Genomic DNA, 113,848 nt, shown 5'->3' on the forward strand with positions numbered 1-113,848 from the left:
GCGCTTCGGTGTCGCTTCACTTTCGCTTGCTCTCCCGACCGCTTTATTAATGTAGCAACCACGAACCGCTTCTGTCAACTGTTTTGAAAAACTTTTTTGGAAAACTCTCAAAATCCCCAAGGGCGCAGCTTTTGGGCTAAGTTGGTTGGGCAATCTTTTAGAAAAATTAGGGGAAAACTGACGTGGTGAGTCCCAGGGCTGTTCTACCTCCCTCGATCGTATTAGACCCACTCCTGCACTCCTGGTTGTTGGAAGATGTCGGTCGCGGCGATCGCTCGAGTCAAGGTTTATTAGGCAACAAGGTACGTGTGGGGCAAGCTGAGTGGACTGCTAAGGAGGCAGGAGTCATTACCGGATTGCCGATAGCTAGTCGGATATTCCAACTGTTGAACGATAGAGTCAGTTTTGTTGCTGTTGTCGCTGAGGGGGAACAGTGCCAGCGAGGACAGTTGGTTGCTCGCGTTGATGGCTCGCTAGAGGCGCTGCTGCTCGGAGAACGAGTTGCTTTAAACCTAGCTATGCGTTTGAGTGGGATTGCTACACTCACCCGTAAGTATGTTGAGCAAATTGCGGATTTGCCAGCTCAATTGGTGGATACTCGCAAAACGACTCCGGGGCTGAGAATTTTAGAAAAGTACGCGACACAGGTGGGGGGAGCGATGAACCACCGAATGGGGTTAGATGATGCTGTGATGATCAAGGATAATCACATTGCTGTGGCTGGAGGGATTGGCAAGGCGCTCGCTTGTATTCGCTCCCAAATGCCCTATCCATTGACTATAGAAGTAGAAACCGAAACCCTAGCTCAAGTGAAAGAAGCCTTACAGCACGGTGCTGATATCATCATGCTGGACAATATGCCGCTGGAGATGATGCGGCAGGCAGTGCAGATAATTCGCCATAGCAATGACCGGATCAAGATTGAAGCCTCGGGCAACATTACTCTAGAAACTATTCGTGCTGTGGCTGAAACTGGCGTAGACTACATCTCCAGTAGCGCCCCGATTACGCGCTCAACATGGCTCGATTTGAGTATGAACATAGACGTTAGTACGATAAAGGAAAGAAGTACGCTTCCTGAAGTTTCGGCAAAACCCAATGAACTCTACCCTTGAACAACTTAAAAATAGATTTGAGCAAGCTTTAGTTACCGCTTTTGGCAGTGACTATGCTGGGGTAGACCCAATGCTAGTGCCTGCTAGCAATCCCAAATTTGGTGATTATCAATCCAATGGGGCAATGTCCTTAACTAAAAAGTTGGGTCAGCCGCCACGAGCGATCGCGCAAAAAATCGTTGAGCATATAGATGTCAACGATTTCTGTCGTCCGCCAGAAATTGCGGGTCCTGGTTTTATCAATTTCACCCTGAAACCAGAATATTTGGAAGCGCAGCTAAGTGCTATTCAGGCAGACTCCCGATTGGGTACCAGCAAGGCAAAACATCCCCAGCGGGTAGTGGTGGATTTTTCTAGCCCTAATATTGCTAAAGAGATGCACGTTGGGCACTTGCGTTCAACGATCATTGGGGATTGCATTGCCCGAACTTTGGAATTTCAAAATCACGATGTTTTGCGCCTGAATCATGTGGGCGACTGGGGAACCCAGTTTGGAATGCTAATCGCCTACTTAAGAGAAGTTTGTCCAGAGGCTTTGACGACTGCTAATGCTATAGATTTGGGCGATTTAGTTGCTTTTTACCGCAAAGCAAAACAGCGGTTTGATGAGGATGAGAAGTTTCAAGAAACGGCCCGACAAGAAGTTGTCAAGTTGCAAGCGGGTGACGAAGAGTCTCGGCGGGCATGGCAGCTGCTGTGCGAACAGTCCCGGCGCGAGTTTCAGATTATCTACGATCGGCTTGATGTGCATCTAACAGAACGAGGGGAATCTTTCTATAACCCATTGCTAGCGGGAGTAGTGGAAGACCTCGACCAGTTGGGCTTGCTCGTGGAAAACAATGGGGCTAAATGCGTATTTCTGGAAGGGTTTACTAACAAAGAAGGTGAACCTTTGCCCATGATTGTCCAAAAGTCTGATGGAGGCTATAACTACGCCACTACTGATTTGGCAGCCTTACGCTACCGGATTGAACAAGATCGAGCTGAGCGGATAATCTACGTTACAGATGCTGGACAAGCAAATCACTTTACTCAGGTGTTTCAGGTAGCGCAACGAGCTGGCTGGATTCCAGATAATGTACAGTTGGTTCACGTCCCCTTTGGTTTGGTGTTGGGAGAAGGTGGCAAGAAGCTGAAAACGCGCTCTGGCGAAACGGTGCGGTTGCGGGATTTGCTAGATGAAGCGATCACATCTGCCCGTGAAGACTTGGAAGCAAGGCTCAAAGAAGAAGGGCGCGAGGAAACAGAAGAATTCATTGCCCACGTTGCTGAGGTAGTTGGCATTAGTTGTGTCAAGTATGCCGACTTGAGCCAAAACCGGAACAGCAACTATATCTTCAACTCTAAGAAGATGGTAGCTCGCGAGGGCAACACAGCAACTTACTTACTCTATGCCTATGTACGAGTACAGGGAATTAGCCGCAAAGGCGATATTGACTTTGAGCAGTTGGGAATGAATGCCAAAATTCTGTTGCAAGAAGAAACAGAATTAGTGTTAGCGAAGCATCTACTACAACTGAGCGAAGTTCTCAGTGACGTTGAGCAAGATTTACTACCCAATCGCCTTTGTCAATATTTATTTGAACTGAGCCAAAAGTTTAATCAGTTCTATGACCAGTGTCAGGTGCTTAAAGCTGAGGAACCCGTGCGGACATCTCGGTTGGTTTTGTGCAATGTAACAGCGCGAACTTTGAAATTAGGATTATCCCTACTTGGCATTTCTGTGCTAGAGCGTATGTAGGCAGGGTGGACGCGATCGCTTATGCTTCTAATTAGTCAAACCAAACAATCGTCAACAATCTAGGATATCAGTGCTGCTGTTGAACAATTCGTTGCTGATATTCCTGTTCGGTCATCATCTCTTGCGTGCTTTGTAAACGATCTACAAACACGATGCCATCCAGGTGATCGGATTCGTGTTGAAAAATTCGGGCGACAAAATCTGTGAACTGTTGACGATGCAATTTACCATCCCGACTGGTGTATTCCACATCAATCGCCTGATATCTGGGAACCAACCCTCGAATTCCTGGAATGCTGAGGCACCCTTCCCAGCCTTTCACCACCTCATCAGAGTGGGCAATGATGCGAGGATTTATTATGGCGGTTGGTTCCATCTCAGGAGCGGTGGGATACCGAGGATTCGGACGAGATGCGACGATGAACAAGCGATAAGATTGAGCTACCTGGGGTGCTGCAATGCCAACACCGCTTGCTTGAGCAACGGTTGTAATTAGGTCATCAATCAGCTTTTGGATTTGTCCAAAGTGGACATTTTCGATAATTTGAGCTGGTTGGCGCAGGATGGGATTTCCCAGTTGAGTAATTGGCAGGATTTCAGCCATAGTTGAGACTGGTTTAAAAGAGCGATCGCTCTTCACAAGAATGGATAATACTATTCTGCACAAAGCCGTAGAGGTGAGGCGTGGATATTTCTCTTGAACAGCTCTGGAGCCAAGTGCTAGAGCGTCTACAGCTACAACTGAGCCGTCCTACCTTTGAAACGTGGATCAAAACTGCCAGCGCTCAAGAGCTGGAAAATAACTGCTTGGTGATTTGCACGCCTAACCCGTTTGCCCGGAATTGGTTGCAGAAATATTACATCAAAACAATTGCTGATGTCGTACAAGATATTCTGGGACAGCCGGTGGAAATTCACATCACGGTTGCCAAAGGAAATGAAATCTCTAGCGCTGATGATGCCGAAATTTCCTGGTCGCTGCCTATAGAAACCAGTGTCCCCGAAATTTCCCCCAACCAGCGACCCAGACCAACCGAATTAAATCCTAAATACGTTTTTTCACGCTTTGTTGTCGGCTCTAATAATCGGATGGCTCATGCAGCTTCTTTAGCTGTGGCAGAATCTCCAGGACGTGAGTTTAATCCATTATTTTTGTGTGGGGGTGTTGGACTAGGAAAAACTCACTTAATGCAAGCAATTGGGCATTACCGTTTGGAAATTCACCCAGATTCAAAAATATTTTATGTTTCTACTGAGCAGTTCACAAACGACTTGATTGCAGCAATTCGTAAAGATAGTATGCAACGGTTTCGAGAACATTATCGAGCTGCCGATGTACTGTTGGTGGATGATATTCAATTTTTAGAAGGAAAGGAATATACTCAAGAAGAATTCTTTCATACTTTTAATACTTTACATGAAGCTGGAAAGCAAGTAGTAATCGCTTCTGACCGCCCTCCTAATCAGATTCCTCGCCTGCAAGAACGTCTTTGCTCCCGCTTTTCTATGGGATTAATTGCCGATATTCAGCGCCCAGACTTAGAAACACGGATGGCAATTTTACAAAAAAAGGCAGAATATGAAAATATGCGATTACCGCGAGATGTTATTGAATATATAGCGACTAACTATACTTCAAATATTCGGGAATTGGAGGGCGCTTTAATTCGGGCTGTGGCTTATATTTCAATTTCCGGTTTGTCGATGACTGTCGAAAATATTGCTCCAGTTTTGAATCCACCTGCGGAAAAAGTAGCGGTTTCTCCAGAGGCGGTAATGATAGCGATCGCAGAAACTTTTGATCTTCGCATTGAAGATTTAAAAAGTAATTCTCGTCGTCGAGAGATTAGCTGGGCGCGACAAATTGGTATGTATTTAATGCGTCAGCACACAGATTTGAGTTTACCTAGGATTGGTGAGGAATTTGGAGGTAAAGATCACACCACAGTAATGTATAGCTGCGAGAAAATTACTCAATTAAAGGATAGCGATCCTGATGTAGCTAGAACGCTACGCCACCTTAGCGATCGCATCAATTTTGCTAGCAGAAGCCAAAATAAATCCTGATACTCCTCTCACAGCTAGCCAGTAGCCGTTAATTTAAGTTTTCGGAAAGTACTTATAAAGAATGATTCACCTTTAGAAGGGTTGTGGAAAACTCCTGGTTTTCTGTGGAAAAGCTTGTGGTAAAGCCGTGAAAAATTTTGTGCCATCAGTGGAAAACAATGACAAGTACAAATACCTTGTGGAAAAGTGACTCTTTTTTCCACAAGGTTTCCACAATTCATTAGAGCTGCTAAAACATACACAGGAAATTCATTTGACAACATTTTCCACATTTTCCACAGCTCCAGCACTTTTGCCTAAAGGAGGTAAGCAGGGGAATCTGGATTGCTGAGGACAAGGGTGCTACGATCTCCTTCTGTGCCAAAAGTACCGCGCTATGAGCGTCGGTTGGCTGAACACCTCCAAGGTTGAACATCTATGAAACTGGTTTGCACCCAAAACGATCTCAGTACCAACCTTTCTCTCGTCAGCCGAGCAGTGCCATCGCGACCGACACATCCTGTCCTCGCAAATGTCAAGCTGGAAGCTAACAAAAAAACTCAGCTCGTCAGTTTGACGGCATTCGATCTCAGCCTTGGCATTCAGACCAGCTTTCCAGCACAAGTGGAAGAGGAAGGTTATCTCACTTTACCCGCTAAGCTGTTAAACGATATTGTTTCCCGTCTAGCAGAGGGAGAAATTACTTTAGAGGATAAAGGGGAGGAAGGGACAAGTGAAGGAATTATTGCCACGCTGACTTCTGCCTCTGGGCGTTATAAAGTCCGGGGTATGACCGCAGAAGAATTTCCAGAACTGCCAGTAATAGAAAATGGCGAAGCTGCTCAATTGCCCGCCGCCGCATTAATTGATGGCTTGCGGGGTTCCTTATTTGCCACTAGTCCCGATGAAACGAAGCAGGTTCTCACGGGCATCCATTTAACAGTCAAACCAGAATATCTTGAATTTGCCGCGACAGATGGTCATCGTTTATCGGTTGTTGAAACGACTAACCAAGGTCAAACGGATGAAGAAGCCTCTGAGACGATTAGTCAGACAGCTCCGTTAGAAGTCACAATTCCAGCACGGGCACTGCGAGAACTGGAACGAATTTTAGGAATGCGCCAGTCAGCGGAAGCTATCGCTCTCCATCTTGACCAAGGGCAGGTTGTATTTGAATTAGCCGATCAACGTTTGACTAGCCGCACCCTAGAAGGTCAATATCCCGCCTATCGTCAGTTGATTCCCCAACAATTTGAGCGGCAGGTGACAATCGATCGGCGTCAGTTGCTCAATGCATTAGAACGAATTGCCGTGCTAGCTGACCAAAAAAATAATATTGTCAAATTCACGATAGACAGCACTAACCAGCAGATTGCCTTATCAGTGGAAGCACAGGATGTTGGTAGCGGGCGCGAATCTCTACCTGCACAGATATCGGGCAAGGATCTAGAGATTGCCTTCAATATTACCTATCTCAGAGATGGACTGAAGGCGCTGCAATCCTCCGAGATTCAAATGCAGATGAATACAGGGAATAGTCCGGTGATTCTGACACCGCTTGGAGGTCTAAAAATGACTTACTTAGTGATGCCGGTGCAGATTCGCGCTTAACGAATTGTTAAGAGATAGCGACCTCGACCGCGCGGATTTGAGGCGGTGGCGATCGCTCGATAAACGCCTGTTCGGGGTAAAGTCACACTCATCTGAGAATTGGGATTGCTGCGGCTGATGTTATCGTTCTCAGCAATCTTCCGACCATTTTGATCGACCAAAATTAGATAGGTATCAAAATCAGGACTGGCAAGTGCGATCGTCAGAGGCTGACCGGCACGACCTTGAAAGGAATATTCCTGAAACAAACTGCCATCAGAAAGCACCTTGGCACCCCGACCCAGAATACCCGCTTGCCGCATCAGCAAACGACTTTGGGAAGTTTGATAGCGATCGCCTCCGGCAGCCGCCATTGCTCGAAGACGGTAAGCACCTACTTGTCTTCCCTCAGAGGAATTGGCAATGATTAGATAAGTGCCACTTGCAGGCAGTGTCGCCACAAGGCTAGCGTTTCCCCTACCGCCCCTATCATCGTCTTGTGCAACTTCATTGCCATTGGGGCCAAGCAGAATTAAGTAGGAATCAATCTGCTGACTCGCCATATCAATTCTAACTTGCTGACCGGCTCTCCCCTGAAAGGTGTAAAGGTCAAAATAGCTATTATCCGCTCGGAGAACATTATCACCACTGCCAAGAGTGGCGTTAATCACCGTACCATTCAAAGCAATGGGCTGAGGCGGTTGTCTTCCAGAAGCGGGTTGTTGCCGTTGAGCAGTGGTAGGGGCGCGTCCTTGGCGCACAGCGGTCAAGAACGGCTGTACCTGGTCTACAGAAATCGCAAATCCAATGCCAATGTTTCCCGCAGTCTGACCGCTGGTAAAAATAGCAGTATTGACGCCAATCAATTCTCCTTGGCTATTGAGAAGAGGACCACCGGAATTGCCTGGGTTGATGGCTGCATCGGTTTGGATTAAACCGCGCTGTTGGTCAATCCGGCTAACAATACCAACGGTGAAGGTTCCTTGAAATTGACCGAAAGGATTCCCAATCGCAAACGCCCGCTGACCGACTTGTACGGAGTTTGGAGGAGCGATCGCAACAGTGGGCAAATTGTTCTGTCCGCGAATTTTAAGGACAGCTAAGTCTAGACTGCTGTTAGCAAAAGCAATGATATCGGCTGGGAGTCTTCTGCCATCTGAGAGAATAACAGTAACAGTTTGGCGACCATTTGCCACAACGTGAGCATTGGTCAATACCAGGCCGTCTCGGCTAATAATGCTACCGCTGCCGCTACCGTCACCAGCCTGGATGGATACCACTCCTGGACTAGCGCGTTTATAAACCTGAATATTTGTTTGTTCTTCAGCTTCTTGGGCAACAGCGATATTTGACTGTTGCCAGTTAAAGGGAACGATTGCGTCGATTGCATTAGCACCAATGGCAGCGGCGGCTGCGATGATGCCCGAAGTGGCAATACGCAGAACTTTGGTACTCATTATGTTAATTTTTTAAGCTTTTTTGACTGTTTTAGCATATTTAGTAGCGATCGCTCTCAAGCAATGCTCTTTCCATAGAAGAAGCCTCTGACTCGCTCGTGCAGGAACTCGCCAATTTCATCGATCTTCTACTGTTGTAAAGAGCCAGAATTTGTTGCTGAAGTTCCTCTTTCTACAGTTGCAATATGCCATTGGCCTAACTGGCTAGTTTCAAACGCCACGTAGCGACCATCACCGGAAATAGTGGGATGGCGTACCGAGCCTCGGATGCTGCTAGTGAGCAATTCGGAGCGTTGAGTTTGACGGTCGTAGACAAAGATATCCGTCTTGCCTCGTTCGCTAGAAACATAAGCAATAAATCGACCATCAGCATTCAAAGCGGGTTGATCCTGTCTGGAGTCCCGACGATTGATATTGGGGAGATCGACGAGACGGCGTTGCTGCAAGTCGTAAAGGAAAATGTCTCGATTATTATTGCGGTCAGAAGCAAAGGCGAGATAGCGACCGTCACTGCTGTAGGCGGGATATTCGTCAGGGGTCTGGCTGTTGATACCGCCAGTCAGTATTTGCGGCGGGTTGAAGAGCTGGGTATCAAGACAACCAGTTATCCCCATTGTGAATAAAATCGTTAGCCAGCGCCAGTTAATTAGCCATTTCATATCACTTGCGCCTAAATACCTGATGACTGTAGCTGTGAAGTGCGACTACACGAATCAAGCCTGCCTTTATAGGCTAAAAAAATCCCCTGATTCGCCAAAGCTGTGGATTCAGATAAGCGGGTATTTACTTTTTCCAACCATTCCTTCCCAAATACTCAGCACTTTTATCCTCAAGGAGGTGCTGGAAGATTCAGCGTTTGTCCAGAGCGATCGCTAACTACAATATCCCACTGACCATTTTCACTAGATTCAAAGGCAATTGTACTGCCATCAGCGCTAATCGTTGGATTTCGCACTTCTGCTTGCACGTTTTCCGCGAGATTCCTTAACTGGCGAGTTTCCCGGTCATAGAGGTAGATTCCCGACCGACCCTGACGACTTGCAGCAAAGACGATGTAACGACCATCAGCGGAAACAGCAGGGTTAGATGCGATCGCATCCAGGGAATTTAATCCAGGCAAATCAATCAAACGCCGATCCACCGTGTCGAAAAGGTAAACATCCTGACTGCTGCGCCGGTCAGAAATTAGCACAATGTACCGACTGGCGATTTGAGGATTAATGTCAGAAGCTGGGCTATTTAAACTTCGCCCTGCTGAATCAAAGGGAAAACTCATAAGACGACCTGAGCCAGTACAACTACTCAATAAACTGGCTAAGGTAACAAATACTGATAGAAAAAGGTTACGTTTCACGCTCAGGGAGAGGCAGATGGACTGCCATCGGGGATATCTAACTCAATATTAGGCCCCCGGTCTAGCACCTCTACATCCCACTGACCGCGACTGCTGCTTTCAAAGGCAATATAGCGACCATCTGGACTAATGCTAGGATTTCGCACCCAACCGCGATAGCCCATTGTAAGAATTTGTGAGGATTTGGTGCTGCGATCGTAAAGTTCAACTTCCGGGCGTCCTTGGTCGCTGGCAATGTAGACAATGTAACGACCGTTCTGACTGAGACTGGGATTTTCTGCGATCGCGTCTTGTCGGTTCAAGCGCGGTACATCTACAAACTGCCGCTGCTGCAAGTCGTACAGCCAAATCTGTCGGCTGCCATTGCGGTTAGAAACAAAGGCGAGCAACCGACCATTGCCGCTCAAAGCCGGTTGCTCATCTGTATAACGACTGTTAAGAGCAACTGGCCCTGTTGAGCGATTGACTGGGGTACAGGCGACGACTAACCCAGCCATACTAAACCAGATTCCCCATTTGACCCAGGTATGGATTCCCAGACCGCACGCCAATCTTTTCACGTCAAAGCTGCATTGTTGCTTGCAAAAATAACCTGACCCAATGAACCAGCCGCGTCTCATAAAACGTCGGACGGACACGAAGGAACCGCCCTTTCCTGACTCATTCTTGGTCAAAATTGCTTGAGTTGTCCCCTTCTTCCGGGTAGTCTATCGGTTTGTAGTCCACATAGTCGGTTGGGGTTGCTTCTACGTCCTCCCGACTCTCCCGATTGGGCGATCGCTCTGACGATTCTCCTCTAGGTGGACGACTTCTTCTTGGCTTGGCAGCAGTCTCTGGATCTCGGCTGGGTGGACGAGTCGAGCTGGGACGGCTACTGCGAGACGGTTTTTCCTCCCATGTGTCTGAGACTTCCCAATCGTCCGGTTGTTCGGTTGGGCGAGTTTCTGTTGGACGGGGACGACGCTTGCGAGGACGGTCTCCTTGTCCCAGCCTTTCAGAACTACTATTGCTATTACTCCGACTGGATGGACGGCGGCGCGGTTCATCCTCGTAAGTTTCTACCGTCCGGCTATTGCGAGATTCTTGCGTTCCCCGAATCCGCCGTCTCGGTGGTTCCTCATCCATCGGTTCGAGTTGATCCAACTCGGCTCGATACACGCGGCTTACGGGGCGATCGTCATCCACAATTTGCGTATTTCGCTTTGCAACCTCCGTCGCCACTCCACGCATCCGAATACTTTCAAATGCAAAAAAGATAGCAGAGCCGGTCAACAGAAATTGACCGAATTGCAAAATCGGATCGAGTCGCCATCCTTGAAATAAAAGAATAAAGCCGCACAAGAGACCAACTGCGGCAAAAAAGATATCGTGATCTCGCGCTAGCTCTGGACGCACGGTACGCAGAAAGTACAGTGCTGCCCCTGCCACTGCCAGAAAAATACCCAGAAGACTGGCTGAGTTAAGCCCGAAGTTTACCATTGCTGTTTTCCCAAGACAAATCTATGTTAACGAGTTAACCGCAGAAATTGGTACGCAGGTTGGGAATTTTAATTCTAAGTATCCTGGGTCAGCAGGAGAACGAGCGGGCAGAAACTGGCTTGCTGCATCGCATCAGCTCTTCTCCCTTTAACATATAAAACCTCAGTTTTTTTAGAGGGAGCAACTAATTTAATAATTACTCTCTCGACAAACTGAGGTTTCCGGCTATTCCGACAATCTAGGAACGTTGGATTTTATCCTTCTGACTAATAAAAATCAGCGCCACCGTGGCTGGGATGACAACAATTACAGCACCCCAGAGCAGACTATAGAGAAAATTCGCTAATGAAGGCGTCATTTTTTTTCGCTCGCTTTGACAACGATTTCTTTTGATCAATTTTAACGATATGTTATGAACTTGAGAAGCCTATTTGTCGCTTCATTTTGTTTTTACGTCTCTTATACCCCTGTACCAGTCTGGCTGAATAGGATTGAGTGCCACGCTGCGTTAGAATAATGAGAGATTTGGTTACAAAACTTTAACTATAATGCCTTGCCGCGTCAGTTGCATGACAAATACGCGACACGGCTAAAGTTTTGACACCCGGAAATATTCTTGATTAAGAACCAATGGACGCTGTTTCGCTGGCTAGCTGGATTCTTGGCCCGCTTGTGGGCTTGATGACTTTGCTGTTTATCTTTCGGATCGTCCTTACCTGGTATCCCCAGATAGACTTAAATCGGCTTCCCTTTAACTTGATTGCTTGGCCTACAGAACCTTTTTTAGTGCCATTGCGGAAAATTGTGCCCCCTATCGGTGGTGTGGACATTACCCCGATCGTTTGGGTAGGGATCTTTAGCCTAGTGCGAGAGATTCTCTTGGGTCAGCAAGGACTGCTGACGATGTTTGCTCATACTCATTAAGGTGCTTCCGACGAGGTTAGTAAGAGTGGGTAACGGAAAAAATTACCGATTACCCACTCCTTACTTACTGCTGGGACTGCATTAACTGCTCAACAAAATTGGTATAAACCTCGCCTTGTAAAAACTCCGGTGTCTCCATAATTTTTTGATGGAAGCCAATGGTTGTGGGCAAACCCGTGATGGCACACTCCCGCAATGCCCGTTTCATCCGCTTAATTGCAGTAGGGCGATCGCTACCCCAAACAATTAACTTACCAATCAGGGAGTCATAGTAAGCAGGGATTTCGTAGTCCGTGTAGACATGAGAATCCATCCGAACACCAAAGCCGCCAGGAGGCAGATAGCCGCTGATCCGCCCCGGATGAGGACGGAAGTTGTGGTCGGGGTCTTCCGCATTGATTCGACATTCAATGGCATGGCCTCGGAGAACGATTCGATCTTGAGTCAGCGACAATTTCTCCCCTTGAGCAATGCGGATTTGCTCGGCAATCAAGTCTAACCCAGTGATCATTTCTGTCACCGGGTGTTCGACTTGAATCCGAGTATTCATTTCCATGAAATAAAATTCCCCAGAGGGTGCAAGCAGAAACTCCACAGTCCCGGCACCCGTGTAGTTGATAGACTTAGCAGCCATGACAGCGGCAGTGCCCATTTTTTGGCGCAGTTCTGAACTGAGAACTGGACTTGGGGCTTCTTCTAGTAACTTTTGATGACGCCGTTGGATAGAGCAATCGCGTTCACCCAGGTGAATTACGTTGCCGTAGCTATCGGCTAGGATTTGAAATTCGATGTGGCGGGGACGTTCAATAAATTTTTCCAGATAGACGCCTGGATTGCCAAATGCAGCTTCTGCTTCTCCCTGTGCAGCTTGGAAGAGCTTGACGAGTTCGCTTTCTTCCCGCACCAAACGCATTCCTCGCCCTCCACCTCCGGCGGTGGCTTTGATCATGACAGGATAGCCGATTTCATCCGCGATCGCTAATGCTTCCCGATCGGACATTAATATCCCATCACTTCCCGGCACTGTAGGCACACCCGCCCGTTGCATCGTTTCTTTCGCAGTGGATTTGTCTCCCATTGCCCGAATCGCTTCCGGCGTTGGGCCAATGAAAGAAATCTGGTGATCCGCGCAGATTTCCGCAAATCGGGCATTTTCTGCTAAAAAACCATAGCCCGGATGAATAGCGATCGCGTTGCGCGTCAAAGCTGCCGCAATAATATTGGGAATATTCAGATAACTTTTGATACTGGGGGGTTCACCAATGCAAACGGCTTCGTCAGCCAGTTGCACATGAAGGGCGTGTCGATCGATCGTCGAGTGAACTGCAACAGTCGCAATCCCCATTTCTTCGCAGGTACGGAGAATGCGGAGAGCAATTTCCCCTCGGTTAGCAATTAAAATCTTTGAAAAACGCATCTTCTAGTTTTTAGAGAAATGGGGTAGCGCAAGGAACAATCATTATTATTTCAGGATGTTGCCTTCAGCATCAGTACAATATATAGATCGCATCACCTCGCCTTAGAACAGTTATTGATACTGATTGAAAGTCTTGTTTCTTCCAAAGAGAACGAAATTGCCTCAAAGATGATACAATTGGTATATATGCAAGCGGATGTGGCGGAATTGGTATACGCGCACGTTTGAGGGGCGTGTGGCTTTGCCTTGCGAGTTCGAGTCTCGCCATCCGCATTACTTTTTCAGTTCTCAGTGCTGCAAGCGCATCAACGCATAGTATGCACTGAGAACTGAAATTGCAAAAGAACTAAACTCACCACTCAATTTTTTTTGCTGGAATAGGTTTCCGGCAAGAAATTGTTTATGATTTTATATAAGAAAATGAAGTTTTGTAAAGAGCTTTGACTTCAACTGTTATACCCACAAACAGCATTAGCTTACCAAGAGATTGGTATGCTCTCAGTCCGCTTTGGCAGGGAGGCGAAGAAGTGGTGCAGCAAGGACTGCCTCACACACAGCTAGCACCAGCATGGCAGATGCTTTTACTGGGAGATGGCTCCCCGACCCGTCACCTGCAACTTTTGACGGGTGAACCAACAGAAGTAGATGTCATTGATATGTCGCCTGTTGGCATGGATGCTGATGCGGCACCCAATCAAATCCAGGCTGTACCAGGACCTAGGTTGCGAAGACAGGTATGGCTGCGTACCACCTCCGGTCAGCGGCTGGCTTACGCGACTTCCTGGTGGGAAGCCAGCCATGTAGATGAGTATTTACAAAACCGTTCCTTGCCAATTTGGGCAAGTTTGGCTCGCCTGCGTACCGAGTTATATCGGGATGTCCAGGGAATTTACTACGGTCAGTCCGATGCTTTAGAATCTGCCTTTGGACAAACAGGACCATTCTGGGGGCGTCACTACCTATTTTGGCATCATGGGCGTCCGCTGACGCTAATTTATGAGGTTTTTTCGCCCTATTTGACCAACTACTTGGGGCCAATGCAGCCGGTGAAGCCAGGGGATTAAGTAGAGAGACTTCATTAATTTGTAGGATGGGTAGAGCAGGAGCGAAACCATCAAACCTTTGTCAATGTTGGTTTGACAATGTTGGGTGGACAATCGCCCAAACTTCAAAATGACGGAGTTTTATTTAGGTCTCCCATCTTCTTGACACTCTCCGGTATAAATACGCAAAGCAAACATAAAGTGAAAAACTTACACGGGAATAAAGTTTTGACCTCTTTCCTGTGTAAGTTTTTCAAACTTATTTAACCACTGACAAAAAGCTAACAGCTAGCTGCTTTTTCCAACATCAGCTTAGAACGCTTAACTTGCTCTGGAATTGAGATGGGATAGTCACCCGTAAAACAAGCAGAACAAAAATTGTTGGGATCTTCGCCGGTAGTTTTTAACATTCCCTCGCGGCTGAGATAAGCTAGCGAGTCTACACCTATTTGTTCGGCAATTTCTTCGACTGACTTTGTTGCCGCAATCAACTGATCTTGGCTATCCGTGTCAATGCCATAAAAGCAGGGATGAGTTACGGGTGGAGAGGAAATTCGCATATGAACCTCGGTGGCACCAGCATCTCTGAGGGCTTTGACAAGTTTGCGGCTAGTCGTTCCTCGCACGATAGAGTCGTCAACAATAACGACTCGTTTCCCACTCAGCACATCTTTAAGAGGATTGAGTTTCATCTTGATGCCACACTCTCGCATTGCCTGAGTCGGCTGGATGAAAGTGCGACCAACATAGCGATTTTTAATCAATCCCTCGGCGTAAGGAATACCGGATGCTTGGGAAAACCCAATCGCGGCGGGAATGCCGGAATCGGGTACGCCAATAATGATATCGGTATCCGCTGGAGATTCCTGAGCGAGTTGCCGTCCTAAGCGCAGCCGGTAGCTATAGAGACTCTCGTCATGCATGACGCTATCCGGACGAGCAAAGTAAATCATTTCAAAGATGCATAGTTTCCGCTTGGGTTGTTCTGCCCAGAAGAAGGAAGCCATACCTTCTTCGGTAATCCAAACTAACTCGCCCGGTTCAACATCCCGCAGGTACTCAGCCCCAATAATATCTAAGCCACAAGTTTCTGATGCGAGGACATAGCGCTGAGGATTCGTGTTTAAAATGCCAATCACTAAGGGACGAATACCGTTGGAGTCGCGGGCACCCATCAAGCCGTCTGGCGTTCCGATTGCCAGACTAAAGGCTCCTTCGCATTGCCGAAAGGCTCGGATCGCTCCTTCTAACCAGTCTTTGCCTGCGTTAATTTCTTCTGCGATCGCAAAGGCAATCATCTCAGAATCCGTCGTCGTGACTAAGTTACAGTCGCGTCGCAACAACTCTTCCCGCAGTTTCCCAGTATTGACTAAATTCCCATTGTGTGTCAGCGCAAGGGTTCCTAACCGAGTCTCTACAACTGCTGGCTGAGCATTAACAACGCGGCTGGAACCCGTCGTGGAGTAACGGGTATGACCAACTGCCAAGTTCCCCGGTAGCTGGTTCAAAATGGATTCGTTGAAGACTTGGGAAACTAAGCCCATCTCTTTGTGTAAATGAACCTGCTTGCCGTCAAAAGCGGCAATACCAGCAGATTCCTGACCCCGGTGCTGTAACGCATACAAACCAAAATAGGTCAGTTTGGCGACATCTTCACCTGGTGCATAAACCCCAAAAACGCCACAGGCTTCCTCTGGCTTATCAGGTCGCTGATCGTTCAAGTGGTTAGACTCAGCTGGAGACTCATCACTTGCAAAGGGATGGTTGGGAATCATTTGAGAACTTGGCTCCTACTTGTTGAGGCAGAGAAAAACTAACCAGGCTTAGTAATTCTTAATAATCTCATAACAAAGCGTTAATGTCGCTAGCCGAAGACATAGACCAGGAATTTAGCTCTGTCTGGGTCAGCGATTTCTGGAAGTAAATTGGGGAAGGTTGGCTAAACGGTTAAACGGCGTTGGATAGCATTGTAATAAGCATCGCCCATTTTCTTAATGCTAACGTCAATCAAAGTTTGGCTTTGAGTGGTAAAAACCCGTAACTCGCTGTCCGGTTTTCCGACGCGACCCATTTGTTCCCAGCAATTTTCCAGTTGCTCCTTTAAATAGGATTCCCAAATTTCTTGATGTTCTTGCACGACAGAAACTAAAATTCGCGCTCCCCCTTCACCAAAAAGGATAGAATCCAAGCGTACAGAGGGTTCTGGAGGAAGTTTCCAGTGAATTTCGGCTCCCAAATTGCTAGCGATGCAAGCTTCCGAGAGAGCGATCGCAACTCCTCCCTCAGCACAATCGTGAGCTGAGCGAATCCAACCTTGACGAATTCCCTCCCGGCAAGCAGCTTGTACCCGGCGTTCCAAACCAAAATCTACGGTGGGCGGTTTACCGGCGACAATGTCATGAATGGCTGACAAATACTCGGAAGCACCTAACGTGACTCCCTCTGGTGAATCCAAACGTTTTCCCAGTAAATAAATTAAATCTCCCTCGGCTTGCCAAGCTTGGCTGCAAATTCGCGTAATGTCAGGAATTAACCCCACCATCCCCACCACGGGCGTCGGATAAATTGGCTGGGGATTCCCGTCAGCGTCCAGGGTTTCATTGTAGAGAGACACGTTGCCGCCAGTCACTGGCGTTCCCAATTCCCGACAAGCTTCCGCGATTCCCCGACAAGCATTTGCCAGTTGCCAATAACCCACCGGCTTTTCTGGACTCCCAAAATTTAGGTTATCCGTGACTGCTAAAGGTTCGGCTCCTACACAACTAAGATTACGAGCCGCTTCTGCGACGACTGCCTTGGCTCCTTCATAGGGGTCAAGATAGACGTAACGAGCATTGCAATCGACAGTGGCAGCAACCCCCTTATTGTCCCCCTGGTTAATCGAGTAATTGGGGGAGGGTTCCAGGGGTCGTACCCTCACCACTGCGGCATCTGCGCCACCTGGAACAATCACAGTATTGTTTTGCACCTGATGGTCGTACTGACGATAAACCCAACGCTTAGAGGCAATTGTCGGAGTATCTAACAAAGTCAAGAGAATCTCATTCCAGGTGAGAGAACGACCTTGAATTTCAATGCCTGCGCTGGTACAAGTCGGAAGGCGATCGCTTGTCCACTCCCAAGCTACACGCGCATACTCTGGCGCTTCAGTCAACAATTCTCGGTGATAAATGGGCGTATTATCCGCCAAAGCCGTTGCTGGAATTTCTGCCGCCACGCCGCCTTGGAACAAAATCCGCACAATCGGCTGCTCAATCACAGTGCCTGCAACGACAGCTTGTAGACCCCAGCGGTGGAAAATATCAATTAACTCCTGTTCGCGCCCCTTGTAAGCAACAAACAGCATCCGTTCCTGAGATTCGGATAGTAAATATTCATAAGGCACCATCCCTGTTTCCCGCACGGGAATTTTGTCTAAATCCAGTTCAATCCCAACGCCACCTTTAGCCGCCATTTCTGATGTGGAACAGGTAATGCCTGCTGCACCCATATCTTGCGCGGCAGCAACAGCACCCGTTTTAAATGCTTCTAAGCAAGCTTCAATGAGGGATTTTTCTAGGAAAGGGTCGCCCACTTGTACCGCTGGACGGTCATCCATCGACTCATCGCTGAGTTCCGCACTCGCAAAACTCGCCCCGCCCATGCCATCTCGCCCAGTCGTAGAACCCACATACAGCACTGGATTTCCAATCCCTACGGCTCCAGATGTAACAATTTCCGTAGTTTCCATCAATCCCAGTGCCATGACATTTACCAGGGGATTGCCCGAATAAGCTGGATCGAAATAAACTTCACCGCCCACAGTGGGGACTCCCACACAATTGCCATAATGGGAGATTCCCGACACCACACCATTGAACAGTCGCCGCGTCTTGGCATCTTCCAGAGAACCAAAGCGGAGGGAATTTAACAAGGCGATGGGACGCGCACCCATTGTAAAGATATCCCGGAGAATCCCGCCGACTCCCGTTGCAGCCCCTTGAAACGGTTCAACTGCTGAGGGGTGATTGTGAGATTCGATTTTAAATGCGAGTTGCAGTCCGTCGCCCAAGTCTACAACACCAGCATTTTCTCCTGGCCCGACGAGAATGCGATCGCCTTCTGTCGGAAACTGCTTCAGTAGCGGTCGCGAGTTCTTGTAGCAGCAATGCTCCGACCACATGACGCCGAACATCCCTAACTCAGCTTTATTCGGATGACGCCCTAGCCGTTGGACAATGTCTTCGTATTCTTCTGGTTTTATACCTTCTGCGGCAATTTCTTCGGGGGTAAACGGAGCGGATGAGATTGTAGACATGGAACCCTTGCACGAACGGCACAGGGTTAATTGTATCGATATTTCCCCGCTACTTATGCGGTAAATGTGCTTGTAACTTTAACGGATATAAAATTGTGTCAATTTTAAAGAGTTTTAAAACGCATCTAAAAAAATAGAGTAGGCGATGCCTACTCTATTTTTGACTACCGTTATTAACGCTAACTGTTAATCATCACCGGCAAAAATATAACGGTACAGTTCGCTAGGATCGGGTTCTGGGCTTTCCTCGGCAAACTTCACCGCATCGTCGATGACGGCTTGGATTTTCCGGTCAATTTCTTTGAGTTCTTCTTGGTCTACCAGATTGTGTTCTACAAGATGAGCAGCCAACTTTTTGATTGGATCGCGGGCGAACCAATATTCCTTCTCATTTTTAGAACGAAGTTCGTCAGGGTCAGCGAGAGAGTGACCTCGGAAGCGATAGGTTAGGGCTTCAATCAAGGTTGGCCCTTCACCCGCACGGGCACGCGCGATCGCTTCCTGGGCGACTGCACGAACTGCTAACACGTCCATCCCATCAACCTCAACACCTGCCATACCAAAGGCATGGGCTTTCTTGAAAATTTCTGGTACAGAAGTTGCCCGTTCGTGCGCCATACCAATTGCCCACTTGTTGTTTTCCACAACATACAAAATTGGCAGTTTCCACAGCGCCGCCATATTCAAGCATTCAAAAAATTGACCGTTATTCGCTGCACCGTCGCCAAAAAAGCAGGCGGTTACTTGATCGGAACCGGCATCTCCCAAGGCTTCGCGGCGGTACTTACTGGCAAAAGCCGCACCCGTAGCAACAGGAATCCCTTCAGCCACAAAAGCATAACCTCCCAGCAGTTTATGCTCCGAGGAAAACATATGCATCGAGCCGCCGCGCCCTTTACTACAGCCGGTTGCCTTACCAAACAACTCAGCCATTACCTCTTTTGCAGGCACCCCAGCACTCAGAGCATGAACGTGGTCGCGGTAGGTGCTGGAAACATAATCCTCATCTTGGCGCATTGCCTTGATGACGCCAGTTGACACAGCCTCTTGACCGTTATATAGGTGGACAAAACCAAACATTTTGCCCCGGTAGTACATCTCGGCGCACTTATCTTCAAAAAACCGCCCCAAGACCATGTCCTCGTAAAGGATCAATCCTTCTTCTTTGGTGATTTGGGTTTGATCGGCGTGAAAGACGGGTAAAATGCGTTCCTGAACCATTGATTTAAGGGATAAACTTGACGTGATTGGTTGAACGGCGGTTTTTATCTACCAAGATAAGCTTCTACTATAGAAGCTAGGGGGTATAATTATCGCACCTATTCTATCGTTTATGTTCGCTCGTACAGATACAGATTAATTTAGTTGCCTGGGGCTGAGGAAGTAGACTGTGAGAATTCCGCTCGATTACTACCGGATTCTGGGCCTGCCGATTCAGGCTACGGCTGAGCAGTTGCAGCAAGCGTATCGCGATCGCGCTCTGCAACTTCCTCGACGAGAGTATTCAGAAATCACGATCGCCGCCCGAAAACAACTGCTAGACGAAGCTTACGCGATTCTGTGCGATCCAGAACAGCGTTCCGCTTACGACGCTACATTTCTGACAAAAACATACGACCTGGATTCAGAATCAGGAACAGCAACTCGTCAGGAAGGAAATGGTACAGCAGACACCGACCTTGACCCTTATACGCCCAGCATCGAAATTCAAGATGAGCAATTCGTTGGGGCATTGCTGATCTTACAGGAGCTAGGAGAATACGAACTGGTGCTGAAGCTGGGACGTCCCTTCCTCAGCCGTGCTAGCACCAGTATCGAAAAGGGTCGTTTGGGCAACCCTCAGCTAGTGCAACCAGATATTGTGTTGACGCTGGCATTGGCGTGTCTGGAACTAGGCCGAGAGCAATGGCAGCAAGGTCAATATGAAAACGCCGCCACCTCCCTAGAGACGGGTCAAGAATTACTATTGCGAGAAGGGATATTTGCCAGCCTGCGGGGTGAAATTCAGGCGGATCTTTACAAGCTTCGCCCGTACCGAATTTTGGAATTACTCGCAAGTAGTGAAGACAAAGTAACCGAACGCCGTAAAGGATTGCAGCATTTGCAAGAAATGTTGCAAGAACGCGGCGGCATCGATGGCACTGGAGACGATCAATCGGGACTGAACATTGATGACTTTCTCCGCTTCATTCAGCAGCTGCGGAGCTACTTGACCTCCGCCGAACAGCAGAATCTCTTTGAAGCAGAAGCGCGTCGTCCCTCGGCAGTGGCTACCTATTTAGCGGTTTATGCTTTACTAGGTCGGGGGTTTGCCCAACGACAGCCGGGTCTAATTAGACAAGCTAAGCAGATGCTGATGCGCTTAGGCAAGCGTCAGGATGTGCATTTGGAACAGGCGGTGTGTGCCCTTCTTCTCGGTCAGACGGAAGAAGCCAGTCGCGCCCTAGAACTCAGCCAAGAGTACGAACCCCTCGCCTTCATTCGAGAACATTCTCAGGGCGCGCCAGACTTGTTACCTGGGTTGTGTTTGTACGGGGAGCGTTGGTTGCAAGCAGAAGTGTTTCCCCACTTCCGAGATTTGGCATCGGTGCGAGCTTCCTTGAAGGATTACTTTGCCGATGATCAGGTTCAGGCGTACTTAGAAGAATTGCCAGTAGAGGAAGATACAACCAATGAGTGGGCGGTATTGCCGACTCAGCAAGTATCTTATGCTGCGACTCCCGTCTCGCGAGGGACAAGTGACTCCCCAGGATTTCGCAGACCGGAGAGTGTGGTATCTCGCTCCAGTGGGCGGAACGGCAGTGGAGAGAATGGGGGCAGGATGAGCGATGCGGCATCAAGCAACGCGCCCTTGCGTCCCAATGCTGAAGAAAGTTCCTCGCGCGATCGCCTTCAACAATTGGTGGAACAGCAATCTGGCGCAGCTCATCGAACGGCGACAATGACCGCTACAATCGATCGCCCGCAAACAGGGGGAGGATCGAATTTACCGGCGGCAGAACGAGTTTCTCGGTCTCCAGAACCAGAAGGCAACGATCCGGGCCTGCCTGGGGATTCTGCCTCGAAGCGTCAGCGCCGCCGAGGGAATTCACCGGAACAAAATGAACAACCACGGGCAACAATCGCGAGTCGGTTGCGGAGACCAGATTCTGTGTCCAAGGCATCCCCCACGGGAGGAGATGTATCAGCTCGTCGTTCAGGCGGTCGTCTTCAACGTTCTACAGCTTCCTTGCGCTCGGCGAAAACCGGACGGCTTCTTTTACTGGGACTTGCCGGGATTCTCAGTTTGGGAGTCTTGCTAATGCTAGCGACCGCTGCTTTCAGTTGGCTCCAGAGAAGTTTCTCAGGCCCGCTCTTAGAAGGAGAGCAACCAATGGTACAGCTAGCTGCTCCTCCAGTACCCATTCCCGAACCAGGCAGTAAACTACTGAGTCCATCTGGCCCTCTAACCCAGGAGACGGCTCGACAATTGGTTCAGATTTGGCTTGCTAGTAAAGCCGATGCCTTGGGTGAAGAGCATACCGTCGAAAAATTACAGCAAATCCTTGCCGATCCCGCTTTATCTCGTTGGCAAAAACGTTCTCAAAGCACAAAGAACAGTAACTCGTACTGGAAGTACAGGCACAAGGTCGAGGTGAAATCTGTTGAAATGAGCGATCGCAATCCCGATCGCGCCAAAGTGGATGCACAGGTGAATGAAGCCGCAGATTTCTATAAAGCAGGTAAGCTCAATCAAGCTTCTTCCTATGATGAAAGCCTGCGCGTGCGTTATGACCTAGTACGCAAAGATGGTCAGTGGCTGATCCAGGACATGAAGGTTCTGAGGTAGTCATTGGGGATTAGTCATGAGTCGGCTCGTCATTAGGCGACCGATTGTTAACGCTTGACCGTGGCTGATAACCAGTGGCTAATAACGAATGACCGAAACCTTATTTCATGCCTATACCCCCATCATCCTGTGGACGGCACTCGGTTTTATACTCTTTAGATTTATCCCTAATTCCTTACCCAGGTTGCTGGGTCGCGGTCTTTATTGGGTTGGGGTGCCGCTACAAATTCTGACGCTGGCTCGTCAGGCAAACTTATCAGAAAATGCTGGAGTAGTGCCGCTAATTGCCATAGGAGCTTTGGCGGTCGGTTTTACTTTTGCATGGCTAAGTTTGCAGGTTTGGAAACGCTTCAGCCGTGAAAATGGCGACAGTAAAAAGTCTTCTTTTCTGCCTTTTTTAGACCGCCCTCGCTACGGAAGTTTCATCCTGTCTGCCATGCTGGGCAATACAGGTTTTGTGGGGTTAGCGATCGCTCCTTCTTTGATTAGCGCTCAAGCTGTGGGTCTAGCCGTCTTCTACAGCGTCACGAATAACATCATTGGTACCTATGGAATTGGTGTCTTTATCGCCAGCTACTTTGGGCGACCCGCAAAGCGAAATCATTGGTGGATTCAACTTCGAGATATCTTGACCGTTCCTGCCTTGTGGACATTTAGTTTCGGATACCTCACTCGCTCGGTTGAACTGCCGACTCTACTAGAATCAGGACTGCAAGCTTCTGTAGGGTTTGTCATTGCTAGCTCCTTTGTGCTAATGGGGATACGGCTCGCTCAGCTACAAGGATGGAAGAGTTTTCGGGTTGCCTTACTCCCTGCCCTGGTGAAAGTTGTGGTGATGCCAGGACTGGTGGGTATTGCAGCCACCCTAATTGGTTTATCGGGCGATGCCCGCTTGGCAATGGTTCTCATGGCAGGTGTGCCCACTGCCTTTGCGAGTTTGATCCTGGCGGAGGAGTACGATCTCGACCCAGATTTAGCCGCCAGCAGTATTGTCCTAAGTATCGGACTGCTACTGTTGATGATTCCGGTTTGGCTGCTTGTATATGGTTAATCCGAAAACGCCAATACAGGAGTTCTCGTTTCTGCCTCATTAATCTAGCTTTCTTGCCGATTACCAAAAGTTGAGCCTCTGAAGAAAACGTTCCCAAGGCAGGGGAGCTTAAGAATGAGACCAATCTCTCTTTGCCTCTAATGATTGGGGAAGGATTGGGGCAAGGACAGATTTCAACGATTGCCCCAAAAACGATTGCCCCAAAAAAGTGACTGGGTTTCGCTTCTTTTGTCATAATTCTCTGACATTGTAGATTTGCATGGGAACGTTTCCGACAAATTGACAAGTTACGGCGATCCCAATCCATTTGTAATGTCAAAATATCATGACAATTCGATCCCCAAGTCCCTTATAACTTCGTAGATATACCTATAATTGGCTGAAACACCTCTTGACCTAACCCGGTATTTTTCTGCAACATGAAATTAACAAAGCGATCCCGCGATCCCAAAGAAATGCTCTAATCAGCAAATTTCTAAAATCCTGGGCGCTCAGTTAGATTCTCAATCCAGCCAAGAAAGCCAGTCAGTCTTCTTGGCGTCACAAAAGCAGCCCCTATTCAAGACTGACACCGGCTCATTCAAGACCGCAGCTAACCATTGAGACGTTACGGATTTCAGAAAGGGGATAACATGGCACAACTTTCCGAAGTTGAAGAGATGCGAAATAGCATTTTGTGCTGCTTTGCTAGTCAGTCTCTAGAGAAGTAACCTAACTGCCGCCCAAACTACCGGAGACTATTTGTTATGGCAAAAGAACGCCCACCATTGGAAGAGATGACATTAAGGCAACTCCGTAAAGTTGCTAGCGAATGCAGCATCTCTCGATACAGCAGAATGCGTAAAGAGCAACTGCTAACAGCAATTAAAGAAGTTCAACGCACCAAGATTTCTCTCGGTTCAACTCGTATAGTGGAGGCGCAAGAAGAAGTGGAAGCAGCAAAATTTGAACTGGGTCAGGAAGATCGCACAGGTGGAACCCTGGCATCCGTAGATGAAGGTCTAGGGGATCTTCCGGGTGGCTACGGTGAAAGCCGGGTTGTCCTGATGCCTCGCGACCCCCAATGGGCATACACCTACTGGGATATCCCCAACGATCATAAAGAAGATTTACGCCGTCAGGGAGGACAACAACTCGCGCTGCGACTCTATGATGTCACCGACGTGAATCTGGAATATCAAAGCCCTCACAGCATTCAGGAATATCCTTGCGATGAGCTAGCGCGGGAATGGTATTTGCCAATGCCCGTGAGCGATCGCGACTATGCTGTAGACATCGGCTACCGTTGTGCTGATGGTCGCTGGCTCGTCTTAGCTCGTTCCGCTCCCGTCCGCGTTCCTCCCGTTTATCCCTCAGATTGGATTGAAGACCAATTCATCACCGTTTCTTGGGAAGAAGACCTGCGCGGCAAGACTTTCCTCGAACTGGTTCCCCCTGCCAAGAAAATGGCAATGGCTGGCTACGGTAGTGTAGCCACAGGTGGCAATCCTATTTACGACGAAATCTTCGGCATGGCTCAGACCGTCGAAGCTCAACGGGTAGCCGGTTCGTTGTTTGGCTCCATGCAGCAAGTACCTGGTTCGATGCAGTCAGTGTCCCTTGCCGAACAAGCTCTCAGTTCCTACGTCTTCCCCTCTGGCGTTGGGATGTGGGCAGTTCCTACCGTATCTGGTCTTACCATGTCTGGTGTAGGAATGTCCGGCGCTGGCTTCTCAGGTTCCGGCATCCCGATGCGTCCTCGCCAGTTCTGGTTGGTTGCCGATGCTGAACTCATTGTTTACGGTGCTACCGAGCCAGATGCTACAGTCACAATTGGCGGTCGTCCCATCAAGCTGAATCCAGATGGCACCTTCCGCTTCCAGATGTCCTTCCAAGATGGTCTGATTGACTACCCGATTATGGCAGTGGCGGCTGATGGCGAGCAAACTCGCTCGATTCACATGAAGTTTAACCGCGAAACGCCATCGCGCAATACCAACACCAAAGAAGACGCTGTTGAGGAATGGCTCTCTTGAAAAGATGAAGGATGAGGAATAAATTCCTCCTTCTGTCCTCAATCTTCTGTCTTTTGAAGTTTCCCCCGGCTAAGGCTGGGGGTTTATTATTTGGAAATTATGAAACCTGAAGACATTACCAAAACCCTTACAGAACTATTTGATGCCGCAGCGATTGAAGCAACTGCCCCCGGCTTGTGGCAAGTAGAAACGACTCAGATGCGTCTGTTGGTGCTGCTTTCCGATGACAGTTCTTGGCTGCGAGTTCTCTTACCGATTGCACCCGCTCAAGAAGCGCAACCGTTTGTAGAACAGCTGCTGGAAGCCAACTTTGATGACACTCAGGAGACTCGTTACGCCCTGAATCAGGGAGTGCTATGGGGTGTATTTCAGCACAATCTTGAGACTTTAAATGTAGAGGATTTTTCAGGAGCGATCGCGCGACTGATTTCTCTGCATCAGACAGGTTTATCTGACTGCTTTAATCAGCTAGTTGAAAGTCGAATTAGTCAAATTATCCTTGCTGCCAAGCAGCAAGGACAATCCCTCGAAGCCACACTCCAAACCCTCGATCGATTCTACGAAGAAGGTCTCATGGGCGATTTGGATCTGCCTCCAGAGGCTCGTGAAGAAGTGCTGGCAGCATGGCGGCGTCAGTTAGAACGCCTCTGGACTGAAATCGAACCGTAGCTTCTTGTCACCCTCTAAGTCTCATGGACATCATTCAAATCCTCAAAGACGACTACCAAAGATTTCCAGAAAACCAAACCTACAGCATCTATGCAGAAGACGTTTTTTTCAAAGATCCGCTGAACAAGTTTAATGGTCTTGAGCGTTACAAACTCATGATTGGCTTTATCAAAACCTGGTTTATGAACGTCAGGATGGATTTACATGACATTCGCAAATCCGGAGATACAATCCAACTTGAGTGGACTTTGAGCTGGAATACCCCTCTGCCGTGGAAACCTCGTATCGCCATCCCAGGCTGGAGCGAGTTAAAACTCAACACTGATGGAATGATTGCTTCCCATATCGACTACTGGAAATGTTCGCGTTTTGATGTGTTGAAACAACATTTGTTACCCTTAAAACAGGGAAAAAATAATAAGTAACGTAAACAATTCTCAGATAGGAAAAAAGCATTCATGCGCGTAATTTTGATGACCGGCAAGGGTGGCGTTGGCAAAACTTCTGTAGCCGCCGCTACTGGCTTGCGTTGTGCCGAACTCGGTTACAAAACCCTTGTTTTAAGTACCGATCCCGCTCACTCTCTCGCCGACAGTTTTGATTTGGAACTAGGGCACGATCCGCGACAGGTTCGCCCGAACTTGTGGGGTGCTGAATTAGACGCTCTGATGGAATTAGAAGGCAACTGGGGCGCAGTTAAGCGTTATATTACCCAAGTTTTGCAGGCAAGAGGCTTGGAAGGCGTACAAGCGGAAGAATTAGCAATTCTACCCGGCATGGATGAAATTTTCGGTTTGGTACGCATGAAGCGCCACTACGATGAAGGCGAGTTTGACGTTTTAATTATTGACTCAGCTCCTACTGGTACGGCTCTAAGATTGCTCAGTCTACCGGAAGTCGGCGGCTGGTATATGAGACGTTTTTACAAGCCGTTACAGGGAATATCAGTAGCGCTCAGACCTCTAGTTGAACCGATCTTCAGACCAATTGCCGGTTTTTCCTTGCCCGATAAAGAGGTAATGGACGCTCCCTTTGAATTCTACGAGCAGATTGAAGCTTTAGAAAAAGTATTGAGTGACAATACTCAGACTTCGGTGCGCCTCGTCACCAATCCCGAAAAAATGGTGATTAAAGAGTCTCTCCGCGCCCATGCTTATTTAAGTTTATACAATGTTGCTACGGATTTAGTGGTGGCAAATCGGATTATCCCCGAGCAAGTGACCGACCCTTTCTTTCAACGTTGGAAAGAAAGCCAGCAGCAATATCGGCAGGAAATTCACGAAAACTTCCATCCCTTACCAGTAAAGGAAGTTCCGCTTTACTCAGAAGAAATGTGTGGGTTAGAGGCTTTAGAACGGTTAAAGGAAACGCTCTATAAAGATGAAGATCCCACTCAGGTGTATTACAAGGAAACCACTCTGAGGGTTGTGCAAGACCAAAATAACTACAGCTTAGAACTTTACTTGCCCGGTATTGCCAAAGATAATATCCAACTAAGTAAAACCGGCGATGAATTAAACATTACGATAGGCAATCACCGCCGCAATTTGGTGTTACCGCAAGCCTTGGCAGCCCTGCAACCGGCTGGAGCAAAGATGGAGGATGATTATCTTAAAATCCGGTTTAGCACTCCGGTTCAGGTGTAGCCAGTTAATTTGGGTAGATATTAAGGCAGAATCTAGATGCGTAGGGGCGTGTTTATACCATGCCCCTACGGATGGAATTAGCAACTCACAAATCCACGCCCCTACGAATGGAATTGGCGGTTAACCAATCCATGTCTTTAAGTGCGGATTAGCGCAAACCCAGCCAGGTAAAAAAATCCTGATGGGTGAAAAACTCCAGTACCAATAAAGCAACAAACCCTACCATTGCGAATCGTCCGTTGATTTGCTCGGAGTAGAGCGTCCAGCCGAAAGCAGGCTCTGGTCGGTTGTAATTTTCTGCGGGTGTTTCTACGGGTGATTGTTCTGGGGAAGTTGTTTCAGGATTCATTGTTTTTACTTCAATCGTGATTCAATATGATTAAGACTCAAGGCTTTGGACAGATTCAATGAGCGATCGCACTACCTCAGCCCCAGCAGACGGCTCAAACCCCAAAGGAAACTTACCGCGAGCCAGCATTCTTAATCCGAGTGGCCCCAGGCTAATCATCCCCTTGATGTCTCTAAAAGAATTTCCCACGACTTGTAAACCAAACCGACGTTCATCAATCCAACCACCTTCCTTCACTAGATCAATTAATACTTTCCGGTGACGGATTGAACGACTGGCTTGATCGTCCTTGCGGTCGAGAATTTGCTGTTTAATTTTGCCGATTTGATCCATTGGTGCCACATCCATCGGACAAACCGTATTACACATAAAACAGCGGGTACAACCCCAGACGCCTTTGGTGCCTTCGTTATAATTTTCCAAACGGGATTCTATTTCGGCGTCACGAGAATCCGCTACCATTCGATAAGCCTTTGCAAGGGCGTGAGGTCCTACAAAATCCGAATTGACCTCACGGGCGTTGCATTCAGAATAGCAGGCACCACACAATATACAATTGCCTGTTTGATTAAGGCGATCGCGTTCTTCGGGTGTTTGCAAAAACTCTCGTTCCGGTATAGGATTTGCCCCCGTACTCACATAGGGTTCAACTACTTCAAGATGATCCCAAAAACTACGCATATCCACCACCAAATCTTTAATGACCGGCATATTGCCCATTGGTGCAATAGTAATTTCTGGGATGGCATCTAAAGGTTTTTGCGGGGCATCTGAAAGGGTAGCACTCGCTGCTATCTGTTGCAGCCTTTGCACTTCACTGCCAATATTTTCCTTACACGCCAAAGCGGAACGACCGTTGATTCGCATTCCACAACTGCCGCAAATTGTGTTGCGACAATTCTTGCGAAAAGCTAAACTTCCATCCTGCTCCCACTTAATAAGATTTAGGCAGTCCAGAATCGTGTTACCAGGATCGACATCCAACGTATAAGTCTGTACTACAGGAGAGGAATTTTGCTCCTGCCGGATGACCTTAAAAAGGACTTGCATGCTTCAAAGCTCTTCATTGCTCTTAACTTCTAGTTTAAAGCTGAATTTAGGATCTGTAGACAAATACAAGCTTTGTTTGGCATGACTTGACGTGGGGGTGTAGCTGATTTTTAGATGCTGAAGGCTTGAAGGATAAAACAGACAGCTCTCCTGTCTTCCCCTCCAAAAGATAGATTTTCAGAAGTAAATACTTTACACTTTATACTTTAAACTTTACAAAATCTCTAGTCTCTAGTCTCTAGTCTGTCCTTTAACCATCTGCTATCTGGTAGTAAGAACCTCAACTTTTACCCAATTACGCAATTTTGCTGCAATCTAAGAATTTGGAGGATGCTCTTGTAAATATCCTTGTGAAAGTTGAGTGATTTAACGATATATTTTTTTAGTCAGCCAAATATTGGCATTAGACACTCTTTACTATACTGTAGATTGAAGTGTATTTTGCATATAGCGATGAGTGAAACCGCAACAGCTCCATTGACAGGGAAAGCACTGCTTCAAAAAGTAAAAGAGCTTTCACACTTACCACGGCGAGAAACAGCAAAACGCTGTGGCTATTACACCGTAACAAAGAACAACCAGACTCGCGTCAACTTAACAGACTTTTATGACGCAGTTTTAGGCGCGAAAGGTGTTCCCCTCGATCCAGAAGGAACAAAAGATGGTCGGGGTCGCGAACCAACCTATCGTGTAAGCGTACACAAAAATGGTCAAATTGTTATTGGTGCAACTTACACTGAGGCAATGGGATTAAAGCCTGGTGATGAGTTTGAAATTAAGCTGGGTTACAAGCATATTCACCTAATTCAGGTGGATGGCGGCAGTAAGACTGGAGACGATACCAGTGATGAAAGCGAAAGTGAGGAGGCGACTGCATGATAAGCGGTAATGCTTTCTGATATGGCGTTGCTTCTAACAAATTTATCGGGAAATTTGAAAGAACCAACTGCCTCTCCTTTCAAGGGAGCATCCTAGGGAAAGCAAATACATCTTTTGTGGACTAGACATAAAAGCTGCGGGGGTTCATGCTTACCCCCAGCGGTAAATAAGGCAGTTTTTTCCCAAACTTGAGGTGTTACGCTTGAGCCAATGAAAGCTGTCTTTAACAATGCCTATTTTTGATCGAGCCGATTGGTGGCTGGTATCACTTCCACAAACTCCTGCTGTGTTGAAGGCGATCGCTTTCTTCATTGTCTGGCTAGTTCTTTGGTTGCCAGTTGCGATTCCTTTGGCAGCAGTGCTAAAATGGCGACCCTTTCACCCCTTGGCTGTAGAGCAAAAGCTCCCTTTATTAGCTTCGCTCTATTTAATTGCCCCTGCGATCGTCTGGGGTGCCGCTTGGGTGGAGGGGGCTTTTTTTTCAGATTATGGGTTGGGCTGGAAAGCTTCAATATTCATTTCACTAGGACAAGGCTTCGCTTTAGGGGTGCTAAGTCTGTTAGTGGTGTTTGGCATCCAAAAAGCGTTGGGCTGGATCGAGTGGCGATCTCAAGAGAATTCCCTCCCTGAAGATACACAGAACCCACCGCAAAATCTGTGGTCGGTAGTCGGATCTGTCTTACTCCCAACATTGTTATTGGGATTATTGATTAGTGGAATTGAAGAGTTAATTTTTCGGGGATTTCTGCTTACGGAACTCCAGCAAGATTATTCAACTTGGGTAGCGGCGGCAGTTTCTAGCTTAATTTTTGCGCTGCTTCATTTGGTTTGGGAACAGCAGGAAACATTGCCTCAGCTACCGGGATTATGGCTGATGGGGATGGTATTAGTGCTGGCTCGTGTCTGTGATGATGGGAATCTAGGCTTGGCATGGGGACTTCATGCAGGATGGATTTGGGCGGTCGCAAGTTTGGATACGACGAGAGTGATTCGCTACACCGGCATGGTTCCGGCTTGGGTAACTGGTTTGGGAGAAAAGCCTCTTGCGGGTGGTGCGGGGATTTTTTGTCTACTGGGAACTGGGATTTTAATCTGGCAAATTTATCTTTAAAATGAGCATCTTTAAAATCAGCGATTTGCTGCCAGAATCGTGACGGGATTCAGCGGGGAAAACCGAGTCAGCGATCCCACGGGCACAGAACGCGATAGCTGCACTTGCAACAAGTGATAATCCCATTGCTGACGCGATAACCAGCCCAAAGTCTCATTCAGGTGTTCCAGCGTGGCGAGTGCCAGTACCAAGCGCCCTGAAGCCGTTAAATGCGAATTGCAGGTATCGAGAATTTCAGTTAAATTGCCGCCGCTACCGCCAATAAAGATGCGGTTAGGTGCAGGGAGGCTGTACAAAGCTTCTGGGGCGCTGCCATGAATAGAAATCACATTTTCTACTTGGAAGCGATCGCAGTTCTGCTGAATTAACATCGTGCCAGCAGCAGTTTTCTCAATCGCATACACGCGAGAAGTGGGGAATAAACGGGCAATTTCAATCGAAACTGAGCCAGTACCTGCCCCAATATCCCAAATAATTTGTCCTGGCTGTAGCGCCAGTTCTCCCAGTACAAGAACCCGGACTTCCCGCTTCGTCATCAAGCCAGGGCGATCGCTAAAACTCAAGAAACTCCGATCCGGGACTCCCAGCATCGGCAGGGCATCCAGATTCGGTAGGAATGCGTCCCCACTCTTACTCGCTGAATCAGACGGACGTAGCAAGACAACGACATTCAAAGAAGCAAAATTTTGCTCTTGTAGAGACGCCATTAATTGTCTTCCGACACAGGGAAAAGACCGAACTCGCTCATCAGCACCGCCTAAATTTTCACAAACCCAGAACTCATAAGTGCTGGGTAAATCTAAAGCGAGTAACAGACGAGCGATTGCTTCCGGCGTATTCTGAGTATCGGTTAATACAGCAATCTTCTCAATGCCCTGTTGCAGCGCTTGGGTTAACTCATCCAGCGATCGCCCGTGGGCGCTGATGACACGCGCATCCTGCCAGGGAACCTTAATCCGGTTAAAAGCCAGCTGAACCGAACTCAGATGCGGATGAAACGTTAATTCTGCTGAGGGTAGTTGTGCCACCAACAGCCGTCCTAGTCCAAAAAAGAGGGGATCGCCACTCACCAATACGACAATGCCGCCAGAACCCGCAGACAGGCGATCGCGAATTTCCTCAACTACCTTTGTCAAGTCACCCAGAATCAAACGTTGGGCGGAGGCATCGGGAAAGTAAGAAAGATGGCGATCGCTCCCAATTAACAGCGTCGCTTGCTCTACAATCTCCCGCACACCATGACTCAGCCCATCTGCACCATCCAAGCCGATTCCAACAACGTGTACCAGTGTCATGAATAGCGGCTGAATGCACCCGATGGCGGGAAGTCGCTGCGATACCGACTCAACGCAAATCGATTTTTCGTGACCCTAAATAGGTAGCGAATCCCTAACATTCCTCTGCCTCCCAAGCCAATAGGAGTAAAGCATTCACAATCGCGGCGGTAATCGGTGAACCGCCCTTGCGCCCCTCAATCCGAATTTGGGGTACGGGCGTCTTTTCTAGTACCGCTTTAGACTCTACGACGGAGATAAATCCAACGGGTGCGCCAATCACTAAAGCCGGTTGAATGGGTACCGAGGGTAACTCTGCACACAAAGCCAGCAGAGCAGTGGGAGCATTACCAATCGCATAAATTGCCTCTGGAAATTCTTGCCAACATTTTAGTAAGCCGGTTTCCGTGCGCGTCTTGCCAGGAAGAGCAACGCTTGCTTGTTCCACAGCGGCAACCAGGGGATTGTTAAAGGTTTGCGCCACCATTCCCGCCACTCCCTGTTTGACCATGCCAACGTCTGTAACAATCGGCACGCGACGCCGCAAGGCAGCGATCGCGCTTTCAATCGCCCCCTCACTAAATCGAATTAATTGGGCAAATTCAAAATCAGCGGTGCTGTGGATGGCTCGACGTACAATTGCGTACTCGGAGGGGCTAAAGCGGTGTTCGCCAATTTCTCGATCGATGAGAGCAAAACTTTGCTGGAGGATGGGATGAATGGGTAAGCTCATAAATCAGGAGTCAGCTAATAGCGATTTGTAAGCCGCTATTAGCCGATTGTTTTTAAAAAGTTAAAACGGGCCAATCAGGTTCCCGATAATACCGGGTCATATCGTCAAATTTTCGCAATTGCGCTTGGTGTGTCCAAATTTCTGGAGAATTTTCCAACCATTGGTTGTTAATTTGAGAAAGTTTTTCACACAAGCGAGCGCGGTTCAAATCTGGTGAAATATCGCCAAAATAGCCCAGCGTCACATGGGCAGTAAAACGATATTGCTGTTCAATCCCCAACTCTATCAAACTCCGACTTTGATAGATAAACCGGCGAAACTTCAACATTCGCTCGTAAGTGCCTTCGTCCTTGGGGACTAAACAAACCGCGACTGCACGGGGCATTACCATCAACCCCAGCAACTGCCAAAGCATCGGATTGCCGCCAGTGAGAGATGGCTGGGACTGCTCGAAAATTTGAGCAATGCGATCGCGCAGTTGTTCTTCAAACTCCGGATTCTCACTCGTGGTGTGCCGATAAGCACTGTCCCAAATCAAATCTGCTAAGGTCACATGAAAACTCTCAGCAGGGACTGGCACAATAAAACCAGGATCTAGCTGCTGTAGGAGTTGCTCTTGGCACGCTTTCAAGCTTTCGTAAAACGTCGCATTCTCGGATTCTTCTCCCGCAGGTGGCGTGATCGCCGAATAGCCAGGGAAAGGCACGGCTTGTCTTGTCCCTGACGGGGAGGGCTTAAACTTCGGAGACTCCTGTATATGCTGTACTTGGGACTCGTAGGTTGCAGGTAGTGTTAGCCGTGCTACCCGATTTAAATAAGTGTGATAAGTCTCGTCCAATCTTAATAGCCTCGTACTTTTCAGAGATGCTTTAATGCCAATTTACCTCTACTGGGGTGAGGATGATTTTGCCCTGGAAAAAGCTGTTGACTCCCTGCGCGATCGCATTCTCGACCCCCAATGGGCTAACTTTAACTATGACAAAATTTCTCAAGCGCTACCCGATGCGGTCATCACTGCTTTAAACCAAGCAATGACACCACCCTTTGGCAGCGCCTACCGTTTGGTATGGTTGGTTGATACTACTATATGCCTGCACTGTTCGGAAGATCTGCTGGCTGAACTGGAGCGTACGATACCGGCGATTCCTGAGTCTTCAGTATTTTTGCTAACGACTCGCTCTAAACCCGATGGGCGTCTCCGGTCTACAAAGCTGCTGCAAAACCATGCTGATATTCGAGAATTTTCGCTCATCCCGCCCTGGAAAACTGAAGAACTGCTAAAAAAGGTGCGTCAGGTTGCCCAGCAAGTCGGTGTAAAACTAACCCCCGCAGCTGCCGAACTGTTAGCCCAATCTGTGGGAAATGATACCAGACAACTTTGGAACGAACTGGAAAAGTTGCAGGTTTACGCCGGTATCCCGAAGCCTCTTCCCACCGCTTCTGACCAAGCAGACGTATCCCAAGACGCGATCGCCCTCGAAGTCGTTGCTACCCTAGTAACCTCTAACACCCAAAACAGCTTGCAGCTCGCATCGGCGATCGCCAAGGGGAATACCGCCCACGCCTGTTCGCTGGTTGCCGACTTAATCGGTCATAACGAACCCCCTTTGCGGATTGTCGCCACCCTAATCGGTCAATTTCGTACCTGGTTGTGGGTGAAACTGATGGTAGAGAGCGGTGAGCGAGATGAACGGGCGATCGCCACTGCGGCAGAAATCGGCAACCCCAAACGAATTTACTTTCTGCGCCAAGAAGTCAAAGACTTCTCTGTGCGTCAACTCACCTTAACCTTACCCTTACTCCTGGAATTGGAAGTCGCCCTCAAGCGAGGAGCTGACTCCATTTCAACGTTACAAATGAAAGTTATCGAACTGTGTCAATTGTATCAATGAAGGCATAAACACGTAGGAAGACTTCTTTCCTCCCTACCTCTACACCTAGAGGTAGGGAGGAAAGCGCTACCTATACCACCCAATCGTTACAGCTTTGGTAACACCCCGCTTTTTATGCGAAAGTGTGGTAAAATCCTCACACTCATAATATCCGTAGTTAGTTGTAGATTACTACTCGATCCTTACTCCGTAGGGAGAAGGCTTCTGTTTTCTGAGGTACCAACACGAGATGTAAATCTACGAATGCCCATCTCTAGCTGGAACTTCTCACCCTTAAAACAGTTCAGAAAAAGTAATCCGTGTGTGTTTTGATTTTCTATTTTTTGGTCGCACTAGATCATGATGACTTTATACAGTTCACGTCGCTCTCTGAATCGAGTCTTATCTCAATGCCTGAGTGTTGGTACTCTCGCTGCTCTAAGTCTGTTGTTAGGTTTTGCACCCGGTCTATCCGAGCGCTCTCATAGCCTTGACTTTAGTTCTCAGGCATACGCTCAATCACCCTTCAGCTCTAAGGACTTAAGCAACTTCGCCAGGGCTGTTTTGGCGATGGAACCGGGTCGCCAAGCTGCCTATAACGAGATCAAAAGAATCGTGGGCAGCCCTCCAAATATTGCTTGCAGCCAGCCGAATAGCCTGCGATCGCTTCCAGGAAATGCACAGGCCATTGCCATCAATTACTGCAAACAGTCTCAAAAGATTGTTGAGAGCAACGGTTTGTCCATTGGATTATTTAATCAAATTACGGTGGAGGCGCAAAAAAATTCGGAGGTAGCAGCACAGATAAAAAATGAAATGATCCGTCTGCAAGCTCAGTGAAAAATAAACTTTTGCTGACCCTGCTTGACTCGGATTTTGATGTCATCTGTGCTGATGTTAGTAGCATCACCATAACTTGCTGACTAAAGATTCCAGTGATGCTAACGATAACGCAACGCTTTCCCGCCAATTTGGATGCATCGGTCAACTTTACTCTTTTTCTGACTGCCGAGGAGCGCACGCGCAGCCGCTATCGCTTTGAAACTGCTGAGGGACAAGCTTTGTATCTGCGCTTACCTAGAGGAACCGTGTTGCGCGATCGCGATCTCCTTCAATCTGAAATCGGTGATATCGTCGTGAGAATCGTGGCTAAACCGGAACCCGTTCTCACTGCGACTGCCCAGAAACCCCTCGATTTGCTGCGGGCGGCTTATCATCTAGGCAATCGCCATGTACCGATAGAAATCGCTGCCACTCATTTGCGGTTGTCTCCCGACCCAGTTTTAAAGTCAATGCTGGAACATCTGGGGATGGAGGTACGAGAGGAAATCTCGCCTTTTTATCCAGAAATGGGTGCCTATGGACACCATCATCACGCTTAGTTAATTGGGTAATCGGTAATGGGGGAGTTTTAAGTTTTGAGTTTTGATTTGTAGAAACGCGATAATCGCGTCTGAGTTTTAACGAGAACCGATACAAAACTCTAGGCTTCATCCTAAAACTCTTCCCCACTCCCTACGTACCAACAATGACCAACGAGCAATTACCGATTCCCCATTCTCCAGTTAACCTGCTGTGTCTTATGCAACTGGTGAGTCCCGCGTTGCCGGTAGGTGCTTATAGCTATTCCGAAGGGCTGGAAACCCTCGTCGATGCTGGTGTAATTGAGAACCTGCAACATCTGGGACACTGGCTCAAGCAGGAACTGGGTTATGGGGCAATTCGGTTGGAAGCGGCGGTGATGCTTCGGGGATATCGGGGGGCAATTGCTGGGGATTTGGAGGCTTTAAGTTATTGGAATGTCTGGTTATCTGCTGCTAAGGAAACACAGGAGTTGCAAGCACAAAGTTGGCAGATGGGGCGATCGCTAATCCGATTGCTTTTGGAATTACAGCCCCAGGTTCGGTCAATGGTGGATGCAATTGGGAGTCCTTGTAATTATGCGATCGCTTTCGGCATTGCCGCCGCCCATTGGCAAATCGACGCTGCATCTACCCTCTTGGGCTACTTACACAGCTGGGCAACCAATTTGATCGCAGCCGGGGTCAAATTGATTCCCCTCGGACAAACGGCTGGGCAACAGCTACTCCTAGAACTACAACCCATCTTGATTCAGGCTGCCAAGGAAATTTTAGGGTTAGAAGATGACGCCCTGAGTAGTTGCGGCTGGGGATTAGCATTGGCGAGTATAGCTCACGAAACGCAGTACACGCGCTTATTTCGGAGTTAAACAAAGACAAACCGCTTGTGAAAGCTGTCAATAGCGAATGATTAATTGCCTTGCTACGATGAGCAATTAGCCATTCGCTTTCAGAAAATTTTATGAATGCTTTTCGGGTTGGAGTAGCTGGCCCAGTGGGTTCGGGAAAAACTGCCTTGGTTGAAGCCTTATGTAAGGCGATGCGGCAAAAATATCAAATTGCTGTAGTCACGAATGATATTTATACCCAGGAAGATGCCCAGTTTCTCGTGCGGAGTCACGCCTTGGAAAGCGATCGCATCCTTGGCGTCGAAACTGGCGGCTGTCCCCATACCGCCATCCGCGAAGACGCTTCCATGAACATCGCCGCCATTGAACAGATGGAACAGCGATTTCCCGATTTAGACTTAGTGTTTTTAGAAAGTGGCGGCGATAACTTAGCGGCTACCTTCAGCCCAGAACTGGTAGACTTGACAATTTACGTCATTGATGTCGCAGCCGGTGACAAAATTCCGCGCAAAGGTGGTCCCGGAATTACTAAATCCGATCTTTTAGCAATCAACAAAATTGATCTTGCTCCTCAAGTGGGAGCAGATTTAGGGGTCATGGAACGCGATGCGCGGAGGATGCGGGGAGAAAAACCCTTTATCTTTACGAATTTGAAGACTCAGCAAGGATTAACGGCTGTGGTGGACTTTATCCGCCTAAATCTGGGCGAAATTTCAGAAACCGCAAGCTGACCTTTCCGAAAGCTGTTCCAAAAATTCGATTCTTTGTATCATTGATAACAATTTCTTGCCAGAACATCGCTCTAATATCACTGCTTAACTGTATATGTTCTCTATCATTGGGCTGATTCAGCCAGGAGTACGGTAACGGTATGGCAAGGCGATTAGGGCGACGTAAATTTCTTCTATACGGTTCTGCTACTCTGGGAACCAGTATTCTTCTCAAAGCTTGTAGCAGCACTCCCACTTCCACCTCTGAGACTGCCAGCCCAACGGCTGCGTCTCCCTCTCCCAGCGCGACATCCGTTGCGGCTGCCGGTGCAGGAAACACCATCAAAGTTGGGATTCTGCACTCTCGCAGCGGCACGATGGCGATTAGCGAAAACAGCGTTGTAGATGCCGAACTGTTGGCAATTGAGGAGATTAATAAAGCCGGTGGCGTCCTCGGCAAGCAAATTCAAGCAATTGAAGAAGATGGTCAATCCGACTGGCCTACTTTTGCAGAGAAGGCCAGAAAGCTAATCGATCAGGATAAAGTTGTCACCGTTTTCGGCTGTTGGACTTCCGCCAGCCGCAAAGCAGTGCTGCCAGTATTTGAAGAAAAAGGTCATATGCTCTGGTATCCCGTGCAATACGAGGGTCAAGAGTGTTCCAAAAATATTTTCTATACGGGTGCTGCCCCCAACCAACAAATCGAGCCAGCAGTCGATTGGCTCTTGCAGAATAAGGGTAAAAAATTCTTCCTAGTTGGCTCAGATTACGTTTTTCCGCGTACCGCGAATACGATTATTAAAGAGCAGTTAAAGGCAAAAGGCGGCGAAACCGTCGGGGAAGATTATTTACCCCTAGGCAATACAGAAGTTACGCCCATCATCACTAAAATTAAAGCAGCTCTGCCTGATGGCGGCGTCATTTTTAATACCCTAAATGGGGATAGTAATGTGGCTTTCTTCAAGCAGATGCAAGGTGCAGGGTTGGGACCAGATAAATATCCCGTAATGTCTGTCAGTATTGCCGAAGAAGAAGTCAAAGCAATTGGCACAGAATATCTCAAAGGCCAATATGCCGCATGGAATTACTTCCAAACGGTAGATACCCCGGCGAATAAAAAATTTGTCGAAGCTTTTAAGGCAAAATACGGCCCAGATCGGGTAACAAATGACCCGATGGAAGCAGCTTACATTGCTGTTTATCTGTGGAAACAAGCTGTCGAGAAAGCAAAAACCGCTGACGATTTAGAGGCAGTGCGAAAGGCTGCGGTTGGTCAGAAGTTTGAGGCTCCAGAAGGCACTGTAACGATGGAAAGTAACCATCACATTTCTAAGTTTGTACGGCTAGGTGAAGTCGCAGATGATGGTCTCTTTAAGATTGTTTATGAGACGAAATCAGCAGTGAAGCCAGTTCCTTGGAACCAATTCGTTGCTGCAACTAAGGGTTTGGGATGCGACTGGTCAGATTCCAAAAAAGGTGGTCAGTACAAAATTTAAGCGGTTAAAAATTAGTCCTTAGTTATTAGTCGTCAATCTTGAGAAGATTGGTTGGGTTTCGTTACCTGATGGTGTTGGCTAATTAAGAACCTAACCCCCCATCCCCCTTCCCTATGAGGGAAGGGGGAGTCTGGAAGCCTCTACCCTTGTAGGGAAGAGTTTGGGGTGGGGAGAGGTCAAAAATTAATGCCAACAGCATCCGTTACCTCAACCCAACCTAGGGGATTTGAAAGCTAATAACTAATGACTCACGATCCATGATTAATGACCCATGATTAATGGCTGAGGAAGCGGTGTGATAGCAGGATTGCTGGATGGGATTTTTAATGGAATTAGCATCGGCGCGGTTTTGTTAATTTCAGCGCTGGGACTAGCCATTGTCTTTGGACTCATGGGCGTCATTAACTTAGCTCACGGTGAGTTGATGATGCTAGGAGCCTACACAACGTTTGTTGTACAAAATGGCTTCAAAATATTGGGTAAGCCTTGGTCTGAAACCTATATTGTTTTTGCGCTAATTTTGGCTTTCCTGGTGACAGCAGGTGTGGGATTAGTTCTGGAACGGGGAGTGATTCGTTATCTTTACGGACGCCCGCTAGAAACACTGCTCGCAACTTGGGGCGTTAGTCTGATTTTGCAGCAATTCGCTCGCAGTGTTAGCTGGGTGTTAGTCATTGGCATTGGGATATTTTGCCTTTTGTTTTTTGGCGCTTTTTGGATTCTGTCCCGCCGCCCAGATTTTGAGCGTATTCGTAACTGGGTAATTGCAATAATGTTGCCGATATCTCTAGGCGTTGCGAGTGCCACAAGTGCAGTTTTGGGACAAACTTATAAACTGGCTGTCACCAAGCCTTGGTTTGGCGCTCAAAATGTAGACGTGACGGCACCCAACTGGTTACGAGGAGGATTGCGGTTGGGTACGTTGCAGATGCCTTATACGCGGCTATTTATTATTGCGCTAACCATTGTTTGTGTAGCCGGAATTTATGTATTTTTGCAACGGTCTCCGTGGGGATTAAGAATTCGCTCAGTCATGCAGAATCGCAGTATGAGTGCCTGTTTAGGAATTCCGACTGCTAAAGTTGATGCCATTACATTTGCTTTGGGTTCTGGATTGGCTGGAATTGCCGGTTGTGCGATTAGTTTGCTGGGTTCAGTGGGACCCAATACAGGCCAGAACTACATCGTCGATACATTTATGGTGGTTGTTGTCGGTGGCGTCGGTAAGCTGGTGGGCAGTATTGTGGCAGCGATGGGAATTGGCACGATTAACTACTTAATCAGTTCTAAAGTCTTAGTGCCGATGGTGGCACCGATAAAGCCTTTAGTGGATTTCTTTGAGTTTTTCGGCACAACCAGTATGGCGAAGGTGATGGTATTCGCCTTAATTATTGCGTTCCTTCAAGTGCGTCCAGGAGGGATTTTTCCACAGAAGGGACGTAGCGTTGATGCTTAAACAAAGACAATCGAGTAGAGGCTCAAGGCGATGATTTTGGATGCGGTTCTTGAAGTTAAGGGCATGAAGCAGCAACGTAGACGAGCGGTGCTGATGGAAGTGGGGATAACGATTGCGATCGCTTTGCTGCTCATTTTCGTAATGCCAGCAGTTCTCACAGGCTTTCGTCTCAACTTGCTAGCGCGATTCTTGGCATTAGCGATCGCTGCCCTCGGCATTGATTTAATTTGGGGCTATACGGGTATGCTCAGTTTGGGGCATGGTGTATTTTTTGCGCTCGGTGGCTATGCCTTGGCAATGCACTTGCAATTAGCTCCTCTCAAGAACGGTTTACCAGAATTTATGAGCCTCTTCGGCATTACAGACCTACCTTGGTTCTGGAAGCCGTTTTATTCGTTTAGTTTTGCCGCCGCAGCCGTTGTGATAATTCCGGCTGTATTAGCCGCAATATTGGGTTATTTAGTATTTCGCAACCGGATTCGGGGCGTTTACTTCTCAATTTTGACCCAAGCAGCGACGATTGTATTTTTTAATTTCTTTAACGGGCAGCAGGGCTTCTTTAATGGCACCAATGGTTTAACAAACTTCAAAACATTATTAGGGGCAACAGTCAGTAATAGTCAGACACAATTTGTTTTCTACGCCCTAACAGTCTTATTTTTGGCAGGTGCTTATGCTTTGTGCCGGTGGCTGACTAGCGATCGCTTTGGACGAGTTCTGGTTGCGATTCGGGATGATGAGAGCCGGATGCGCTTCTCTGGCTATAATCCCACGGGATTTAAAGTCGTAGTGTTTGCGATTTCCGCTGCTTTGGCTGGAATTGGGGGTGCTTTATTCACCCTTCAATCTGGTTTAATTTCACCGAAAGCAATGGATATTGCCTTTTCTATTGAAATGGTAATTTGGGTAGCCGTGGGAGGTCGTGCCAGCTTAATCGGAGCCATATTTGGAGCGCTATTAGTCAACTTTGCCAAAAGTCTTTTGAGCGAACAATTTCCGGGCATTTGGGTATTTTTCCAGGGAGCATTATTCCTAATTGTGGTAACAGTTCTTCCCGATGGTGTAGTCGGCTGGCTGCGCTATCAGGGTTTCCAGCACCTGCTGACACTTCTAGGACGGAAGCAGGTAGCAACCTATCCCAGCCTTGAAGAAGATCCAGAGGTACAGCATGAACGCGAAAATATTAGAAACTGAAAATTTAACGGTTAATTTTGATGGTTTTAAAGCACTGAACCATCTGAATTTCAGCATGGATGTCGGAGAATTACGGGTCGTAATTGGTCCAAACGGTGCCGGGAAAACAACCTTTTTGGATGTCATTACTGGCAAAGTACAACCAACTGAGGGACGGGTATTATTTAAGGGGAGAAACGTGAAAGCACTCTCCGAACATCAAATCGCCCGATTGGGAATTGGGCGAAAGTTCCAAACCCCCCGCATTTACCTCAACCTGACGCCCCGCGAAAACCTAGAACTTAGCTGCAATCGTAATAAAAATGTCTTAGCAACACTGTTTGGGCGTCCTGCTACTGGCGAACGTAGTAAAGTAATGAGTTTGCTCGAAACGATTGGTTTAAGTGCAAAAGCAGATATCCGCGCTGGTTTACTTTCTCACGGGGAGAAACAACGCTTAGAAATTGGAATGTTAGTTGCTCAGTCGCCCGATTTATTGTTGGTGGATGAACCCGTTGCAGGGCTAACTGATGAAGAAACTGACAATATTGGGGAACTACTGATCGCTTTAGCTCACAGTCATTCTATTTTGGTCATTGAACATGACATGGAATTTGTGCGCCAAATTGCTCGTAAAGTAACTGTGTTGCATGAAGGCTCGGTGTTGTGTGAAGGCACGATTGAGGAAGTACAAAATGACCCTCGCGTTATAGAAGTTTATTTAGGAGAGCAGTTAGATCCTCAGGGAGAACCGCTTAAAGAAATTGAGGAGTAAAAAGAAGCGCTAAATTAAGCAATTAAAAAACGATCGCGTCTTATTCAACCAAGCACAATAAAATGCTAAAAATTTCTAATTTAAATGTCTATTACGGTGAAAGCCATATCCTCCGCAATGTAGATTTGAGCGTCCCCTTAGGGCAAATGGTGTGTCTAATTGGACGTAATGGTGTTGGCAAAACCACTCTACTCAAAACAATTATGGGGCTACTTAAACCCCGTAGCGGCACGATTACTTTTGCTGATGAGATAATAATAGACAAATCTCCAGATCGACGGGCGCGGCTAGGAATTGGTTATGTTCCTCAAGGACGGGAAATTATCTCGCGATTGACAGTGAAAGAAAATTTGTTGCTGGGTTTGGAGGCGCGACGGGAGGGTAGAAATGGTAAGGAAGAAATCCCAGAAGAAATCTTTTCCCTCTTTCCCGTTTTAAAAACGATGCTGTCTCGGATGGGTGGCGATTTAAGTGGAGGACAACAACAGCAACTCGCGATCGCTCGCGCTTTGATGGGGAAGCCGCGGTTACTTGTACTGGATGAACCCACAGAAGGTATTCAACCCTCGATTATTTTAGAAATAGAAGCAGCAGTGCGCCGCATTATTGAATCTACCGGCATTTCTGTTTTATTGGTCGAGCAACACTTGCATTTTGTCCGACAAGCAGATCGGTACTACGCGATGCAAAAAGGCGGTATCGTCGCGTCTGGCTCGACTAGCGAACTCAGTCAGGATGTAATTCAACGGTTTCTGGCTGTCTGACGCACATAGCTAAAAATCTTTGCGAATAAACCGTAGAACTTGCAACCAAGGTAGGCGCTTTTACGCCTCCGAAAATAGAGCGGTCAGTTTACTCTCACAGCCGCTAAACTGTGGAGAGCCTTATGACAGATTATCTGTCTGGAGGACGAAACACCGCATCTATATTAACTCAGAGATGTTCAAGCGGCTGCAACAGCTTCAACCCAAGCTGCTAATTTTTACCTTTGGGGCATCTTTGCTACCCGTGATGTTCCTGAGTGCTGTAGCGTGGCGGTTTGTGCAGCAGCCGCTCATCGACTTAGAAAAGACTCGGCTCGACGATCAAGTTTTAGCCTTTCGGGGATACACTGCGGCTACTGAGAAAGGATTGCAAAATTTATCCTCTAGCTATGCAATCTGGACAGATTTATACAACGCAATTGGGAAGCGAGATGAGGCTTGGATAAAAAAGGAAGTCTCCGAGCAACTTGTTCTTTCTACCGATGTCGATCATGTGAAAGTGGTGGATCGTAGGGGAGAGATTTTGGGAGAGCGGGGTGACGCTTTGCGAATTCCGAATGTAGCTGAGCGGATAACAGATGCGATCGCTACCAACAAGCCAACGACGATGTTGATTGATAGCGGCTTGCCTCAGATATTGCTCTTTTCAACAGCGCCTGTTTACAACAGCGATGGTACGGGGAAGTCACCCGGAACTTTGATTTTAGGGCAAAATTTAGATGAAACTTGGTTGCGTAACTTTCTTAATTTCTCTCAACCTACCACTAAACTGCAAGTTATTTCTCTAGATGGCAAATCAATCATTTCTAGCAATACCAAATCCAGCATTGAGCCTTGGGAACAAGTAAATTTAAAGTCGCAGGTGTTACGCAAGATTCAAAAAGGTAAAACAGTTTATCGGATCGAACCAAAATCTGGTTTGAATACGATATATGCTCCGATTACTTCCCGCAATCAGCCTATTGCCATTGCCAAAATTCAAATTGTCTCAAAGTATTTTAATCAAGCTTCCATCAACCTAAACCGTGTGATTTGGCTAGGACTGGGATTGGCTACCTTGTTATCGATTGCGATCGCACATTTGCTAGCCAAACAAATCGGCAACCCGATTATCCAGCTCTCTGAACGCAGTAAAACCTTAGCCGCAGGCGATTTGACTACCCCCATTCCCGGTATCGGCGCGGGTGGTGAAATCGGTCAACTTGCTCATGCTTATCAAGAAATGGCTCAGGCGCTAAAAGCCCTCATCGGAAACCTAGAGCAACGAGTTGCAAAGCGTACTGAGGAACTAGAACAGGCGCGTCAGACTCTTGAAGAACGGGTGCAACAGCGTACTGAAGAGCTTTCGCAAAAAAACCAGCAATTACAGCAAGCCCACGACCAACTACAGCAACTGAATACTGAATTAACTACCAACGCTCAACAGCTAAGTCAAGCATTACGCAATTTGGGAAGGGCGCAGGCGCAACTCATTCAAACTGAAAAAATGTCTAGTTTGGGTCAACTTGTTGCTGGCATTGCCCACGAAATTAACAATCCGATTAATTTTATTTATGGTAATCTTCCCCATATCAGTGACTACACAAAAAATCTACTGAACCTCGTACAACGCTATCAAAAAAGTTATCCTGATGCTGAAATACAGCAATATATTGAGGACATCGATCTCGATTTTTTGACGGGCGATCTGCCTAAAATTATTACTTCAATGAGGGCTGGCAGCGATCGCATTCGTCAAATTATTCTATTACTGAGAAACTTTTCCAGGCTTGACGAAGCCGAAATGAAGCGGGTCAATATTCATGAAGGAATTGATAGCAGTCTGCTAATTGTTCAGCATCGCTTACAATCAGGCGGAAGCTGGAATGCCGAGGGAAATCCAGAGATTCAGGTCGTTAAGCAGTACGGCGTTCTGCCACCTGTTGAATGCTATCCAGCGCAGCTTAACCAGGTATTTATGAATATTTTAAGTAATGCAATTGATGCACTGCAAACTATCAAACAACCTGAAAAACGGATTTACATTAAGACTGAATTCAGGAGCGTGCCCAAGCAAGTTATCATCACAATTAAAGATAACGGTTCTGGTGTTCCTACAGCGATTAAATCAAGAATAATTGACCCTTTTTTTACAACTAAACCTGTCGGTAAAGGTATGGGTTTAGGGCTAACTGTCTGTTACCAAATTCTGGAACATCATCAAGGAAGTATTGAGATTATTTCTGAACCTGGACAGGGAACAGAAGTTATTATTGCTTTACCCCAGTAAGTTAAATAACCCACTTGGGAATCCCTAAAAAGTACTAATTTTTGAGCAAAAAGCGAGAAGAAAGCTAGCAAAATTTAATATATTCAGGGTTTGGGAAGTTTATAAGCTAAACCTCCCAATTTATCAATTAATATTTTTTCCTATTCACGATTAATTTTAATTTCTAGGGTCTCCAAAAAGATAATAACCTGTAACTTTTTGAAAAGCCTCGGAAGTTTTGTCGCCAGGACAACCATCTACACTTAAATAAATTCCTGGAAATTGATTTAAAAACTGTTGCAGTTCCTTGCCATTGTCAATCTTAGAACCTGGTGAATAATATACCAAAGGTTGCCTTTTACCAGGTTGAATCTCTACATCTTTTTCTTCACTCTCACTGGTTTCTGAATTCTCCCAAGTAATTGTTCCTCGATCGGTCATTCGGCGCAGAAGCACAGCGGCACCATATTGCTGGGATACGGCTGTATTTGACCAGGTGCCATCATCAACATATTTTCCTTTAGTATAGTGGTTTGAAGCACTCCACAAATAAGGTGAAAGAACATCAGAATGGTAGAGGCGATAACCCCAACCGTTGTAGCCTTCTAACTTAAAAAGAATGCTCGGAAGACTCCACTCTTTCCATTGGTCAAATTTATCAAAAGTTAAAGCATCAATAGCACTTTCTTCCCATGTAAAGGGAGGATTGCCATTAGAGGGGCGATTTTTTGGTTCGTGTACGGTTCTTTTTGTCAGCGGATCTCCATTATGCAGGTGAGTATTGAAATTTAAGGAAGATTCCATGTTGTGAATAATGGCTATCACATACCAGGGAATCGCCAGTCTTTTCCCTACCGCATCATACCTAGCCCGATTTGTATCAATGGTATCTAAAATATTATTTACTTGCTCAATTTTATTTTTAGTGATTTTGCAGCTATCAAAGAGTTGCTGGTATTCGTTTTTTAAGCTTTCAAAGCTGATAGCCGCCATAAGAATCTCCAGTATAAAGACTTAAGAATATTCGGTTGAATCGAGTTTAATGGTATTTTTGTTTAAGATGATTTTCCGGAGTAAAAAATTAACAATTTATACACCAAATTTAATGAAAGACCTCGATCCGGCAGTAGCAAATCCCTCATCCTCTGGATGGCACGGCATTCTTAACTTGGAGTTTTCTAAAACCCAAAGCAAAACCCAGGTGATTAGCGATCGCGTAAAAGCACCGCTGAAGGTACAGCGCCCATTTTATCCAGAAGGGTCGGAGATTTGTCATAGTGTAATTTTGCATACAGCGGGGGGTGTTGTGGGGGGCGATCGCTTATCGCTTAATTTCCACCTCCAACCCAACGCCCAAGCCTTAATCACTACCGCTGCCGCCGGTAAGGTTTATCGCAGTAATGGATTGCCAGCGAGTCAAACGATTGAAATCGAGGTGAACGCGGGTGCTACTTTGGAGTGGCTACCGCAGGAAACAATTATTTTTGACGGTGCGATGTATCGACAAGACTTGCGGGTAGAATTAGCTCCAGAAGCAAGTTGGCTGGGTTGGGAAATTACACGCTTTGGACGCAGTGCCAGAGGGGAGAGATTCTTACACGGAGAGTGGCGATCGCATACCGAAATCTGGCAGCAAGGACGCCCTCTGTGGATTGACAGGCAATGGCTACCTGGCGGGACAGAAATCCTCGACAGTCCTCACGGTTTAGCTGGGCAATCCGTTGTAGCGAGTTTAGTCTGGATTGGGCAAGCGGTGTCACCGGAGATTGTGGAAAAAGCACGAAATCTAGGGAATCATTCACCCTTTTTCAAGAAAGGAACAGGGGGGAATATTCACCAAGCAGGCATTACTCGTCTTCCTTCTGGGCTATTGTGTCGCTATCGCGGTTCTTCTACTTCCCAGGTGCGAAACTGGTTTATAGATATTTGGAATTTGCTGCGATTGCACTTTTTAGAACGCCCTGCTTGTCCACCGAGAGTATGGCAAATTTGAACAAACCGCAAAGAACACGGAGAACACGAAGGAGTTTAAGAGGTTATCAATGCAACTGACGCCACAGGAAAAAGATAAGCTATTAATTTTTACGGCGGCACTGTTAGCGGAACGCCGTAAGGAAAGAGGTTTAAAGCTGAATTACCCAGAAGCGATCGCTTATATTTCCGCTGGTATTTTGGAAGGCGCTAGAGATGGACGTACTGTTGCCGATTTAATGAGTTATGGGACAACGCTACTGTCACGGGAAGAAGTGATGGAAGGTGTGCCAGAGATGGTGCATGAAGTCCAGGTAGAAGCGACATTTCCCGATGGGACAAAATTGGTTACAGTTCACAACCCAATTCGTTAGAGAATCCCGTAGATTGAAGGATTGTTTATGAAGGTTGCATTTATCGTTTACACCGGAATGACCGCCTTAGATTTTATCGGAGTTTACGATCCAGTTACTCGTCTCAAGACAATGGATTTTATGCCCGATTTGGAATGGGATATTTGCGCCCCTTCTCAAGAAGTAAGCGATAACGCTGGACTTCGTTTTACTCCGAACAAAGTAGGCGAATCTCTTCAATCCTATGACATGATTATCATGCCGGGTGGAATTGGCACCAGAAAATTAGTTAACGACCTTGAGTTAATAACATGGCTGAAAACCTCAGCACCTTGCAAGTTCAAAGTTTCTGTGTGTACAGGTTCTTTACTACTCGGTGCAGCGGGATTTTTAGAAGGAAAGACAGCAACAACCCATCCCAATGCTTTCCACGACCTTCAAAAATATTGTAAGTCGGTCGTAGACAAAAGAGTGGTTGATGAAGGTGACGTAATTACCGCCAGAGGCGTTACTTCGGCAATTGATTTGGGTTTATATCTTTGTGAAAAGTTCGCCGGATACGAGATTAAAGAGAAAATCCGTAAACAAATGGATTATCAAACATAATCTTAGAAAAATTAGGTAAGTGTGAGCAATTTACGGAGCCAATTATATTCAGCATTTTACGACACTGAGCCGGTTCCTATGGGTGAATTTATACAATAGTTAGCCGTTTTTATAAAAAACTCAAAGAGGAAGTTGAAATGATTCCTGGAGAAATGCTTGTACAAGCAGGGGAAATAGAACTGAATGCCGGTCGCCCTAGTATAAAACTGCAAGTAGCCAATACAGGCGATCGCCCGATTCAAGTTGGTTCTCATTTTCACTTCTATGAGGTGAACGAATCTTTAGATTTCGATAGAGAACAAGCAAAGGGAATGCGCCTGAACATTCCAGCAGGTACAGCCGTGCGCTTTGAACCTGGAGATGAAAAAGAAGTGGAATTAGTACCATTTGTTGGTAGCCGTCAAGTATATGGCTTTAATGGCAAAATAAATGGTTCGCTATAGCAATTAATGAGGATAATTAAATGACTTTACCGATAAAAGAAATTGTACTAGCGCCTGGAGAAGGCAGGCATCTTACTATTGGTAACAGCGAAGCTACATTTAAAGCGGTTGGTGCCGATACTCACGGGAACTTAGGGCTGTTTGAGTTTAGCCTAGAACCGGATGGAACCGGGGCGCAACCACACATCCATCGCCAGATGGAGGAGATGTTTTATGTCCTGGAAGGGGAAGTGGAAATCCTCGTCGGGGATAGAACAGTAAAAGGACAACCAGGGGCATTTGTGCTTGTCCCTCGCGGTACACCTCACGGGTTCGCTAACCACAGTACAAAGCCAGCGAAGCTGTTAATAATGTTTTGTCCGGGGGGAGAACGCGAAAAATATTTTGAGGGACTAGCTGAACTGATGAAAGACGGGCAAAAACCCGATCGGGAAGCTTTGCTTGAGTTAATGCGAGGATTCGACCAGGAACCAGTAGAAATTTAGAAAAGAATGGCGATGGAATGGTATAACGAACCGCCAACTTGGAATGTCCAAGGCAATACAATTATCATTACAGCCGCTGGGAAAACTGATTTTTGGCGAGAAACTCACTACGGCTTTATTCGAGATAACGGTCACTTTTTTTATCAGCCAGCGAACAAAGACTTCATGGTTGAGGTGAAAGTTAGTGGTGAGTATCGAGATTTGTACGATCAAGCCGGATTGATGCTGCGCTTAGATGAGGCGAATTGGTTAAAATGTGGCATTGAATTTGTCGAGGGTGTACAACAAGTCAGCGCTGTGGTAACAAGAGATTACTCAGATTGGTCTGTTGTCCCGCTACCAGATAACCCGACTTCTCTTTGGATGCGCGTACATCGACGTGGCACTGCTGTAGAGGTGCAATACTCTCTGGATGGCACCCAGTACACGATGCTACGCCTTGGTTATCTCACGCCAGTTGAGACGGTGAATGTAGGGATAATGTGTGCTTCTCCAGAGGGAAATGGCTTCTCAATGAAATTTGAGGGATTCAAAATTAATCGCTTGTAACCCAAAAAACGCCAAGAATAGCCCAAAACTTTGCGTACCTTTGCGCTTCCCTTTGCGTACCTTTGCGTTAAAAATATACCACTCTAGAGGAGTCAAGGATGAGTTACAGAATGGATCGCCGCGCTTACGCCGAAACCTATGGTCCGACAGTCGGCGATCGCGTTCGTCTTGCTGATACCGAATTATTCATCGAAGTCGAACAAGACTTCACGACCTACGGCGATGAAGTGAAATTCGGTGGCGGCAAAGTCATCCGAGATGGCATGGGACAATCTCCTATTTCTAATGCCGACGGTGCCGTCGATCTGGTAATTACCAACGCCTTAATCCTCGACTGGTGGGGGATTGTCAAAGCCGATATTGGTATTAAAAATGGCAATATTTTTAAAATTGGGAAAGCTGGAAATCCTTACATTCAAGACAACGTAGAGATTATTATTGGCCCTGGAACTGAGGTCGTTGCCGGGGAAGGAATGATTCTCACTGCTGGCGGGATTGACAGCCACATTCACTTTATTTGTCCGCAACAAATTGAAGTCGCGATCGCATCCGGCATCACCACCATGATCGGCGGTGGTACTGGCCCCGCTACGGGTACAAATGCGACCACTTGCACTCCTGGCCCGTGGAATATGTACCGGATGCTGCAAGCCGCTGACGCCTTCCCGGTAAATCTAGGCTTCTTAGGGAAAGGCAATAGCAGCCAACCCCAAGGACTAATCGAACAAGTCTTAGCTGGGGCGATAGGTTTAAAACTGCACGAAGACTGGGGCACCACACCCGCGACGATTGATACTTGCTTGAGCGTTGCGGATAATTATGATGTGCAGGTAGCCATTCATACCGATACCTTGAACGAGGCCGGTTTTGTAGAAACCACCATCGCCGCATTTAAGAATCGCGTTATTCACACTTACCACACCGAGGGAGCCGGTGGAGGTCACGCGCCGGACATTATCAAAGTATGCGGCGAAGCGAACGTCCTGCCCTCTTCCACCAACCCGACGCGCCCTTATACCGTCAATACCCTAGACGAACACCTGGATATGCTAATGGTGTGTCATCACCTCGACCCCAGCATTCCCGAAGATGTCGCCTTTGCCGAGTCCCGGATTCGCCGGGAAACCATTGCCGCTGAAGATATCCTGCACGATTTGGGCGCATTCAGCATGATTTCCTCTGATTCTCAGGCGATGGGGCGGGTCGGCGAGGTAATCATTCGCACCTGGCAAACGGCACACAAAATGAAAGTGCAGCGGGGAAACCTTTCCCCATTGCTACCAGGAGAGGGGCAAGAGAGGGCGGATAATTTCCGGGCAAAGCGCTACGTTGCTAAATATACAATCAATCCAGCCATTACCCACGGGATTTCGCAGTATGTTGGTTCGGTAGAAGTGGGGAAATTGGCGGATTTGTGCCTCTGGCGTCCGGCATTTTTTGGCGTCAAGCCAGAGATAGTCATCAAAGGGGGTGCGATCGCTTACGCTCAAATGGGCGATGCCAACGCTAGTATCCCCACACCGCAACCAGTGCATATGCGCCCAATGTTCGGCAGTTTTGGAGGCGCGATCGCTGCCACTTCTCTAACTTTTATTTCCCAAGCGGCACTCGAACAAGAGATTCCCAGCCAGCTTAAGCTACAAAAGCCAGCCGTTGCCGTCAGCGGTACGCGGCAGCTCAGTAAGCGAGACATGAAATTAAACGATGCCCTGCCTCACATGGAAGTAAATCCGGAAACCTACGAAGTGCGAGCCGATGGGGAATTGCTGACTTGCGAACCGGCAACCGTTCTCCCATTAGCACAACGCTACTTTTTATTCTGATTAAATTGGTAGTAGAGAAGCGATTAACTTGCTAGAGATGCAACTAATCGCTTCTCTACTTATCTATTTTTCAAAACTAATACCCCTTCCGGATTCACCTCGTATTGTGCCCCCACATAACCAGTGCGGTCATACAGAATTTGGTGAATGTGTTGGTCTAGTTTTGCTTCATCAGAAATTTGAGGTCGATAATATTCTTTGATTTGCTCCTCGATGCCCATCACCTCAAGACGGTCGTGAAGTGCTGCGGGTTCTCCTGCTAAATAAGCATTTCGTGCCGCATCATCGCTCAAGAAGCTCATCAAGATTGGCAACGGAACCCCGCCAATCGTCATCCTGCCACTGCTCAGCAGTAGCACCCCTAGAAAGATAGATAAAAGTATAGAAAAGTAGATGCCCGCGATCACTTTTACAGGAACTTTAGGCGAAGGACGGTAATCAGGGCGTTGTTGTTTGCGAATGGTTCGACTAGATTCAGGTGCTAAGCGACCCATACTTTCCAACTTTAGAATCTTCTCTTCAATTGATGACTGAAATTGGGGGGGTCGGTCAATCTATCCGGAGGCGTAAAAATTTAAAGAGTGAGGAAACAACGCAGTCAACATAGAACGCAGACCGCTAAGTAGCGGAGCGTTTAAAGCGATCGCTTCCACGTCCATCCTGTAGATAAAGCTGTCTCATTACCAACCACTCAAATTTCTATCTTGAGCGCGATCGCCCAAAAGACCTCTTTTACCTATCCATCCGCACGAGGAAATTGACTTCGCTACTGCCTATCTTTCCCGTTTTGCTTAATTTATAGATGTAAATAAACTAGATATCTGCGATTTTTTCTTTCCAGCAATGAGCAGCCAGATGTATCAGATGACAGAAAAGTATGATCGTCATCCTAAAGGTTTATAATTAATTTTCTGTTGCTAAGGTCATTTGGCTAGTCCAGACACTGGATAGAAGCCAAAGAAGCAAAGATTCGGTAAAGATCCCCAACAATCCTTCTGTAGAATGAGGCAAAATTATACCTTAGGCGTAAAGAATGTTACGTGATGCACGATTAATTTACAAAAATTAATTTTAATAAACTTGAGTTGTTAACCTATCGCTTCCATGAAGAATCATTCGAGTCTCAATCAACCTTCTAAAACTGACCGCATTCTCGTTGTGGATGATTCTCCCGATAACTTGTTTTTGGTTCAAACCATTTTAGAAGAAGAGGGATATCAAATTACCTTGGCGGAAAATGGTCGTTCTGCCTTAAACGAGATTGAACAATCTCCACCAGACTTGGTCTTGTTGGATGTGATGATGCCGGGGATGGATGGATATGAAGTCACGAGGCGAGTCCGTGATAATACTAAGTTGCCATTTATCCCGATTTTACTGATCACAGCCCACGATCACGCCAGCGTAGTAGAGGGATTAGATACCGGAGCAGATGATTTTATTCGCAAGCCAGTGCAAGTTGACGAATTGCTGGCGCGGGTGCGATCGCTTCTGCGGCTGAAGCATAGTGTGGACGAACGCGATCAAATTGCCCGTCAGCGAGAAGATTTCGTTTCCTGGCTCACCCACGACTTGCGGACGCCGATCGTCGCCGCAGAGCGGATGCTGGCTTTATTTAGGCAAGGAGCCTTAGGAGAACTCTCGCCAGGAATGCAAGAAGCGATCGCTACAATGGATCGCAGCAACCGCAACTTGCTGGCGATGGTGAATACTTTATTAGAAGTCTATCGCTATGAAGCCGGTCGTAAAACCCTGAGCTTCTCACCAATTGACCTGCGGAAACTACTTCAGGAAGTAGTTCAAGAACTTTCTCCCTTAGCAGAGGAAAAGAACCTCACCCTGAAGCTGGATTTAGGGGACAGCGCCGACAATCATCCGCTTGATTTCAAAGTAGTCGGCGATCGCATGGAAATCCATCGGGTTTTAACGAACTTAATCGGAAATGCTATCAAATTTACAGATAACGGTTCAGTTGCTGTCCATGCGTCGGTAGGCTCCCATACAAGTAACTCCGCTAATCCCGCCATCGTGATTGACGTTAACGACACAGGTCCTGGCATCACCTTAGAAGACCAGAAAGTTTTATTTGAGCGGTTTCGCCAAGGGAACCACAAGCGTTCTGGCAGCGGTTTAGGGCTGCATCTATCGCGTAGAATTGTGGAAGCTCATCAAGGTGAAATAGAGGTCAAATCCGAGTTGGGTAAAGGTAGTTTATTTAGAGTTCGCTTGCCTGCTCAAATATGAAATTTTACTGTTGGATTTTAGATTTTGGATTTTAAAGGGTATAGAGTCTAAAATTTAAAATCCAACATTGGAGAAAAAATGCTAGTACCACAAAAAGTTAGTAACATCGTATTTCAGCAACGAAAGTTTTTTGCAACTGGAAAAACTAAAGACATATCATTTAGAATTCAACATTTAAAGCTTTTAAAAAGAGCATTATTAGAGAATGAAGCCGCTATTTTTAAGGCTCTGCAAACCGACCTGAACAAATCAGTGTTTGAAGCTGCTTTATCAGAAATAGGAGTTTGCTTAGAAGAAATTAATTATGCGTTAAAAAATATTAATACCTGGACAAAACCCAAGAAAATAAAGGCACCAATTACCCAATTTATAGCCTCCGCTCAGGTTTATTCTGAGCCGTTGGGTGTAGTTCTAATCGTGGGAGCTTGGAACTATCCCTTGCAGCTACTAATTTCCCCTCTAGTGGGTGCGCTCGCAGCCGGTAACTGTGCGATTCTAAAACCGTCAGAACTCGCTACAAATACATCGCATCTATTAGCTGAGATTATCCCTAAATACTTTAATCCAGAAGTAGTGGCTGTTGTAGAAGGCGGTATTGAAACTAGCCAACAGTTACTGGAAGAAAAGTTTGACTATATCTTTTTTACAGGCGGCAGCGAAGTTGGAAAAATTGTTATGGCGGCAGCAGCCAAACATCTGACGCCCGTTACCCTAGAATTGGGTGGCAAAAGTCCTTGTATTGTAGATGCCGATACTCATCTGGAATACACTGCCAAAAGGATTGTTTGGGGTAAATTCATGAATGCAGGTCAAACTTGTATTGCCCCAGATTATCTTTTAGTAGATAAAAGAATTAAAAGAGATTTGCTCGCACAAATCAAAAATTGTATTCACAATTTTTATGGGGATGAACCGGAAAAAAGCCCTGATTATGGCAGAATTATTAATCAAAAACACTTTAACCGTCTTTGTAAATATCTAGATGGGGATGTTTTGATTGGTGGAGAGACTAATCCATCTGAGCGATACATTGCTCCTACCGTCATCGATCGCGTGGGCTGGAAAGATCCAGTCATGCAAGAAGAAATCTTTGGTCCAATTCTGCCAGTCCTAGAATATACAGAGTTGAACGAAGCGATCGCGCTTGTCAACGCCAAACCGAAACCTTTAGCCCTCTACTTCTTCTCGAAAGACAAACAAAAGCAACAAACCGTCTTGCAACAAACCTCCTCAGGCGGTGTTTGCATCAACGATACCGTTATGCAGGTTGGTGTCCTAGATTTACCCTTCGGTGGCGTCGGAGAGAGCGGCATCGGTCGTTATCACGGCAAGGCAAGTTTTGAGACATTCTCCCATCAAAAAAGCGTACTCAACAAATCTTTTCTCGTTGATGTGAAGTTGAGATACGCTCCCTATAAGGACAAGCTCAAAATCCTGAAGTGGCTAATGAAATAATTAGTAATGAGAAAAAAGTTTTAAATTGTAGAGGCGCGATTTATTGCGTCTGAGTTTTGAATTAAAGAATTCTTTTATAACTCAAAACTCAAAACTCTCTTTTCCTACTCCCTTAATAGCTATATCGCTCTTCTGCCCACGGTTCTCCCCGCCGGTGGTAGCCATTGCGCTCCCAAAAACCCGACTCTTCTTGCCGAAGAAATTCTAAGCCGTTAATCCATTTGGCGCTTTTCCAGGCATAAAGGTGAGGGACAACTAGCCGCATCGGTCCGCCATGTTCCGCCGGTAGCGGTTCCCCAAATAGAGTGTGAGCAAAAAAGTTTTCTTCTCGCAGAAAGTCTTCTAAAGGAATATTCGTGGTGTAGCCACCGTAACAGTGTTCCATAACATGAACAGCTTTCGGGTCAACTTCCACCAGCTTCATAAAGTCTGTCACCTTAACGCCAGTCCACTGCACGTCGAGTTTAGACCAGCGGGTGACGCAATGGAAATCGGCAGTAAAGTTATGTTGGGGCAGAGCCATAAAATCTGCCAAGCTGAAAGTCTTTTCGGTTGCCAAACCCCAGACGCGAAATTGCCAGTTGTCAGTATCGATCTGCGGAGTGTTGCCGTAGGTCAGCACCGGGAAGCCTTTCGTCAGATATTGACCGGGAGGAACCCGTTCGCTCTCCTCCGATTCTGGTTTTTTGAAAAATTTTCCTAGCATGAGTCTAGTAGAGATGGCGTTTTGTGTACTCTAATTCTTAATATGCACTTATATCCAAAAAAATAGCGCCCAAAGGCGCTCGGAAATTCTAGGAAGCTGAGACGAAAAGCAACCTCTAGGATAATTATTCTTCTTCGGCTTCTTCTTCCTGGGTTGGATACACAAACTTAGAACGCCCAGTCAGAATCGATTTGCCCAAAGACAGAGCTTTCTGAGCTTGAATTGTCGCCTTGTGCTTCCAGGTGGCTTTGCGCTTATCGCGCTTGGATTTTGATGTTTTCTTCTTAGGAACCGCCATGATCGTAACTCCAGCAATCGTTTACAGCCTTCCTATTCTAAGAGATCCCTTGACCAGTTCAATCTAGTCGGGCGAATTTCTCGACTGTCTCACCCTTGTTCGTTCCCGATGAGGCAGTCAGCAGAGAGGTGTGCGCGGTGGTTCACACGCTGATTTGGGCGGTTTTTATCGCCCCTGTCCGGTGGTTCCCGTTCCAGTGGTTGGCGTAGTGGGATTGGGAATGTTCTCTGTTGGATTGGGAATGTTTTCTGTTGGATTGGGAATCGTTTCCGTGGGATTTACATTACCGCCAGGAAATGCTGGTGAAGAGGGAATCGTTGGCGAGGTGGGAGCAGTTGGTGCATTTGGTGCAGTTGGGGCTGCGGTTCCGGGTGCCTGGTTCTGAGGAGTACCGGGGGCTGCGGGAGCGGCTGTTCCCGGTGTCTGGTTCTGAGGAGTCCCTGTAGGCGCTCCGGGCGCGACATCCCTAATGTTACCGGGCACTGCGGTTGGTGGGGGAGGTGTAGCAGGTGCCCCCTGTGCTGGTGCTGGGGGGGGTTCGGCAGTAGCGGGGACGGGCTGATCGGAAGGCGTCACGTCATCCACAAAACCGAGTAAAGACTTGGTATTGGGGAAGTAGGTTGCCCAGCGGGGGGTATCGGGGCGGCTTCTCCAGGCTCCGCGAGTTACTTTTAAAGAAAGAATCGGCGCGATCGCTCCCTGATTTTGCCCCAGAATCATCACCGCAACGTCAGTCACTAAAATGTCGCGATCGAAGCTGCGCTGCGCCGCCGCCCTAGCCACTACCTCGGCTCTGCGGACAAAACCTTCGTAAGTTTCTGCTGGCTGACGAACCAAGGCAACTTCAGAGCGAGCAGTGTAAGCTTGGGCAATCTGCGGTATAAAAGCAGCCGTTGCCAGCCAAGTTGCTCCCCCACAACCGAGCAATGTCACTAAACTAATGGGTGCAATTCGCTTGTGAGCAAAAGACTTCATCAAATTAGCAGTCCTCTGACTCCACCCTCTCCCTTGAAACTCGATTGCTGATAAAACCTTCAAACCATCAGAACCCGATTCGTGCATAGTTGCCACCCGGTTTTTGCCCCGCCCTAGAATCACCGATTTTCGCCTTCCTACTTTAAAGATAATGCCCAACAAAAATGTAGTTCATCTACATCATGGCTGAGAATTACCTCCCACTGTAGAGGGATTTTGCCATAGATAACGACAAAATTAAATTCAAAATAGTTCCGAGTAAATGAATCTTTTCTTGTCGTTGGTACTTAGCTATGCGTTCTTTTTTAGTTTTCAGCTCAACCCTAGCGGTAATAGCTAGCATTTGGGGAGTCTTAAGTCCTTCATCTAGGGCGATTCAGCTAGCAGATGGAACCGTTTCCTTTGAAAAACCGCCTCGCTTAATAGATGCTACGACTACCTTTGACCGGATTAATGTCTGGGGAGCTACCTATTATTTCACCGTCAGTCTGCCAGAAAATGCTGGTGAACCGCTTGGGCAAGTGACGATTACCCAAAACGAGGGATTAGAGATAATTCGATTTAAACTTAACGACAGCGAAGCATTTGTAGGGAAGCCTGGAAACAAAGGCGAGAAGTTAGGGCTGGGAAAAGTCATAAGAGATAGGCAGACAAACACCATTTCAGTCATGTTTGATCCTCCCGTACCTCCAGGTAAAACCGTTACGATTGGTCTCGATCCAGTACGTAACCCCTTCAGTAGCGGCGTATATCTGTTCCGAATCAAAGCTTTTCCAGCCGGAGAGAAAGCTTACGGTTTAGATTTGGGAGTAGGACGCCTGCACTTCTATTCGCCCTTTTAAAAGCTTGTCTTTCTCTTAACCATCATTGCCGAATTTTCCGGATAGGCTCTTATAGGGGATGTAGCCGTCTGAATTGCTTGCATACAACAAGTAAATTTGCAAGCGATCGCTACTCTGGTTGCAGATTTTTGTTACCACACCCCAATTACTCTGTTTCAATATCACTATGGCTCAAACTTTTTTTATCAATCCAGCGACCGGAAATGATAGCGCTGCTGGCAGCCAGTCAGCGCCGTTTAAAACGATTACCAAAGCTCTCCAACAAGCACAATCTGATACGACCATTCAACTGGCAGTCGGGAACTACAATGCAGCCAGCGGTGAAGTCTTTCCCCTCAAGGTGCCGGCTGGGGTCAAGGTTGTGGGGAATGAAGCCAATAAAGGCAGTGGCATCTTGATTGAAGGAAGTGGAACCTACAGTAGCCCCAACTCCTCTGGCGGTCAAAATGTGACGGTCAGTTTAGCCAATAATGCTCAACTCCGGGGCGTAACTGCGACCAACCTGGCTACACGCGGAACTGCCGTCTGGATAGAATCGAATGGCTCCACGGTTGCCAATTGTACCTTTACTAATAGCAAGCGCGAGGGAGTCTTTGTGACGGGTGATGGCAACCCGGTCATCACCAATAATGTATTTACTAAAAATCTGGGCAATGGCATCTCGCTAGCAGGAAATGCCAAAGGCGAAATTCGAGGCAATACTTGCCAAAATACGGGTTATGGCATGAGCATTGCGGATAGTGCCTCTCCATTGGTGGTAGATAACCAAATTTCAGGCAACCGATCTGGGATTGTCATCTCTGGAAATGCGCGTCCCAAGCTGCGGAATAATCTGAGCGAACGAAACTCTGATGATGGTGTGACAGTGATTGGAAATGCCTTACCGGATCTGGGCAGTGCCACCGAAGCAGGAAAAAATATCCTGCGCTACAACACTAAATTTGATTTACAAAATAGCAGCTCAAACCAGCTGGTTGTGGCGGGAAATCAAATGAATCCCGACAAAGTAAAGGGAAGCGTAAACTTGCTCGACAATCAGCTTCCTCCTACTGATACGGCTGGCGGTGGCGGTGGTAGTGGCGGTGGTAGTGGCGGTGGCGGTGGCAGTGGCGGTGGTGGTGGCGGTGGCGGTGGCAGTGGCGGTGGTAGTGGCGGTGGTGGCGGTGGCTCTCCAGTCCTTGAGCTAACCGATATTAAAGGTCATTGGGCTGAGACTTTTATTCAGGAATTAGTGAAGCAAGAGATTATCAGCGGTTTTCCTGACAAAACCTTCAGACCCGATGCCAGTCTGACGCGAGCGCAATATGCTGCCTTATTGACCAAAGCCTTTACCCCACCTGCCAAACGAGAAGCGATCGCTTTCAAAGATGTGGCAAACAGTTTCTGGGGTTACGCTGCGATTCAACAAGCCTATCGCGGTGAATTTCTCTCTGGGTTCCCCGATAAAACCTTCAAACCGAACGACAATGTCCAGCGCGTCCAAGTGATTGTCTCCTTGGTGAATGGACTAAAGTTAACCGGGGGCGCTCTAACCGCGTTAAACTTCTTCGATGACCGCACGGGCATTCCTGACTATGCCAAGGATGAGGTTGCAACAGCCGCCCAAAAGCAGCTGGTTGTCAATCATCCAACGCTCAAAAAACTTAACCCCACCCGCGATGCGACGCGGGCGGAAGTAGCGGCAATCGTTTATCAAGCCTTGGTGAATGCTAACCGAGTCTCAGCTATCAACTCACCCTATATCGTGACGGCTTGATCGAGGCTGGAACTGCTTCACCTTGATTAAATGTTTCGACCGCCTTTAGGGGCGAACAGTTGTTCGCCTCTACTTCTCAAATCTACACTGGAGAAACCACGAGATTTACGAGGGTAGACCCGATCTCGTGGAGGGGGAGAACGAAATCTACACTTCCCGTCTCAATGGCGGCGCGAGGCATCTCAAAAAATTCCGATGTACTTTCATCTTGGGCGATCGCTAATCCACCCATCTTATGAATTGCCTGCACCCCGGTTGCACCATCGCTGCCAATTCCAGAGAGAATAACCGCGATCGCCCGTTCTTTAAAACTCGCCGCCAGTGACTGCAATAGCAAGTCAGCAGAGGGGCGTACAAAGTCCACGAGTACCGCCGCAGACAGGCAAAAAGTCCCCTCCGGGGTGACGAGTAGATGCTGATTTGGAGGAGCCACGTAGACCATCCCCGGTTTTAATAGCTCTCCTTCTTGTGCCTGCTTGAGTGGCAAGGTCGTAGGGCGATTTAAAGCGTCGGTTATCAAACTGGAGGCAGACTGAATGTCGGGTTTTTGCACCACAATAATCGCTGCCGGAAAGTCCGGGGGGAAGGCAGGCAGGATGTGGCTTAAGGCTCTCAGCCCCCCCTCAGATGCCGCTAGCACCACTACTTTGAAAGGGGAGTGCGAATTTCCATTTCCGTCTGCACTCTCGCCTGATTCCTCACTCTGGGCTAGGGGTACTGTCGCAGGCAATTGACCTTGGAAAAGCCCCTGCCGGATGAAATCAGAGCGTTGTTCCGCTTCTTTAGCTTTTGCTTCATAACGCTGTGCTGACAAAGTTTTGTTGCGATCGCGCGAATACTTCGCCATCTTATACATCAGCTCCGCACGCTCTTCTAGAGAACGGATTGCGGCCCACAGCGCCTCCTCCTGAGCCTGGGACTGCCCCGCTACCAGAGTCTCTGCTGAATAAGCGTGCCCCACGCGACAGCGGTACTGGAGCAATCCTCTCTCATTCAGTTGGAACAAACTCCCGCCACAATCTGGACAAGTGAAGCTTGAGTGGGTTCCAGGCTTTCCCCGTTCCCGTAAAGCGGCTCCATCCACTTCCACAATATCGGTATCCGTATCAAATTCGCTTTCGCTAGACACAGTGCTGGCTCCTTCCTCTGCCACAGTTTCATGGGCTAGACGCACTAAAGCAGGGGCGATTGACGACAGCGGCAGGATAAAATCAACATCTGCGTGTTCGATGGCGCTCTTTGGCATCCCTGAGAAAAAAGCGTCCGTTGGGTCTTGAACGACTGCCACGCCCCCTTGCCGCTTTAAATCGATCAGTCCCGCCGTGCCATCGTCGAGGGTACCCGACAATACCACCCCGACTACCCGGCGTTTATACGCCCTCCCTGCGGTGCGAAACAGGGGATCGACTGCCGGACGAGCGTTGTTCTCTTTTGGCCCCTGCACCAAGCGGATATATCCGCGCTTCACCAGCAGGTGATAATCTGGCGGTGCTACATAGATTCGCCCATACTCAATCTTCTCATTGTTTTTAGCATGGTCTGCGTGCAAGGAACCATTCAAAAGCTGCGGCAGAATACTCTTACCCCACGCTGGAAAGTGAACGACGACGAAAATCGCAGCCGGAAGATCCGACGGCAAATCAGCGACCAATTGAGTCAAGGCTTCTACCCCCCCGGCGGAAGCTCCAATAACGATAATGTCGTGACCAGGCATTTGCCTCTCCTGATGGAACACTGCGGAAAAATCCATCCGATTGATGGAATGGGGTGAAAACTCTGCTCAATTAGTGATGATTGTACCTACGGCGGTTTTAGCTGAATTTCTACAAGGAAAATGTGCTTGGCGAGAAGCTCTATCCTTCTCTCGCCAAGCATCTTCTTGAGAGAACCACTATTTTCTGCCTTTCCTGTAAAGCTTGCAAGGCAGTGGAATTTTTAAAGCTTTGGCTTACTTATAACTAATGTAACTACTCGTGTTGCACCCATCTTCTAGCTGGAGAATGAGTCCAGTATGAAGTTTATAAGTGAGCTTGAACACAAAAAGCCTTAATGGTTTACAGCGCTAGAAGCTTAGTTAATAGGTCTATTTTCTATGGAATTGCATCTTGATAGCAGCTAGCAGGCATTGCTAATTTTTAAAATAATCGGACTTACACAGAGATACCCCTTGCATCCCCCGATAAATTAGGGGACTTTAACTCGATTTTCATCAATTTATCAAGAAGTTACGGGGATTTAGGTTTTAAGCTTTCAGTGAGTCAGTCCTGAATAATATAGAAGTTTTTGCTCTAGCGATCGCTTTCTCTTTGCTTTCTCTTTGATGAGATCGGGAAAGTTCCATTACCCTAGAAGAGGCTTTCTCATCCAGTCTGAGTCGCAATCAACGCTCTACCCCCGATTTCTGAAATGGTGGAACAACTGAAACCCCGCTATTCTGTTGCTTGGATTAATAAAATCGCTGAAGTGCCCCAAGCCGAGTGGGACGCGATCGCTCTGCCGTTGAAAACGCCTTTCCTAGAATGGGATTGGCTCAACAATATGGAAACTTCTGGTAGCGTCGGCGCTAAAACGGGTTGGCTACCCACTCACCTAACGATATGGCGAGACAGGCAGCTAATTGCGGCTGCACCGCTCTATCTGAAAGGGCATAGTTATGGTGAATTTGTATTTGACCATCAGTGGGCAGATTTAGCCCAACGCTTAGGGGTGCAATACTATCCAAAATTGCTGGGAATGTCTCCGATGACCCCAGCGGAAGGCTATCGCTTCTTAATTGCCCCTGGTGAAGATGAGGATGAACTAACCGAGCTAATGGTGGAGGCGATTGACCATTTTTGCCAAAAGAACCGGATTAGCGGCTGTCATTTCCTCTATGTAGACCCCGAATGGCGACCGATTCTGGAACGGCACGGTTTTACCCCGTGGCTGCACCATAGTTTCATTTGGCAAAATACGGGCTTTAATACGTTTGATGACTACCTGGGCGCGTTTAACGCGAATCAGCGCCGTAACATTAAACGGGAACGCAAGGCGGTAGAAAAAGCCGGTTTGCAAATCAGAACCCTCACGGGTGATGAGATTCCGAAGCCACTGTTTTCGTTAATGTATGACTTCTACGCCGATACCTGTGACAAGTTTGGCTGGTGGGGAAGTAAGTATTTAACTCGGCGATTTTTTGAACAGTTGTATCCCCAGTATCGTCATCGAGTGTTATTTGTTGCCGCCTACGACGAGGAGAATGACCTGCACCCCATCGGAATGTCTTTTTGCCTTAGCAAGGGCGAGCAACTGTATGGGCGTTATTGGGGTAGCTACCAGGACATTGACTGTCTGCATTTTAATGCCTGCTACTATACGCCAATTGAGTGGGCGATCGCGCATGGCATCCAAAGCTTCGACCCCGGTGCAGGTGGGCGTCATAAAAAACGTCGCGGTTTCCCAGCCACTTCCAACTACAGTATGCATCGATTCTATAATCCGCGTTTGGGTCAAGTTCTGCGGACTCACATCCATCAAATCAACGAAATGGAGCAACTGGAAATTGATGCAATTAACCAAGAGTTACCTTTTGCCCAGCGCGATGAATAAAACAACCTTAAGAGGCACGAAAGCTCTGGAGAAATAGAGGAACGAACTAAACTTGAGATAGGCTGTAAGCCTGTTTACAGTGTCGATTGTTTAGAAATCTCTTGATTTTTATGCCTCAAACTGCTCAAGATTTAGCTGCCATTGATGACCAGCTTTCCAAACGTTATATTCACCTCGATCCAGCTGGATATTTCATCATTTACCTGGATCGGGAAGCGGGGCTAATTTGCGCTAAACATTTCACGAATATCATTAACGAACGCGGTTTAGCAGTCGATCCCGAAACTGGCAAACCCATCCCGGTGCGAGGCAAGGTAGAACGTACCCACACCGCTGTCTATAGTGGCAGAACAGCTAAAGAGCTTTGCATAAAAATTTTTGAGCAAACTCAGTCCGCCCCACTCACCATGCTGGATCATGCCGCTTATTTGGGGCGCGAATTTGTCAGGGCTGAGTTTGCTCTAATTAACGGGCAGGAGTACGTTCAAGACTAGCCGGAGAAGCCTTGATAGAAAAAGTAAGTCACCATTGGAATGACAGTGGCAGCGAGCAGTAAGCCAACCACCCAGATAGTCGCGTTGCCAGTGTCGGTTTCTTCTGCCTTTTTAAAGGTTCTTTCGACGTTAACCGTATCTTTGACTTCCGGCGGACCTGGGTCTGGCTCACCAGTTAGTACGGCAATTAAGCGATCGCCTGCATCCGAAAAAGCTTGATTGTATTTGTCGCCTTCCCGCAGTGGCACCAGCACGGTTTCTTCGGCAATGCTCTTGGCGATATCATCGCTCAAGATAGACTTTACCTTTTCACCTGTGCGAATCGCAGTGTTGTTCGTAACGCTATCAATCACCAGTAAAATTTGATTCGCTTGCGCTTCTGGCGTGGGAAACCATTTTTCAAACAACTGATTGGTAAAACTTTCCACTGTTTCGCCATAATCGAGGTGGCGGATGGTCACAAATCGGACTTGATTGCCTGTGTCGTTGGCTAATTTATCCAACTCGGTGTTAATTTGACCTTCGGTAAGGCGACTGAGAATTTCAGCTTTATCGAGAATCCAGTTGCGATCGCCTGCTGCTAAATTGGGAATTTGATAAACGCCTGTAGCATTTACTGGCGCTGCGATTAGCTGAGTAGCCAGAACCATCAGGGCAATGGCTACTATCAAGCGCGTCTGGAATTTTATTCGGCGAAAGACTTGAGTGAGGAATTGTCTCATTGGATGAAATGACAAAAATGACTTTTTTCAAAAAATACTACACAAACTCCCCGAAAACTCACTTTCGGTGAAGCGAACGTGTTAGTTTTTAAAAATAGCCTTTTTTCGGTTATATCGAAAGTGAGCGCGATAGGTTAGCAAAATAATCAATAAAATCGCTCTGGGTGGTATCAGCTATGAGTTCACCAGAAATTTACAGGGGTTGGCTAATTGAAGCACGACCAGTATTCTGCGTTCAGGTTTGGAGTGCTGGTGGAGAATGCCTGATTCCCGTCCATAATGCCAAAACTGAGGCAGAAGCACTGGAGTTGGCGAAGCGTTGGATCGACCTGCAAACAGCACCAGAAAATCCTCAGCCCAACTCGTTCGATCCATTTTCCAATGAGATTGACTACGACGATGATATTCCGTTTTGAGCGATCGCATCCTTTGAGTAATCTCATCGCACTGACGCGAGCCTAGAAATCAATTTCGACGAGAAGCTAAAGTAAGCTTTAGCTTACTGGTAAGCGGTTGAACCCGTTTCAACGGATGTTAGCTTTTAGCCCATTTAGTTCGGGGCTGTAGTCCGCGACTTGCTCTTGGCAATGGAAAGAGAGCGATCGCATCTAGAGTGGCAAAATTCGGTTCGCTTCAGTCAAGAGAATTGAGCCACTAACAAAGCGATCGCATTGTCTTAATTTTTATGTAAAAAAATTCATAAAATTTAAACTACTTAAATCAAAAAATGATCCAAAAGTTAATGCATTTTTGGCGATATATTTGGGAACTCTAAAAATAGACAAGTTATCTGTAAGCGAATCTGGAGAAACCCTATGGATTCACAAGAACTGAAACAGCGCTATGAAGAAGGACAAAGAGATTTTAGCGGCGAAAATCTTATAGGGATAAACCTGGAAAGAGCCAATCTATCAGGGTCAGACTTTTCAGGAGCCTATCTATCAGCGGCAAACCTTAGTCGCGCAGTCCTAATCGGAGCAAACTTCAGTGGAGCCTGCCTGCATCGAGCCGATCTGAGTTTTGCCAAAGTCAACGAAGCACGATTCATCGAGACAGACTTGACAAAAGCCAACTTAAGAGGAGCTGTCCTCGTTAAGTCGGTGCTGGTCGGAGCAAAACTAAGTGGTGCAATCCTGACATCAGTAAATCTGCGTTTGTCAAACTTGCGCGGAGTTAACCTGTGCGGTTCGGACCTGCGGGGGATAAACTTGCGGTCGGCTAACTTGGTGGATGCTAACCTAAGTTGGGCAAATCTGAGTGGAGCCAGATTGAGCGGCGCATTGCTGCGAGGAACGATACTCAACGGCGTACACCTGAGAGGAGCTTACTTAAATGGCGTCGATCTCAATGGCATAGACTTGGATGGCGTCAACCTCAGCGAGACCAAACTGAATGGAGCTAATCTGAGTGGTGCCAACCTAGCAGCCACAAATCTGTCTGAAGCCCAGATGCGTGTAACGATTCTATCTAGAGCAAATTTGCACGCATCCAATCTAAATCACTCCTCACTTGCCAAAGCAGACTTATGTGAAGCGAACTTAAGTAAGGCAGACTTGAGTCAAGCCAATTTGAGTGAAGCTGACATGACGGGAGCAAACCTGAATATGGCAAGCTTGCGTGAAGCCAACCTGAGTGAAGCAAGTTTGCGGGGAGCCTATTTGTGGGGAGCTAACTTGAATGTCGCAGAAATGCGGGGAGCCGACTTGACTGGTGCTAGCCTACGGGGAGCCTACCTGGAAGACTCTGATTGGCAACAAGCAATCTTAACGGGTGCAATCCTCCCGGATGGCACAGTCCACGAATAAGTTATCTGGCGGGCATCCTGGGCCATACTTCTACCATTTGTATCTGTGGCTACAACATGAACTAAAGGGTAATTGGTAATTGTTTTCTCGTTACAGCTCATGAGCATTTATTTGTAGCAGGCATTTATAGAAAAAATGGTTTTAACACTCGAAGCGATACGCGCTAAGCGTATCGCTGCAATTCTATGTCGGTGCTGTTAGTTGTAGGTTCTCGTTTCCAGGCGTAAGAAACGAGAAATTTTTTTGGGAAATTGGAGAGAGTTTTTGCAATTTCTTGGTAAAACTACAGTTACTTGAGCGGATCGTGACCCCAATTCATCAGTGAGTAGCGCCAGCGCGTGTGTTCTATATCGCCTGACGGCTGCTGTGCGCTGTGGCGGTGGACGTAACTAATCACTTTCTTAAGGTGCGATATATCATCTTCGCTGTACTCATCCTTCTTCTTGTGCAACAGCTCGATGATACGCTTACCAGATTTGTGACCTGTTGATTCTTCCTCTCCATCCTTCTGCCCAACAGCTTTAGAATCTTCAGTTTTAAGCCAGGACTCAAGTTCCTGCGGAGTCATGTTAACAACGCTGTGAAACTCGTCGATGGCTGATTTCACATCATTATTCATAATTCAGCATTACTCCTCTTTCTTGAGGGATTCAGGCTTGTGAGCAGCTTCTTTCCCAGTTTTTTCGCTTTCAACTAGATATTCAGGATTATCTTTGGATGCGGCGACGTGGTGTCCTTTGATATCTGTGGGTGAAGTGAGCTTTTTCTTCACAGTGCCGCTGGTTTCACCTTGTGAAGTCTTCCATGTAACCTTGTCGCCTTTCTTCAATTGATCGCTCAAAGTTTGACTCCTGCTTAATATTTCTTTATCTACTAACTGTCACATTATGGTGGCTGATTTCCAGGGAGTAATCAGTCTGGTTGCAGATTAGCCGCCCGAAGTTTGCTACCACAAATATGCCTTTTGTAAGTGGTTGATTGCTAGGAAACTGATTACTTAATTGCAGAGTAAATTGCGCGATCGCAAGTGCGCCTAGAGGCAAGTACAGCTCAATACATTAGTTCGTACTGAAATTTACCTGGTAGCGATCGCGCCCAATCGCTTGATTTTGCTAGCACAATATTAAAAATTTTTCAAGTCGCCCAATCGACTGACACCCAACTGAGTTACCAAAAATAAGCGACTGGCAAGAAACTTTCAGCAAAGGTTATATCTGTAAAGCAAAGGGATTTGGCTGGCAACCTGAAAATTAGTATCGGCTGCGAGCAGTACCATCTTCTTTTACGATTGCCGATTTAAATTGCAGAAATTAATTACTATCTAATCTTTCACAATCTGCAATTTTAAATCGTCTAACTAGATACCAGTTTCATAAATCCCCATTTTTTTTAAATTACTGATAAGTAGGGTAAATTTCAAATTGATTTTGAGGAATCCGAATTCTTCAACCTCTTCCTAAATCGATAATCAGAGCGAGATTTTTCAAAAAAATTAGCCGGTTAGAAACACTGAAAATTCAATTTTGTGGAATCTGGACGCAAGAAAAACGGAAATTTCGATCGAGGTAGAGGTCAAAACCAGCGCCACATAAAACGGTAATCAACAAGGAGGAAACATAATGACTAGACACGGACAACTCTATCTAAGAGACCAAGTTCCACCCCGCTCCACTGCTTACGATCAAGGAAAGTTTGGTCGGCTATTCCCGTCCTTGCCTCCCTTTGCTAGTGACTCCAAATCAGTGCGCCAGAGGCTGATGGAGCTTGGGAAACCAGGCGGTTTGATGGATGCAAAAGACGATTTAAACGCAACAGACCCCGTACCTGGAAGTCCTAGCAACACCGATAACCCCAATATGACCGCAGGGTTCACTTTTTTGGGGCAGTTTCTAGATCATGATATGACCTTCGATTCCACCTCTAGCCTTGAGCGACAAAATGACCCGGAATCTATTGAAAATTTCCGAACGCCTTTCTTAGAGCTAGATAACGTTTATGGTTCGGGTCGTGCAGCCAGTCCTCACTTGTATGACAAAACAACGGGAGGCATCAAGTTCCTGATTGAGAAATTGGGTGGGGAAGGGTCGAAGGACGATCTCCCTCGAAATAGCCAAAATATGGCGCTCATCGGCGACCCAAGGAATGATGAGAACACGATTATTTCTCAGATGCAATTGGCATTTCTGAAATTCCACAATCATGTTGTGGATTACGTCATCGATAGTGGACTCAAAGATCCGAATGATGCATTCACCGAGGCACAGAAGCTAGTTCGCTGGCACTACCAGTGGATTATCGTGCATGAGTTCCTGCCCACAACCGTAGGACAGGATTTGGTGGATGACATTCTGAAAAAAGGTCGGCGGTTCTACAACTGGCGCAACCAGCCATTTATCCCAGTTGAGTTCTCGGTCGCTGCCTATCGCTTCGGTCACAGCCAAGTCAGACCGGGATACATCGCCAATCATGGCACTCAGGATATGCCAGAGTTTAGGGCACCAATTTTCAATTTCAGTTTAGACCCTAATCTTTGTGACCCGGATGACCTGCGCGGTGGGAAACGCGCACCCCGACGATTTGTTGACTGGGATACCTTCTTTGATTTCAAAAACGGAAAAGTCAAGCCCAACAAAAAGATCGATCCTAAGCTCTCAAGTGCATTATTCACGCTGCCTTTTCCAGCACCCGGTTTGCCAGGACAAGAGGAGCCAATCCGGTCGCTCGCGCAGCGCAATCTGCTGCGTCACCTCACCTTCAGCTTGCCGTCCGGTCAGGATGTAGCCAGAGCGATGGAAATCGATCCTCTCAATCCATCCGATCTGCGTGACCTCAAAGATTTGGGATTCGACAAGCGAACACCCTTGTGGTTCTATATTTTGAAGGAAGCGGAGCTGAGAGCGCAAGGCAAGACACTGGGGCCTGTCGGCGGACGCATTGTTGCGGAGGTGTTCATCGGTCTGCTACAAGGCGATCGCAAATCCTATCTTCGGCAAGACCCCAAGTGGAAGCCAGTTTTAGGGCAAAAGCACGACTTCAAGATAGTTGACTTGTTAAAGTTTGCGGGACTTGCTCCATAAGGAACGACTGAGTGCTGAACGGCTAATTTTTGGGTACGCGATTGCGCTTGTGCGTGCTGCCAATCTCTCACAAGCTACGCACGCAAGCAAAATCTATTCTCCACTAAGAGATAAGCGGTTGGATGAAAATCTGCCCGCTTTTTTCTGTAGCAAGGTTTAGCGATTCGCGTCCGGCTTGTTCCCTAAGTGGGTGTTGTTCAAATGAATCTATCGACTGCTAGATTTTTTTTAGTTGTTTATAGTATTTCTAGGTCATCTTCATCTGCTCAAAGAGATTGAGCCTTCGTTGGGACGGAAACTCACGTCGCTCCCTATCCCCAGCGTTGCCAATTGCACTAGTCAATCGCTCGAAAGAAAAAACAGGCATGAAAGAACCATCAGAAAAAATGGTTAGCGGTGGATTTACTCTGGCGCTGCTTTTGTTGTTTGGCGTCGGTGTCACTTTCTCCTGGAGCGTCCAAAGGCTGCTGAGTAACTCTAGATGGGTAGATCACACTTATCAAGTCCGGGAAGAGATCGAGCATACCCTTTCGGGAATCAACAGTGCCGAAAAAGCAAGGCGAGGCTACATCATCACAGGACAAGACACTTACCTGATCAATTACCGGCAGGGCATTCAAGAAAGTAACCGGGGCTTCACAACCCTTCGGACATTAACGGCTGATAACCCTCTCCAACAGCAGAGGCTCGCTCTCCTCGAACCTCTGATTGCCGAAAAACTGAAGGGGCTGCAAGAATCCATTGAGCTGCGACAGCGGAATTTAGGAGAAGACAGGAACGCTCAAATTGCCTTTACAGATAGGAACTCAGCGATATACGAGAAAATTAAAGAGCTACTGGCTGCAATGCAAAAAGAAGAGCAAATGTTATTGCAGCGTCGCGCAGCGGCAACAAATAGAAGCGTTCGTTATACCATTCTGGTTGTTTGTATTGGCGGTTTGTTGAGTTTCAGCCTACTGATTGCGATTTACTTTCTATTGCGAAAGCAAATTCGCGATCGCATCCTAGCAACCGAAAAACTTGCTCAGACAAACGCTGCTTTAGAAACTGAGATTGCGGAACGGTTAGAAGCAGAGCGCAAATTAGAGCAACTCACAACCAACTTGCAGCGCTCCAATCGAGAACTAGAGCAGTTTGCTTATGTAGCTTCCCATGATTTGCAAGAGCCATTACGGGCAGTGTCAGGTTATACCCAACTGTTAGTGCAGGAGTATCAAAACAGTCTGGATGAGTCTGCACAGGAATATATGGCTTATGTAATAGACGGTGCAACGCGGATGCAGCAGTTGATTCAAGACTTGCTTGCCTATTCCCGCGTCAGCACTCGCACTCAAGCATTTGTCTCCATTGATGGGGAGAAGGTGTTGCTTCAGGCGATAAACAATTTGCAAGTCGCGATCGCAGAAAGTAACGCCACCATCACCCACGACCCTCTGCCCCAAGTAAACGGTGACAAAACCCAATGGCTCCAGTTATTTCAAAATTTAATCGCCAACGCCATTAAGTTCCGCCGTGAGGAACCGCCCCAAGTTCACATTACAGCGGAGTTAAAAGATCGGGAATGGCTTTTTTCGGTACGTGATAATGGAATTGGTATCAAGCCACAGTATCTCGATCGCATTTTTGAGATATTCAAGCGTCTTCATACCCGTCGAGAGTTTCCTGGTACTGGCATTGGTCTGGCTATGTGCAAAAAAATTGTCGAGCGTCACGGTGGAAGCATCTGGGCCGAATCGCAACCAGGACTAGGAACGACATTTTACTTTACCATTCCCCTCACGCCTGACCCTTCACTCTTAGAAGCCACGAACTCGCATGAATAGCCGCTATACCTTCCGATCCGTGGAAATTTTGCTGATTGAAGACTCTCCCAGCGATGCGAATTTAACCATCCGAGAATTTAAAAAAGCTAAGATTGCTAACAACCTGCACTGGGTTGAATATGGCGAGGCGGGAATGGAATTTCTGCGACAGGAAGGTGAATATGCCAATGCTCCACGTCCAGACCTGATTTTACTCGATCTCAATTTACCAGGGATGGATGGGCGAGAAGTCCTCATGGAAGTCAAATCAGACCCCGATCTTAAACGTATCCCAGTTGTCGTTCTCACCACCTCAGCCGATGAAGAGGATGTACTTAAGTCTTATAACCTCAGTGCCAACTGCTACGTAACGAAGCCGGTTGATATGCAGCAATTTATTCGGATTGTGCAATTGATCAATGATTTCTGGCTGGCAGCAGTAAGACTCCCACTAGAGTAACCCCAGTTATGTACAAAACGCCGATTCAAGTCCTCCTAGTGGAAGATAGCCCCAGCGATGCCAACTTGCTACGCCAACTGTTCTCGCGCTCAAATCAGGAGGGATGGCAATTAGTACACGTTGAGCGGCTGGGCGACGCAATTGATGCTTGTAGCGCTGATTCCTGGGATGTTGCTTTATTGGATCTTTCTCTTCCTGACTCGGATGGATTGGACACAGTGGCACAATTCCGGATAGCTGCACCAGATATCCCCATTGTGGTCCTGACCGGGTTTGATGATGAGGAACTTGCCCTACAAGCGGTGGCAACAGGGGCACAGGATTATCTCGTCAAAAATCAAATTACAATGCAATTGCTAGTGCGGACGATCCGCTACGCCATTGAACGCGGACAAATTCTCAAGCAGCTGCACGAAAGCGAACGACGCTTCCGAGGGATTTTTGAGCAGACATTTCAATTAATGGGGTTGTTGACACCAGAAGGAAAGATCCTGGAAGTTAACCAAACAGTTCTTAACTTCAGCGGTCTTCAATTAGAAGATTATGTTGGTCACTTGATGTGGCAGACAAAATGTTGGAATTATTGCCAGGAAAGCCAGGATTGGTTGAAAAATGCGATCGCCTACGCCGCGAACGGTCATTTTGTCCGTCATGAGATCCAGGTACAGGGCGAACTGAATGTGATGCTGTGGATTGATTTTTCCTTAAAGCCCTTGACGGACGAAACGGGAAAAGTGGTGTTGCTGATTGTGGAAGGCAGAGATATTAGCGATCGCAAACTCGCAATGACAGAAATCCTCAAAGCCCTGGAACAGGAACGAGAACTCAACCAACTCAAATCAAACTTCGTTTCCATCGTTTCCCATGAGTTCCGCACTCCCATGACGACAATTCGGATGTCTGCGGAGTTACTTCGAGCCTACAATCAGAGCTTAACCGAACAGAAGAGAAATGAATACTTCGAGCGGATTGAAGGTGCCATCGGCAATATGCTCCACCTATTAGATGAGGTATTGATCTTGGGTCAAACTCAGGCAGGTGGACTTCAGTTTAAACCCGCACGACTCGATTTAGAAAAATTTTGCTGGGATCTCACAGCAACTTTACAAGCTTGTGCTACTAGACAGCACAACATTATCTTTACCTGTCAAGGGAAACGCCCCCAAGTTGAAATGGATGAAGTCTTGCTGCGGCATATCTTCACTAATTTACTTTCCAACGCGATTAAGTATTCGCCCCAAGGTGGCAATATCTACTTTGATTTAGTTTTCCAAAACGGAGAAGCTACTTTTCGCTTAAAAGATGAAGGAATTGGTATTCCTTTAAAAGATCAACAACGTCTGTTTGAAACCTTCCATCGCTGTAGCAATGTGGGACCAATTCAAGGAACCGGATTAGGTCTTTCCATTGCCAAAATGTGTGTAGATTTACATCGGGGAGAGATTCAAGTAGAAAGTGAAGTCGGTATTGGAACAACATTTATCGTCACGTTGCCATTCAATCACTCACCGGGACGGGTTCCTCCACAGGAACGCCATTTACATCACCAATCTTAGGGAATTTGAAAAAATTTTGCTTGACATTTCGAGCCTCCACCCGAAGATAAATTGGTGACTAAAAAAGTTGCGCGTAGCGTCTCTTCCGCTTTCGGCTTCGTTTAAGCCTATGTGGTCTTCACAAGATGTACTGGAATTTCAATCGTAAACTCTGCACCCTGTCCGGGGAATGAATGACACGTCAGTTGACCTTTATGCTTTTCTACTATAATCTCATAAGTCGTCAATAACCCTAACCCGCTGCCTTGACCTATAGGCTTTGTCGTAAAAAATGGGTCGAATAAACGCGATCGCATTTCTTCAGCAATGCCAATTCCATTGTCTTTAATTCGGATAATTATCGTTTCCCAAGCACTAAACTCTGTATTAATCCAAATTGTTGGACTGGAAGATTCAGAAAACTCTTGCCCAATCCCCAATTCTAGAGCATCAATAGCATTATTTAAAATATTAAGAAAGGCCTGGTTAAGCTGGCTAGCATAACAATTAACTAAGGGTAAATCTTCATATTTTTTGATCACCTGAATTTCCGGGCGTTTCCCTTCTCCTCTAAGTCGATGCTGCAACAATAATAAAGTGCTATTCAACCCTTCATGGATGTCTACAGCTTTAATATCTGATTCATTAAGGCGGGAGAAAATGCGTAAAGCCAGGAGCATTGTGCAGATTCGCTCTACACCCGTTTGCATTGAGCCTACAAGGTTTTGAATATCTGAATTCAGAAAATCTAGATCGATTTCTTGAATCGCTTTCTGAATGGGAAGAGTAGGCTTTGGGTACTCTTGTTGATAGATACGAACCAGATTTAGCAAGTCTTGAATATATTTGCGTGCTGGCTCGATATTGCCAGAAATAAAGCCAATAGAATTATTGATTTCGTGAGCCATTCCTGCGGCTAATTGACCCAACCCAAGCATTTTTTCTTTTTGAACCAGTTGTGCTTGAGCCTTCTTGAGATCGCCTAAGGCTTGTTGAAGTTGTGAGTTCTGATTTTTCAACTGAGTTTGAAGGCTTTGAATTGTTAGTTGATTTTGAATCCTCGCCAAAACCTCCTCAATTTGAAAAGGCTTAGTAATATAGTCTACGCCCCCAACTTGAAAAGCTTTCACTTTATCTAAAACATCATCCAAAGCACTTAAAAAAATTACAGGTACAGAGGAAGTTTCAGTATCTTCCTTTAACCTTTCGCAAACTTCATAACCATTCATGCCCGACATATTAATATCTAACAAGATTAGATCCGGCTGAAGTGTCTTAACTGCGGTTAAAGCCATTTGACCATTAATCGATTTACGAACGTTATATCCTTTATCTAACAGCAGGGAAGATAAAAATCGAATATTGTCTGGTGTATCATCAACTATCAGAATATCGGCTTTGAAGGTATTTGCTAAATTGGAATCCATTGGGCTTTGAATTAAAAAAGTATCAAAATTGTCAACCTGCTGATTATCGCTGCATCCCAAATAGTTAATCTTTGTAAAAAAATAGTTGCTATTTCAATTTCATTAACTATTTTTATTTAGTTTAAACTTATATCTAGTAACATAGACTACACGTTTAACTTAAATATTATTGCTGTGTATCCGATACAATTAAGTTTGTTGCTTTTTTTCCCTCTACGGGTTTGGAAAATAGATATCCCTGTCCAAATTCACAATTTAAGTTTCTTAGCTGAGATAGCTGTTCGCCCGTTTCAATTCCTTCCGCAATTACACTCATATTTAGAGTTTGAGCAATCTTCATAATCGCCGGAATCAGTCCTAAACTATCTGTTTTTTCATCTAAATAACTAATAAAAGAACGGTCGATTTTGAGAGTATCAACAGGGAAATTATATAAATAACTCAGAGAAGAATACCCGGTACCAAAGTCATCAATACATAACTGAATCTTACGTTCTCGAAGTTGCTGCATAATCGCTTTTACAGATTGAGTATTATTCATCAGAACACTTTCTGTGATTTCCAACTTCAAGCTTTGAGGATTCAGTTGGGTTTCCGCGAGGATTTGGTCAATTTGCTCAATTAAATCTGGCTGAGCAAACTGCCGCGCTGAAAGATTGACACTCATAAATAGGGGATGATCGATCAGTTTTTCCTGATACCATTGCTGAAGCTGATAGCAAGCTTCCCGCAAAACCCAATTACCAAGTTGGTTAATCAAACCTGTTTCTTCTGCTACAGGAATAAACAATCCAGGCGATACCATTCCTCGTTGAGAATGATCCCAGCGAACTAATGCTTCAAACCCAACAATCTTGCTGGTATCAAGGGCAATAATTGGCTGATAGTGGACAATGAATTCTTGTCGTTCGATGGCTCTACGCAGGTCATTTTCAAGCTGTAAAACTTGAATCACAGCATCGTGCATCTTTGGGTCAAAAATTTGGTATTGACCTTTTCCTAAGGTTTTGGCACGATACATTGCGATGTCTGCATCTCGCAATATATGTTCTGCTCGCTCATAATTAGGATTGCTCATAGCAATTCCAACACTAGCGTTGATGAAAATTTCCTGTTTATTTAGTTGAAACGGAGAAGCAAAAGATTGAAGGATTTGATCGGCGATAAGGAGTACACTGCTGATATTTCCAAGGTCTGTCAAGATAATCGCAAATTCATCACCGCCCAACCGGGCCAAAGTATGATGTTGACTGAGTAATTTTTCTAAGCGGCGAGCTAAATTAATTAACAGTTCGTTACCGGCAAGATGACCGAGAGAATCATTGACTACTTTAAAGCGATCGCAATCAAGAAACAACACGGCAAACGCCTCTCCTGAATGTTCCTTGGTGCGTGTGAGAGCTTGTTCTAGACGCTCCATAAATAAAACTCGATTAGGCAACCCTGTGAGATTGTCATAAAGTGCCATTTTTATGAGTTTTTCTTGAAGGAGCTTTCGCTCGTTGATTTCTCGCCTCAGTTCTTGATTCGCTACTTCTAGCTGAAAAGTCCGCTCTTTCACTCGTTCTTCAAGTTGAGCATTCAGTTGTTGGTTTTGGATTTTTGCGGCTCTTAACTCTAGTTGATTTTGAACACGAACTAAAACTTCTTCAAATTGAAAAGGTTTGACAATATAATCAGCTCCGCCGACCGAAAAAGCTTTTACTTTATCAAAAGCTTCGCTGAGAGCGCTTAAAAAAATTACAGGGATTGCGGCAGTTTTTGGATCGGCTTTCAGTTTTTCACAAACTTCATAACCATCCATACCAGGCATCATAATATCAAGCAAAATTAGATCGGGGCTAACAGTTTGTATCGCTGTCAGCGCCATTTGCCCGCTTAACGCCTTGCGAATGGTATAGCCTTGCTTCATTAGCAGACCAGACAGAAAACGCAAGTTTTCAGGGGTATCATCAACGATAAGAATATCTTCTTTTGCCATAACAAGGGAGAAATTATTTATTTCAATTCTTTCATCATCGATTTTGGAAAATTCGTTAGTTTAGAATATTATTTAAAAGTCATCTTTCTTCTATTTCCTGTTTGCAGTCAATGATAAAGGTTTAAAAATTTTTGAGCTAATTGATTGCAGCGTTAAATATTATTTAACCACTTATCTTAGACATTCTGCAATCATCTTCCACAGGTGTGAGAGTAGAGGAAGGCAATGGGAAAAAACCTATTTGCCATCCTGCAACAAAATTTTTCAATATCCTACTCCTGCTGGGAATGTGATAGAAGAGGCGAAAAATTGAGGGAGGTTTGCTGTGAGTTTTTACCAGTAAGCTGTGTTTCAGTTGATTGAATTAATTCCATAATTTGCTCAAACTGAAAATTTTCGACCAAATTGGTCAAAGCATTTATAACAAACGAATTTTCTGGGGGAATTTCCTGAAGGAGCTGAAGGAGCAATAAATCGCTGCCTTGGGAAGCTGCATAGTGTAGCTGTTGTATCCATTCAGAGGGCATAGTGGCAATCTGAAGGGGGATGTCAGAATCGGAAGTCTCTGGTAAATTTTCCTTCGTGCTTTCGGTGGGTAATGCTTCCTCCTCATAGAGATATTGCACCCCTAGATATTTATTCATTTTAAAGAGTAGTTCCTCTTCTCGAAAAGGTTTACGCACGAAGTCATCGCATCCCGCTGACAAGATAATTTGTCTGTCTTCTTCAAAAACGCTGGCAGTTAGGGCAATAATTATGGTTGCCTCACCTTTTAAGGAAGCTCTAATTTTTTTGGTAGCTTCATAGCCGTTCATCACAGGCATCCGCATATCCATCCAGATTAGATGGGGTTCCCAACTCTCCCAAATTGCCACAGCTTCTTGACCATTTTCAGCTTCTTGCACCTCAAAGCCCAAGTAAGTAAGAAGCTTAACTAGGAGGAGACGATTTGTGGGCTTATCCTCCACAACTAGAACACGATAGATGGGTTGGTCAGGAGCTAAACCAATAACTTTTTTATAGATAGATTGGGATGTTTCAATCTCCATCTGCTCAACCAAACCTGCCTGAATGTCAAAGGTAAATTTGGCTCCCTGACCTGGATGACTACTGACTGCGATCGCTCCTCCCCCCATCAGTTGGACAAACTTTTGACTGATCGGTAAACCCAAACCCGTGCCTTGACAGGACTTCAGCCCAACTGAGGTTTGTCCAAAAGCTTCAAATAACCGATCGAATTCATTTGGGTCAATACCGGGGCCAGTATCTTCCACTTCAAAGAGCAGGCGGATAAAAGGCACAGGTGAGGAGTCTGCTTGTTCCCCGACACTCCTGCTTTCCGCCTTTCCTTCCTCCCCTGTAACGCGCAGGGTTACGCTCCCTTTGTCAGTAAATTTGATGGCATTACCGAGAAGGTTAATCAAGACCTGACGCAGCTTACTTTCGTCGGTTCTGACGTACTGGGGGACAGCAGCCGTGCATTCAAAGTTAAGCAAGAGTCCCTTGCTTGTGGCTTTGAGTTGTAGCATCTGTTCGAGACTATTGAGCAGACAATACAGGTCAAAGTCATTTTCATGTAGCGTGACTCGCCCTGCCTCGATTTTAGCCATCTCTAAAACATCATTAATCAATGCCAGCAGATGATCGCCACTGCGACTGATGATCTCCAGGTATTTCTGATGTTCGGCAGATAGGGAGGTATCAAGGCTCATCAATTGGGTAAAACCAAGGATGGCATTGAGGGGTGTCCTTAGTTCGTGGCTCATATTGGCAAGAAATTCGCTTTTAGCACTGTTCGCAGCATCGGCGGCTTCCTTGGCGATCATCAATTCAATTGACTGCTGTTGAGTTCGCGCTAGCAATTCTGCCTGTTGGATCGCAACGCCTAACTGTGCCCCAATTTGAACAACCATCTTGATTTCTGCCTCTTGCCATTGGCGAGAACCGGAATTTTGGTAAGTTGCTAGCAAGCCCCACAGTTGATTGCTATGGAAAATCGGAACAATGATATAAGCTCGTGCTTGAAAGCGCTCCAACAGTTCTAGGTAACAAGCGTCAAATCCAGCTTGGTAGATGTCTGGGACACAACGATAACTGGTTCCTTGGCGATAAGTCCCGCCTTGATTTGCTTGCAAATAAGTATCTTGGATTGGCTCCTCTGCACTTCCCAAAGTTTTGCCAGCACAACCCACCTGGTTAACGGCAACCTTGGGCAGATGAGATTGATGAATTTGTTCGGGAACTAGCAAATTCCAGCCTTCTGCTACCGACTCCGATACAAAATCCCCACTCCAGTCGGGATGGAAACGATAGAGACCAACGCGATCGCAATTAATCGCATGGCGTAATTCTTCGGTTGTAGCGCTAAAAATCTTGTCAATTTCTAAGGTTTGACGCATTCGCTGAATCACAAAAGCGATCGCTTTTTCCCGTTCTGCACTCTCCCGTAATGCGGCTTGTGCTGCTTGACGTGCCTGAGTCACTGCAATGAATTCGTTGACTAATTTAAGCCAATTAATTTCTTCTTGACTCCAGACTTTGGAAGAACTTATGGCATCCAAACCCATAAAACCGACAACCGTACCAGCGTAAAGCGTCGGAACGGCAAGCCGGGACTGGATACACTGAAGTTTCGTCAAGGTTGGTTCGGCGGTGACAGGTGGGCGTTCGGCAGGAAATTGAACCGTTTTGCCACTCAAAAGTTGGTTGTGAACCCAGTGGTGATTTTCAACGGGTAAACCTTGAAACCGCTCGATCGCTGGCTGAATGCCAAAGCCGCACCACTCGTGGGTCATATTCCAGCCGTTTTGGCGATCGGAGTAATCAAACAGGTAAGTGCGATCGCACCCCAAAAACTCGCCAACGGCTTGCAGCGTCAAAGCGATCGCAGTATCTAAGTTTTCGTCAATCAGCATCCCAGAAATCCGGCTCAAGCAACTGTCCATCGCTGCTCGTTTTGTCAGCAATTCCTCCGCTAAGTTCCGCTCCAGCTCGGCTCCCGCTCTGGCAACAAAAATTTTCATAATCATTTCTTTGCCAGGATCGTGAGCCATTGGCTGCACATCCAACACCGCCAAATTGCCAATTGTATTGCCAGCCGAGTCTCTTAACGGAATTCCCCAGTAGCTTTGTGCGCCTAACTGCTTCAACGCTGGGAAGTCAGGAAAAAGTTCTTGTACCTCGGATGGATAAAAACCGCTCGTTCCTTTCAAGACGTTTTCGCAAGGACTACCCGCCAAGTCGTACTCGAAATTTTCGCCAAAGCCCTCACCCGTCCAGAATGCCAAAGTTCGCACTCTAGTTTCAGTATCATCTGCAAATTGACCGACTACAGCGTAGCGGACTCCCAAAACTTGGGCGAGATAGCGGACACAAGAGCGAAAGAATTCATTGCCAGTTGCAGAAGCTGTTCCCTCAACCATTAATTGCAGTGCTTCTTCCCTCTGCTTGCGATCGGTAATATCCGTATGGGAACCTGCTATGCGATAGGCTGTGCCAGTTTCATCCCACAATGCCACGCCACGGGTAAGCATCCAGCGCCAGCTGCCATCTTTATGAGATGCCCGAAACTCTACCTCGTAGTTGGGGATTTTCTTCGCTAAATAGGCAAGCATCACCGCTAACACTCGCTCTGAGTCTTCTGGGTGCAGAACTTGGTTGAAAGTATCGATGCTATTCGGAATTTCTAAGTCTTCATAGCCCAACATACTTTTCCAACGAGGCGACAGATATACATAATTTGCTGGAATATTCCAATCCCAAATCCCGCCATTAACTCCTTCTACCGCTAAAGCAAATCGTTCTTCACTTTGGCGGAGTGCGGCTTCCGCTTGCTTTTGGTTCGTAATATTACTGAGGGTACAAACAATTCGCTCTACACTCCCGTCCTCTGCTAGCTGCGGGTCGGCATTTACTAGCAGCCATCGTTGATTATGGCTCTCAGGATGGTCGATTCTCACGACAATATTATGAATTGGTTGGCGCTGGACAATGCTGGACTGCACGGGTAGCTCTGGCGTTGGGAAGGGTGTGCCATCTTCTCGCTGCAACAGCCAATTTGCACCAAATACCTGATGCGATAAATCCTCTGAGTTGAGATTGAGGAGATTAATTGCAGCTTGATTGTAGGTGAGAATTTCGGCATTAGCATTGAGCAGTAATACTCCTACCTGCATTTCTCGGATCAGCATCCGAAAGCGGTTCTCACTTTCCTGTAACGCTTGCTCTCGAACTAACTGCGCTGTTAAACGCCGATCGAATAGAGAGGTTAATAGGGCTAGGCTCAAAATGAACAAGGTAGCAATCCCGATAGCGATCGCCAACCAAGACTGAGTGATGGGGGGAGACGGCTCTAGTGGAAAGACTTTGTGAGGAGTAAAGTGAGTCGCCCACATTCCCGTGTAGTGCATCCCACTGATGGCAATTCCCATCAGGAGAGCGCTGCCGAATTTCTGCCACAGCAAACCTTTTAAGGATTGCTCTTGTAGCCGAAATGCCAGCCAAAGCGCGGCAAAAGAAGCGATGATGGCGATCGCTACCGATAGGCTCACCAATCTCCAGTCATACTCAATCGTCGCCTGGACTTGCATGGCTGCCATACCTGTGTAGTGCATCCATGCAATGGCAATTCCCATACAAACCCCGCCGCCGATGACCAGCGGGATTGAAACAGCGCGACTCAGCAGCCATAAAGCAATAGTTGAAGCAAGAATCGCGCACATCAAGGAGAACAGGGTGATCCACACATCATAATTGACAGACTGTGGCAATTGGAAAGCCAGCATAGCAATGAAATGCATTGACCAAATTCCGGTTCCCATTGCCCCTGCTCCACCCAGAAGCCAGCGCCATCGTCCCCGTTTCACAGCAGACCGCACTCGTCCGGCTAAGTCTAGGGCTGTGTAAGAAGCTATTACTGCGATCGCAAAAGAAAGGATTACTAAACCTAGGTTATAAGTGCCAGCCATTGCGCTATGCATATCTTTTTCAATGTCGCGGATTTCTAAAAATCAATCGATATAAAAAAGTTTTTCAGCGAAAGGAATGCATTTGTGAATGGCTTCCTTAATCTCGCCCCACGAGTTTTTTTGGACTTACAAGTCCCGTTTCGATTCCTACCAACCCCCACATAATGGCAGGCATAGCCTATCGCATTCGCGCTGCTACAAAACGGTAGAAAAAGGAGGGGAAATATAGTCAAAGTTCCCCTTGAAAAATGAGATTTAGGGGAACCTCCGTGTAAGTCGTATCGAATTAGCCCGCCGAAAGAAAGAACTTCCTCTGTGTTTAGACGAATCAGTAAACATTGCCCGAATCGGACAATTAAATTTTTTTGAGAATTTGCCTTAAAATCTGTAAGTTTGTACTTGATTTTTTTGATTTCATAAGATACTACTTCAACTAAAGCGTCGGATGGAGGCAGTATAAAGTTCTGTCAACTACCTAAACTAGCATTCTTTAATTAAATATGCCTTATTAAGAATCACTTACAGATAGGCGCTAACCTTATTGCTTTAAGCGATTCGTTTACAAGCCGCGCAAACAAAGGGTTTCAGCAGTTTTCCCAGTTCAAGCAAATAAATTACTAAGTATAATTCCCTACTTTTCCTACTTTTCCTACTTGCTGTTTGGGTCGAATATAATCATCTATCAAAGGTCAAAGGTTGCGATCGCGCTTTTATCATGTATCAATTATTAGGTTATAGATTCTTGGCAATTCCATAACCTCCACCTCCTGGTGTTTCGATAACAAATACATCGTCACGCTGCATTTCTACAACCCCTGTACTGCCTAATTCCTCTATAGTTTCATCAGTACGCTGCACATAATTTTTCCCGACTGCACCCGCTTCACCACCATGCAAACCAAAGGGAGAAATGACACGACGACTTGATAAAATTCCAGCAGTCATGGGTTCAAGAAAACGCAGGCGACGGATAACACCATTCCCTCCATGATGATGTCCATTCCCGCCACTATTGGGACGAATCGCAAAACTTTCTAAAAGGATAGGAAATCGCCATTCCAATACTTCTGGGTCGGTAAGACGGGAGTTTGTCATGTGAGTTTGTACGGCGTCGGTGCCGTCGAAGTCAGCGCCAGCGCCGGAACCGCCACAGATGGTTTCGTAATATTGATAGCGATCGCTTCCAAAGGTGAAATTATTCATCGTTCCTTGGGAAGCTGCCATCACCCCCAGCGCCCCATACAAAGCATCGGTAATGTTTTGCGAAGTCTCTACATTTCCCGCCACCACAGCAGCAGGATAATGCGGATTTAACATACAGCCTTCGGGAATAATAATTTCCAAAGGTTTGAGACAACCCGCATTGAGGGGAATATTGTCATTCACTAAAGTGCGGAAGACATACAATACTGCTGCCTTGCACACGGCTGCTGGTGCGTTTAAATTACTCGGTTGCTGAGGAGAAGTGCCGGTAAAATCTATTTTGGCGCTGCGAGTCGATTTGTTGATGGTGATGGTAACTGCGATCGCGCTGCCATTATCCAGAGGACAAGTAAAACTGCCATCTTTGAGAACTTCGATAACCCGACGTACCGACTCTTCCGCATTGTCTTGTACAAAGCCCATATAAGCTTGCACAGTCTCTAAACCATAATGCTCCATCATCTTGTGGAGTTCTTGCACGCCGCGTTCGTTGGCGGCAATTTGTGCTTGCAAATCTGCAATATTTTTACTGGGATTTCGGGCTGGATAAGCGCTGGATGCCAGCAGTTCCAGCAATTCTTTTTCTCGAAAATGTCCTCCCTCTCCTAGTTGGAAATTATCAAGTAGCACTCCTTCTTGTTCTACCGTGGTGCTGTTTGGAGGCATGGAACCTGGAGTAATCCCACCAATATCTGCATGATGTCCCCGCGAGGCAACGTAGAAGAGGGGAAGCGTAGGAGGGGAGATTGTAACGCGATTTATCGCGTCTGGAGAGGAAGCAAATACAGGGGTAATTACGGTGATATCGGGTAGGTGCGTGCCGCCGTTGTAGGGATTATTTGAGGCAAAGACATCTCCAGGTTGAATCGTGTCGCCACAAGCGTCAATTAAACTTTTGACGCTTTCACTCATAGAACCCAGATGCACGGGAATATGGGGGGCGTTGGCGACTAACTGCCCGTGTTGGTCAAAAATTGCACAGGAGAAATCTAAGCGTTCTTTGATGTTGACTGAGGAACTGGTATTTTGCAGAGTGATACCCATTTGTTCGGCGATCGCGCGAAACAAATTATTGAAAATCTCCAGCATCACCGGATCGGGACGATTTAAGATTCTGGATTCTGGATTTTGGATTGAGAATTGTAAATCTGCCGAACGCTGCAAAATCAGATGATTGCGATCGCTTAGCTGTGCTTGCCAACCGGGTTCAATGACATTCGTACCCGTCGCATCGGCAATGATAGCAGGGCTAGAAATCCAGTCTCCGGGTTGCAAATCCTCTCGCTTATACACTGGCGTCTCGTGCCACCGATCCGCCGCATACATCTGTACAGTTGCCACCGGCGAGGGAAGTTCATCACTGCGACGCTGAATGACTGCTTCCTCTACTCTCTCCGTCTTCGCCACCACCTCAACTGAAACTGCCTCTACAATCAGCCTTTTATCTTCCACAACAAAGCCGTAACGCTGCCGGTGCAACTCCTCAAACCACCCCCTCATCGCCGCCGTATCCCCAAAATCTACAATCAGCGCCGAATCAGTCCCCTCATACCGTAAATGCACCTTCCGAAAAACCTCAATCTCAACATCCTCCCTTCTCTCTTCTTCCTGTCTTTCCTCTGCGTCCTTGGCGTCGTGGCGGTTCGTTTCCTCCTCCCCCTCCCTTGCCAACTGGCTTAACATCCCCTCCAAACTCAGCACTAACTCCTCACTCAGATGCGCCTCCACCGCCCGTTCTCGCAGCACCCGCATGTCTGCCAAACCCATACCATAAGCCGATAACACGCCAGCGTAGGGATGAAGAAACACCTGCTTCATCCCCAACGCATCGGCAATCAGACAAGCGTGTTGTCCCCCCGCGCCCCCAAAGCAGCACAAAGTATATTCCGAAACGTCATAACCGCGCTGGAGAGAGATTTTTTTAATTGCACTTGCCATTGTTTCAACTGCGATCGCGAGAAATCCAGCCGCCACTTGTTCCGGCGTCCGATTGTCCCCAATTTCTGCCGCCAGTTCATTAAACTTTTGCCGCACTACTTCTGCATCTAGCGGCAAATCTCCGTTCGATCCAAACAATTTCGGGAAAAACTTCGGTTGCAACTTGCCCACCATCACATTGCAATCCGTCACCGTCAGCGAACCGCCTTTTCCATAGGCAGCGGGACCCGGATTTGCCCCCGCTGATTCGGGTCCCACGCGATACCTCGCCCCATCAAAAAAGAGAATCGAACCGCCACCAGCAGCAACCGTATGAATTGCCATCATCGGCGTCCGCAGCCGCACTCCGGCAACTTCCGTTTCAAAGGTGCGTTCGTATTCGCCGTTATAGTGGGCGACATCCGTAGAAGTTCCGCCCATATCAAAGCTGATAATTTTGTCGAATCCCGCCATCAAGCTTGTCTGTACCGCGCCGACGATGCCCCCAGCAGGGCCAGATAAAATACTGTCTTTCCCTTGAAACTGTTGGGCATCAGTAAGTCCACCGTTGGACTGCATGAACATCAACTGGGGAGAGTTTTGAGTTGAAAATTCCGATTCCAAACTGGCTAGCTGACTGGCAACTCGATCTACATAACGCCGCAAAATAGGCGATAAATAAGCATCAACAACGGTAGTATCACCGCGACTCACCAACTTCATCAACGGGCTAACTTCGTGCGATACCGAGACTTGGGTAAATCCAATTTTCCGCGCTGCATCTGCTATTTGTTTCTCGTGTTCGGGATAGCGATAGCCGTGCATGAAGACAATGGCACAGGAGCGAATCCCGTCGTTGTACGCTTCTTGTAGAGATGCGATATATCCTGTTTCTACGGGGATTAATTCTTCGCCTTGGGCGCTGTAGCGTTCCTCGACCTCAATCACTCGCTCGTAGAGCATCTCTGGCAATACAATGTGACGGGCGAAGATATCGGGGCGATTTTGGTAGCCGATGCGAAGGGCATCTCGAAATCCCTGAGTAATGACTAGAAGAGTGCGATCGCCCTTGCGTTCCAGTAGCGCATTCGTCGCCACAGTGGTTCCCATCTTGACAACTGCAATCTGTTCCGATGGAATAGGTGCATCTGCTGCAATTCCCAAAATGTCCCGAATTCCCTGTATTGGCGCGTCAGTATACCGTTCGGGATTCTCCGATAGCAGCTTATGAATCACCAGTTGTCCATCCGGACGCCGCGCCACAATATCAGTAAACGTACCACCCCGATCGATCCAGAATTGCCAGCGGTTATTTACGTGGGAAGGTAGATTGGAATGCATAATAAAAAATAATTGCGCGATGTTGATGATAAAATCTTTCTAATTAATTCTTATTATAAATACCGTTGCTAGTTTGTCCGGTTTTAGTTTAAAAACATCCAAACTATTTTAATGAACATGTTTTTTAATATAAAAGTAGCTTTTGTAGCAGAAGTATTTATAAATATTAATTGCTGTAACTTCTGAACTTAAAATAAACAATCTAACCTTTTATTTAACTTTTATTTACAAAAAGGATGTTTTAGAGAATGCTTTACTTCACAGAAACAGAGAAAGCTAAAGTTCTAATTAATGAATATTCAAAACGCCAGCTTTTGTACTTAGATACGGAAGTTGCCGATTATAATACTCCCAAGCCTAAACTCTCTTTGATTCAAATATTAGATGACTTTACCGATGTAAGCGGAAATAGCGTTCGCATCTTAGATGTTTTAGATAATCCTGAAATTGCAGAAATCTTTATTAAAGAAATCATGGTTAATCCTGCAATTGAAAAGGTCTTCCACAATTCCAGCTACGATCTGAAGTTATTAGGTAAAACCAAAGCTAAAAATGTAAGTTGCACCTTAGAGATTGCCAAATCAATCCCTTACTATTTATTGCCAGTACCAAATTTACAATTGAGAACTCTGGCAGAAAAGCTGTGCTATTTTCCCAATATAGACAAAACCGAACAAAGCAGCGATTGGGGACAGCGACCGCTGACAGAAAGTCAGCTACAGTATGCAAAAATGGACCCGATTTATCTGGCTCACGTGCATCAGCGGCTGTTGGAATTAACTCAATTGAGTAGTCCAGATCCAGAACAGGAAGATGTAACAGCTCTAGCCCAACGCTATCGAGAAATTGAGCAGGAATGGAAGTTGCTAGATACCGAAATTGACCACATCCAAAATAGGCTCAAAGCCGCAATGCAGGCACAGGAACTATCAGAGACGAAATATTTCCAATTATCCAGTTATGAGCGAACTACAAAAAAGATTCCGTTTAACCAGTTGGCAAGAATAGCGGAAATTCATGGAATTGATTTAGAGTTTCCGGTAACGCTAACCCAAAATCTTCAGAAGGACTTAGGAGAATTGGTCGCGGAACTTCCCGTGGAAGAAGAGAAAACTACTATCTGGCGGTTGAATCCCAAAGAGCAGGAAGATGAAGAGGATGATGGGATTCCATTTTAAGGAATATTCTGTTAATTCAAGTAACTATCTCTTTCTTCCAGTCTTGAGATTCACCTTTTATCTGGAATAGCAGTCTGTTCTCGTGTGTAAAAGCTCGTAGCTAACCTTCGTATTCAAGGGGTTTCTGTAATGCTTCCTGATTTATTGCATCGCAAACAGACACATTTCGTTTTGTGGCGTCCAGGAGATATTCAACCCCCTCCAACGCTTTACATCGGCAACTTCGCTGGAGATAATCCAAGCTCATTTGAAAATTTTCAAGAATTCGACTTAATCCAATCAACAGATTTTCCAGAACTTTGGGAAATACCAGCGAAAAACTGCAATTTAACAGACGGAGAGGTTTATTTTTACTGGTTTAAAGTCCGCGACACTGACCCCTACACCAACACCCATCGAATTCTCTACTGCACCGATCCTACCGCTTACACGGTGGATCGGCGTTTCTCTGCACCGAAAGTCCTTTCAGAAGAGGGTATGTCCGACCTAGATCCAGCTAGCGTCATCCTCTACCGAGATAAAATGCTGGTTCCGTGCGATCCGAAGGGGCAAACAGCGGACTGGGAAGGAGATACGATAGAAAACCTACAACCGAATAATCGGCTAGTGATTTACGAGTTGCCCACTCGCTGGACTCGAATTCGTTCAACTGGAGGAATTCAAGAAGGAAACGGGACTTTTCGAGACGTAGTTTCTCTATTTGTGGAAGAAGCGATCGCACCTACTTTTTCCTCAGTCCGCGCCTTACAAAACCGCGCTCATCTGGTGGAATTAGGTGTCAATGCTTTGGAACTTTTACCGCCATCTGATAGCGATCAAACAGATAATTGGGGCTACGGTACGGCTAATTATTTTGCAGCCGATTATGACTTAGGTCGCCCGGACAGCCAAGAAGCGCCCACGGCTTCCACCGATTCAATCAATCTCATCAAAGTTTGCCATCAACACGGCGTGCGCTTTTTTGTTGATGCGGTAATGGCTTTCTCTTACAACAATCCTTACCGCAACGTTAATTATCTAGAATTTTACATCAAGTTTAATAGTGGCGATCCAGAACAAGGAAATCGGGACGGATTTGGCGGTGATTTGTTTAAGTACAACTATTGGGTAGAAGGGTATCATCCGCTTGCAGGTACGCGATCGCGTTTTGTTCCTGCCCGCGAATATATGAAAGCTTACATTGCCCACTGGATGACATACTATCGAGTGGATGGATTGCGCCTCGATAGCGTCAACAATATTGGCAATTATGACTTTTTGCAGGAATTCAAAGATTATGCGCGATCGCTTTGGCAGGAACGGGAAGGAAGCGGCGATAAATTTCTCGTAGTCGGTGAAGAATTAAGCGTACCTCTCGCTTTAATTTCACAGAATCGTCTCGATGGACTGTGGAACGAGAAGTTTAAGCATATTATCCGTAGCGTCATTCTAGGACAGAATTCTCCTGATGAACCTAGCTTTGAATGGAGCGTCCGCAAACTCATTGACTGTCGTAATTTAGGGTTTGTAGATGGTTCTCAAGCAGTTAATTATCTGACTTCCCATGATGTGGGAGGCTTTGGCAACGAACGCTTCTACAGCTACCTAAATAATAATCAAGTTTTTGATACAGAAAAGCGCATCAAGCTAGCATTTGTTTGTTTACTTACTGCTGTCGGGATTCCGATGATTTTGGCAGGAGATGAATTCGCAGATCAAAATGACTTGCCAACTTCAGATGACCATAAAAAACAGGTCGATCCGGTTAACTACAGCCGTCTGACAGATGATTGGCGACAGCGTATTTTCAATTATGTTTGTAGATTAGTGAAGTTTCGGACTACTTCTGATGCTTTAGCCGTAAATGACACTCATTTTATCCATTCTGACTTCAATGAAGGCAAGCGAGTTATCGTTTGGCAGCGAGGCAAAGACGATCGATTAGTGATTGTGGTGGCGAATTTCTCTGAGTACGGGACTCCTCCAGGTTCTGAGTATAAAATACCTAATTGGCCTGCAACTCCGGCAGGTAAACAGTGGAAAGAGATCGCGCAAGATCGCATGGTTCCTGCTGAATGGGTAGGCAGAGAAGGCATCTTCCCGTGGGAAGCGAAGGTTTACGCGCTAGTTTAAACTTATTCACCCTCAGAGGTAGAGACACGGCAGTGTCGTGTCCCTACTTACTCAATACTGGCCTCTAAACGCCAATACACACCATTTTCCCGCTGCATCAGTTTAGAGGCTATCAACTCTCGCCGCAGAGTGGCGCAGTCAGGATAGTGGCGCTTGATGATTTCATTCACCTGAAGTTCTGGGTAATTAATCCCGATTTCAAATTGGTTTGCCAACCACTTGAGAATCACTTGGCGTTTTTTACGACTGGCAGGAATTTCTTTCAAGCGAAGGACGCGATCGCATCCCGTTTCGCTAACGTCCTCAAAAAAGTTTTTCAATACCTTGCTCTCCCATGCTTCCCCTTCTACATCTTCGACGAGAGAAGCCATGTTATCTGGGGTGAAAATCTCTTTGCTAAAGTTTTGCAGCGCCTCGCTATTGAGTCGATACAAATGAGTATTGCCGTCAGGGCGCATATTCACCAAATTGAGTTCTTTCAGTTTACCCAAATGATGGGAGACAGTCGGCTCCTTCAGTTTCACAATCGCGGCTAATTCTTCGACGCTGCATTCCCGATTCGCCAGAATCCCCAAAATCTTCAATCGGCTTTCGTCAGCGAGAACCTTGAAGAAGCGTAGCAGGGTTTGAAATTCCGCTTTTTCCATCGTTTTACTTCTAATTAGATATGTATCTAATTAGAAGTTTATCTAATTAATTGTGCGGTATGCAAGTCATCTTTCACAGACGGCTAATACCGGAAGCCAAACCGCGACAGACGCCGGTCAGAAAGTTTAAATCCAGGGTTTCTATGGTGTCGCTCGGTTGATGGTAATGGGGATTTCGCATAAATGCTGTATCTGTCACCATCATTGCTTTATAGCCTAAATCCCAGAAGGGCGAATGATCGCTCAGTCGCGTTGAGCTGACGATTAAACCTTTATTCGGCACCGGCAACCATTCGCTTGGAACTCCAACTTTACGAATGTTGCGGCTAAGGTGAATTAGATCGGGAATGCTCGGCAAATTGCCAATCAAAGCAATGTAATCACCTCGATTCGGGTAAAAGCGTTCTAATCCGGCCGGATAGCGTTGCGAACCAGGGGCGGAGTTGCAATATCCCAGCATTTCTAAGGAAAGCATCAAACGAAGTGATTGTCCTTGTTGCTTGAAATCAGATGCATATTGCTGACTCCCTAGCATCCCGTATTCTTCCATATCAAAAGCAACCAATCGCACCGGGTATTTTGCAGGTTCTGCTGCGAAAATTCTCGCCAATTCCAATAGCGCGGCGACACCCGTGGCATTATCATCTGCGCCTGGGGTTCCAGGTGCAGCGTCATAATGTGCGCCAATAAGAATCGGTGGCTTCTGATTATTTGTCGCCGCTGGTAGATTCAGAATGAGATTCTGATGATTTTGACCGCGAATGCTGAACTCGTGGGTTTCTACAGTTCCCCATTGTTGCAGTTGTTCGCGGATGTAATGCTGTACGTAGAAATGCCCCGAACTGGCGAAATAAGGGTCGCGATCGCGTACTATCTGGGTGAGATGCGATCGCAAGTTTTCTTTTAAATCCAATTGTCTATTGCTCCTAAGTTTCTAACCAAGCGCTCAAATCATTTACAGAGGAGAAATCCCACAGCGCTTCGCCCAAATCTTCTTACTGGGGGAATGGATAATTGCTGAATTTTAGTTTGTAGTTCGGGAGCGAGCGCGCCAAACCGACGGGTAAGCTGATGCATAATCAATGCTACCCTTTCTCATTGCTGTCACTTTTGGCGGATATTTTGATAAATTACCGAACCTTGCATAATCTCCTCTCTAAATAATTGGCTAATCAAATCTTTTTCAAAGCCTGATACTGTTTATAGTATCTACCGCCAATCCTGAGCATGGAGATTCATCTGATGACGACTTACGCTCACCGCTCATCGAACGCTGTTTGGCTCCCTTTGTCACTCTCAGCTTGGCAAGATACCTATCAAACGCTGCATTTGTGGACACAAATTATTGGTAAAATTCGGTTAGCATTAGCCCCGAAAATCAACCATTGGTGGCACTCGACACTGTATGTCACCACCCCTGGACTTACCTCTGGCCCAATTCCTAACGGAACACGCAGCTTTCAAATCACCTTTGATTTTCTCGCTCACCAACTCAAAATCGAGACAAGCGAAGGTACAACCAAAAGTCTGGCACTTGCTCCTCGCTCGGTAGCTGATTTTTATCAGGAAGTGATGAACACCCTGAAGGATCTCGGTATCGAAGTGCAAATCTGGACAATGCCCCAAGAAATTGCCGATGCGATCCCATTTGAGCAAGACCATCAACATCATGCTTACAATCCGGAATCTGCTCAACGCTTCTGGCAAATTCTGGTACAAGCCAATCGCATCATGACGGTGTTTCGCTCCCACTATATTGGAAAGTGCAGTCCTGTCCATTTTTTCTGGGGCAGTTTCGATCTGGCTGTGACTCGCTTTTCGGGACGAAGGGCACCCGAACATCCAGGAGGTGTACCCAACATGGCAGATTGGGTAACGCGAGAGGCTTATTCCCATGAAGTCAGCAGTTGTGGTTTTTGGTTTGGGGGTGGTTCAACAGAAGCCTTATTTTATGCCTACGCCTACCCAACACCAAGAGGATTTAAGGATTATCCAATTCAACCACAGTCTGCATTCTATAGCCCGGAGCTGCAAGAATTTGTCCTGCCCTATGAGGCGGTGCGACAAGCAGACGATCCAGATACAGCCGTGCTGCAATTCCTACAAAGCACTTATGAGGCAGGGGCGAATTTGGGAGATTGGGAGCGAGCTGCGTTGGAAGATACTCCAGTAGTGAGAAAATAAGGCGAGTCTGCGATCGCTTGTATTTGTATAGGGGATGACAATATCTCCGCTTTTTTCCGCGTCACTTCATAGAGAATTGGTATCACCAGGCGATCTAATGATTGACAAAAGAAGAAATCCAACCGCGCCTCGCCCCAATCTTCTCACTGGAGAGCAGACCGACGTGATTGATAAAAAAAGGGATACGGTAATGCCGTCCCCCTTTTTAAGCCTAAAAAAATTGAATTTCAAACGCCAGAATTGAGAATAAATTACCTCAGCTTAGGGGCAATTTTAAACAGACAAGGCGGAGGAAAAAGCCTTGGACTGAGTGGGGTGGAGTAGATACTCAGAGTCAACTTTTTCAGCAGTCAAGGGCACCAGTTGCACCGCACAAGCTTTCAGTTCCGGTTGCAGTGATTCGGGACAAGATTCGGCATGGGTGAGGGCGTTCGCTTCGGCACCATCTGCCCAAAGAGCGCCCCAGTGCATGGGGACAAAGGTAACACCGGGAGCGATCGCCTTGGTGACTCTGGCAGGGAATCGCGCCGTGCCTCGACGGGTTCGCACTTCCACCCAATCATTCTCCTGAATCTTCAGAGAAGCCGCATCGCGGGGATGAATTTCAATGAATGGCTGCGGGTGCATCTGCCGAATTTTATCAATTCGTCCGGTACGGGTTTGGGTGTGCCAGTGTCCGTAAAGTCTGCCCGTCGTCAGAACAAAAGGATAATTGGGATCGGGCGGTTCTGCCAGCCCCCGCGAATGATAGGCTCCAAACCGCGCCCGTCCATCCGGCGTCGGAAAGTGAAAATCCGTGTAAAGCCGTTTTGAGTTTTGAGTTTTGTTAGCGTAGCGATGCGTAGCACATTTTGAGTTTTGAGTTGAAGAGTTTAACGGAGAACTCAAACTTGGGGTATCAAAACTACGATCGGGACAGGGCCACTGAAGCGGACCTTCTTGCGCCAGTCGTTCGTGACTAATGCCGCTCATATCACAGACGCGATCGCGTGTCAACTTCACATATTCGGCATAGATAGACGCTGGCGTCTCGTAGGGAAATTTTTCAGCAAAACCTAAGCGCCGTGCGACTTCTGTAAATATTTGCCAATCGGGTTTGGCTTCTCCTGGGGGAGTGCGAAATGCCTGACACAGCGTGACCACTCGCTCGGAGTTAGTCATCGTGCCAGTTTTCTCGCTCCACTGCGCCGCCGGGAGCAAAACGTGAGCAAAGGCGGCGGTTTCAGTGGGGTAGTAGGCGTCTTGATAGACCGTAAAAGGCGATCGCTGCAATGCGGCTTTCGCACGTTCCAAGTCAGGTAAACTGACAGCCGGGTTCGTAGCGGCAATCCAGAGAACGCCCACATCTCCGGTTTCCAAACCCGTGATAATGTCCCACGCCGTGCGACCCGGATAGGGCGAAATTTGTCCGGCGGGGAGTTGCCAAAACGCTTCAAGTTCCGCTCGATGTTGGGGATTTTTGACCACTCGATATCCGGGCAGAATGTGGCAAAGACCGCCGGTTTCCCGACCGCCCATCGCATTCGGTTGACCCGTCAGCGAAAACGGCCCTGCACCGGGTTTGCCAATCTGAGCCGTCATCAGGTGCAGATTCACGATCGTTCGCACCTTGGCAGTGCCTTCAGAAGACTGATTCACGCCCATCGACCACAGAGACAGCACGCGCTTCGACTGTGCCCAGTATCGAGCTGCTGTTTCCAGGTCAGAGATGGAAATACCGCATCGTTCGGCGACCACTTCCGGTGGATAGTGCTGGATGACTTCTGCAAAAGCCGGAAAATTCGTCGTGCAGTCTTCAATGAAATAAGTATCAATCGCGCCCCAACGCATCAGCAGGTGAGCGATGCCATTGAGTAGATCCATATCGGTGCCTGAGCGAATCGCTAAGTGCAAATCTGCTGCCTCAGCGGTGTTCGTCCGGCGCGGATCGACCACAATCATTTTGACGTGGGAATTTTTTTTGTGGTGTTTCCGCAGGCGGTTAAAAACGATCGGGTGGCAATCGGCGGTGTTGCTGCCGATGATAAAAGCACAGTCGGTTAAGTCTAAATCTTCGTAGCAGCAAGGGGGGCCATCTGAACCAAAGCTTTGCATATAACCCGCAACGGCAGAGGACATACACAAGCGCGAGTTGGAATCAAAATTATTCGTGCCCAGACACCCTTTGAGCAGTTTTTGAGCAACGTAGTAATCTTCAGTTTGCAGTTGCCCGGAGCCGTACATACACACGGCGTCCGATCCTTGAGTTGCCAGAACGTTTTGCATCTTGCTCGCGACGAGATCCAAGGCTTCCTCCCAGGTGGCGCGGCGGAAAGGTTCATCCAGGGAGTCGCGGAGCATCGGATGGAGAAGGCGGTCTTTGGAAAGGGACTCGGCAACGGTAGCACCTTTGACACACACCATCCCGTGACTGGAAGGGTGCGCGCGATCGCCCTGCACTTTCCAGATGGGATTCCCTTGAGCATCCCGATGCGTTGGCTTACCGGCTTGCGCTGGAGGTGTCACCTCCAATCCACAGCCGACGCCGCAGTAAGGGCAAAGGGTTTTTGTACTGTCAGTTGTCATTCGTCAGTCGTCCGTTGCTAATTGCTAATTGCTAATTGCGATTAGCCATACTTTCATCGCTTGTTGGGGATTACCCATTGGATAATACCTAACAAGCGATGACTAATCATCATCATGAGCAAATCGGTTGAACAGGAAGTCGAGGGCGTAGTTTCGCAGGTTGTAATATTCCGGATCTTCCATAATCCGGGCACGATTGCGGGGACGGGGGAAAGGAATCTTCAAAACTTCGCCAATGTTTGCCGATGGCCCGTTGGTCATCATCACCAGCCGATCTGCCAAGAAGAGTGCTTCGTCGATGTCGTGGGTAATCATCAAGACAGTAACTTGATGTTCGCGCCAGATGGTCAGCAACTCCTCTTGTAATTCTTCCTTGGTGATGGCATCCAAGGCTCCGAATGGCTCATCCAGAATTAATACTTTAGGGCGAATCGAGAGCGCACGAGCGATCGCGACTCGCTGTTTCATCCCTCCAGACAGCTGAGATGGTTTTTTATCTGCTGCTTCAGTCAGCCCCACCATTGCGAGGTGATCCCGAACGATGGTGACTTTTTCCGACCGGGGTTTACCGGGATAGACAGAATCCACTGCCAGGTAAACGTTCTCGAAGGCAGTCAGCCAGGGAAGCAGGCAATAGTTCTGGAACACCATCATCCGGTCTGGGCCGGGTTCGCGGATTTTCAGGGTTTCCAGGCGCACTTCACCGTCAGTTGGCTTGTTGAAACCTGACACCATGTTTAACAGGGTGGATTTACCGCAACCAGAGTGACCAATCAGGCAGATAAATTCGCCTTCATAGACGGTGAGATTTACCCCATCCAGAACGGTATACGGCCCGGTAGGAGTGGGATAAACCTTGGAAACATCTTCAATGACCAAAAACGGGTCGCGGTTGACGGTTTCTTGGGTTAGTTGGGTGACGACGCCAGTGTTGTTCAAAGTGTGCATGGGGAGGTGAAGGTTGTTAATAGCTAATCGCGAATTGTTCTTGCCATAGTTCCATTAGCGAATGGCTAATGACTGATTACTAACGACTCGCAACTAAGGGGTCGATGTTAATCTCTTCGATACGAATTGGACGCTTAATTTCCAAGCTATTGAGGTACTTAATGGGATCGTCGGGATTGAAAATGGTGCCATCAAACATTTGCATGGGTGCGCGATCGCGTCCGATATCCATTAAGCCGAGTTCCCGCGCCGCTTCCCTAAATACATCGATGCGCCGCACTCGTTCTTGAATTTCTAGCCAGTTTTTGGGGAACGGAACAATTCCCCATCGTGCTAGCTGAGTCATCACCCACAGTCCTTCCTCCGGTTCTGGAAAGTTCGCTTTATCGACAAAGAACTGGTTATAACGCAACATCTGTTCGGGTGCTGCGCCCGTCCCGCGAATGTAGGGATCGATAAAGCCGGGACGGGTGTATTCTGGGGCGGAGCCGATGTATTGCGGCTGACACAGTAAGTTGACAATTTCTTCCCGATTGCGTCGGTCATCGCAGTATTCGCAAGCTTCCAAAAGCGCTTTTATCAATGCGATATGAGTTTGCGGGTACTTATTTGCCCATTCTTCCTGGCATCCGAGTACCTTCTCCGGATGTCCCGCCCACAACTCCATATCGGTGGCGATGACAAAACCGAGTTTTTCATGAACGGCGCGAGAGTTCCAAGGTTCGCCGACACAGTAGCCATCAATACTTCCAGATTTCAGATTGGCGACCATCTGGGCGGGTGGAATCACCGTCAAACTGACATCTCGGTCGGGATCGATGCCGCCACTTGCCAGCCAGTAGCGCAGCATCATGTTGTGCATAGAGGCAGGATGCACCACTCCGAGCGTATGGATCTTGTCGGGAGTTTGCGCGATCGCTTCCTTGAAATCTGCCAAGGTGCGAACGCCGCGATCGTACAAATCCTTACTGAAGGTAATCGCATTGCCATTGCGCGATAAAGTCATCGCCGTACACACGGGCAGTGGCGGGCCATCGGCTCCCAAGGTCATTGCCATCGGCATTCCGGCAACCATCTGGGCAGCGTCTAGGCGTCCCGTCGCCACCCCTTGCGCGATCGCTTTCCAACTGGGTTCGCGATTCAGCGTCACATCTTCTAACCCGTGCTTGGCGAAGAAACCTTTTTCTTTTGCCACCACTAAAGGGGCGCAGTCAGTTAGGGGAATAAAGCCAATTTCCAGATTGACTTTCTCCAACCCATTCCGGGCAACCACCGCCGGTTGCGTTGCTTTGCGCTGCTTGGCTTTTTTCTGCTGGTTGAGGAAGTAAATCATCTCATTCCGCAAGCCGTAGTAGCTGGGATGATTGACGACCTCCATGCGCTTGCGTGGGCGAGGGATGGGAACGTCCAGAATCTGTCCGATATGGGCATCTGGGCCGTTGGTCAGCATCACAATTCGGTCAGACAGTAGCAGCGCTTCGTCCACATCGTGCGTCACCATGATCGCGGTGACTTTGCTTTCCTGGCAGATTTGCATCAACTTTTCTTGCAAGCCGCCTCGTGTCAAAGCATCCAGCGCCCCGAACGGTTCATCGAGTAGCAGCAACTTGGGACGAAGGGCGAGGGCACGCGCGATCGCTACCCGCTGTCTCATTCCCCCCGATAGCTGACCGGGTCGTTTATCCGCAGCGTGCCGCAATCCCACCAAATCGATGTGATGCTCCACAATCCCCTTGCGCTCACCTCTGGGCCGGTCCTGTAATACTTCATCTACCCCCAGAGCGATGTTTTCCCGCACGGTGAGCCAGGGAAGCAGCGAATAATTTTGGAACACGACCATTCGGTCTGGTCCCGGCGAAGTCACCTGTCGCCCTTCTAAAATCACACCCCCACTCGTCGGTCTATCTAGACCAGCCACCATATTTAGCAGGGTTGATTTGCCGCATCCAGAATGTCCAATTAAAGAAACAAATTCACCTTGTTTGATTTTCAGGTCAATATTCTTGAGTGCCACATAAGTACCGCCATTGGCAAGCGAGTACACCCGGTCAACATGGTCAATTTCTACAAAGACAGACATAGCAATAGGGCTGAGGTATGAGGACTGAGAGAAGTGAGGACTGAGGTATGAGGGCTGAGGACTGAGAGAAGGAACTAAAAGAGGAGTCAGGGATAAGGATTGAGGATGAGTTGAGAAGTTAAGGGCGAAGAGTTTACTTAATACTTCCTACTCAGTCCTCAGTCCTTACTTCTGTTCCTCTGGTACAACTTTGGAGGCGACGAAACCGACCAGCCTATCTAGCAGCAGACCTACAATGCCGACATAGACAAGCGCGAGAATAATTTGGCTTAGTAAAGAGTTGTTGTAAGCATCCCAGATGAAGAAACCAATTCCCACACCGCCTACCAACATTTCAGCTGCAACAATTGCTAACCAAGACAAACCAATGCCAATTCTCAGTCCAGTAAAGATATAAGGAACCGCTGCGGGAAAGAGAATCTTAAAGAAATACTTCTGCTTAGAAAGCCGCAATACTCTAGCAACGTTTCGGTAATCTTGAGGAATCTGCTGCACTCCCACGGTGGTGTTAATAATAATGGGCCATATCGACGTGATAAAAATTACAAAAATAGCTGAGGGATTGCTTTGTTGAAATGCTGCCAGAGAAATCGGTAGCCATGCCAGAGGGGGAATGGTACGCAGAACCTGAAAGAGGGGGTCTAAAGCGCGGTAAGTAAACTGATTGGTACCAATCAAAATCCCCAACCCAATCCCAACTAAGGTAGACAGAGAGAAGCCAATCGCTACCCGTTGTAAACTGGCGAAAATTTGCAACGCCAAGCCTTTATCCGTACCGCCATTATCAAAAAATGGATTGATAATATAGGGGTTCCAAGTTTCTCTTAGTACTTGGATTGGCCCTGGCAAACCTTTAGAACCCGGAGGGCAGAGGATTTGCCAAAGGATCATAAAAGCTGCAAGTGCTAGCAGCGGTGGCACAATGTGTTTAAGTTTCTTCTGAAAGAAGGTTCCGATTAGCTTCTGGGAATTATTACTTGAAAGGCGATTCTCAGTTCTAGCAGTCATTCTCGCTCCTAATTGTTAATCATATTGATTCGTCATTGGCTAGCAAACAGCGAATAGCCGATTCCTCTGGAACTATTCGCTATTCGCGATTTATGCCTTCTTAATCTTGAGACTCTTCAAGTATTCCTCTGGCTTTTCGGGGTCAAATTTGACGCCATCAAAGAACGTTTCAACACCGCGAGAACTGCTAGTCGGAATTTCTGAAGCAGGAACTCCTAGTGCTTTGGCTGCCTCTTTCCAGAGGTCTTCCCGGTTCACTTTGTCAACAAGTTCTTTAATGTTGGTGTCAGCAGGAATATTCCCCCAACGGATGTTTTCAGTTAGGAACCAGGTGTCGTGACTCTTGTAGGGATAAGAAGCGTTATCTGACCAGAACTTCATCAGTAGCGGACTATTCTGCACGACCGGGCGACCATCGCCGTAGTCAATGTTGCCTTTGGAGCGTTCGATAATATCTTTGGCTGGGACTTTAAACCATTTTGCTTGGGAGACAATTTGGCACATCTCTTCTTTGTTTTCTGCCTTATCGCACCACTGCTGGGCTTCTTGGATTGCCATTAGCAGTGCTTTGGCAGAATTGGGATTTTTATCTACCCAATCAGCCCGCATCGCAAAAGCTTTTTCGGGATGGTCTTTCCACAGTTCTCCCGTTACCAAGGCGGTGTAACCCTGCCCTTGGTTCACCAGCTGGGCGTTCCACGGTTCGCCTACACAGAAGGCTTCCATGTTGCCCGTTTTCATATTCGCTACCATCTGAGGCGGTGGTACGGGGACTGTAGAAATATCCTTGTTTGGATCGATGCCGCCTGCTGCTAACCAGTAGCGCATCCAGAGGTCGTGGGTACCACCAGGATAGGTAATAGCTGCCTTGAAGTCATTTTTGCCCCCAGCTTTGGCAAAGGCTTCTTTGAGTCCTTTGCTGTCTAAGCCAACTTTGGATTCTTTGTAAGTATTGGCAACAGAAATTGCTTGACCATTGGTATTTAACCGCGCCAGGATGTACATCGGCACTGGCTGCTTGTTCTTGGTTTGTCCCAAGCTCATAAAGTAAGGCATGGGGGATAAAATATGCGCCCCATCAATCCCACCGGCGTTACCGGCTGTGCCTAGCTCCAAGTTATCGCGGGTGACGGGCCAGGAAGCTTGCTTGACAACCTCAACCTCTGTCATGCCGTATTTGGCAAACAACCCTTTTTCCTGGGCTACAACTAGGGGCGCGGAATCCGTTAGAGCAATAAATCCTAGCTTGGCGGTGGTTGTTTCTACTTTCGGCGCGTTGGCTGCCGTGCTGGTGGCAACGGGGGAGGATTTTGAAGCGGACTTGGCGCTATCGGTCGGGCCGGAACTACAGCCATGAGCTAGCAAGCTTCCGGCTGTGGCTGCGCCTGCTGTAATGATAAATTGCCGTCTAGAAACTCTGCTCATATTTCTCTTGGAAGTGGTAACTCGGTGGTACGTAGTCGGGAATTGGTGGTAGGGAGTCGCTAAAAGCTTCTTTGCCACCCCTAGAAACGAGGAGTTGCCCCAAACTGTTCGATCAATAAATTCCGCAATACAGGTTTGAGGTCTTCGCAGGGAATGCTTTTCTGGACGCAGGTACCCAAATGGGCTTCTTTACCAACTGTGCCTCCCATGTAAAGATCGACACCTTCTAAGGTTTTGCCGTTTTTGCGAACTTTTGTCCCCATCAAACCGATGTCGGCTACTTGAGGCTGACCGCAGGAGTTGGGGCAACCAGTCCAGTGAATCCGCACGGGTTTGGTTAGAGATAATTCTGCTCCCAGTTCTGCAATCGTTGCCAGGGCGCGGTTTTTGGTTTCAATTAAGGCGAAGTTGCAGAACTGTGACCCGGTGCAGGAGACTAGCGATCGCGCTAAGGGATCGGGATTGATCGAGAATCGTTGTAGCAGGGGTTCGGCTAAGCAGGCGTCTAAGCGCGAGTCGGGAATATTCGGGATGATGACATTTTGCTCAACGGTGAACCGCATTTCGCCGTTGCCGTAAACTTCAGCCATCCGAGCCAGGTCAAACATATCCTGGGCATAGAGACGCCCCACGGGAACGTGTAAGCCGACGTAGTTTAAGCCGGGTTGCTTTTGGGGGTACACGCCGATGTGGTCGCGCTTTTCCCAGTCAATTTCGTCTTTTTCGGCGGCTGGTTGGAGAGGCTTCTCCAGATATTCTTCTACCAAGGCTCGGAATTGTCCTAACCCCAATTCATCGATCAGCCACATCAGCCGTGCTTTGTGCCGATTCGATCGGGGACCGCGATCGCGAAAAACTTCTAAAACGGCTCGGCATACCTCTACAACATCGTCAGGATGCACCCAAGCATTGAGGGGAATGGCAGCATCACACCGCTTGGCAGAGAACAAACCACCGACGAGGACATTAAACCCAAAGATGCCCTCTTTGTAGGCGGGGACGAAGGCAAGGTCGTTGATTTCGGCGTGAACCGAGTTGTCGCGGCAACCCGCGATCGCAATATTGAATTTCCGAGGCAGATTGCTGAAAGCTTTGTTGCCTTCCCCATGATTCGTAATCATGTCCTGGACTTGCTGCACAAGACTTCGCGTATCAAACAATTCATCCGCATCAATCCCCGCAACTGGCGAACCCGTGATGTTGCGGACGTTATCCATCCCCGACTGAATGCTGGTCATCCCGACTCGCTCTAACCGTCGGAAAATTTCTGGCACATCCTCGATTCGGACTCCCCGCAGTTGGATATTTTGCCGGGTGGTGATGTCGCCGCTGCCATCTTCACCGTAACGCTGCACAATCTCGGCGAGCATTCGCATTTGATCGCTGGTGAGGAGACCGCTGGGCATCCGCATCCGCATCATAAATTTTCCGGGCGTAACGGGTCTGAAGAAAATCCCTACCCACTTGAGTCGGTGGTCGCGGTCTGTTTCGTCCATCGCCTCCCAGCCAACCTGGGCAAAATGTTCAATTTCTGCCTTTACCGCCAGACCATCTTTCTCTGCTTTGAATTTTTCAAATTTATTAAGACTTGCTGTGGGCGTGGCTGTGCTTGTCATGGGTGTGTCCTCATTACGTGGCGCTCGAATGCCCGCAAACGGATAATCTTGTGTTTGTCAATTGCTCGTTGATGATAAGTTATGCAAACTCAACTGTGAAATTCGTATAAGAAATTACAAAATGTTAATACAAATGAAGTTTTTGCATCGATCGGATGCCATTTAGTCATGACATCCCCCTTAAGGAGGATTAATGATTTACATAAGAAATTCTTGTGGCGAGGGGTTTTGGGGAAGCGATCGCGACCCCAAAACCCCTATCAATGCAATCATTGAGTTTCCCGCAACTCACAGCCGTCAAATAAGAAAACTCATACAAAAGCGATTTGCCTCCCCTTGAACGAGGAGTTAAGCAATTTTGTGAGAATTTACAATCGTTAAAACCGGATTACAAGGAAATATTCAAACCGTTAGTAGGGAACGCTCTTTTGTACGATAGGCATAGAACGGGTACGAAACTCGGCAAATTACTAAATGATCATCCCGACTTCTGTGCTGGCAGATTTGCTGCAAGTCCTGCCCCAGCTGCGACCTCAAATGTATTTCAAGTCTTCCTTAATCGCCTTATCTCATGCGATGGAAGACCAGGTTCTGGCATCTTTAGACCAGCATCTGGTGATTGCCAGTTTCCAGCGAGAGCGCTTCTATCGTCAGGAGGCTCACCGTTACCGACGGATTGCAGAACGGACAGAGCAGTTATATGTGTTGGCAGCCCCAGAAACCGACTTTAGCAACAGTTCGGAAGCTTACGAAACTGTTGCGTTTGAGCCAACCGATGGTTTAAGTCAAGAGTGGCACTTAGTGGTGATCGGGCAGAATTATGCTACCTGCTTGGTTTGTCGAGAACGAAACCTAACAGAGGATGGGCGATCGCGTCAGGGTGTAAGAGGAAAGACCGCAGCTAGAAAAGGAATCGCACCCGCGTTTTCCCCTAGCCGCCGCACTTCTGACCTTCCTCGAACCACCTCCCGATTGCGGATGTCATCGTTTGAAGGGATAGACCCCGCCCGCCGGTTTGAGGGAATCTGGACGTTCGATCGGCAAGTCAGTTGCATCGTTGCTGAATTATTACTCAATCGGATTTCGCAGTACCGTCCGGAATTGGCTCAAAAGCTCGCTCAAGCACGAAATATTTACGGCATTCCTTCGAGGGGAGAGTTTTTAGAAACTTCCTTTGGAAAAACCGATCGGGAAGCAGCGAATCGGCAGAATTTTTTAGTTCAAAACTCCGTACAGCCACAGGCGCCAAAGGAACCCTCCGCCCAAACTCCAGAGTCTCTAACCGACAATCCCGACCCCTTTGTTCAGTGCCTAGTCACTTACTTGCAAGCGGGGCAGTACAAGCTGCTCAAAGCTTATCGCTCAATTTCCGCCCAAGAACGCAAAGAACGCCTAGTCAACTCGATTACGGCTGCCATCCGGCGGGGTAGCCATACGGGACAGCCGTTACACCCGGATGAAATTCTATCCATTGCCGTACAGGAATTAGGACAGGCATTGTTTGCTTGCCGGTGTCTGATTTATCGTGCCGGGGAAATCGATACTTCTGCCACGATTAACCATGAATTTTTGAAAGTGACCGATAACGGGAATTCTCGACTTGCCTCTGCACTCGGTCAGGATTGGCCTTTACAGGAAAATCCTCTATTTCAGGAAGTTGTGCAGAACCGAGAGCGAGTTTATGTTGCCGATACTCATATCGACCCTCGCATTGTAGAAGTGTCGGCAGGAATATCGGTAGGAGTGTCGGAACTTCCTTCCAATCGCCCACTTCAAACTCTGGCGAGCCGCTTTGCTATTCAGTCTTGGCTGATGATGCCAGTGCTATATCAGGATCGGCTACTGGGGATAGTAGAGCTGCATCATTGCGGTGCTACCCCCTACGAGTGGCAGGACGACGAATTAGAACTTGTAGAAGCCATTTCTATTCAAATCGCCGGGGCATTGATTCAAGCCGAAGCCTACGCGAACCTGGAAGACCTCAACCAACAGCTAGAAGCTCTCGATCGCACTCGCAGCAACTTAGTCGCGATTACGGGTCACGAACTCCGCACCCCCCTCTCTACTATCCAAGTCTGCCTGGAAAGTCTAGCGAGCGAACCTGATATGCCCCCGGAGATGCGGCAAGTGATGCTCAGTACCGCTCTCACCGACGCCGAGCGGATGCGTAAACTGGTTCAAGATTTCCTCACCCTTTCTCGCCTAGAAAGTGGTCGGGTGCAATGGCATCCAGAACCCCTAGCGCTGCCAGAGTGCATCGATCTTGCCCTCAGCAGTATCCGCGCCCGCAATTCCGATGGTCAGCTACCAAAGATTATTACTAAAGTGTCTGATTCGCTGCCTTTAGTACGAGCGGATGGGGAGTGGCTGGTCGAGGTGCTTGCCAAACTGCTGGACAACGCTTGCAAATTTACAACGCCTCAAGGAAAAATTACGATACTCGCTGAGTGTAACGACAGCTCAATGCTGGAAGTTACAGTTGCCGATACAGGTCGTGGCATTGAACCCAACCGGCTGGAGGCTGTCTTCGATCGGTTCTATCAGGAAGAAGGCGCTCTGCGGCGAACTACTGGCGGTACTGGTCTGGGACTTGCGATTTGTCGCCAAGTTGTCACGGGTTGGGGCGGTGAAATTTGGGCTGAATCTGCTGGGAAAGACCAAGGTAGTCAGTTTCACTTTACCGTCCCTATCGCGGCAAGACAGTCAGCAGTCAGTAGTCTTTGATGAAATTAGTCAGCAATTAGTAGTCAGGAGTGCTTGACTAATGACCCATGACTAATGACTAAATGACTCATGACTAAATGGCTAATGACAAACTGTTACAGTTCTTGACAGACTCGCAAGACAGGCCTTGCCTCGGTGATAGGATGCCCTAAAACGTTGGGAGAAAAATCTATGCCAGAGACTCTTACTGGACAAACCCCCATATTTGGCGGCGGTACCGGCGGTTTGCTCACCAAAGCTGAACTAGAAGAAAAGTACGCCATCACTTGGACAAGCCCGAAACAGCAAGTATTTGAATTGCCCACTGGTGGCTCTGCCATCATGAACCAAGGTGATAACTTGCTATACCTAGCACGTAAAGAATACTGCATCATGTTAGGCGGTCAGGTACTCCGAGCCAAGTTCAAAATCAACAACTACAAGATTTACCGTGTCTTCCCGAACGGTGAAATGGAGTATCTGCATCCGAAGGATGGCGTCTTCCCAGAGAAAGTCAATCAAGGTCGTCCTTATGTGAATAAGGTAGAACGGAACATTGGTAGCAACCCGGAACCGCCAACGATTAAGTTTAGCGGTCGTGCGACTTACGACGTTTAGCACCTTTTTAATTATTTAGCATTAGTAGGGTGGGCATCCACCCTACTTTTTCGTTAAAGATGATGCGATAAATGGGCGAAGCAAGGGCAATTCTGTTGGGTTAACAGTTTGAATTCAGATATCGCAATTCTCATTTGGGTGCGATACATCTGTAGGAGCATGACAATCCAAAAGCGCCTATCAAACATTAGAACCCCAGGATATTCCACCCAACTGAGAACTGCTATATTTGCTCCCCACGACTTATCCTCCAAGACTCCCCGATAAATTGGGGAAATTAGATAAAACAAAAATACGAGAGTCTAAAGGAGAAAGATGAAGGCTCAACTAAAGCGTCTGGTTCTTCCCTTTTCCCATTTGCGCCCATTTCTGTTTTAACCTGGATGAATAATGGCGGCGCTAGGGCGAATCGCCTCGATCCAGAACGCAAGAAAATTATGATTTTTCCTGATTTTTCCCAATTTTCCGATCTGGCTAAACAGGGTAATTTTGTGCCGGTGTATCAGGAATGGGTGGCAGACCTAGATACACCCGTGTCTGCTTGGTACAAAGTCTGTGCTGGACAGCCTTATAGCTTTTTACTGGAATCCGTGGAAGGTGGGGAAAAAGTAGGTCGCTACAGTTTTGTCGGCTGCGATCCTTTGTGGGTGTTGGAGGCGAGAGGAAATAAAACGACGCAAACCCACCGTGACGGGAGAGCGATCGCGTTTGAAGGCGATCCGTTTCAGGCATTAGCTTACTGCCTAAAGCCGTTTCACCCGGTAACGTTGCCCCAATTGCCGCCCGGAATCGGCGGATTATTTGGCTTCTGGGGTTATGAACTAATTAACTGGATAGAGCCGCGCGTGCCGATTTATCCCGCCTCAGAGGACGATTTACCGGATGGATTGTGGATGCAGGTAGATAACCTGATTATTTTCGATCAGGTGAAGCGGAAGATTTGGGCGATCGCGTATGCAGATTTGCGCGATCCAGATGTAGATTTGGCTCAGGCATATCAACAAGCGTGCGATCGCGTTACTCAACTGGTCAGCAAACTCCAGCTACCTCTGTCGGGAAAAGATACTTTGTTGCAATGGACGCCCCCTGAAAATCGGGAGAAGCAACTCACCTACACCAGTAACACCGGACGCGAACAATTCTGCACCAATGTGGAAAAGGCAAAAGATTATATTCGTGCCGGAGATATATTCCAGGTCGTCCTGTCTCAACAACTCTGTGCCGAATATAGCGGCGATCCCTTTGCTTTATATCGCTCTTTGCGTCTCATTAATCCCTCGCCTTATATGGCTTATTTCAACTTCGGCGATTGGCAGATTATTGGTTCTAGCCCGGAAGTGATGGTGAAGGCGGTGCTGAGTTCTTACGGAGGCGATGCGGCGCTAACAGAGGAGGGGATGAGCGCGACCGTGCGCCCGATTGCCGGGACGCGCCCGCGAGGGAAGACGCCTAAAGAAGATGACGCCTTTGCTGAGGACTTACTTCAAGACCCAAAGGAAATTGCCGAACACGTCATGCTAGTTGACTTAGGTCGCAATGATTTGGGGCGCGTCTGCACCAGCGGCACGGTGAGAGTCGATGAATTGATGCTCATCGAGCGTTACTCTCATGTGATGCACATCGTCAGCAACGTACTGGGAGAACTCGCGCCCGATAAAACCGCCTGGGATTTACTCAAAGCCTGCTTCCCCGCCGGAACCGTCAGCGGTGCCCCCAAGATTCGGGCGATGGAGATTATTCACGAACTCGAACCCTGCCGTCGCGGCCCCTATTCGGGGGCTTATGGCTGGTATGACTTTGAGGGGCAATTAAATACAGCGATCGCGATTCGCACGATGGTTGTTCGCTCTCAAGCCAGTGGGAAACATCAGGTGTCAGTCCAAGCGGGTGCGGGTCTGGTTGCAGATTCTCGCCCCGAAACCGAGTACCAAGAAACCCTCAACAAAGCTAAGGGATTGCTAGAGGCTATCCGCTGTCTTGAATAGAGGCTAAACCGTTAATGGAGTGTAGAGACGCGATTAATCATCGCGTCTGTTTTTCAAGAACAGCCCTCGATCGAGGTTAGAGCGGTTTCATCACCACGGCTTCATAGGGAATCACGCCCACTTCTTCGCTCTTAACGCAGCGAGCGGCTCCCCGCGACAAATCCAGCGTTCTCGGCGCAATGTAAGGGCCACGGTCAGTCACCCGCACGATGACAGCATCCCCATTTTTCAAGTTTGTCACTTTCAAAAAGGTATTAAAAGGCAGAGAGGGATGAGCTGCTGTCAGTGCATCCTGGTTATAGATTTCGCCGTTTGCCGTTTGGCGTCCGTGAAAATAACCGCCATACCAAGAGGCTAAACCCTCTAGTTTGGTATCTGTCTGGGTTAATCCGTGCATTTGGGCTTGAGCTTCCACCAAGGTTAAAGGCGTTTCTCCCAAGGCGAGGCGGAGATTATTTACCCATTCGATTGCCAAGAGTTGGCGATCGCGATTGAAGTTGGTAGCGATCGCGTCGTCAATTACAAACAACTGGTTGTTGCCTAGCTTACCCCCCGGCTTCCCATCCACCAGCGTTGGTTTCAGTTGCGAAGCGTCTACATTGGAGTTTTGCAGGAGTTGCGCGATTCGCTTGGCAAATCGCTCAGCTTGGGGTTTTTCGGGGATTTGAGCCACCAAATGTCCCTTCACCCAGACTTGAAACTGCTCCGGTTCTCCGCTAGATGTGGCAACGCTCTTGCTTTTGCGCCCAGCCAAGGACATCCACAGACCTTGCCGTTTTCCAATTTTTTCATTGATTAAGCGATCGCCTGATGCGCCTTGCTCGCGAATCCGAACGACTGCAACCGGCGAAGGCGTTGTATCGCGAGATTCAGCCCAAGCAGGCAATTTCAACAAATTTTGCATCACCTGCATGATTCTGTCTGGAAAACTCGGCTTTGACGCTCGACTGGCAGGAACTTCAACCCATGAAGCCGACTGAGATAGCATAGTTGGCGCTACTGGCACTTCCTTCGTGGGTGCCGAGCCAGGGCGGCAAAGGACATTATCCACCGTCTCTAGCTTTCGCCTAGATTGTTCGGGCGTTTTGGCTTTATTTGATGAAGATTGGCTCTGATTTCCTCCTAGCTGGAAATCCCAGGAAGGCAAGAACGCACTGAATTTCTGAGAATGTAAACCGCTTAAATAAGAGTACGGTTTCCCCGTTCCTACAGCGTAAACAAACAGAGGTTTATCGCTATCCAGGGGATTATTGACAGCTGAAAAAACCTTGGCTGGAAGTGTTATCGAGAGGTAATCAGGTATACTCGACAACGCCTGGTTAGAGAAAAAACAGCTGACCCAAGAAGTTACCCAAACAAGTCCGAAAAATGGCATTGGCAAAAAAATCTTTAGTTACAATGCACTCTGGATTTGCAAACGTTCTCTAGTATACCAACCTCCTTATTTGGTATATCTGCCATCTGGCTGAGTTGTGCATTTAGACGCGATCCCAGCCTCTAGCTAATAAACCATATAGCAGCGATTTTGACAAGTATGAAGCCACTTAACTTTTACATTGTTGATGTATTTGCCGTAGAAAAATATACGGGTAATCAACTAGCAGTCTTTATAAATGCCGGTGAGCTTTCTGATGTTCAGATGCAACGAATTGCTAAAGAAACGAACTACTCAGAAACCACTTTTATAACCTCTTCAGAAGTTCGAGAGGGAGGTTATGATGTGCGGATTTTTACGCCTGAGCAAGAATTACCGTTTGCCGGTCATCCTACCTTAGGGACTGCCTATATTTTGCAACAAGAAATTATTAATCAGCCGGTTGAAAACTTAATTTTAAATCTGAAAGTTGGACAAATTCCTGTATCGCTGCATTATGGAGAGCAAGCAGTAGAATGGTTGTGGATGCAGCAAAAACCACCTATTTTTAACCAAACCTTCGAGGGAGAGGCACTCGCCCAAGTTTTGAATTTAGAACCTAGCGAGATAGATCCTCGATTCCCGATTCAAGAAGTTTCTACGGGGGTTCCCTTTATTATCGTTCCCTTGAAAACGCACCAGTCCTTAAAGCGAATCAAGGTAAATAAGGATAAATATTTTGATTTAGTTAGCCACTCTCAAGGCAAATGTATATTGGTTTTCTGCCCTGAAACTTATTATCCAGAGAATAACTTGAGCGTGCGCGTGTTTGCAGATTATGCAGGCATTCCCGAAGACCCTGCTACAGGAAGTGCGAATGGTTGTTTAGCTGGTTATTTGGTCCAGCATTCCTATTTTGGAGCAGAGACAATTGATGTCAGAGTTGAGCAAGGATATGAAATTGGCAGACCTTCTTTGTTGTTGTTAAAGGCTCACAAAAAGGCTGATTTCATTGAAGTATCGGTGGGTGGTAAAGTAATTTTAGTTGCCAAAGGGGAATTCGTCTAATTGGTAAGATTTGCTTTGACTCAATCCGGTTTGGTCAAGCATAATTATAGATTGGGTTCGGGTTAGCCAAACCCATCAAATCCTTGTGCATGCGTGGTTTCAGGCATCAAGGCGAGCTACACAGGGAAGGTTTTTAGTCTTAAGTCAACCGGATTTTGCCTCTATTTGTGCAAGTAAAAAAGAGCCTATCTCTTACCAAGAGAACTGTAAAACTAACAATTTTTGAGAAATTTTATGAGTATTATTTTGCACATCACGCAGCGCGAACAGTGGGAAGAAGCAAAATCAACTAAAAAATATTGTGGCGATACGCTGGAATCAGAGGGTTTTATCCACTGCTCAACGCCAGAGCAAGTTATTAATGTAGCGAATAGCTTTTTTCATTCCCAAAGTGGCTTAGTCCTCCTGTGCCTTGATTCGGAGGCAGTTGAGGCAGAAATCCGATACGAGGGATTAGACGAAGGAGAACGGTTTCCTCATATCTATGGATCTTTAAATATCAATGCTGTGGTGCAAGTGCTGGATTTCTCTCCGGGGGATGATGGCTGCTTTGAATTGCCGCCAGAGATTGCTGGGAGTGCTAATAAGGCTTGAAGAACGAGAGCGAGCATCCTCATCTAGCCGCATTCGTTGCCCATTAGAGGCAACCTGAGCCGCATTTCTGGTTGATTTGGGGCTATCAAAGGATTAAATAGGAGCAAGTCCGTTTATCGATTGCTCAATAAACGGACTTGAAATCGGGAATGGCTAATCCCAAAAAACATAGGATTTACAGACGTGAGTTGATTTTCCTCTGGTTGTCGCAAGCGCCACAAGTCGCCAGCGCCACAAGCCGCCAGCTCCACAGAGTTATAGCACCTGCGCCCTCAACCAAGCCGCTGGCAAACTCAGCAGCTTCCGGGAAGTCGGGACGTAAGCTCTGGTGCTAAATACATCGTATTGATTGCGTTCAATCCGATCGAGAATTTGGCTATAGAGCATTAAAGCCGCCGCAACGGGCCAACGAGCATCGGGGCTAAGGGCACCAATTCCCTGTTCGGCTTCAACGTAGAATTTGCGTGCCCGTTGAATTTGGAAACGCATCAATTCGCGCCATCGCTCATCGACTACCCCATTCATCAAATCCTGTTCGGTGTAGTTAAATAACGCTAATTCTTCGAGGGGCAGGTAAATGCGACCCCGACGGGCGTCTTCTCCGACATCTCGCAGGATGTTAGTGAGTTGGTTAGCAATGCCAAGTGCGATCGCTTCCGAGGTCGGAATATAAATCTCTTGATTGCGTTTCCAGGGTGCTGTATACGGTTCCGTATCGACACCCATCACCGCAGTAGACATCAACCCCACCGTACCAGCAACCCGATAGCAGTAAAGATTGAGTTCCTCAAAGGTCTTGTATCGGCTCCGGTAGAGATCCATCCGCTGACCCGCAATCATATCCCGAAATGGTTCAATATCCATCGGGAAGCGTTTCAGCGTATCTACCAAAGCCACATCCGGGTCGTCTAGGGGTTCGCCAGCAAAAACAGATTCTAGCTGTTTTTCCCATCGATCCAAAGTTTCAGGAGTCGTAATCGCAGCTGAGGCACCGTCTACCAGTTCATCGGTGCGACGACACCAAGCATAAATTGCCCAGATGGCACGGCGCTTGGCTGCTGGCATCAGCAGCGTACCCAGATAAAACGTCTTTGCGTACTTAGCCGTAATCTGGCGACAGAGTTGGTAAGCGTCCTCTATTGAAGCCAGCGTTCTCATGCGCGGGAAATTAGACAGTTGCAGCATTCAGTACAGGCACCAGAGATTGTCAGTTTTCCGTTGTCAATTGTCAATTGTCCTGAGTCTGTTGTTCTTTGGTAGCAGGTAATAGATAGTCAGATATTCGGGAGTAGACTCTTTCCCCCTAACCATTACCCACTAACGACTAACGCCTGATCGGTGACCGTTGACGATTGATCGGTGACTACTGACGACTGACTGCTCACAATTGCCTGCGCTGTCAGCTTACCAGAAAGTACGGCACCTTCCATACTCGCTAGGTAACGCTGCATGGTGTAATCACCCGTCAAATAGAAATTCGCAATCGGTGTTTCTTGGGAAGGACGATATTGCTGACGCCCTGGAGTTGCCTTGTAGACTGAACGAGGGGTTTTGACAACGTGATATTTCAGCAACTTGGCTGGGTTCTCACCCCCAAAATGATCGGGAAAAAGTTTTTCCAATTCTGCAACGGTGGCGTCTACAATTTCCCCATCCGATTTGCTAATCCAATCTTTTGCTGGTGCCAGCACCAATTCCAACATTGAGCGGTCGGGGTTCGCATATTCGCGACAGGTGTTGCTCATGTCCGCGTAGACACTAAGCAAGGGCGATCGCGAAAACAGCAGATGGTCAATTTGAGTTAATTTTCGGTCAAACCACAGATGCACGTTGATGACCGGGACACCCTCTAAGCCGTCTAGCTTTTGGAAATACTCCATCTGACGCCAAGATTGGGGCAACATCACCTTCAGGGGATCAACCGGCATCGCAGATACATAAGCATCCGCCGTAATAATTTCATCCGCAGCACCATTTAACCCACGAATCAAGAATCCCCGCACCGTGCCATCGGCATTGAGCAAAAATTCCTTGATCGGCATATTCAACCGCACTTCCCCACCGCGCTCGGTGATGTAATCTACCATTGGCTGACACAACCGCTCGGTCGGGGAACCATCCAAAAATGCCATTTTTGAGCCATTTTTTTCCTGAAGGAAGCGATTGAGAGCGGTCAGCAATATCGTGGCAGAAATTTCATCTGGGTTAATGAAGTTCAGTGCTTTGGACATGGCAATGAAAACTTCTTTTTCTACCCGTGGGGGGATGTTTTGCTTTTTCATCCATTCCGACCACGAGTATTTATCCATCTCTTCAACGTATTTTTGCCCCTGAACCATCGCCGGAATTAAACCAATCCCGAAGCGAATTTTTTCAGGCCAAGTCAACATATCGTTGTTGCCCAAAATCGCTGTGACGCCATTAAATGGTGCCGGAATGTCCGGAAAGTCAAAGCGAGAATAAGTACCGGGGGCATCGGGCTGGTTGAAGATCATTGTGTGTTCTTTCCACTGCAATCGATCTTCAATACCGAGTTCCTTAAATAGCTGCAACATATTGGGATAAGCCCCAAAAAAGATGTGCAGTCCGGTTTCGTACCAGTCGCCGTCTTCGTCTTTCCATGCTGCCACCTTACCGCCTAGAACGTCCTGACGTTCTAGAACGATGGGAGTGTGACCGGCATCTGTCAAATATTTGGCGCAGGAAAGCCCTGCTAAACCCGCCCCAGCGATCGCAACTCGCATCTGATGGTCTACCCTTATAGCTGCTTGCGTGTTTGGTCGCTCTCATTATACGTTGCATTTCGTTACAGAAGATAGCGCTACCCCACTGCAAATCTCTGTAAAGTTGTCACCCTCTCCCGATCGATGAATATTAGCTGCGATCGGAGCGGGGCAATAATGAGAAATTATCGTCCGAGCTGAACCCGCAGGAAAGACCGATGAGTCAAGACAATCCCGATGCACCTCAACCACTCAGCGAACGAGATAGGGCACTGGCAAAGGAGCTTGCAGCAGTACGCGCTCAAAGACAACGTCTGTATGAAAAGCTACAGCAGATTGCAGGTATATAGAGTACATTGAGGTCAGTGCATGAACAGGTAGAATGAAACCTTACTCCATCGACTTTCGAGAAAAAGTAGTCAAAGCATACGAACAAGAAAACAC

At 47.2% G+C, this 113,848-nt stretch carries 94 protein-coding genes and 1 tRNA gene; 54 read left to right on the top strand and 41 right to left on the bottom strand.

Annotation, left to right across the window (positions count from 1 at the left end; all coding sequences use genetic code 11):
• Window positions 1-185: 185 nt before the first annotated feature.
• Both nadC and argS read left to right on the top strand, forming a co-directional pair.
• A complete protein-coding gene (nadC, locus tag NDI44_RS21580) occupies window positions 186-1,115 on the top strand; it encodes a carboxylating nicotinate-nucleotide diphosphorylase (protein ID WP_190410268.1) in 930 nt (309 codons plus the stop codon).
• On the top strand, window positions 1,099-2,856 hold the full coding sequence (gene argS, locus NDI44_RS21585) for an arginine--tRNA ligase (protein ID WP_190410182.1): 1,758 nt from the start codon (window positions 1,099-1,101) through the stop codon (window positions 2,854-2,856). Before nadC ends, argS begins: the two co-directional genes overlap by 17 nt.
• 67 nt (window positions 2,857-2,923) lie before the next feature.
• Here the strand turns inward: argS and def are convergent, their stop codons facing one another.
• Window positions 2,924-3,460, bottom strand: a complete 537-nt coding sequence (def, locus tag NDI44_RS21590) for a peptide deformylase (RefSeq protein WP_190410183.1) — start codon at window positions 3,458-3,460, stop codon at window positions 2,924-2,926.
• 80 nt (window positions 3,461-3,540) lie between these two features.
• Here def and dnaA point away from each other — a divergent pair, with 80 nt between their 5' ends.
• Both dnaA and dnaN read left to right on the top strand, forming a co-directional pair.
• The gene (dnaA, locus tag NDI44_RS21595) at window positions 3,541-4,923 is read left to right on the top strand and encodes a chromosomal replication initiator protein DnaA (RefSeq protein WP_190410184.1); all 1,383 of its coding nucleotides are present in this window, start codon (window positions 3,541-3,543) and stop codon (window positions 4,921-4,923) included.
• Between the two features lie 417 nt (window positions 4,924-5,340).
• Complete coding sequence (dnaN, locus tag NDI44_RS21600; RefSeq protein ID WP_190410185.1) at window positions 5,341-6,513, top strand: DNA polymerase III subunit beta; 1,173 nt, start codon at window positions 5,341-5,343, stop codon at window positions 6,511-6,513.
• Here the strand turns inward: dnaN and NDI44_RS21605 are convergent.
• The 6 genes from NDI44_RS21605 to NDI44_RS21630 all read right to left on the bottom strand — a co-directional run bounded on the left by NDI44_RS21605 (window position 6,510) and on the right by NDI44_RS21630 (window position 11,140).
• Window positions 6,510-7,949 carry a trypsin-like peptidase domain-containing protein gene (locus tag NDI44_RS21605; RefSeq protein WP_190410186.1) on the bottom strand — a complete coding sequence of 480 codons (1,440 nt, stop codon included), beginning with the start codon at window positions 7,947-7,949 and terminating at the stop codon, window positions 6,510-6,512. The two genes, dnaN and NDI44_RS21605, sit on opposite strands and share 4 nt — an antisense overlap.
• A 128-nt stretch (window positions 7,950-8,077) precedes the next feature.
• Window positions 8,078-8,563 (bottom strand): PD40 domain-containing protein, encoded by a 486-nt coding sequence (locus NDI44_RS21610; RefSeq protein WP_190410269.1) that lies wholly within the window; start codon window positions 8,561-8,563, stop codon window positions 8,078-8,080.
• Window positions 8,564-8,778: 215 nt separating this feature from the next.
• Complete coding sequence (locus tag NDI44_RS21615; protein ID WP_190410187.1) at window positions 8,779-9,303, bottom strand: PD40 domain-containing protein; 525 nt, start codon at window positions 9,301-9,303, stop codon at window positions 8,779-8,781.
• A 2-nt stretch (window positions 9,304-9,305) separates the two neighbouring features.
• The gene (locus NDI44_RS21620) at window positions 9,306-9,800 is read right to left on the bottom strand and encodes a PD40 domain-containing protein (RefSeq protein WP_199292210.1); all 495 of its coding nucleotides are present in this window, start codon (window positions 9,798-9,800) and stop codon (window positions 9,306-9,308) included.
• Window positions 9,801-9,963: 163 nt separating this feature from the next.
• On the bottom strand, window positions 9,964-10,782 hold the full coding sequence (locus tag NDI44_RS21625; RefSeq protein WP_190410188.1) for a Ycf66 family protein: 819 nt from the start codon (window positions 10,780-10,782) through the stop codon (window positions 9,964-9,966).
• Between the two features lie 238 nt (window positions 10,783-11,020).
• On the bottom strand, window positions 11,021-11,140 hold the full coding sequence (locus NDI44_RS21630) for a photosystem II reaction center X protein (RefSeq protein ID WP_190410189.1): 120 nt from the start codon (window positions 11,138-11,140) through the stop codon (window positions 11,021-11,023).
• 272 nt (window positions 11,141-11,412) lie between these two features.
• Here NDI44_RS21630 and NDI44_RS21635 point away from each other — a divergent pair, with 272 nt between their 5' ends.
• Window positions 11,413-11,706: a YggT family protein gene (locus tag NDI44_RS21635; protein ID WP_190410190.1), complete on the top strand. Its 294-nt coding sequence runs from the start codon at window positions 11,413-11,415 to the stop codon at window positions 11,704-11,706.
• Window positions 11,707-11,770: 64 nt separating this feature from the next.
• Here NDI44_RS21635 and accC read toward each other — a convergent pair whose 3' ends face one another.
• On the bottom strand, window positions 11,771-13,123 hold the full coding sequence (accC, locus tag NDI44_RS21640; RefSeq protein WP_190410191.1) for an acetyl-CoA carboxylase biotin carboxylase subunit: 1,353 nt from the start codon (window positions 13,121-13,123) through the stop codon (window positions 11,771-11,773).
• 192 nt (window positions 13,124-13,315) lie between these two features.
• On the opposite strand from accC, the gene NDI44_RS21645 reads away from it, so the two are divergent.
• Window positions 13,316-13,396: transfer RNA gene (locus NDI44_RS21645), tRNA-Leu, on the top strand.
• A gap of 167 nt (window positions 13,397-13,563) precedes the next feature.
• A complete protein-coding gene (locus tag NDI44_RS21650) occupies window positions 13,564-14,187 on the top strand; it encodes a chorismate lyase (RefSeq protein ID WP_190410192.1) in 624 nt (207 codons plus the stop codon).
• Window positions 14,188-14,447: 260 nt separating this feature from the next.
• Here the strand turns inward: NDI44_RS21650 and purF are convergent, their stop codons facing one another.
• The 3 genes from purF to pdhA all read right to left on the bottom strand — a co-directional run bounded on the left by purF (window position 14,448) and on the right by pdhA (window position 19,684).
• Window positions 14,448-15,941 (bottom strand): amidophosphoribosyltransferase, encoded by a 1,494-nt coding sequence (gene purF / locus NDI44_RS21655; RefSeq protein ID WP_190410193.1) that lies wholly within the window; start codon window positions 15,939-15,941, stop codon window positions 14,448-14,450.
• A 164-nt stretch (window positions 15,942-16,105) separates the two neighbouring features.
• Window positions 16,106-18,463, bottom strand: coding sequence for a phosphoribosylformylglycinamidine synthase subunit PurL (gene purL / locus NDI44_RS21660; RefSeq protein ID WP_190410194.1), 2,358 nt, complete (start codon window positions 18,461-18,463; stop codon window positions 16,106-16,108).
• A gap of 186 nt (window positions 18,464-18,649) precedes the next feature.
• A complete protein-coding gene (gene pdhA, locus NDI44_RS21665; protein WP_190410195.1) occupies window positions 18,650-19,684 on the bottom strand; it encodes a pyruvate dehydrogenase (acetyl-transferring) E1 component subunit alpha in 1,035 nt (344 codons plus the stop codon).
• Window positions 19,685-19,853: 169 nt separating this feature from the next.
• On the opposite strand from pdhA, the gene NDI44_RS21670 reads away from it, so the two are divergent.
• The 6 genes from NDI44_RS21670 (at window position 19,854) to NDI44_RS21695 (ending at window position 27,673) form a co-directional block, all read left to right on the top strand.
• Window positions 19,854-22,292 (top strand): IMS domain-containing protein, encoded by a 2,439-nt coding sequence (locus NDI44_RS21670; RefSeq protein WP_190410196.1) that lies wholly within the window; start codon window positions 19,854-19,856, stop codon window positions 22,290-22,292.
• 88 nt (window positions 22,293-22,380) lie between these two features.
• On the top strand, window positions 22,381-23,343 hold the full coding sequence (locus NDI44_RS21675; RefSeq protein WP_190410197.1) for an AEC family transporter: 963 nt from the start codon (window positions 22,381-22,383) through the stop codon (window positions 23,341-23,343).
• Window positions 23,344-24,089: 746 nt separating this feature from the next.
• Entirely contained in the window at window positions 24,090-25,358 is a 1,269-nt protein-coding gene (locus tag NDI44_RS21680) for a DUF4912 domain-containing protein (protein ID WP_190410198.1), read from the top strand.
• Between the two features lie 99 nt (window positions 25,359-25,457).
• Window positions 25,458-26,027 carry a hypothetical protein gene (locus NDI44_RS21685; RefSeq protein WP_190410199.1) on the top strand — a complete coding sequence of 190 codons (570 nt, stop codon included), beginning with the start codon at window positions 25,458-25,460 and terminating at the stop codon, window positions 26,025-26,027.
• 23 nt (window positions 26,028-26,050) lie between these two features.
• The gene (locus NDI44_RS21690) at window positions 26,051-26,452 is read left to right on the top strand and encodes a DUF2358 domain-containing protein (protein WP_190410200.1); all 402 of its coding nucleotides are present in this window, start codon (window positions 26,051-26,053) and stop codon (window positions 26,450-26,452) included.
• A gap of 33 nt (window positions 26,453-26,485) precedes the next feature.
• Window positions 26,486-27,673, top strand: coding sequence for a TRC40/GET3/ArsA family transport-energizing ATPase (locus NDI44_RS21695; RefSeq protein ID WP_190410201.1), 1,188 nt, complete (start codon window positions 26,486-26,488; stop codon window positions 27,671-27,673).
• A 148-nt stretch (window positions 27,674-27,821) separates the two neighbouring features.
• Here the strand turns inward: NDI44_RS21695 and NDI44_RS21700 are convergent, their stop codons facing one another.
• Window positions 27,822-28,022, bottom strand: a complete 201-nt coding sequence (locus tag NDI44_RS21700) for a chlorophyll a/b-binding protein (RefSeq protein WP_190410202.1) — start codon at window positions 28,020-28,022, stop codon at window positions 27,822-27,824.
• A gap of 30 nt (window positions 28,023-28,052) precedes the next feature.
• Entirely contained in the window at window positions 28,053-29,072 is a 1,020-nt protein-coding gene (locus NDI44_RS21705) for a succinate dehydrogenase/fumarate reductase iron-sulfur subunit (protein WP_190410203.1), read from the bottom strand.
• Window positions 29,073-29,525: 453 nt separating this feature from the next.
• Here NDI44_RS21705 and NDI44_RS21710 point away from each other — a divergent pair, with 453 nt between their 5' ends.
• Together NDI44_RS21710 and NDI44_RS21715 are read left to right on the top strand one after the other, a co-directional pair.
• Window positions 29,526-29,951 carry an AbrB family transcriptional regulator gene (locus NDI44_RS21710; RefSeq protein ID WP_190410204.1) on the top strand — a complete coding sequence of 142 codons (426 nt, stop codon included), beginning with the start codon at window positions 29,526-29,528 and terminating at the stop codon, window positions 29,949-29,951.
• Between the two features lie 229 nt (window positions 29,952-30,180).
• The gene (locus NDI44_RS21715; RefSeq protein WP_190410205.1) at window positions 30,181-31,062 is read left to right on the top strand and encodes a type II CAAX endopeptidase family protein; all 882 of its coding nucleotides are present in this window, start codon (window positions 30,181-30,183) and stop codon (window positions 31,060-31,062) included.
• Window positions 31,063-31,079: 17 nt separating this feature from the next.
• Here NDI44_RS21715 and cbiE read toward each other — a convergent pair whose 3' ends face one another.
• The 3 genes from cbiE to NDI44_RS21730 all read right to left on the bottom strand — a co-directional run bounded on the left by cbiE (window position 31,080) and on the right by NDI44_RS21730 (window position 33,907).
• A complete protein-coding gene (gene cbiE, locus NDI44_RS21720) occupies window positions 31,080-32,357 on the bottom strand; it encodes a precorrin-6y C5,15-methyltransferase (decarboxylating) subunit CbiE (RefSeq protein ID WP_190410206.1) in 1,278 nt (425 codons plus the stop codon).
• A 94-nt stretch (window positions 32,358-32,451) separates the two neighbouring features.
• Window positions 32,452-33,069, bottom strand: a complete 618-nt coding sequence (locus tag NDI44_RS21725; RefSeq protein ID WP_190410207.1) for a cobalt-precorrin-8X methylmutase — start codon at window positions 33,067-33,069, stop codon at window positions 32,452-32,454.
• A 52-nt stretch (window positions 33,070-33,121) separates the two neighbouring features.
• Window positions 33,122-33,907, bottom strand: coding sequence for a DUF1868 domain-containing protein (locus tag NDI44_RS21730; RefSeq protein ID WP_190410208.1), 786 nt, complete (start codon window positions 33,905-33,907; stop codon window positions 33,122-33,124).
• Window positions 33,908-33,941: 34 nt separating this feature from the next.
• On the opposite strand from NDI44_RS21730, the gene holA reads away from it, so the two are divergent.
• The 11 genes from holA (at window position 33,942) to NDI44_RS21785 (ending at window position 45,792) form a co-directional block, all read left to right on the top strand.
• Entirely contained in the window at window positions 33,942-34,961 is a 1,020-nt protein-coding gene (holA, locus tag NDI44_RS21735) for a DNA polymerase III subunit delta (RefSeq protein WP_190410209.1), read from the top strand.
• 339 nt (window positions 34,962-35,300) lie between these two features.
• Window positions 35,301-35,780 carry a DUF4168 domain-containing protein gene (locus tag NDI44_RS21740; protein ID WP_190410210.1) on the top strand — a complete coding sequence of 160 codons (480 nt, stop codon included), beginning with the start codon at window positions 35,301-35,303 and terminating at the stop codon, window positions 35,778-35,780.
• A 98-nt stretch (window positions 35,781-35,878) separates the two neighbouring features.
• Window positions 35,879-36,322, top strand: coding sequence for an urease accessory protein UreE (ureE, locus tag NDI44_RS21745; RefSeq protein ID WP_190410211.1), 444 nt, complete (start codon window positions 35,879-35,881; stop codon window positions 36,320-36,322).
• A gap of 146 nt (window positions 36,323-36,468) precedes the next feature.
• Window positions 36,469-37,170 carry an urease accessory protein UreF gene (locus NDI44_RS21750; protein WP_190410212.1) on the top strand — a complete coding sequence of 234 codons (702 nt, stop codon included), beginning with the start codon at window positions 36,469-36,471 and terminating at the stop codon, window positions 37,168-37,170.
• 92 nt (window positions 37,171-37,262) lie between these two features.
• Complete coding sequence (gene ureG / locus NDI44_RS21755) at window positions 37,263-37,880, top strand: urease accessory protein UreG (protein ID WP_190410213.1); 618 nt, start codon at window positions 37,263-37,265, stop codon at window positions 37,878-37,880.
• 140 nt (window positions 37,881-38,020) lie between these two features.
• On the top strand, window positions 38,021-39,355 hold the full coding sequence (gene urtA, locus NDI44_RS21760; protein WP_190410214.1) for an urea ABC transporter substrate-binding protein: 1,335 nt from the start codon (window positions 38,021-38,023) through the stop codon (window positions 39,353-39,355).
• 295 nt (window positions 39,356-39,650) lie between these two features.
• Window positions 39,651-40,811, top strand: a complete 1,161-nt coding sequence (urtB, locus tag NDI44_RS21765) for an urea ABC transporter permease subunit UrtB (RefSeq protein ID WP_190410215.1) — start codon at window positions 39,651-39,653, stop codon at window positions 40,809-40,811.
• 63 nt (window positions 40,812-40,874) lie between these two features.
• Window positions 40,875-42,005, top strand: coding sequence for an urea ABC transporter permease subunit UrtC (gene urtC, locus NDI44_RS21770; RefSeq protein WP_190410216.1), 1,131 nt, complete (start codon window positions 40,875-40,877; stop codon window positions 42,003-42,005).
• Window positions 41,980-42,759, top strand: coding sequence for an urea ABC transporter ATP-binding protein UrtD (gene urtD, locus NDI44_RS21775; RefSeq protein WP_190410217.1), 780 nt, complete (start codon window positions 41,980-41,982; stop codon window positions 42,757-42,759). The genes urtC and urtD overlap by 26 nt, the downstream gene beginning before the upstream one ends.
• Before the next feature lie 62 nt (window positions 42,760-42,821).
• Complete coding sequence (gene urtE / locus NDI44_RS21780; RefSeq protein ID WP_190410218.1) at window positions 42,822-43,523, top strand: urea ABC transporter ATP-binding subunit UrtE; 702 nt, start codon at window positions 42,822-42,824, stop codon at window positions 43,521-43,523.
• Between the two features lie 175 nt (window positions 43,524-43,698).
• On the top strand, window positions 43,699-45,792 hold the full coding sequence (locus NDI44_RS21785; protein WP_190410219.1) for an ATP-binding protein: 2,094 nt from the start codon (window positions 43,699-43,701) through the stop codon (window positions 45,790-45,792).
• Between the two features lie 156 nt (window positions 45,793-45,948).
• Here the strand turns inward: NDI44_RS21785 and NDI44_RS21790 are convergent, their stop codons facing one another.
• Complete coding sequence (locus NDI44_RS21790) at window positions 45,949-46,764, bottom strand: hypothetical protein (RefSeq protein WP_190410220.1); 816 nt, start codon at window positions 46,762-46,764, stop codon at window positions 45,949-45,951.
• Between the two features lie 112 nt (window positions 46,765-46,876).
• On the opposite strand from NDI44_RS21790, the gene NDI44_RS21795 reads away from it, so the two are divergent.
• The 7 genes from NDI44_RS21795 (at window position 46,877) to ureC (ending at window position 52,001) form a co-directional block, all read left to right on the top strand.
• On the top strand, window positions 46,877-47,764 hold the full coding sequence (locus tag NDI44_RS21795; protein ID WP_190410221.1) for an urease accessory protein UreD: 888 nt from the start codon (window positions 46,877-46,879) through the stop codon (window positions 47,762-47,764).
• Between the two features lie 49 nt (window positions 47,765-47,813).
• On the top strand, window positions 47,814-48,116 hold the full coding sequence (gene ureA / locus NDI44_RS21800) for an urease subunit gamma (RefSeq protein WP_190410222.1): 303 nt from the start codon (window positions 47,814-47,816) through the stop codon (window positions 48,114-48,116).
• Window positions 48,117-48,143: 27 nt separating this feature from the next.
• The gene (locus tag NDI44_RS21805) at window positions 48,144-48,701 is read left to right on the top strand and encodes a DJ-1/PfpI family protein (protein WP_190410223.1); all 558 of its coding nucleotides are present in this window, start codon (window positions 48,144-48,146) and stop codon (window positions 48,699-48,701) included.
• Between the two features lie 137 nt (window positions 48,702-48,838).
• A complete protein-coding gene (locus tag NDI44_RS21810; protein WP_190410224.1) occupies window positions 48,839-49,144 on the top strand; it encodes an urease subunit beta in 306 nt (101 codons plus the stop codon).
• A 20-nt stretch (window positions 49,145-49,164) separates the two neighbouring features.
• Window positions 49,165-49,629: a cupin domain-containing protein gene (locus NDI44_RS21815; RefSeq protein ID WP_190410225.1), complete on the top strand. Its 465-nt coding sequence runs from the start codon at window positions 49,165-49,167 to the stop codon at window positions 49,627-49,629.
• Between the two features lie 12 nt (window positions 49,630-49,641).
• Complete coding sequence (locus NDI44_RS21820) at window positions 49,642-50,178, top strand: DUF1349 domain-containing protein (protein ID WP_190410271.1); 537 nt, start codon at window positions 49,642-49,644, stop codon at window positions 50,176-50,178.
• A gap of 98 nt (window positions 50,179-50,276) precedes the next feature.
• Complete coding sequence (gene ureC, locus NDI44_RS21825) at window positions 50,277-52,001, top strand: urease subunit alpha (protein WP_190410226.1); 1,725 nt, start codon at window positions 50,277-50,279, stop codon at window positions 51,999-52,001.
• Between the two features lie 59 nt (window positions 52,002-52,060).
• Here the strand turns inward: ureC and NDI44_RS21830 are convergent, their stop codons facing one another.
• On the bottom strand, window positions 52,061-52,495 hold the full coding sequence (locus NDI44_RS21830; RefSeq protein ID WP_190410227.1) for a hypothetical protein: 435 nt from the start codon (window positions 52,493-52,495) through the stop codon (window positions 52,061-52,063).
• Window positions 52,496-53,105: 610 nt separating this feature from the next.
• Between NDI44_RS21830 and NDI44_RS21835 the strand changes: the two genes are divergently transcribed.
• Together NDI44_RS21835 and NDI44_RS21840 are read left to right on the top strand one after the other, a co-directional pair.
• Window positions 53,106-54,245, top strand: coding sequence for a hybrid sensor histidine kinase/response regulator (locus NDI44_RS21835; protein ID WP_190410228.1), 1,140 nt, complete (start codon window positions 53,106-53,108; stop codon window positions 54,243-54,245).
• Window positions 54,246-54,323: 78 nt separating this feature from the next.
• On the top strand, window positions 54,324-55,700 hold the full coding sequence (locus NDI44_RS21840; RefSeq protein WP_190410229.1) for an aldehyde dehydrogenase: 1,377 nt from the start codon (window positions 54,324-54,326) through the stop codon (window positions 55,698-55,700).
• Window positions 55,701-55,812: 112 nt separating this feature from the next.
• On the opposite strand, the gene NDI44_RS21845 is transcribed toward NDI44_RS21840, so the two are convergent.
• The 3 genes from NDI44_RS21845 to NDI44_RS21855 all read right to left on the bottom strand — a co-directional run bounded on the left by NDI44_RS21845 (window position 55,813) and on the right by NDI44_RS21855 (window position 57,775).
• Window positions 55,813-56,406 carry a sulfite oxidase-like oxidoreductase gene (locus NDI44_RS21845; RefSeq protein WP_190410230.1) on the bottom strand — a complete coding sequence of 198 codons (594 nt, stop codon included), beginning with the start codon at window positions 56,404-56,406 and terminating at the stop codon, window positions 55,813-55,815.
• Between the two features lie 124 nt (window positions 56,407-56,530).
• Window positions 56,531-56,704: a 50S ribosomal protein L32 gene (rpmF, locus tag NDI44_RS21850; protein WP_190410231.1), complete on the bottom strand. Its 174-nt coding sequence runs from the start codon at window positions 56,702-56,704 to the stop codon at window positions 56,531-56,533.
• A gap of 165 nt (window positions 56,705-56,869) precedes the next feature.
• Window positions 56,870-57,775, bottom strand: coding sequence for a hypothetical protein (locus tag NDI44_RS21855; protein WP_348235315.1), 906 nt, complete (start codon window positions 57,773-57,775; stop codon window positions 56,870-56,872).
• A gap of 197 nt (window positions 57,776-57,972) precedes the next feature.
• Here NDI44_RS21855 and NDI44_RS21860 point away from each other — a divergent pair, with 197 nt between their 5' ends.
• Together NDI44_RS21860 and NDI44_RS21865 are read left to right on the top strand one after the other, a co-directional pair.
• Window positions 57,973-58,521: a DUF2808 domain-containing protein gene (locus NDI44_RS21860; RefSeq protein WP_190410233.1), complete on the top strand. Its 549-nt coding sequence runs from the start codon at window positions 57,973-57,975 to the stop codon at window positions 58,519-58,521.
• A 166-nt stretch (window positions 58,522-58,687) separates the two neighbouring features.
• Window positions 58,688-60,277 carry a DUF1565 domain-containing protein gene (locus NDI44_RS21865; protein WP_190410234.1) on the top strand — a complete coding sequence of 530 codons (1,590 nt, stop codon included), beginning with the start codon at window positions 58,688-58,690 and terminating at the stop codon, window positions 60,275-60,277.
• Between the two features lie 82 nt (window positions 60,278-60,359).
• Here NDI44_RS21865 and NDI44_RS21870 read toward each other — a convergent pair whose 3' ends face one another.
• On the bottom strand, window positions 60,360-61,991 hold the full coding sequence (locus NDI44_RS21870; RefSeq protein ID WP_190410235.1) for a chemotaxis protein CheB: 1,632 nt from the start codon (window positions 61,989-61,991) through the stop codon (window positions 60,360-60,362).
• Between the two features lie 692 nt (window positions 61,992-62,683).
• Here NDI44_RS21870 and NDI44_RS21875 point away from each other — a divergent pair.
• Together NDI44_RS21875 and NDI44_RS21880 are read left to right on the top strand one after the other, a co-directional pair.
• Complete coding sequence (locus tag NDI44_RS21875; protein ID WP_190410236.1) at window positions 62,684-63,865, top strand: GNAT family N-acetyltransferase; 1,182 nt, start codon at window positions 62,684-62,686, stop codon at window positions 63,863-63,865.
• Between the two features lie 110 nt (window positions 63,866-63,975).
• Entirely contained in the window at window positions 63,976-64,359 is a 384-nt protein-coding gene (locus NDI44_RS21880) for a DUF4346 domain-containing protein (protein ID WP_190410237.1), read from the top strand.
• On the opposite strand, the gene NDI44_RS21885 is transcribed toward NDI44_RS21880, so the two are convergent.
• Complete coding sequence (locus tag NDI44_RS21885; RefSeq protein WP_190410238.1) at window positions 64,356-65,081, bottom strand: TPM domain-containing protein; 726 nt, start codon at window positions 65,079-65,081, stop codon at window positions 64,356-64,358. The genes NDI44_RS21880 and NDI44_RS21885 overlap by 4 nt on opposite strands.
• 176 nt (window positions 65,082-65,257) lie before the next feature.
• Between NDI44_RS21885 and NDI44_RS21890 the strand changes: the two genes are divergently transcribed.
• Window positions 65,258-65,497, top strand: a complete 240-nt coding sequence (locus NDI44_RS21890; protein ID WP_190410239.1) for a hypothetical protein — start codon at window positions 65,258-65,260, stop codon at window positions 65,495-65,497.
• A 399-nt stretch (window positions 65,498-65,896) separates the two neighbouring features.
• Window positions 65,897-66,886: a pentapeptide repeat-containing protein gene (locus NDI44_RS21895; protein WP_190410240.1), complete on the top strand. Its 990-nt coding sequence runs from the start codon at window positions 65,897-65,899 to the stop codon at window positions 66,884-66,886.
• 289 nt (window positions 66,887-67,175) lie between these two features.
• On the opposite strand, the gene NDI44_RS21900 is transcribed toward NDI44_RS21895, so the two are convergent.
• Window positions 67,176-67,505: a DUF3140 domain-containing protein gene (locus NDI44_RS21900; RefSeq protein WP_190410241.1), complete on the bottom strand. Its 330-nt coding sequence runs from the start codon at window positions 67,503-67,505 to the stop codon at window positions 67,176-67,178.
• Window positions 67,506-67,514: 9 nt separating this feature from the next.
• Window positions 67,515-67,727, bottom strand: coding sequence for a DUF2945 domain-containing protein (locus NDI44_RS21905; RefSeq protein ID WP_190410242.1), 213 nt, complete (start codon window positions 67,725-67,727; stop codon window positions 67,515-67,517).
• Between the two features lie 778 nt (window positions 67,728-68,505).
• On the opposite strand from NDI44_RS21905, the gene NDI44_RS21910 reads away from it, so the two are divergent.
• The 4 genes from NDI44_RS21910 (at window position 68,506) to NDI44_RS21925 (ending at window position 73,781) form a co-directional block, all read left to right on the top strand.
• A complete protein-coding gene (locus NDI44_RS21910; protein WP_190410243.1) occupies window positions 68,506-69,963 on the top strand; it encodes a heme peroxidase family protein in 1,458 nt (485 codons plus the stop codon).
• Window positions 69,964-70,328: 365 nt separating this feature from the next.
• Window positions 70,329-71,786, top strand: coding sequence for a sensor histidine kinase (locus tag NDI44_RS21915; protein WP_190410244.1), 1,458 nt, complete (start codon window positions 70,329-70,331; stop codon window positions 71,784-71,786).
• Window positions 71,779-72,225, top strand: coding sequence for a response regulator (locus NDI44_RS21920; RefSeq protein ID WP_190410245.1), 447 nt, complete (start codon window positions 71,779-71,781; stop codon window positions 72,223-72,225). Before NDI44_RS21915 ends, NDI44_RS21920 begins: the two co-directional genes overlap by 8 nt.
• Window positions 72,226-72,233: 8 nt before the next feature.
• The gene (locus NDI44_RS21925) at window positions 72,234-73,781 is read left to right on the top strand and encodes an ATP-binding protein (protein WP_190410246.1); all 1,548 of its coding nucleotides are present in this window, start codon (window positions 72,234-72,236) and stop codon (window positions 73,779-73,781) included.
• 107 nt (window positions 73,782-73,888) lie between these two features.
• Here NDI44_RS21925 and NDI44_RS21930 read toward each other — a convergent pair whose 3' ends face one another.
• From NDI44_RS21930 to NDI44_RS21945, 4 genes are all read right to left on the bottom strand, one after another.
• Entirely contained in the window at window positions 73,889-75,187 is a 1,299-nt protein-coding gene (locus tag NDI44_RS21930) for a response regulator (protein WP_190410247.1), read from the bottom strand.
• A gap of 166 nt (window positions 75,188-75,353) precedes the next feature.
• Window positions 75,354-77,168, bottom strand: a complete 1,815-nt coding sequence (locus NDI44_RS21935; protein WP_190410248.1) for an EAL domain-containing protein — start codon at window positions 77,166-77,168, stop codon at window positions 75,354-75,356.
• A gap of 272 nt (window positions 77,169-77,440) precedes the next feature.
• Window positions 77,441-82,147, bottom strand: coding sequence for an MHYT domain-containing protein (locus NDI44_RS21940; RefSeq protein ID WP_190410249.1), 4,707 nt, complete (start codon window positions 82,145-82,147; stop codon window positions 77,441-77,443).
• A 720-nt stretch (window positions 82,148-82,867) separates the two neighbouring features.
• Window positions 82,868-86,596 carry a hydantoinase B/oxoprolinase family protein gene (locus NDI44_RS21945; protein ID WP_190410250.1) on the bottom strand — a complete coding sequence of 1,243 codons (3,729 nt, stop codon included), beginning with the start codon at window positions 86,594-86,596 and terminating at the stop codon, window positions 82,868-82,870.
• 248 nt (window positions 86,597-86,844) lie between these two features.
• Between NDI44_RS21945 and NDI44_RS21950 the strand changes: the two genes are divergently transcribed.
• Window positions 86,845-87,774 carry a ribonuclease D gene (locus NDI44_RS21950; protein WP_190410251.1) on the top strand — a complete coding sequence of 310 codons (930 nt, stop codon included), beginning with the start codon at window positions 86,845-86,847 and terminating at the stop codon, window positions 87,772-87,774.
• A 129-nt stretch (window positions 87,775-87,903) separates the two neighbouring features.
• Window positions 87,904-89,886 (top strand): alpha-amylase family glycosyl hydrolase, encoded by a 1,983-nt coding sequence (locus NDI44_RS21955; RefSeq protein ID WP_190410252.1) that lies wholly within the window; start codon window positions 87,904-87,906, stop codon window positions 89,884-89,886.
• Between the two features lie 47 nt (window positions 89,887-89,933).
• On the opposite strand, the gene NDI44_RS21960 is transcribed toward NDI44_RS21955, so the two are convergent.
• From NDI44_RS21960 to NDI44_RS21970, 3 genes are all read right to left on the bottom strand, one after another.
• Window positions 89,934-90,533: a metalloregulator ArsR/SmtB family transcription factor gene (locus NDI44_RS21960; RefSeq protein ID WP_190410253.1), complete on the bottom strand. Its 600-nt coding sequence runs from the start codon at window positions 90,531-90,533 to the stop codon at window positions 89,934-89,936.
• 73 nt (window positions 90,534-90,606) lie between these two features.
• Entirely contained in the window at window positions 90,607-91,446 is an 840-nt protein-coding gene (locus tag NDI44_RS21965; protein WP_190410254.1) for a M28 family peptidase, read from the bottom strand.
• Between the two features lie 13 nt (window positions 91,447-91,459).
• On the bottom strand, window positions 91,460-91,522 hold the full coding sequence (locus NDI44_RS21970; protein WP_347276882.1) for a hypothetical protein: 63 nt from the start codon (window positions 91,520-91,522) through the stop codon (window positions 91,460-91,462).
• A gap of 253 nt (window positions 91,523-91,775) precedes the next feature.
• Between NDI44_RS21970 and NDI44_RS21975 the strand changes: the two genes are divergently transcribed.
• On the top strand, window positions 91,776-92,717 hold the full coding sequence (locus NDI44_RS21975) for a DUF5996 family protein (protein WP_190410255.1): 942 nt from the start codon (window positions 91,776-91,778) through the stop codon (window positions 92,715-92,717).
• 273 nt (window positions 92,718-92,990) lie between these two features.
• Here NDI44_RS21975 and NDI44_RS21980 read toward each other — a convergent pair whose 3' ends face one another.
• From NDI44_RS21980 to NDI44_RS22005, 6 genes are all read right to left on the bottom strand, one after another.
• Window positions 92,991-95,282: a nitrate reductase gene (locus NDI44_RS21980; RefSeq protein ID WP_190410256.1), complete on the bottom strand. Its 2,292-nt coding sequence runs from the start codon at window positions 95,280-95,282 to the stop codon at window positions 92,991-92,993.
• Window positions 95,283-95,384: 102 nt separating this feature from the next.
• Window positions 95,385-96,230: a nitrate ABC transporter ATP-binding protein gene (locus NDI44_RS21985; protein ID WP_190410257.1), complete on the bottom strand. Its 846-nt coding sequence runs from the start codon at window positions 96,228-96,230 to the stop codon at window positions 95,385-95,387.
• 79 nt (window positions 96,231-96,309) lie between these two features.
• Window positions 96,310-98,310 carry a nitrate ABC transporter ATP-binding protein gene (locus tag NDI44_RS21990; protein WP_190410258.1) on the bottom strand — a complete coding sequence of 667 codons (2,001 nt, stop codon included), beginning with the start codon at window positions 98,308-98,310 and terminating at the stop codon, window positions 96,310-96,312.
• 165 nt (window positions 98,311-98,475) lie between these two features.
• Complete coding sequence (gene ntrB / locus NDI44_RS21995) at window positions 98,476-99,318, bottom strand: nitrate ABC transporter permease (RefSeq protein WP_190410259.1); 843 nt, start codon at window positions 99,316-99,318, stop codon at window positions 98,476-98,478.
• Window positions 99,319-99,408: 90 nt separating this feature from the next.
• Window positions 99,409-100,743, bottom strand: a complete 1,335-nt coding sequence (locus tag NDI44_RS22000) for a CmpA/NrtA family ABC transporter substrate-binding protein (protein WP_190410260.1) — start codon at window positions 100,741-100,743, stop codon at window positions 99,409-99,411.
• A gap of 80 nt (window positions 100,744-100,823) precedes the next feature.
• Entirely contained in the window at window positions 100,824-102,359 is a 1,536-nt protein-coding gene (locus NDI44_RS22005; RefSeq protein ID WP_190410261.1) for a ferredoxin--nitrite reductase, read from the bottom strand.
• Window positions 102,360-102,833: 474 nt separating this feature from the next.
• On the opposite strand from NDI44_RS22005, the gene NDI44_RS22010 reads away from it, so the two are divergent.
• The 3 genes from NDI44_RS22010 (at window position 102,834) to NDI44_RS22020 (ending at window position 107,665) form a co-directional block, all read left to right on the top strand.
• On the top strand, window positions 102,834-105,083 hold the full coding sequence (locus tag NDI44_RS22010; RefSeq protein ID WP_190410262.1) for a DICT sensory domain-containing protein: 2,250 nt from the start codon (window positions 102,834-102,836) through the stop codon (window positions 105,081-105,083).
• A gap of 171 nt (window positions 105,084-105,254) precedes the next feature.
• On the top strand, window positions 105,255-105,680 hold the full coding sequence (locus NDI44_RS22015) for a photosystem I reaction center subunit II PsaD (RefSeq protein ID WP_190410263.1): 426 nt from the start codon (window positions 105,255-105,257) through the stop codon (window positions 105,678-105,680).
• Between the two features lie 437 nt (window positions 105,681-106,117).
• A complete protein-coding gene (locus tag NDI44_RS22020; RefSeq protein ID WP_190410272.1) occupies window positions 106,118-107,665 on the top strand; it encodes an anthranilate synthase component I family protein in 1,548 nt (515 codons plus the stop codon).
• Window positions 107,666-107,741: 76 nt separating this feature from the next.
• Here the strand turns inward: NDI44_RS22020 and NDI44_RS22025 are convergent, their stop codons facing one another.
• Window positions 107,742-108,812 carry a septal ring lytic transglycosylase RlpA family protein gene (locus NDI44_RS22025; protein ID WP_339380757.1) on the bottom strand — a complete coding sequence of 357 codons (1,071 nt, stop codon included), beginning with the start codon at window positions 108,810-108,812 and terminating at the stop codon, window positions 107,742-107,744.
• 387 nt (window positions 108,813-109,199) lie between these two features.
• On the opposite strand from NDI44_RS22025, the gene NDI44_RS22030 reads away from it, so the two are divergent.
• Both NDI44_RS22030 and NDI44_RS22035 read left to right on the top strand, forming a co-directional pair.
• Entirely contained in the window at window positions 109,200-110,087 is an 888-nt protein-coding gene (locus NDI44_RS22030; RefSeq protein ID WP_190410264.1) for a PhzF family phenazine biosynthesis protein, read from the top strand.
• 234 nt (window positions 110,088-110,321) lie between these two features.
• On the top strand, window positions 110,322-110,681 hold the full coding sequence (locus NDI44_RS22035; protein WP_190410265.1) for a DUF952 domain-containing protein: 360 nt from the start codon (window positions 110,322-110,324) through the stop codon (window positions 110,679-110,681).
• Between the two features lie 255 nt (window positions 110,682-110,936).
• On the opposite strand, the gene crtB is transcribed toward NDI44_RS22035, so the two are convergent.
• Window positions 110,937-111,866, bottom strand: a complete 930-nt coding sequence (crtB, locus tag NDI44_RS22040; RefSeq protein WP_190410266.1) for a 15-cis-phytoene synthase CrtB — start codon at window positions 111,864-111,866, stop codon at window positions 110,937-110,939.
• A 125-nt stretch (window positions 111,867-111,991) separates the two neighbouring features.
• Window positions 111,992-113,425 carry a 15-cis-phytoene desaturase gene (gene pds, locus NDI44_RS22045; RefSeq protein WP_190410267.1) on the bottom strand — a complete coding sequence of 478 codons (1,434 nt, stop codon included), beginning with the start codon at window positions 113,423-113,425 and terminating at the stop codon, window positions 111,992-111,994.
• Window positions 113,426-113,622: 197 nt separating this feature from the next.
• On the opposite strand from pds, the gene NDI44_RS22050 reads away from it, so the two are divergent.
• Entirely contained in the window at window positions 113,623-113,754 is a 132-nt protein-coding gene (locus NDI44_RS22050; protein ID WP_277877452.1) for a hypothetical protein, read from the top strand.
• Window positions 113,755-113,848 lie beyond the last annotated feature (94 nt).

Source organism: Trichocoleus sp. DQ-A3, assembly GCF_039961975.1.
GTDB lineage: Bacteria > Cyanobacteriota > Cyanobacteriia > Cyanobacteriales > FACHB-T130 > FACHB-T130.

Bases quoted from the DNA above. Each gene is read 5' to 3' on its own strand.
- NDI44_RS21875 (WP_190410236.1), top strand. From the start codon at position 62,684: ATGGTGGAACAACTGAAACCCCGCTATTCTGTTGCTTGGATTAATAAA.
- NDI44_RS22015 (WP_190410263.1), top strand. From the start codon at position 105,255: ATGCCAGAGACTCTTACTGGACAAACCCCCATATTTGGCGGCGGTACC.
- NDI44_RS21820 (WP_190410271.1), top strand. From the start codon at position 49,642: ATGGAATGGTATAACGAACCGCCAACTTGGAATGTCCAAGGCAATACA.
- ureA (WP_190410222.1), top strand. From the start codon at position 47,814: ATGCAACTGACGCCACAGGAAAAAGATAAGCTATTAATTTTTACGGCG.
- NDI44_RS22005 (WP_190410261.1), bottom strand. From the start codon at position 102,359: ATGACAAGCACAGCCACGCCCACAGCAAGTCTTAATAAATTTGAAAAA.
- NDI44_RS21790 (WP_190410220.1), bottom strand. From the start codon at position 46,764: ATGGCGGCTATCAGCTTTGAAAGCTTAAAAAACGAATACCAGCAACTC.
- NDI44_RS21695 (WP_190410201.1), top strand. From the start codon at position 26,486: ATGCGCGTAATTTTGATGACCGGCAAGGGTGGCGTTGGCAAAACTTCT.
- NDI44_RS21940 (WP_190410249.1), bottom strand. From the start codon at position 82,147: ATGCATAGCGCAATGGCTGGCACTTATAACCTAGGTTTAGTAATCCTT.
- NDI44_RS21925 (WP_190410246.1), top strand. From the start codon at position 72,234: ATGTACAAAACGCCGATTCAAGTCCTCCTAGTGGAAGATAGCCCCAGC.
- urtA (WP_190410214.1), top strand. From the start codon at position 38,021: ATGGCAAGGCGATTAGGGCGACGTAAATTTCTTCTATACGGTTCTGCT.
- holA (WP_190410209.1), top strand. From the start codon at position 33,942: ATGCCAATTTACCTCTACTGGGGTGAGGATGATTTTGCCCTGGAAAAA.
- NDI44_RS21675 (WP_190410197.1), top strand. From the start codon at position 22,381: ATGACCGAAACCTTATTTCATGCCTATACCCCCATCATCCTGTGGACG.
- NDI44_RS21895 (WP_190410240.1), top strand. From the start codon at position 65,897: ATGGATTCACAAGAACTGAAACAGCGCTATGAAGAAGGACAAAGAGAT.
- ntrB (WP_190410259.1), bottom strand. From the start codon at position 99,318: ATGACTGCTAGAACTGAGAATCGCCTTTCAAGTAATAATTCCCAGAAG.
- cbiE (WP_190410206.1), bottom strand. From the start codon at position 32,357: ATGACACTGGTACACGTTGTTGGAATCGGCTTGGATGGTGCAGATGGG.
- NDI44_RS21910 (WP_190410243.1), top strand. From the start codon at position 68,506: ATGACTAGACACGGACAACTCTATCTAAGAGACCAAGTTCCACCCCGC.
- NDI44_RS21815 (WP_190410225.1), top strand. From the start codon at position 49,165: ATGACTTTACCGATAAAAGAAATTGTACTAGCGCCTGGAGAAGGCAGG.
- dnaN (WP_190410185.1), top strand. From the start codon at position 5,341: ATGAAACTGGTTTGCACCCAAAACGATCTCAGTACCAACCTTTCTCTC.
- NDI44_RS21920 (WP_190410245.1), top strand. From the start codon at position 71,779: ATGAATAGCCGCTATACCTTCCGATCCGTGGAAATTTTGCTGATTGAA.
- crtB (WP_190410266.1), bottom strand. From the start codon at position 111,866: ATGCTGCAACTGTCTAATTTCCCGCGCATGAGAACGCTGGCTTCAATA.
- argS (WP_190410182.1), top strand. From the start codon at position 1,099: ATGAACTCTACCCTTGAACAACTTAAAAATAGATTTGAGCAAGCTTTA.
- NDI44_RS21715 (WP_190410205.1), top strand. From the start codon at position 30,181: ATGCCTATTTTTGATCGAGCCGATTGGTGGCTGGTATCACTTCCACAA.
- NDI44_RS22010 (WP_190410262.1), top strand. From the start codon at position 102,834: ATGATCATCCCGACTTCTGTGCTGGCAGATTTGCTGCAAGTCCTGCCC.
- NDI44_RS21810 (WP_190410224.1), top strand. From the start codon at position 48,839: ATGATTCCTGGAGAAATGCTTGTACAAGCAGGGGAAATAGAACTGAAT.
- accC (WP_190410191.1), bottom strand. From the start codon at position 13,123: ATGCGTTTTTCAAAGATTTTAATTGCTAACCGAGGGGAAATTGCTCTC.
- NDI44_RS21630 (WP_190410189.1), bottom strand. From the start codon at position 11,140: ATGACGCCTTCATTAGCGAATTTTCTCTATAGTCTGCTCTGGGGTGCT.
- NDI44_RS21950 (WP_190410251.1), top strand. From the start codon at position 86,845: ATGCTTTACTTCACAGAAACAGAGAAAGCTAAAGTTCTAATTAATGAA.
- urtD (WP_190410217.1), top strand. From the start codon at position 41,980: ATGAACGCGAAAATATTAGAAACTGAAAATTTAACGGTTAATTTTGAT.
- NDI44_RS22050 (WP_277877452.1), top strand. From the start codon at position 113,623: ATGAGTCAAGACAATCCCGATGCACCTCAACCACTCAGCGAACGAGAT.
- purL (WP_190410194.1), bottom strand. From the start codon at position 18,463: ATGTCTACAATCTCATCCGCTCCGTTTACCCCCGAAGAAATTGCCGCA.
- NDI44_RS21750 (WP_190410212.1), top strand. From the start codon at position 36,469: ATGACCAACGAGCAATTACCGATTCCCCATTCTCCAGTTAACCTGCTG.
- NDI44_RS21980 (WP_190410256.1), bottom strand. From the start codon at position 95,282: ATGACAACTGACAGTACAAAAACCCTTTGCCCTTACTGCGGCGTCGGC.
- NDI44_RS21725 (WP_190410207.1), bottom strand. From the start codon at position 33,069: ATGAGCTTACCCATTCATCCCATCCTCCAGCAAAGTTTTGCTCTCATC.
- NDI44_RS21900 (WP_190410241.1), bottom strand. From the start codon at position 67,505: ATGAATAATGATGTGAAATCAGCCATCGACGAGTTTCACAGCGTTGTT.
- NDI44_RS22020 (WP_190410272.1), top strand. From the start codon at position 106,118: ATGATTTTTCCTGATTTTTCCCAATTTTCCGATCTGGCTAAACAGGGT.
- NDI44_RS21885 (WP_190410238.1), bottom strand. From the start codon at position 65,081: ATGAGACAATTCCTCACTCAAGTCTTTCGCCGAATAAAATTCCAGACG.
- NDI44_RS21795 (WP_190410221.1), top strand. From the start codon at position 46,877: ATGAAAGACCTCGATCCGGCAGTAGCAAATCCCTCATCCTCTGGATGG.
- NDI44_RS22000 (WP_190410260.1), bottom strand. From the start codon at position 100,743: ATGAGCAGAGTTTCTAGACGGCAATTTATCATTACAGCAGGCGCAGCC.
- NDI44_RS21960 (WP_190410253.1), bottom strand. From the start codon at position 90,533: ATGGAAAAAGCGGAATTTCAAACCCTGCTACGCTTCTTCAAGGTTCTC.
- NDI44_RS21975 (WP_190410255.1), top strand. From the start codon at position 91,776: ATGACGACTTACGCTCACCGCTCATCGAACGCTGTTTGGCTCCCTTTG.
- NDI44_RS21990 (WP_190410258.1), bottom strand. From the start codon at position 98,310: ATGTCTGTCTTTGTAGAAATTGACCATGTTGACCGGGTGTACTCGCTT.
- NDI44_RS21830 (WP_190410227.1), bottom strand. From the start codon at position 52,495: ATGGGTCGCTTAGCACCTGAATCTAGTCGAACCATTCGCAAACAACAA.
- NDI44_RS21635 (WP_190410190.1), top strand. From the start codon at position 11,413: ATGGACGCTGTTTCGCTGGCTAGCTGGATTCTTGGCCCGCTTGTGGGC.
- ureC (WP_190410226.1), top strand. From the start codon at position 50,277: ATGAGTTACAGAATGGATCGCCGCGCTTACGCCGAAACCTATGGTCCG.
- NDI44_RS21710 (WP_190410204.1), top strand. From the start codon at position 29,526: ATGAGTGAAACCGCAACAGCTCCATTGACAGGGAAAGCACTGCTTCAA.
- NDI44_RS21625 (WP_190410188.1), bottom strand. From the start codon at position 10,782: ATGGTAAACTTCGGGCTTAACTCAGCCAGTCTTCTGGGTATTTTTCTG.
- pdhA (WP_190410195.1), bottom strand. From the start codon at position 19,684: ATGGTTCAGGAACGCATTTTACCCGTCTTTCACGCCGATCAAACCCAA.
- NDI44_RS21690 (WP_190410200.1), top strand. From the start codon at position 26,051: ATGGACATCATTCAAATCCTCAAAGACGACTACCAAAGATTTCCAGAA.
- ureG (WP_190410213.1), top strand. From the start codon at position 37,263: ATGAATGCTTTTCGGGTTGGAGTAGCTGGCCCAGTGGGTTCGGGAAAA.
- NDI44_RS21930 (WP_190410247.1), bottom strand. From the start codon at position 75,187: ATGGATTCCAATTTAGCAAATACCTTCAAAGCCGATATTCTGATAGTT.
- NDI44_RS21935 (WP_190410248.1), bottom strand. From the start codon at position 77,168: ATGGCAAAAGAAGATATTCTTATCGTTGATGATACCCCTGAAAACTTG.
- NDI44_RS22030 (WP_190410264.1), top strand. From the start codon at position 109,200: ATGAAGCCACTTAACTTTTACATTGTTGATGTATTTGCCGTAGAAAAA.
- NDI44_RS21680 (WP_190410198.1), top strand. From the start codon at position 24,090: ATGGCAAAAGAACGCCCACCATTGGAAGAGATGACATTAAGGCAACTC.
- NDI44_RS21610 (WP_190410269.1), bottom strand. From the start codon at position 8,563: ATGGGGATAACTGGTTGTCTTGATACCCAGCTCTTCAACCCGCCGCAA.
- NDI44_RS21845 (WP_190410230.1), bottom strand. From the start codon at position 56,406: ATGCTAGGAAAATTTTTCAAAAAACCAGAATCGGAGGAGAGCGAACGG.
- NDI44_RS21890 (WP_190410239.1), top strand. From the start codon at position 65,258: ATGAGTTCACCAGAAATTTACAGGGGTTGGCTAATTGAAGCACGACCA.
- NDI44_RS21985 (WP_190410257.1), bottom strand. From the start codon at position 96,230: ATGCACACTTTGAACAACACTGGCGTCGTCACCCAACTAACCCAAGAA.
- NDI44_RS21865 (WP_190410234.1), top strand. From the start codon at position 58,688: ATGGCTCAAACTTTTTTTATCAATCCAGCGACCGGAAATGATAGCGCT.
- urtE (WP_190410218.1), top strand. From the start codon at position 42,822: ATGCTAAAAATTTCTAATTTAAATGTCTATTACGGTGAAAGCCATATC.
- def (WP_190410183.1), bottom strand. From the start codon at position 3,460: ATGGCTGAAATCCTGCCAATTACTCAACTGGGAAATCCCATCCTGCGC.
- NDI44_RS22035 (WP_190410265.1), top strand. From the start codon at position 110,322: ATGAGTATTATTTTGCACATCACGCAGCGCGAACAGTGGGAAGAAGCA.
- ureE (WP_190410211.1), top strand. From the start codon at position 35,879: ATGCTAACGATAACGCAACGCTTTCCCGCCAATTTGGATGCATCGGTC.
- NDI44_RS21860 (WP_190410233.1), top strand. From the start codon at position 57,973: ATGCGTTCTTTTTTAGTTTTCAGCTCAACCCTAGCGGTAATAGCTAGC.
- NDI44_RS21700 (WP_190410202.1), bottom strand. From the start codon at position 28,022: ATGAATCCTGAAACAACTTCCCCAGAACAATCACCCGTAGAAACACCC.
- NDI44_RS21805 (WP_190410223.1), top strand. From the start codon at position 48,144: ATGAAGGTTGCATTTATCGTTTACACCGGAATGACCGCCTTAGATTTT.
- NDI44_RS21705 (WP_190410203.1), bottom strand. From the start codon at position 29,072: ATGCAAGTCCTTTTTAAGGTCATCCGGCAGGAGCAAAATTCCTCTCCT.
- pds (WP_190410267.1), bottom strand. From the start codon at position 113,425: ATGCGAGTTGCGATCGCTGGGGCGGGTTTAGCAGGGCTTTCCTGCGCC.
- NDI44_RS21835 (WP_190410228.1), top strand. From the start codon at position 53,106: ATGAAGAATCATTCGAGTCTCAATCAACCTTCTAAAACTGACCGCATT.
- NDI44_RS21605 (WP_190410186.1), bottom strand. From the start codon at position 7,949: ATGAGTACCAAAGTTCTGCGTATTGCCACTTCGGGCATCATCGCAGCC.
- NDI44_RS21945 (WP_190410250.1), bottom strand. From the start codon at position 86,596: ATGCATTCCAATCTACCTTCCCACGTAAATAACCGCTGGCAATTCTGG.
- NDI44_RS21740 (WP_190410210.1), top strand. From the start codon at position 35,301: ATGATGACTTTATACAGTTCACGTCGCTCTCTGAATCGAGTCTTATCT.
- NDI44_RS21955 (WP_190410252.1), top strand. From the start codon at position 87,904: ATGCTTCCTGATTTATTGCATCGCAAACAGACACATTTCGTTTTGTGG.
- purF (WP_190410193.1), bottom strand. From the start codon at position 15,941: ATGATTCCCAACCATCCCTTTGCAAGTGATGAGTCTCCAGCTGAGTCT.
- rpmF (WP_190410231.1), bottom strand. From the start codon at position 56,704: ATGGCGGTTCCTAAGAAGAAAACATCAAAATCCAAGCGCGATAAGCGC.
- NDI44_RS21870 (WP_190410235.1), bottom strand. From the start codon at position 61,991: ATGCCTGGTCACGACATTATCGTTATTGGAGCTTCCGCCGGGGGGGTA.
- NDI44_RS21785 (WP_190410219.1), top strand. From the start codon at position 43,699: ATGTTCAAGCGGCTGCAACAGCTTCAACCCAAGCTGCTAATTTTTACC.
- NDI44_RS21880 (WP_190410237.1), top strand. From the start codon at position 63,976: ATGCCTCAAACTGCTCAAGATTTAGCTGCCATTGATGACCAGCTTTCC.
- urtC (WP_190410216.1), top strand. From the start codon at position 40,875: ATGAAGCAGCAACGTAGACGAGCGGTGCTGATGGAAGTGGGGATAACG.
- NDI44_RS21685 (WP_190410199.1), top strand. From the start codon at position 25,458: ATGAAACCTGAAGACATTACCAAAACCCTTACAGAACTATTTGATGCC.
- NDI44_RS21620 (WP_199292210.1), bottom strand. From the start codon at position 9,800: ATGGCTGGGTTAGTCGTCGCCTGTACCCCAGTCAATCGCTCAACAGGG.
- NDI44_RS21840 (WP_190410229.1), top strand. From the start codon at position 54,324: ATGCTAGTACCACAAAAAGTTAGTAACATCGTATTTCAGCAACGAAAG.
- NDI44_RS21915 (WP_190410244.1), top strand. From the start codon at position 70,329: ATGAAAGAACCATCAGAAAAAATGGTTAGCGGTGGATTTACTCTGGCG.